General features: G+C 66.3%; 113 protein-coding genes, 1 tRNA gene and 5 pseudogenes (2 of these 119 cut by a window edge). 65 read left to right on the top strand and 54 right to left on the bottom strand.

Going from position 1 to position 109,754, the window contains the following annotated elements; translation table 11 throughout:
- Both QO058_RS03525 and QO058_RS03520 read right to left on the bottom strand, forming a co-directional pair.
- Nucleotides 1–194, bottom strand: the start of a protein-coding gene (locus tag QO058_RS03525) for a type II toxin-antitoxin system VapC family toxin (protein WP_284170355.1). It extends 208 nt beyond the left edge of the window; 194 of the gene's 402 nt are visible here — the first part of the coding sequence; it begins with the start codon at nt 192–194; its stop codon lies off the left edge, out of view.
- Entirely contained in the window at nt 191–427 is a 237-nt protein-coding gene (locus QO058_RS03520) for an antitoxin (RefSeq protein ID WP_284170354.1), read from the bottom strand. Before QO058_RS03520 ends, QO058_RS03525 begins: the two co-directional genes overlap by 4 nt.
- A 301-nt stretch (nt 428–728) precedes the next feature.
- On the opposite strand from QO058_RS03520, the gene QO058_RS03515 reads away from it, so the two are divergent.
- From QO058_RS03515 to QO058_RS03485, 7 genes are all read left to right on the top strand, one after another.
- Nucleotides 729–1,925: an ABC transporter substrate-binding protein gene (locus QO058_RS03515; protein WP_284170353.1), complete on the top strand. Its 1,197-nt coding sequence runs from the start codon at nt 729–731 to the stop codon at nt 1,923–1,925.
- 228 nt (nt 1,926–2,153) lie between these two features.
- Complete coding sequence (rpsM, locus tag QO058_RS03510; protein WP_057193225.1) at nt 2,154–2,522, top strand: 30S ribosomal protein S13; 369 nt, start codon at nt 2,154–2,156, stop codon at nt 2,520–2,522.
- Between the two features lie 119 nt (nt 2,523–2,641).
- The gene (gene rpsK, locus QO058_RS03505) at nt 2,642–3,031 is read left to right on the top strand and encodes a 30S ribosomal protein S11 (RefSeq protein WP_043237079.1); all 390 of its coding nucleotides are present in this window, start codon (nt 2,642–2,644) and stop codon (nt 3,029–3,031) included.
- 92 nt (nt 3,032–3,123) lie between these two features.
- On the top strand, nt 3,124–4,140 hold the full coding sequence (locus QO058_RS03500; protein ID WP_110489267.1) for a DNA-directed RNA polymerase subunit alpha: 1,017 nt from the start codon (nt 3,124–3,126) through the stop codon (nt 4,138–4,140).
- 113 nt (nt 4,141–4,253) lie between these two features.
- Nucleotides 4,254–4,673, top strand: coding sequence for a 50S ribosomal protein L17 (rplQ, locus tag QO058_RS03495; RefSeq protein WP_284170337.1), 420 nt, complete (start codon nt 4,254–4,256; stop codon nt 4,671–4,673).
- Between the two features lie 127 nt (nt 4,674–4,800).
- Entirely contained in the window at nt 4,801–5,754 is a 954-nt protein-coding gene (locus QO058_RS03490) for a CPBP family intramembrane glutamic endopeptidase (RefSeq protein ID WP_284170336.1), read from the top strand.
- A 150-nt stretch (nt 5,755–5,904) separates the two neighbouring features.
- The gene (locus tag QO058_RS03485) at nt 5,905–6,861 is read left to right on the top strand and encodes a tripartite tricarboxylate transporter substrate-binding protein (protein WP_284170335.1); all 957 of its coding nucleotides are present in this window, start codon (nt 5,905–5,907) and stop codon (nt 6,859–6,861) included.
- Between the two features lie 3 nt (nt 6,862–6,864).
- Here the strand turns inward: QO058_RS03485 and QO058_RS03480 are convergent, their stop codons facing one another.
- On the bottom strand, nt 6,865–7,284 hold the full coding sequence (locus tag QO058_RS03480) for a BLUF domain-containing protein (RefSeq protein ID WP_284170333.1): 420 nt from the start codon (nt 7,282–7,284) through the stop codon (nt 6,865–6,867).
- 155 nt (nt 7,285–7,439) lie between these two features.
- Between QO058_RS03480 and QO058_RS03475 the strand changes: the two genes are divergently transcribed.
- Both QO058_RS03475 and QO058_RS03470 read left to right on the top strand, forming a co-directional pair.
- Nucleotides 7,440–8,870, top strand: a complete 1,431-nt coding sequence (locus tag QO058_RS03475; protein ID WP_432212009.1) for a DegQ family serine endoprotease — start codon at nt 7,440–7,442, stop codon at nt 8,868–8,870.
- Between the two features lies 1 nt (nt 8,871).
- Nucleotides 8,872–10,179: a replication-associated recombination protein A gene (locus tag QO058_RS03470; protein WP_284170331.1), complete on the top strand. Its 1,308-nt coding sequence runs from the start codon at nt 8,872–8,874 to the stop codon at nt 10,177–10,179.
- Between the two features lie 147 nt (nt 10,180–10,326).
- Here the strand turns inward: QO058_RS03470 and QO058_RS03465 are convergent, their stop codons facing one another.
- Nucleotides 10,327–11,586, bottom strand: coding sequence for a hypothetical protein (locus tag QO058_RS03465; protein ID WP_284170330.1), 1,260 nt, complete (start codon nt 11,584–11,586; stop codon nt 10,327–10,329).
- Nucleotides 11,587–11,760: 174 nt separating this feature from the next.
- Nucleotides 11,761–12,393 (bottom strand): DUF998 domain-containing protein, encoded by a 633-nt coding sequence (locus tag QO058_RS03460; RefSeq protein WP_284170329.1) that lies wholly within the window; start codon nt 12,391–12,393, stop codon nt 11,761–11,763.
- 102 nt (nt 12,394–12,495) lie between these two features.
- On the opposite strand from QO058_RS03460, the gene QO058_RS03455 reads away from it, so the two are divergent.
- The 5 genes from QO058_RS03455 to QO058_RS03435 all read left to right on the top strand — a co-directional run bounded on the left by QO058_RS03455 (nt 12,496) and on the right by QO058_RS03435 (nt 16,248).
- Nucleotides 12,496–13,131 carry a TetR/AcrR family transcriptional regulator gene (locus tag QO058_RS03455; protein WP_284170328.1) on the top strand — a complete coding sequence of 212 codons (636 nt, stop codon included), beginning with the start codon at nt 12,496–12,498 and terminating at the stop codon, nt 13,129–13,131.
- Nucleotides 13,132–13,210: 79 nt separating this feature from the next.
- Nucleotides 13,211–13,594, top strand: coding sequence for a fluoride efflux transporter CrcB (gene crcB / locus QO058_RS03450; RefSeq protein ID WP_284170327.1), 384 nt, complete (start codon nt 13,211–13,213; stop codon nt 13,592–13,594).
- Nucleotides 13,591–14,892, top strand: a complete 1,302-nt coding sequence (locus QO058_RS03445) for an RluA family pseudouridine synthase (RefSeq protein ID WP_284170326.1) — start codon at nt 13,591–13,593, stop codon at nt 14,890–14,892. The genes crcB and QO058_RS03445 overlap by 4 nt, the downstream gene beginning before the upstream one ends.
- Before the next feature lie 105 nt (nt 14,893–14,997).
- On the top strand, nt 14,998–15,495 hold the full coding sequence (locus QO058_RS03440; RefSeq protein ID WP_284170325.1) for a hypothetical protein: 498 nt from the start codon (nt 14,998–15,000) through the stop codon (nt 15,493–15,495).
- Between the two features lie 72 nt (nt 15,496–15,567).
- Nucleotides 15,568–16,248 carry an HAD-IA family hydrolase gene (locus QO058_RS03435; RefSeq protein WP_284170324.1) on the top strand — a complete coding sequence of 227 codons (681 nt, stop codon included), beginning with the start codon at nt 15,568–15,570 and terminating at the stop codon, nt 16,246–16,248.
- 284 nt (nt 16,249–16,532) lie between these two features.
- Here QO058_RS03435 and QO058_RS03430 read toward each other — a convergent pair whose 3' ends face one another.
- Nucleotides 16,533–17,909, bottom strand: a complete 1,377-nt coding sequence (locus tag QO058_RS03430) for a M20/M25/M40 family metallo-hydrolase (protein ID WP_284170323.1) — start codon at nt 17,907–17,909, stop codon at nt 16,533–16,535.
- Nucleotides 17,910–18,180: 271 nt separating this feature from the next.
- On the opposite strand from QO058_RS03430, the gene QO058_RS03425 reads away from it, so the two are divergent.
- The 5 genes from QO058_RS03425 (at nt 18,181) to QO058_RS03405 (ending at nt 23,129) form a co-directional block, all read left to right on the top strand.
- A complete protein-coding gene (locus QO058_RS03425; protein ID WP_284170322.1) occupies nt 18,181–18,621 on the top strand; it encodes a hypothetical protein in 441 nt (146 codons plus the stop codon).
- 148 nt (nt 18,622–18,769) lie between these two features.
- On the top strand, nt 18,770–20,770 hold the full coding sequence (locus QO058_RS03420; RefSeq protein WP_284170321.1) for an acetyl-CoA carboxylase biotin carboxylase subunit: 2,001 nt from the start codon (nt 18,770–18,772) through the stop codon (nt 20,768–20,770).
- A gap of 114 nt (nt 20,771–20,884) precedes the next feature.
- Complete coding sequence (locus tag QO058_RS03415) at nt 20,885–21,505, top strand: glutathione S-transferase family protein (RefSeq protein WP_284170320.1); 621 nt, start codon at nt 20,885–20,887, stop codon at nt 21,503–21,505.
- Nucleotides 21,506–21,556: 51 nt separating this feature from the next.
- A complete protein-coding gene (locus tag QO058_RS03410) occupies nt 21,557–22,069 on the top strand; it encodes a lysozyme inhibitor LprI family protein (protein ID WP_284170319.1) in 513 nt (170 codons plus the stop codon).
- 250 nt (nt 22,070–22,319) lie between these two features.
- The gene (locus QO058_RS03405; protein ID WP_284170318.1) at nt 22,320–23,129 is read left to right on the top strand and encodes a YdcF family protein; all 810 of its coding nucleotides are present in this window, start codon (nt 22,320–22,322) and stop codon (nt 23,127–23,129) included.
- A 32-nt stretch (nt 23,130–23,161) separates the two neighbouring features.
- Here the strand turns inward: QO058_RS03405 and QO058_RS03400 are convergent, their stop codons facing one another.
- The 3 genes from QO058_RS03400 to QO058_RS03390 all read right to left on the bottom strand — a co-directional run bounded on the left by QO058_RS03400 (nt 23,162) and on the right by QO058_RS03390 (nt 25,684).
- Nucleotides 23,162–23,944 carry a glycosyltransferase gene (locus tag QO058_RS03400; RefSeq protein WP_284170317.1) on the bottom strand — a complete coding sequence of 261 codons (783 nt, stop codon included), beginning with the start codon at nt 23,942–23,944 and terminating at the stop codon, nt 23,162–23,164.
- A gap of 732 nt (nt 23,945–24,676) precedes the next feature.
- Nucleotides 24,677–24,958, bottom strand: coding sequence for a DUF3253 domain-containing protein (locus QO058_RS03395; RefSeq protein ID WP_284170316.1), 282 nt, complete (start codon nt 24,956–24,958; stop codon nt 24,677–24,679).
- A 30-nt stretch (nt 24,959–24,988) separates the two neighbouring features.
- Nucleotides 24,989–25,684 (bottom strand): DUF599 domain-containing protein, encoded by a 696-nt coding sequence (locus QO058_RS03390; protein WP_284170315.1) that lies wholly within the window; start codon nt 25,682–25,684, stop codon nt 24,989–24,991.
- Between the two features lie 109 nt (nt 25,685–25,793).
- Between QO058_RS03390 and QO058_RS03385 the strand changes: the two genes are divergently transcribed.
- From QO058_RS03385 to QO058_RS03370, 4 genes are all read left to right on the top strand, one after another.
- Nucleotides 25,794–26,204, top strand: coding sequence for a rhodanese-like domain-containing protein (locus tag QO058_RS03385; protein ID WP_284170314.1), 411 nt, complete (start codon nt 25,794–25,796; stop codon nt 26,202–26,204).
- 9 nt (nt 26,205–26,213) lie between these two features.
- Nucleotides 26,214–26,387: a hypothetical protein gene (locus QO058_RS03380; protein ID WP_284170313.1), complete on the top strand. Its 174-nt coding sequence runs from the start codon at nt 26,214–26,216 to the stop codon at nt 26,385–26,387.
- A 240-nt stretch (nt 26,388–26,627) separates the two neighbouring features.
- Nucleotides 26,628–27,296 (top strand): DUF5701 family protein, encoded by a 669-nt coding sequence (locus QO058_RS03375; protein ID WP_284170312.1) that lies wholly within the window; start codon nt 26,628–26,630, stop codon nt 27,294–27,296.
- 410 nt (nt 27,297–27,706) lie between these two features.
- Complete coding sequence (locus QO058_RS03370; RefSeq protein WP_284170311.1) at nt 27,707–29,503, top strand: ABC transporter ATP-binding protein; 1,797 nt, start codon at nt 27,707–27,709, stop codon at nt 29,501–29,503.
- A gap of 34 nt (nt 29,504–29,537) precedes the next feature.
- Here the strand turns inward: QO058_RS03370 and QO058_RS03365 are convergent, their stop codons facing one another.
- The 5 genes from QO058_RS03365 to QO058_RS03345 form a co-directional block, all read right to left on the bottom strand.
- Nucleotides 29,538–29,921: a M48 family metalloprotease gene (locus QO058_RS03365; protein WP_284170310.1), complete on the bottom strand. Its 384-nt coding sequence runs from the start codon at nt 29,919–29,921 to the stop codon at nt 29,538–29,540.
- A gap of 101 nt (nt 29,922–30,022) precedes the next feature.
- The gene (locus QO058_RS03360) at nt 30,023–30,532 is read right to left on the bottom strand and encodes a DUF3592 domain-containing protein (protein WP_284170309.1); all 510 of its coding nucleotides are present in this window, start codon (nt 30,530–30,532) and stop codon (nt 30,023–30,025) included.
- A gap of 145 nt (nt 30,533–30,677) precedes the next feature.
- Nucleotides 30,678–31,220, bottom strand: a complete 543-nt coding sequence (locus QO058_RS03355) for a gamma-glutamylcyclotransferase family protein (protein WP_432212008.1) — start codon at nt 31,218–31,220, stop codon at nt 30,678–30,680.
- Between the two features lie 190 nt (nt 31,221–31,410).
- Entirely contained in the window at nt 31,411–32,583 is a 1,173-nt protein-coding gene (locus QO058_RS03350) for an isovaleryl-CoA dehydrogenase (RefSeq protein WP_284170308.1), read from the bottom strand.
- 143 nt (nt 32,584–32,726) lie between these two features.
- A complete protein-coding gene (locus QO058_RS03345) occupies nt 32,727–33,692 on the bottom strand; it encodes a LysR family transcriptional regulator (protein ID WP_284170307.1) in 966 nt (321 codons plus the stop codon).
- 99 nt (nt 33,693–33,791) lie between these two features.
- On the opposite strand from QO058_RS03345, the gene QO058_RS03340 reads away from it, so the two are divergent.
- A complete protein-coding gene (locus QO058_RS03340) occupies nt 33,792–35,000 on the top strand; it encodes a cytochrome P450 (RefSeq protein ID WP_284170306.1) in 1,209 nt (402 codons plus the stop codon).
- 37 nt (nt 35,001–35,037) lie between these two features.
- Here the strand turns inward: QO058_RS03340 and QO058_RS03335 are convergent, their stop codons facing one another.
- Nucleotides 35,038–36,033: a CorA family divalent cation transporter gene (locus tag QO058_RS03335; RefSeq protein WP_284170305.1), complete on the bottom strand. Its 996-nt coding sequence runs from the start codon at nt 36,031–36,033 to the stop codon at nt 35,038–35,040.
- A 286-nt stretch (nt 36,034–36,319) separates the two neighbouring features.
- Nucleotides 36,320–37,096, bottom strand: a pseudogene (locus tag QO058_RS03330) (glycoside hydrolase family 25 protein); the annotation flags it as partial.
- 105 nt (nt 37,097–37,201) lie between these two features.
- Between QO058_RS03330 and QO058_RS03325 the strand changes: the two are divergent.
- Nucleotides 37,202–37,921, top strand: coding sequence for a CDP-alcohol phosphatidyltransferase family protein (locus tag QO058_RS03325; protein WP_284170304.1), 720 nt, complete (start codon nt 37,202–37,204; stop codon nt 37,919–37,921).
- 4 nt (nt 37,922–37,925) lie between these two features.
- Here QO058_RS03325 and QO058_RS03320 read toward each other — a convergent pair whose 3' ends face one another.
- The 4 genes from QO058_RS03320 to QO058_RS03305 form a co-directional block, all read right to left on the bottom strand.
- Nucleotides 37,926–38,861 (bottom strand): glycoside hydrolase family 25 protein, encoded by a 936-nt coding sequence (locus QO058_RS03320; RefSeq protein WP_284170303.1) that lies wholly within the window; start codon nt 38,859–38,861, stop codon nt 37,926–37,928.
- A 77-nt stretch (nt 38,862–38,938) separates the two neighbouring features.
- The gene (gene mgtE / locus QO058_RS03315; protein ID WP_284170302.1) at nt 38,939–40,345 is read right to left on the bottom strand and encodes a magnesium transporter; all 1,407 of its coding nucleotides are present in this window, start codon (nt 40,343–40,345) and stop codon (nt 38,939–38,941) included.
- 179 nt (nt 40,346–40,524) lie between these two features.
- Nucleotides 40,525–40,609, bottom strand: a tRNA-Leu gene (locus QO058_RS03310).
- Between the two features lie 121 nt (nt 40,610–40,730).
- The gene (locus tag QO058_RS03305; protein WP_126110608.1) at nt 40,731–41,000 is read right to left on the bottom strand and encodes a FliM/FliN family flagellar motor switch protein; all 270 of its coding nucleotides are present in this window, start codon (nt 40,998–41,000) and stop codon (nt 40,731–40,733) included.
- Nucleotides 41,001–41,135: 135 nt separating this feature from the next.
- Here QO058_RS03305 and lipB point away from each other — a divergent pair, with 135 nt between their 5' ends.
- The 3 genes from lipB to QO058_RS03290 all read left to right on the top strand — a co-directional run bounded on the left by lipB (nt 41,136) and on the right by QO058_RS03290 (nt 43,820).
- Nucleotides 41,136–41,840, top strand: a complete 705-nt coding sequence (gene lipB, locus QO058_RS03300) for a lipoyl(octanoyl) transferase LipB (RefSeq protein WP_432212007.1) — start codon at nt 41,136–41,138, stop codon at nt 41,838–41,840.
- A 64-nt stretch (nt 41,841–41,904) separates the two neighbouring features.
- Entirely contained in the window at nt 41,905–42,105 is a 201-nt protein-coding gene (locus QO058_RS03295; protein WP_181430334.1) for a hypothetical protein, read from the top strand.
- Nucleotides 42,106–42,212: 107 nt separating this feature from the next.
- Nucleotides 42,213–43,820 (top strand): carboxyl transferase domain-containing protein, encoded by a 1,608-nt coding sequence (locus tag QO058_RS03290; protein WP_284170301.1) that lies wholly within the window; start codon nt 42,213–42,215, stop codon nt 43,818–43,820.
- A 175-nt stretch (nt 43,821–43,995) separates the two neighbouring features.
- Here QO058_RS03290 and QO058_RS03285 read toward each other — a convergent pair whose 3' ends face one another.
- Both QO058_RS03285 and QO058_RS03280 read right to left on the bottom strand, forming a co-directional pair.
- Entirely contained in the window at nt 43,996–44,961 is a 966-nt protein-coding gene (locus tag QO058_RS03285; RefSeq protein ID WP_284170300.1) for a tripartite tricarboxylate transporter substrate binding protein, read from the bottom strand.
- A 430-nt stretch (nt 44,962–45,391) separates the two neighbouring features.
- A complete protein-coding gene (locus QO058_RS03280; protein WP_284170299.1) occupies nt 45,392–45,844 on the bottom strand; it encodes an Lrp/AsnC family transcriptional regulator in 453 nt (150 codons plus the stop codon).
- A 113-nt stretch (nt 45,845–45,957) separates the two neighbouring features.
- Between QO058_RS03280 and QO058_RS03275 the strand changes: the two genes are divergently transcribed.
- Both QO058_RS03275 and QO058_RS03270 read left to right on the top strand, forming a co-directional pair.
- Entirely contained in the window at nt 45,958–46,155 is a 198-nt protein-coding gene (locus tag QO058_RS03275; protein WP_284170298.1) for a hypothetical protein, read from the top strand.
- Nucleotides 46,156–46,172: 17 nt separating this feature from the next.
- Nucleotides 46,173–46,916 (top strand): nucleoside recognition domain-containing protein, encoded by a 744-nt coding sequence (locus tag QO058_RS03270; RefSeq protein WP_284170297.1) that lies wholly within the window; start codon nt 46,173–46,175, stop codon nt 46,914–46,916.
- Nucleotides 46,917–46,925: 9 nt separating this feature from the next.
- On the opposite strand, the gene QO058_RS03265 is transcribed toward QO058_RS03270, so the two are convergent.
- Entirely contained in the window at nt 46,926–47,813 is an 888-nt protein-coding gene (locus QO058_RS03265; RefSeq protein ID WP_284170296.1) for a LysR family transcriptional regulator, read from the bottom strand.
- 103 nt (nt 47,814–47,916) lie between these two features.
- Here QO058_RS03265 and QO058_RS03260 point away from each other — a divergent pair, with 103 nt between their 5' ends.
- Nucleotides 47,917–48,909, top strand: a complete 993-nt coding sequence (locus tag QO058_RS03260) for a zinc-dependent alcohol dehydrogenase family protein (protein ID WP_284170295.1) — start codon at nt 47,917–47,919, stop codon at nt 48,907–48,909.
- A 190-nt stretch (nt 48,910–49,099) separates the two neighbouring features.
- On the opposite strand, the pseudogene QO058_RS03255 reads toward QO058_RS03260, so the two are convergent.
- A pseudogene (locus QO058_RS03255) lies at nt 49,100–49,533 on the bottom strand (winged helix-turn-helix transcriptional regulator).
- A gap of 89 nt (nt 49,534–49,622) precedes the next feature.
- Between QO058_RS03255 and QO058_RS03250 the strand changes: the two are divergent.
- Together QO058_RS03250 and QO058_RS03245 are read left to right on the top strand one after the other, a co-directional pair.
- Nucleotides 49,623–50,435 carry an oxidoreductase gene (locus tag QO058_RS03250; protein WP_284170294.1) on the top strand — a complete coding sequence of 271 codons (813 nt, stop codon included), beginning with the start codon at nt 49,623–49,625 and terminating at the stop codon, nt 50,433–50,435.
- 42 nt (nt 50,436–50,477) lie between these two features.
- On the top strand, nt 50,478–51,479 hold the full coding sequence (locus tag QO058_RS03245; RefSeq protein ID WP_284170293.1) for an NADP-dependent oxidoreductase: 1,002 nt from the start codon (nt 50,478–50,480) through the stop codon (nt 51,477–51,479).
- 12 nt (nt 51,480–51,491) lie between these two features.
- On the opposite strand, the gene QO058_RS03240 is transcribed toward QO058_RS03245, so the two are convergent.
- Nucleotides 51,492–52,577, bottom strand: a complete 1,086-nt coding sequence (locus tag QO058_RS03240; RefSeq protein ID WP_284170292.1) for a Kelch repeat-containing protein — start codon at nt 52,575–52,577, stop codon at nt 51,492–51,494.
- A gap of 145 nt (nt 52,578–52,722) precedes the next feature.
- On the opposite strand from QO058_RS03240, the gene QO058_RS03235 reads away from it, so the two are divergent.
- The 5 genes and pseudogenes from QO058_RS03235 (at nt 52,723) to QO058_RS03210 (ending at nt 58,758) form a co-directional block, all read left to right on the top strand.
- On the top strand, nt 52,723–53,484 hold the full coding sequence (locus QO058_RS03235; protein WP_284170291.1) for an SDR family oxidoreductase: 762 nt from the start codon (nt 52,723–52,725) through the stop codon (nt 53,482–53,484).
- Between the two features lie 135 nt (nt 53,485–53,619).
- Nucleotides 53,620–54,333, top strand: coding sequence for a cation efflux transmembrane domain-containing protein (locus tag QO058_RS03230; RefSeq protein ID WP_284170290.1), 714 nt, complete (start codon nt 53,620–53,622; stop codon nt 54,331–54,333).
- A 157-nt stretch (nt 54,334–54,490) separates the two neighbouring features.
- Nucleotides 54,491–55,426 (top strand): sulfurtransferase, encoded by a 936-nt coding sequence (locus QO058_RS03225; RefSeq protein ID WP_284170289.1) that lies wholly within the window; start codon nt 54,491–54,493, stop codon nt 55,424–55,426.
- Nucleotides 55,427–55,434: 8 nt separating this feature from the next.
- Nucleotides 55,435–56,684, top strand: a pseudogene (locus QO058_RS31340) (YeeE/YedE family protein).
- A gap of 88 nt (nt 56,685–56,772) precedes the next feature.
- The gene (locus QO058_RS03210) at nt 56,773–58,758 is read left to right on the top strand and encodes an acetyl/propionyl/methylcrotonyl-CoA carboxylase subunit alpha (protein WP_284170286.1); all 1,986 of its coding nucleotides are present in this window, start codon (nt 56,773–56,775) and stop codon (nt 58,756–58,758) included.
- A gap of 42 nt (nt 58,759–58,800) precedes the next feature.
- On the opposite strand, the gene QO058_RS03205 is transcribed toward QO058_RS03210, so the two are convergent.
- Complete coding sequence (locus QO058_RS03205; RefSeq protein WP_284170285.1) at nt 58,801–59,382, bottom strand: helix-turn-helix domain-containing protein; 582 nt, start codon at nt 59,380–59,382, stop codon at nt 58,801–58,803.
- A gap of 95 nt (nt 59,383–59,477) precedes the next feature.
- On the opposite strand from QO058_RS03205, the gene QO058_RS03200 reads away from it, so the two are divergent.
- Entirely contained in the window at nt 59,478–60,446 is a 969-nt protein-coding gene (locus QO058_RS03200) for a threonine ammonia-lyase (protein ID WP_284170284.1), read from the top strand.
- Here the strand turns inward: QO058_RS03200 and QO058_RS03195 are convergent.
- Both QO058_RS03195 and QO058_RS03190 read right to left on the bottom strand, forming a co-directional pair.
- The gene (locus QO058_RS03195; RefSeq protein WP_284173086.1) at nt 60,443–61,270 is read right to left on the bottom strand and encodes an aminoglycoside phosphotransferase family protein; all 828 of its coding nucleotides are present in this window, start codon (nt 61,268–61,270) and stop codon (nt 60,443–60,445) included. The two genes, QO058_RS03200 and QO058_RS03195, sit on opposite strands and share 4 nt — an antisense overlap.
- An 18-nt stretch (nt 61,271–61,288) precedes the next feature.
- Nucleotides 61,289–62,068, bottom strand: a complete 780-nt coding sequence (locus tag QO058_RS03190; protein ID WP_284170283.1) for an SDR family NAD(P)-dependent oxidoreductase — start codon at nt 62,066–62,068, stop codon at nt 61,289–61,291.
- Between the two features lie 151 nt (nt 62,069–62,219).
- On the opposite strand from QO058_RS03190, the gene QO058_RS03185 reads away from it, so the two are divergent.
- Nucleotides 62,220–62,657 carry a DUF1489 family protein gene (locus tag QO058_RS03185; RefSeq protein WP_284170282.1) on the top strand — a complete coding sequence of 146 codons (438 nt, stop codon included), beginning with the start codon at nt 62,220–62,222 and terminating at the stop codon, nt 62,655–62,657.
- 27 nt (nt 62,658–62,684) lie between these two features.
- Here the strand turns inward: QO058_RS03185 and QO058_RS03180 are convergent, their stop codons facing one another.
- Nucleotides 62,685–63,203 carry a YcxB family protein gene (locus tag QO058_RS03180; RefSeq protein WP_284170281.1) on the bottom strand — a complete coding sequence of 173 codons (519 nt, stop codon included), beginning with the start codon at nt 63,201–63,203 and terminating at the stop codon, nt 62,685–62,687.
- 28 nt (nt 63,204–63,231) lie between these two features.
- Nucleotides 63,232–64,080, bottom strand: coding sequence for a pantoate--beta-alanine ligase (panC, locus tag QO058_RS03175; protein WP_284170280.1), 849 nt, complete (start codon nt 64,078–64,080; stop codon nt 63,232–63,234).
- Nucleotides 64,081–64,164: 84 nt separating this feature from the next.
- Between panC and QO058_RS03170 the strand changes: the two genes are divergently transcribed.
- Both QO058_RS03170 and QO058_RS03165 read left to right on the top strand, forming a co-directional pair.
- Nucleotides 64,165–64,914 (top strand): VWA domain-containing protein, encoded by a 750-nt coding sequence (locus tag QO058_RS03170; protein ID WP_284170279.1) that lies wholly within the window; start codon nt 64,165–64,167, stop codon nt 64,912–64,914.
- On the top strand, nt 64,914–65,642 hold the full coding sequence (locus tag QO058_RS03165) for a DnaJ domain-containing protein (RefSeq protein WP_284173085.1): 729 nt from the start codon (nt 64,914–64,916) through the stop codon (nt 65,640–65,642). Before QO058_RS03170 ends, QO058_RS03165 begins: the two co-directional genes overlap by 1 nt.
- Before the next feature lie 17 nt (nt 65,643–65,659).
- Here QO058_RS03165 and QO058_RS03160 read toward each other — a convergent pair whose 3' ends face one another.
- Nucleotides 65,660–67,282, bottom strand: coding sequence for a serine hydrolase (locus QO058_RS03160; protein WP_432212006.1), 1,623 nt, complete (start codon nt 67,280–67,282; stop codon nt 65,660–65,662).
- Nucleotides 67,283–67,669: 387 nt separating this feature from the next.
- On the opposite strand from QO058_RS03160, the gene QO058_RS03155 reads away from it, so the two are divergent.
- From QO058_RS03155 to QO058_RS03125, 7 genes and pseudogenes are all read left to right on the top strand, one after another.
- The gene (locus tag QO058_RS03155; RefSeq protein ID WP_284170277.1) at nt 67,670–68,014 is read left to right on the top strand and encodes a phasin family protein; all 345 of its coding nucleotides are present in this window, start codon (nt 67,670–67,672) and stop codon (nt 68,012–68,014) included.
- Between the two features lie 199 nt (nt 68,015–68,213).
- A complete protein-coding gene (locus QO058_RS03150; RefSeq protein WP_284170276.1) occupies nt 68,214–69,299 on the top strand; it encodes an aromatic ring-hydroxylating oxygenase subunit alpha in 1,086 nt (361 codons plus the stop codon).
- 218 nt (nt 69,300–69,517) lie between these two features.
- Nucleotides 69,518–69,868: an ATP-dependent Clp protease adapter ClpS gene (gene clpS / locus QO058_RS03145; RefSeq protein ID WP_432212090.1), complete on the top strand. Its 351-nt coding sequence runs from the start codon at nt 69,518–69,520 to the stop codon at nt 69,866–69,868.
- A 43-nt stretch (nt 69,869–69,911) separates the two neighbouring features.
- Nucleotides 69,912–72,436, top strand: a pseudogene (gene clpA / locus QO058_RS03140) (ATP-dependent Clp protease ATP-binding subunit ClpA).
- A gap of 4 nt (nt 72,437–72,440) precedes the next feature.
- Nucleotides 72,441–72,716: a hypothetical protein gene (locus tag QO058_RS03135; RefSeq protein ID WP_284170274.1), complete on the top strand. Its 276-nt coding sequence runs from the start codon at nt 72,441–72,443 to the stop codon at nt 72,714–72,716.
- 189 nt (nt 72,717–72,905) lie between these two features.
- A complete protein-coding gene (locus QO058_RS03130) occupies nt 72,906–73,640 on the top strand; it encodes an AzlC family ABC transporter permease (RefSeq protein ID WP_284170273.1) in 735 nt (244 codons plus the stop codon).
- Nucleotides 73,637–73,993 carry an AzlD domain-containing protein gene (locus QO058_RS03125; RefSeq protein ID WP_284170272.1) on the top strand — a complete coding sequence of 119 codons (357 nt, stop codon included), beginning with the start codon at nt 73,637–73,639 and terminating at the stop codon, nt 73,991–73,993. The genes QO058_RS03130 and QO058_RS03125 overlap by 4 nt, the downstream gene beginning before the upstream one ends.
- 99 nt (nt 73,994–74,092) lie before the next feature.
- Here QO058_RS03125 and QO058_RS03120 read toward each other — a convergent pair whose 3' ends face one another.
- The 9 genes and pseudogenes from QO058_RS03120 to QO058_RS03080 all read right to left on the bottom strand — a co-directional run bounded on the left by QO058_RS03120 (nt 74,093) and on the right by QO058_RS03080 (nt 80,852).
- Nucleotides 74,093–74,935: a M48 family metallopeptidase gene (locus QO058_RS03120; protein WP_284170271.1), complete on the bottom strand. Its 843-nt coding sequence runs from the start codon at nt 74,933–74,935 to the stop codon at nt 74,093–74,095.
- Nucleotides 74,936–75,041: 106 nt separating this feature from the next.
- A complete protein-coding gene (locus QO058_RS03115; RefSeq protein WP_284170270.1) occupies nt 75,042–75,929 on the bottom strand; it encodes a sigma-70 family RNA polymerase sigma factor in 888 nt (295 codons plus the stop codon).
- A gap of 10 nt (nt 75,930–75,939) precedes the next feature.
- A complete protein-coding gene (locus tag QO058_RS03110) occupies nt 75,940–76,413 on the bottom strand; it encodes a carboxymuconolactone decarboxylase family protein (protein ID WP_284170269.1) in 474 nt (157 codons plus the stop codon).
- 71 nt (nt 76,414–76,484) lie between these two features.
- A complete protein-coding gene (locus QO058_RS03105; protein ID WP_137881118.1) occupies nt 76,485–76,952 on the bottom strand; it encodes a carboxymuconolactone decarboxylase family protein in 468 nt (155 codons plus the stop codon).
- A 65-nt stretch (nt 76,953–77,017) separates the two neighbouring features.
- Nucleotides 77,018–77,446 carry an HIT family protein gene (locus tag QO058_RS03100; RefSeq protein ID WP_284170268.1) on the bottom strand — a complete coding sequence of 143 codons (429 nt, stop codon included), beginning with the start codon at nt 77,444–77,446 and terminating at the stop codon, nt 77,018–77,020.
- A gap of 34 nt (nt 77,447–77,480) precedes the next feature.
- Nucleotides 77,481–78,701, bottom strand: a complete 1,221-nt coding sequence (locus QO058_RS03095; RefSeq protein WP_284173084.1) for a GNAT family N-acetyltransferase — start codon at nt 78,699–78,701, stop codon at nt 77,481–77,483.
- An 11-nt stretch (nt 78,702–78,712) separates the two neighbouring features.
- Nucleotides 78,713–79,461, bottom strand: a pseudogene (locus QO058_RS03090) (glycerophosphodiester phosphodiesterase family protein).
- Nucleotides 79,461–79,934, bottom strand: coding sequence for a RidA family protein (locus QO058_RS03085; protein WP_284170267.1), 474 nt, complete (start codon nt 79,932–79,934; stop codon nt 79,461–79,463). The pseudogene QO058_RS03090 and the gene QO058_RS03085 overlap by 1 nt, the downstream one beginning before the upstream one ends.
- A gap of 105 nt (nt 79,935–80,039) precedes the next feature.
- Nucleotides 80,040–80,852, bottom strand: a complete 813-nt coding sequence (locus QO058_RS03080) for an SDR family NAD(P)-dependent oxidoreductase (RefSeq protein WP_284170266.1) — start codon at nt 80,850–80,852, stop codon at nt 80,040–80,042.
- 123 nt (nt 80,853–80,975) lie between these two features.
- Here QO058_RS03080 and QO058_RS03075 point away from each other — a divergent pair, with 123 nt between their 5' ends.
- Together QO058_RS03075 and QO058_RS03070 are read left to right on the top strand one after the other, a co-directional pair.
- Nucleotides 80,976–81,551 (top strand): TetR/AcrR family transcriptional regulator, encoded by a 576-nt coding sequence (locus QO058_RS03075; RefSeq protein WP_284170265.1) that lies wholly within the window; start codon nt 80,976–80,978, stop codon nt 81,549–81,551.
- A gap of 106 nt (nt 81,552–81,657) precedes the next feature.
- Nucleotides 81,658–82,479, top strand: coding sequence for a cell envelope integrity EipB family protein (locus QO058_RS03070; protein ID WP_284170264.1), 822 nt, complete (start codon nt 81,658–81,660; stop codon nt 82,477–82,479).
- Here the strand turns inward: QO058_RS03070 and QO058_RS03065 are convergent.
- Together QO058_RS03065 and QO058_RS03060 are read right to left on the bottom strand one after the other, a co-directional pair.
- Nucleotides 82,436–83,788, bottom strand: a complete 1,353-nt coding sequence (locus QO058_RS03065; protein WP_284170263.1) for a DNA polymerase IV — start codon at nt 83,786–83,788, stop codon at nt 82,436–82,438. The two genes, QO058_RS03070 and QO058_RS03065, sit on opposite strands and share 44 nt — an antisense overlap.
- On the bottom strand, nt 83,785–84,075 hold the full coding sequence (locus QO058_RS03060) for a DUF3572 domain-containing protein (protein ID WP_284170262.1): 291 nt from the start codon (nt 84,073–84,075) through the stop codon (nt 83,785–83,787). Before QO058_RS03060 ends, QO058_RS03065 begins: the two co-directional genes overlap by 4 nt.
- A 142-nt stretch (nt 84,076–84,217) precedes the next feature.
- Between QO058_RS03060 and QO058_RS03055 the strand changes: the two genes are divergently transcribed.
- Nucleotides 84,218–84,589, top strand: coding sequence for a response regulator (locus QO058_RS03055; RefSeq protein ID WP_284170261.1), 372 nt, complete (start codon nt 84,218–84,220; stop codon nt 84,587–84,589).
- A gap of 16 nt (nt 84,590–84,605) precedes the next feature.
- Nucleotides 84,606–85,982 (top strand): PleD family two-component system response regulator, encoded by a 1,377-nt coding sequence (locus tag QO058_RS03050; RefSeq protein ID WP_284170260.1) that lies wholly within the window; start codon nt 84,606–84,608, stop codon nt 85,980–85,982.
- A 292-nt stretch (nt 85,983–86,274) separates the two neighbouring features.
- Here QO058_RS03050 and QO058_RS03045 read toward each other — a convergent pair whose 3' ends face one another.
- A complete protein-coding gene (locus QO058_RS03045; protein ID WP_284170259.1) occupies nt 86,275–86,478 on the bottom strand; it encodes a hypothetical protein in 204 nt (67 codons plus the stop codon).
- Between the two features lie 280 nt (nt 86,479–86,758).
- Here QO058_RS03045 and QO058_RS03040 point away from each other — a divergent pair, with 280 nt between their 5' ends.
- Entirely contained in the window at nt 86,759–87,085 is a 327-nt protein-coding gene (locus QO058_RS03040; RefSeq protein ID WP_284170258.1) for a hypothetical protein, read from the top strand.
- Nucleotides 87,086–87,179: 94 nt separating this feature from the next.
- Here the strand turns inward: QO058_RS03040 and QO058_RS03035 are convergent, their stop codons facing one another.
- The 5 genes from QO058_RS03035 to rnr all read right to left on the bottom strand — a co-directional run bounded on the left by QO058_RS03035 (nt 87,180) and on the right by rnr (nt 92,181).
- On the bottom strand, nt 87,180–88,097 hold the full coding sequence (locus QO058_RS03035) for a hypothetical protein (protein ID WP_284170257.1): 918 nt from the start codon (nt 88,095–88,097) through the stop codon (nt 87,180–87,182).
- 207 nt (nt 88,098–88,304) lie between these two features.
- On the bottom strand, nt 88,305–88,472 hold the full coding sequence (rpmG, locus tag QO058_RS03030) for a 50S ribosomal protein L33 (RefSeq protein WP_091828458.1): 168 nt from the start codon (nt 88,470–88,472) through the stop codon (nt 88,305–88,307).
- A gap of 157 nt (nt 88,473–88,629) precedes the next feature.
- Nucleotides 88,630–89,364: an NUDIX hydrolase gene (locus tag QO058_RS03025; protein ID WP_284170256.1), complete on the bottom strand. Its 735-nt coding sequence runs from the start codon at nt 89,362–89,364 to the stop codon at nt 88,630–88,632.
- Nucleotides 89,361–89,747 (bottom strand): DUF983 domain-containing protein, encoded by a 387-nt coding sequence (locus QO058_RS03020; protein WP_432212005.1) that lies wholly within the window; start codon nt 89,745–89,747, stop codon nt 89,361–89,363. Before QO058_RS03020 ends, QO058_RS03025 begins: the two co-directional genes overlap by 4 nt.
- 82 nt (nt 89,748–89,829) lie before the next feature.
- Nucleotides 89,830–92,181: a ribonuclease R gene (rnr, locus tag QO058_RS03015; protein ID WP_284170254.1), complete on the bottom strand. Its 2,352-nt coding sequence runs from the start codon at nt 92,179–92,181 to the stop codon at nt 89,830–89,832.
- Between the two features lie 616 nt (nt 92,182–92,797).
- On the opposite strand from rnr, the gene urtA reads away from it, so the two are divergent.
- The 5 genes from urtA to urtE all read left to right on the top strand — a co-directional run bounded on the left by urtA (nt 92,798) and on the right by urtE (nt 98,616).
- Entirely contained in the window at nt 92,798–94,057 is a 1,260-nt protein-coding gene (gene urtA / locus QO058_RS03010; RefSeq protein ID WP_181430354.1) for an urea ABC transporter substrate-binding protein, read from the top strand.
- A gap of 292 nt (nt 94,058–94,349) precedes the next feature.
- Nucleotides 94,350–95,954, top strand: a complete 1,605-nt coding sequence (urtB, locus tag QO058_RS03005; protein ID WP_284170253.1) for an urea ABC transporter permease subunit UrtB — start codon at nt 94,350–94,352, stop codon at nt 95,952–95,954.
- A complete protein-coding gene (urtC, locus tag QO058_RS03000) occupies nt 95,951–97,090 on the top strand; it encodes an urea ABC transporter permease subunit UrtC (protein WP_284170252.1) in 1,140 nt (379 codons plus the stop codon). Before urtB ends, urtC begins: the two co-directional genes overlap by 4 nt.
- A gap of 5 nt (nt 97,091–97,095) precedes the next feature.
- On the top strand, nt 97,096–97,860 hold the full coding sequence (gene urtD / locus QO058_RS02995) for an urea ABC transporter ATP-binding protein UrtD (RefSeq protein ID WP_284170251.1): 765 nt from the start codon (nt 97,096–97,098) through the stop codon (nt 97,858–97,860).
- Nucleotides 97,861–97,920: 60 nt separating this feature from the next.
- Nucleotides 97,921–98,616: an urea ABC transporter ATP-binding subunit UrtE gene (urtE, locus tag QO058_RS02990; protein ID WP_284170250.1), complete on the top strand. Its 696-nt coding sequence runs from the start codon at nt 97,921–97,923 to the stop codon at nt 98,614–98,616.
- 46 nt (nt 98,617–98,662) lie between these two features.
- On the opposite strand, the gene QO058_RS02985 is transcribed toward urtE, so the two are convergent.
- From QO058_RS02985 to QO058_RS02970, 4 genes are all read right to left on the bottom strand, one after another.
- Nucleotides 98,663–100,468: a DUF4209 domain-containing protein gene (locus tag QO058_RS02985; RefSeq protein ID WP_284170249.1), complete on the bottom strand. Its 1,806-nt coding sequence runs from the start codon at nt 100,466–100,468 to the stop codon at nt 98,663–98,665.
- Between the two features lie 204 nt (nt 100,469–100,672).
- On the bottom strand, nt 100,673–101,077 hold the full coding sequence (locus QO058_RS02980; RefSeq protein WP_284170248.1) for a carboxymuconolactone decarboxylase family protein: 405 nt from the start codon (nt 101,075–101,077) through the stop codon (nt 100,673–100,675).
- Nucleotides 101,013–101,441, bottom strand: coding sequence for a MerR family transcriptional regulator (locus QO058_RS02975; protein ID WP_284170247.1), 429 nt, complete (start codon nt 101,439–101,441; stop codon nt 101,013–101,015). Before QO058_RS02975 ends, QO058_RS02980 begins: the two co-directional genes overlap by 65 nt.
- A 97-nt stretch (nt 101,442–101,538) precedes the next feature.
- A complete protein-coding gene (locus QO058_RS02970) occupies nt 101,539–102,003 on the bottom strand; it encodes an Lrp/AsnC family transcriptional regulator (protein ID WP_284170246.1) in 465 nt (154 codons plus the stop codon).
- Nucleotides 102,004–102,159: 156 nt separating this feature from the next.
- On the opposite strand from QO058_RS02970, the gene QO058_RS02965 reads away from it, so the two are divergent.
- Nucleotides 102,160–103,170: a 1-aminocyclopropane-1-carboxylate deaminase gene (locus QO058_RS02965; RefSeq protein ID WP_284170245.1), complete on the top strand. Its 1,011-nt coding sequence runs from the start codon at nt 102,160–102,162 to the stop codon at nt 103,168–103,170.
- A gap of 5 nt (nt 103,171–103,175) precedes the next feature.
- Nucleotides 103,176–103,466 carry a hypothetical protein gene (locus QO058_RS02960; protein ID WP_284170244.1) on the top strand — a complete coding sequence of 97 codons (291 nt, stop codon included), beginning with the start codon at nt 103,176–103,178 and terminating at the stop codon, nt 103,464–103,466.
- Between the two features lie 18 nt (nt 103,467–103,484).
- Here QO058_RS02960 and QO058_RS02955 read toward each other — a convergent pair whose 3' ends face one another.
- Nucleotides 103,485–105,296, bottom strand: a complete 1,812-nt coding sequence (locus QO058_RS02955) for a monovalent cation:proton antiporter-2 (CPA2) family protein (protein ID WP_284170243.1) — start codon at nt 105,294–105,296, stop codon at nt 103,485–103,487.
- A gap of 212 nt (nt 105,297–105,508) precedes the next feature.
- On the opposite strand from QO058_RS02955, the gene gnd reads away from it, so the two are divergent.
- The 4 genes from gnd (at nt 105,509) to QO058_RS02935 (ending at nt 109,441) form a co-directional block, all read left to right on the top strand.
- Nucleotides 105,509–106,495: a phosphogluconate dehydrogenase (NAD(+)-dependent, decarboxylating) gene (gene gnd, locus QO058_RS02950; protein ID WP_284170242.1), complete on the top strand. Its 987-nt coding sequence runs from the start codon at nt 105,509–105,511 to the stop codon at nt 106,493–106,495.
- A 7-nt stretch (nt 106,496–106,502) separates the two neighbouring features.
- A complete protein-coding gene (locus QO058_RS02945; protein ID WP_284170241.1) occupies nt 106,503–107,030 on the top strand; it encodes a gluconokinase in 528 nt (175 codons plus the stop codon).
- A gap of 241 nt (nt 107,031–107,271) precedes the next feature.
- A complete protein-coding gene (locus tag QO058_RS02940) occupies nt 107,272–108,801 on the top strand; it encodes a UxaA family hydrolase (RefSeq protein WP_284170240.1) in 1,530 nt (509 codons plus the stop codon).
- A 247-nt stretch (nt 108,802–109,048) separates the two neighbouring features.
- The gene (locus QO058_RS02935; protein WP_284170239.1) at nt 109,049–109,441 is read left to right on the top strand and encodes a hypothetical protein; all 393 of its coding nucleotides are present in this window, start codon (nt 109,049–109,051) and stop codon (nt 109,439–109,441) included.
- Between the two features lie 7 nt (nt 109,442–109,448).
- On the opposite strand, the gene QO058_RS02930 is transcribed toward QO058_RS02935, so the two are convergent.
- On the bottom strand, nt 109,449–109,754 hold the final stretch of the coding sequence (locus QO058_RS02930) for an aminotransferase (protein WP_284170238.1). Its footprint extends 879 nt past the window's final position; only the last 306 of its 1,185 coding nucleotides appear in the window; its start codon lies off the right edge, out of view — the gene reads right to left on this strand; the stop codon is at nt 109,449–109,451.

Raw genomic sequence — 109,754 nt, 5'->3', positions numbered from 1 at the left:
AAGAGCAGGGCCTCGATGGTCGCCGACAGGCGCGCCGAGCCGGCTTTCCGGCAGCCATAGCGCAACTCGGCTGCGACGATCGCGCTCGTCAGGACCTGGCGGTCACCGACCTCCGCGATCTGTTTCGCGACGCGTCCCTGTGGCTGCCGGACCAGATCGGAAATGATGTTGGTGTCGAGCAGGTAGCGCGTCAAAGGCCGCGCTCCGGTGCCGGCGGAGGATCGGCGATCTCCGGGAAAGCCTCGTCGAGCGGTTCCAGCCCGGCGAGCAGGGCGGTCAATCCCCGCTTCGCGAGCGGCTCGATGACGAGGCGGTCGCCGTCGCGGCGCATCAGCGCCTCGTCGCCGGGAAGCTCGAACTCCACAGGAATGCGAACCGCCTGATTGCGGCCGTTGCGGAACAGCCTGACATGCCGGATCTCGTTCATTGGTATTCCTCCAGCGTTGTCGGCATAGGTCTAAGCATATGCCGTGGCTGCATCGGCCGCAAGGTTGAGGTCGGGGCCGTTGTCGGACGAGGCGGGGACCCAGCAGGGAGAGGGGGCAGTGCGCATTTGCGCCGGCGCAGGCGCGATTTCCTGCTCCGCTCCTGCAATTGACACATCTCCTCCCGGACACTGAACTCGGCTTAGGCCGATAACGGCCAAAGACACGGCAGCGGCGGCAGCCGAAGGCTGGTGGCATGCGCCATCGCCGGCCAGCCGACCGGCCGGATATCGGGAGGATGGCATGAAACGGATTGCTTGCCTGATGGCGGCTGCGCTGCTCGCGGCCGCATCGACCGCGCGGGCGCAGGAGGCGGTCAAGATCGGCATCCTCAACGATCAGTCCGGCAACTATGCCGAGTTCGGTGGCCTCGGCTCAGTCGAGGCGGCGAAGCTGGCGATCGAGGATTTCGGCGGCTCGGTACTGGGCAAGCCGATCGAGATCGTCGCCGCCGACCATCAGAACAAGCCTGACATCGCAGCCGGTTTTGCGCGGCGCTGGTATGACGTCGACGGCGTCACCGCGATTGCCGACCTGACCAATTCGGCCGTGGCGCTCGCGGTGGCGGGGATCGCGAAGGAGAAGCAGAAGGTCGCGCTCTATAACGGGCCGGCGACGACGCGGCTCTTCAACGAGGACTGCATGGCCACCGGCTTCATGTGGACCTTCGACACTGCGACCTCGGCCAAGGGCACGGCGCTGTCGGTCCTGCGCGAGGGCGGCGACAGCTGGTACATCATCGCGGCCGATTACGCTTTCGGCCACCAGCTCACCGCCGACATCGAATCGATCGTCGCGGCCAATGGCGGCAAGACGCTCGGCACCGTGCGCGCGCCGCTGTCGACGCCGGACTTCTCATCCTTCCTGCTGCAGGCGCAGGCCTCCAAGGCCAAGATCGTCGCCTTCGCCAATGCCGGAACCGACACGATCAACTCGATCAAGCAAGCCGGCGAGTTCGGCCTCGTCGACAGCGGCCAGAAGCTCGCGGCCATGGTCGTGGTGCTGAGCGACGTGCACGGACTCGGACTGGACAAGGCCAAGGGGTTGATCACCACCACCGCCTATTACCACGACGCCGACAAGCCGAGCCGCGCCTGGGCCGACCGCTATATGGCGCGCACCAAGAAGATGCCGGGCATGATCCAGGCCAGCGTCTATTCCTCCGTGCTGCACTACCTCAAGGCGGTGAAGGCGGCTGGCACGGCGTCGGGCCCGGCGGTCGCGGCCAAGATGAAGGAGCTGCCGGTCGATGACTTCTATGCGCCCGGCGCCAAGGTCCGCGAGGATGGCCGGCTGCTGAACGACATGCTGCTTGTCGAGGCCAAGGCCCCGTCGGAGTCGAAGGCGCCCTGGGACTACTTCAAGGTCGTCCGCAAGATTCCGGCGGCCGAGATCATCGCACCGCTGTCGGAGAGCAAGTGCCCGCTGGTGAAGAAGTGACGCAAGCTCGGTTGGGCGCCCCCGGCTTGACAGGGCGCGCCCAACCGACTACCAGCGCGCAATCCGGTTTCAGATGAGCGATGCCGATGCCTTCGCAAGAAGGGTCGACGTCGCGTTCTCGCGTGGACTGGGTTCAAACGCTCCGCAAGGGCCGGCCTCCACCGGACGCGGAGTTCTTGTCATTGTCGTGGCGCCTCGCGTCGCGGCCGCAATGGAGAGGTGAAGAACATGGCTCGTATCGCGGGCGTCAACATTCCGACCGGCAAGCGCGTCGTCATCGGTCTGCAGTACATTCACGGCATTGGCGCCCAGAAGGCCAAGGAGATCTGCGAGAAGGTCGGCATCGCCGCCGAGCGCCGGGTCAACCAGCTGACCGACGCCGAGGTTCTCCAGATCCGCGAGACCATCGACCGCGACTATCTCGTCGAGGGCGATCTGCGCCGCGAAGTCTCGATGAACATCAAGCGCCTGATGGACCTCGGCTGCTATCGCGGCCTGCGCCATCGGCGCTCGCTGCCGGTGCGCGGCCAGCGTACCCACACCAACGCCCGTACCCGCAAGGGCAAGGCGAAGCCGATCGCCGGCAAGAAGAAGTGAGTTTCGGCGGGCCGGACAACCGGCCCGCTGTATTTTACGTCGCCTGACCCGCTCGCGGGCAGGCGATATCCCCAGCGCCTGGAATCACGGGCGCGCCTGAAGGATGGAAGAAAGAGACTATGGCCAAGGAAGCCCAACGCGTCCGTCGTCGCGAACGCAAGAACATCGTTTCCGGCGTCGCGCATGTGAACGCCTCGTTCAACAACACCATGATCACCATCACCGACGCTCAGGGCAACACGATCTCGTGGTCGTCCGCCGGCACGATGGGTTTCAAGGGTTCGCGCAAGTCGACCCCCTATGCCGCTCAGGTCGCCGCCGAAGACGCCGCCCGCAAGGCTGCCGAGCATGGCATGCGCACCCTCGAAGTCGAGGTCACCGGTCCGGGCTCGGGTCGCGAGTCGGCGCTGCGTGCGCTGCAGGCCGCCGGTTTCACCGTCACCTCGATCCGCGACGTGACGCCGATCCCGCACAATGGCTGCCGGCCGCGCAAGCGTCGCCGCGTCTGAGCCATAAGCTGGATCGAAGCGGCGTCCGCAGGGGCGGACGCCGGTACGGGGCGGCCCGCCGCCGCCATTATTGAATCACCAGGAGTGCGGTCGTGATCAGCAAGAATTGGCAGGATCTGTCCAAGCCTAACAAGCTCGAAGTCAAGGTCGGCGACGACCCGAAGCGTCAGGCCACCGTGATTGCGCGTCCGCTCGAGCGTGGCTTCGGCATGACGCTCGGCAACGCGCTGCGTCGCGTGCTGCTCTCCTCGCTCCAGGGCGCGGCCGTCACCGCCGTCCAGATCGACGGCGTGTTGCATGAGTTCTCCTCGATCCCGGGCGTCCGCGAGGACGTCACCGACATCGTCCTGAACATCAAGGCGATCGCCATCAAGATGCAGGGCGAGGGTCCCAAGCGCATGACCCTGCGCAAGACCGGCCCGGGCACCGTCACTGCCGGCGACATCAATACCATCGGCGACGTCTCGATCCTCAACCCCGAGCTCGTGCTCTGCACGCTCGACGAGGGCTCCGAGATCCGCATGGAGTTCACGGTCAACACCGGCAAGGGCTACGTCCCCTCCGAGCAGAACCGTCCCGAGGACGCGCCGATCGGCCTGATCCCGGTCGACAGCCTCTACTCGCCGGTCAAGAAGGTCTCCTATCGCGTCGAGAACACTCGCGAGGGCCAGAACCTCGACCGCGACATGCTGACCATGCAGATCGAGACCAACGGCTCGGTCACCCCCGAGGACGCGCTGGCGCTCGCCGCCCGCATCCTGCAGGACCAGCTCGCCGTCTTCATCACCTTCGAAGAGCCGCGCAAGGAAGAGGCCGTCTCGACCGCGCCGCAGCTGCCGTTCAACCCGGCTCTGCTCAAGAAGGTCGACGAGCTTGAACTGTCGGTCCGCTCGGCGAATTGCCTGAAGAACGACAACATCGTCTATATCGGCGACCTGATCCAGAAGTCGGAGGGCGAGATGCTGCGCACCCCGAACTTCGGCCGCAAGTCGCTGAACGAGATCAAGGAAGTGCTCGCCACCATGGGCCTCCATCTCGGCATGGACGTGCAGGGCTGGCCGCCGGAGAACATCGAAGAGCTGGCGAAGCGCTTCGAAGAGCACTACTGAGACCCCGGCGCGGGACCGCTTCCCGCGCCATCCCCGCACGGCGTCAAACACGCCGGAGCATAAAGGACGGCCGTTCCGTGGCACGGCGGCCGTAAGCAACGAAGGAGCCAAACATGCGTCACGGATTTCGCGGTCGCCGCTTCAACCGCACGGTCGAGCATCGCCAGGCGATGTTCGCCAACATGGCCCAGGCCCTGATCAAGCACGAGCAGATCACCACCACGCTGCCGAAGGCCAAGGACTTGCGTCCGGTCGTCGAGAAGCTGATCACGCTCGGCAAGCGCGGCGACCTGCACGCCCGCCGCCAGGCGATCGCGCAGATCAAGGACGTCGCCATCGTCGGCAAGCTCTTCGCGGTCCTCGGCCCGCGCTACAAGGAGCGCAATGGCGGCTATCTGCGCATCATGAAGGCTGGCTTCCGCTTCGGCGACAATGCCCCGCTCGCCGTGATCGAGTTCGTCGATCGCGACGTCGAGGCCAAGGGCAAGGATTCCGGCCCGGTGTTCACGGCGGATGACGAGCAGGCGGCCTGAGCCTCACCGGCACCAAGCATTTTTGAAAAGGGCGGTCTTCGGGCCGCCCTTTTCGTTGGTCAAGGGCTGACCTGCCGAGGCTTTGACAGATATACGCATACGGGTGGATTCGAGCCTGGATATCCCGATGCGAGAGAGCCGTTTTGCCGCCTATGTCGATGCCGCTCGCAATGGGAAGAACGCCCTCTGGCGCATAGTCCTCGCGATCGCGTTCATCGCAATCGTCTGGTTCGCGGCCTTCCTCGTTCTTCTGTATGCCGGCGTGGCCATCATATTGGCCAGAAAGGGGTATTGGCCGTTCGGTTTCGACGAGGTTCTCGAAGCCTTTGACTACGAGGCACTGATCGCCGAGCCGATCGGCACCGTGGTTTTCCTGCTGTCGATCGCCTCATTATGGATCGGCGTGTGGCTGGTCCTTAAGCTCATCCACGGGCGGTCGATCCGAGACCTGTTCGGCATCGACCGCCGACTGTATTGGCCGGATTTTGCCAGAAGCACCATAGTGACGCTGGTCGTGGGAGTCGCCTTGGGGCCGATTGCGTTGCTGATCGATCCCACTGTCGTCCGGGGCAGCATCAGCCTCTCCGATTGGGTCGCGGCTGTGCCGTTGCTGCTTGTCGCGTTGTTCCTGCAAACCTCGGCGGAGGAGGTCGCATTTCGCGGTTATCTTCAGCAGGTTCTCGCGGTACGTTTCGCAACACCGATCATTTGGCTCGCGCTGCCGGCAGCGCTTTTCACCCTTTTGCACTGGCAGGCGGATGCCACTACCGCGATGAACTTGGCCGGGCTCTTTGTCGTCCTTGGAGTCTCTTTGAGCATGACCTGGCTCCTCATGGCGAGCGGCAATCTGGCGGCTGCCATGGGGATGCATTTCGGCAACAATATCGGCGTGGTCATGCTCTTCTCCCACCAGCCGGAGCTAGGAGCGGCGGCTTTGTTCACGGGGCGGTCCATCCTGGATCCGAACTGGACAGTGGCCCAGGCGGTGATGTTCGGGCTGTACGGTGTTTTGGTCGTGGGCGTCACGCAGATCCTTCTCCTGCATCGTGCGTCTCCAGTCCGGCTGCGATCGTTGCCGTAGTGGGGCGGCTGCGCTCACGATTGCTGCGAGAAATTGTTGCGCCCACTCGCGCTTTTCGCTGCGTCAGGCCGATGTTAGCCTCACCTCGAACCGGGCAGGGCGGCTCAATGCCGCTGTGGAAACAAGCCCGTGATCGAGGGAGATATCCGCATGAAGCGCGCTGCTCTGGCCATTCTCGTTGCCATCGCCGTCCTGCCGGCTCAGGCCCAGGACAAGTATCCGTCGAAGCCGATCAACATGCTGGTGCCGTTCGCGGCCGGCGGTTCGTCCGACGTGATCGCGCGCCTCGTCGGCGATGAGATGAGCCGGATTCTCGGTCAGCGCATCGTCATGGAGAATATGGGCGGGGCGGGTGGTGCGACCGCGCTGACACGCGCGGCCCGGGCCGAGCCCGACGGCTACACGATCGTGATCGGCAACAGCGGCACCAATGCCGCCTCCTACACGATCTACAACGACCTGAAATACACGCCGGCCGATTTCGTGCCGATCGGCCTCGTCGCCAAGACCTCGCCGATGATCGCGCTGAAGCTCGACTTCCCGGCCAAGGATCTCAAAGAGTTCCTCGACTACGCCAGGAAGAATCCCGGCAAGATCAGCCTCGGCCATGCCGGCGTCGGTTCGTCGAACTATCTGATCTGCCGCAATTTCCTCAAGGCGTCCGGGCTCGACGTGGCACTGGTGAGCTATCGCGGCGCCGGTCCTGCGCTGAACGATCTGATGGGCGGCCAGATCGACGGCGTCTGCGATGCCGCGACTTCGCTCTCCGGCGCCGTCCAGGGCAACAAGGTCAAGGCGCTGGTGGTGGCGACGCCGCAGCGGCTGCCGAGCCTGCCGGAGGTGCCGACCGCGGCTGAGGCCGGGCTGCCGGCCTTCCAGGCCCAGGGCTGGAACGCGATCTTTGCACCGAAGGGCACGCCGCAGCCGGTGATCGACAGGCTGAACGAGGCGCTGCGGACGGCGCTCGCCAGCGAGAGGCTGCATGGGCGTTTCAAGGAGCTTTCGTCCGTGCTGCCCGAGAAGGATGAGATGTCGCCGGAGTTCGTCGCCAAGATGCTTCCGGCCGAGATCGAGAAGTACAAGGTGCTGCTCAGCGACGCGAAGTAAGGGTCAGGCGCGAGCGCTGGCGAGCTCGCCGGCAAGATCGAGCAGCACGTCGAGCGGCTGCTCGAAGATTTCGGTATCCGGCGCGATGCCATAGAGTCCGAAGATGAATTCGGTCGTCTGATCGTGCTCGGCATAGGCCATTGCCCAGCCAGCGAACTGCCGTTGATCGACGGCATCCTGCGCCAACAGGCGCAGCTCGGCATGGCGTGGATCGACCATGATCCGGCCATAGGTTTCCGCGATAGAACCGGCCTCGCCTTCGAGGATCTGGGCAAATCCGCCCCGCGTTGCCATCAGGAAGCCCGTGACATGTCTTTCGGCATTGAGCCGCCGCGCCGTCTCGAGAATGCGCGCGAGCCCGATGCGTCGATCCGCCTCGACGAGTCGGCTGCGGCTGGCATAAACAAGGCGCACGAGGCTCACGTCGAGGGTCCTTTCGTGGGCAGGGCGGGTGTTTCGCAACCCGGAACAGGAACGCGCTGCGCGTGTTCTCGACAGTGTCCGGGATGCTGTCGCGGAGGGATGGTTCAGCATCTGAACTGCCGAGGCGGCTGTTTTGTTTCAAGAAGGAGATCGGCATGCGCCGTTCCATCATGCCGAACCGAGATCAACTTGCCGCCCTCGTCCTCGGTCTTGGGCTGTCTGTAGGCGCGCCCATGCTGGCGCTGGCGCAGGCCCGTCAGGTGCCCGAGGCGCGCCAGCAGATCACGCTGTCCTTCGCCCCCGTCGTGCAGAAGACGGCGCCGTCCGTGGTCAACGTCTATGGCGCGCGCGTCGAGCGGCGGCCGCAGAACCCGTTCATGGACGATCCGTTCTTCCGCCGCTTCTTCGGCGATGGCGGCTTCGGCCTGCCGCGCGAGCAGGTGCAGCGCTCGCTCGGCTCGGGCGTGATCGTCGATGCCGGCGGGCTGGTGGTCACCAACAACCACGTCATCGAGGGCATGACCGAGGTCAAGGTCGCGCTTGCGGACAAGCGCGAGTTCGAAGCGACGATCCTGCTGCGCGACCCGCGCACGGATCTCGCCGTGCTCAAGCTCAAGGGCGCCAAGGATCTGGCTGCGATCGAACTCGGCGATTCCGATACGCTGCAGATCGGCGACCTCGTGCTGGCGATCGGCAACCCGTTCGGCGTCGGCCAGACGGTGACCCAGGGCATCATCTCGGCACTGGCGCGCACCCAGGTCGGCGTCGGTGACGCCCAGTCCTTCATCCAGACCGATGCGGCGATCAACCCCGGCAATTCCGGCGGCGCGCTGGTCGACATGCAGGGCCGGCTTACCGGCATCAACACCGCAATCTTCTCGAAGTCGGGCGGCAGCGTCGGCATCGGCTTCGCCATTCCCTCTGCCATGGTTCGTGTCGTCGTGGACAGCGCCAGGACGGGGGCGAGCAGCGTCCGCCGGGCCTGGTTCGGGGCCCGGCTGCAGGCATTGACTCAGGACGTCGCTGACGGGCTCGGACTCGATCGGCCAGCCGGTTCGGTCGTCGCCAGCGTGGTCGAGTCGGGGCCGGCGGCCGAAGGCGGCCTCAAGCGCTCTGATGTGATCCTCGCCGTCGACGGCGTCGGCGTCGACGACCCTGAGAGCTTCGGCTACCGCTTCGCAACCCGGCCGATCGGCGGCACCACGCAGCTCACCGTGTTGCGGAGTGGCAAGCGCATCACCGTTCCCATCAAGCTGACGCCGGCCCCGGAGACGCGCCCGCGCGAGCCGGTCAAGGTCGCCGGCCGCTCGCCCTTCACCGGCCTGACCGTGCTGAACCTGTCGCCGGCCGTCGCCGAGGAACTCTCGATCGACCTCTCGACCGAGGGCGTCGTCGTCAGCGAGATCGAGGAGGGCAGCGCGGCCGCCCGTGTCGGCTTCCGCAAGGGCGATCTGATCGTCGCGATCAATGGCGAGCGCATCAACGCCTCGCGCGACATCGAACTGGCGACGCGCGAGCGCAAGCGCTCCTGGGAGGTGACGATCTCGCGGGGTGGCCAGAGCGTGACCTCGACATTCGGCGGGTGAGGTGAGCGACCTCTTCTCCGCTTCAGGCCTCGACAAATCCGGCCCGCGCCCGCTCGCGGACCGGGTGCGGCCGACGACGCTCGGCGAAGTAGCCGGCCAGGATCACCTGACCGGCCCCGACGGCGTGCTGAGCCGGTTGATCGCCTCGGGCTCGCTCGGCAGCCTGATCTTCTGGGGGCCGCCCGGCACCGGCAAGACGACGGTGGCGCGCCTGCTGGCGGGGCAGACCGATCTCGGTTTCGAGCAGATCAGCGCGATCTTCTCCGGCGTTGCCGATCTCAAGAAGGCCTTCGACGGGGCACGCGGCCGCCGGCTCGGCGGCAAGGGCACCTTGCTCTTCGTCGACGAGATCCACCGCTTCAACCGGGCCCAGCAGGACGCCTTCCTGCCGGTGATGGAGGACGGCACGATCACGCTGGTCGGCGCCACCACCGAGAACCCGTCCTTCGCGCTCAACGCCGCGCTGCTCTCGCGGGCCCGCGTCCTGACCTTCAAGGCGCTCGACGAGGGCGCTCTGCTCTTCCTGCTCGGCCGGGCCGAGGCGCTGGAGCACCGCGAATTGCCGCTGACGCCGGAAGCGCGCCTCGCGCTGGCGCGGTTCGCCGATGGCGACGGGCGGGCGGTGCTGACGCTGGCCGAGGAGACCTGGCGCGCCGCCAAGCCGGACGAGATCTTCGACGAGGCGGGCCTCAGCGAGGTGATCCAGCGCCGCGCGCCGATCTACGACAAGGCGCAGGACGGCCACTACAATCTGATTTCGGCCCTGCACAAGACGATCCGCGGCTCCGATCCGGATGCGGCGCTCTATTATTTCGCCCGCATGCTCGACGCCGGCGAGGATCCGCGTTTCCTGGCGCGCCGGCTGGTGCGCATGGCGGTCGAGGATATCGGGCTCGCCGACCCGCAGGCGCTGGTGCATGCCCGCGCCGCTGCGGAGACCTATGAGCAGCTCGGCTCGCCCGAGGGCGAGCTCGCACTGGCGAACACGGTGATCTATCTCGCCACCGCGCCGAAATCGAACGCGGCCTATGTCGCCTACAAGGCGGCGGTGAGCGTCGCCAAGCAGGCGGGATCGCTGACGCCGCCCAAGACCATCCTGAACGCGCCGACCAAGCTGATGAAGAGCGAGGGCTACGGCGCCGACTACGCCTACGACCACGATGCACCCGACGCCTTTTCCGGCCAGAACTACTGGCCCGACGCGCTCGGCCGCCAGCGCTTCTACGATCCGCCGGAGCGCGGTTTCGAGCGCGAGATCAGGAAGCGGCTGGAGTACTGGGAGAAGCTGCGGCAGGAGCGGGGGGAGTAGGGCAGGCTCAGCTCGCGTCATGCTCGGGCTTGACCCGAGCATCTCAGGCCGCGTGAGCTCCGATCAGCTCCTTCTCGTCCTGAGATTCTCGGGTCTGCGCTTCTCTCCGCCCGAGAATGACGTCGTAGTGGGGCCGACGGGCTCGGCTCAAAAACTCCGTTCAATAAAAACCTGCGTCGAAATCTGACGCCCCGCTAGCCCAACCGGGATCTCCCGGCCGGTCAGTGCGATCTTCGCCCAGGCGATCGAGCTTTCGATCCCGGCCTTGAAGCCCTCGACCGGGGTCCAGACCAGGTTGGCGGCGAGGCGGTCGATCCTGACTTCGCCGCGCAGCTGGCCCGGCAGCGGCACCTCCAGCCAATAGCGGCTGAGATAGGCGTTGCTGGCGATCTGCTCGGTCCATTCGTAGCGGCCGGAGACGACCGCGGAGAAGCCGCGCGTGGCATCGCTCGCTAGCAGCACGCGGCTGACGGTGCGAGCGTCGAGCTGCGAGCCGATATAGGGCGCGCCGTCGATCGCGCCGGCGAGCTGGGCGGTCAGGTTCCAGCCATGCCCGAACGCTTCGCCTTCATAGGTCGCGCCGAGGATGCCGGCACGCCCGAAGCGCGACGGCGTGCCGGGGATTTCGCGCAGGGCCAGCGCGCCATGCACGGTCCAGCCGCCCTGTGCATAGACCAGTCGGCCGATGGCGTCGGGTACGCGCCGGCCGCTCGGGATCGGCGCGGTCGAGGAGGTGTTGCCGAGTGCCGGATCCTCGAGGGCGAGCGTCGCTGTCCAGCTCTCGGTCAGCGGCAACTCGAGCGCGATCACCCCGACGGTGCGGGAGGGCACGCGTGTCGAGAAGATGAACTCGTCGCCGGTCCAGAAGGAGAAGCGCGAGGCATCGAGCCCGAAGGTCCAGGGGCCGATCAGGATCGTCGCCTCGTCGATCGAGTTCTCGCTGACACCGTCGACCGGGCTGTACAGGGTGAAGCCGAAGGCGGTGCCGATGCGCAGCCCCGACGAAAGCTCATGCGAGGTTGCGATCCGGAAGGCGGCGCTGACCGAAAAGGACGTCGCATCGGAAGGCGGCGGCGGGCCGAGGCGCGATGCCCGGAAGGAATCGCGCTGCATGCCGGCGCTGACCGTGCCGGTGATCGACAGGCAGGTGGCTGACCCCGGCAGGACGAGGCCGCGCTGTGGCGGATCGTCGTCATCGTCCTCTTCGTCGTCGCTGTCGTCGTCCGCCTCGTCCTTGCTCGAAGCCGCGGGCTCCGCCGGCTCGCTGGTGAAGAGCGGTTTGGTCTCGGGCAGCGCGATGGTGCAGGCGCGGGCGAAGCTCGCAGCCTGTGCCGGGCGGGACGGTAACCGTGCCGGCGCGGCGAGGGCGGTTTGCGAGAGGAGCACGTGGCCGAGGCCGACAAGCAAGGCCGCGCGCCAGAACGCTGCACGGGTACGCTCGCCTCCCGGTTCTGAACCGCATGCCATCAGTGCGTTGATCACCCCTTGTGTCACGGCGTTTCTGCCGGTCGCGGAGGTGGCAAGTCAATCGCGCCGGCGGTGGTCTGCTGGCAATTGCAGGCCGCTAAGGCGCTGCCGGCCTCAGTCCGCCGCAGCTTCGCCGCGAATCCCATAGGCGACGAGCGAGAACCAGCCGAAGAGCACGAGGCCGGCGCCGCCGACGATCACCCCGGCCCAGGATGGGTTGGCCATGCCCGCGGCGACAAGCGCTGGCGCCAGCAACGCCGTGGCAACGCTGTAGAGCGCCCAATCGCGCTTGCCGACGGCGCCGAACCGGCGCGCCATGACGAAGCAGGCCGCGATCAGCGACAGGAACGAGACGAGGAACGCCACCATGTGCAAGGCGCCGGTGACGCTGATCTGCGGCGCCTGGCCGGGGGCGGGAAGCGGATCGGGCCCGAACACGCCGGCGCCGATCATGCCGAGGCCGTAGAGGCCGGCGAGGATAGGGCCCGCGCTGCCGCCGCGCTGGTCGCGCAGTACCCGGCGCAAACCGATCGCGCCGGCGAGTGCGAGGGCGCCGGTCACCAGGAAGTTCGCGACCTGGATCCAGCCGAGCTCACCGAGTGCCAGGAAGCTGATGGGCTGGGTGCGGATGTCGTATTCCGGCCTCAACGCCAGCTGCAGGACGGCTAGGGCGTAGAAGACAGGCGTGCTCGCCACGCCGCAGGCGAGGAGGGCGCGATCGAGAGATTGGGACGGAGCGGTTTGCATCTGGCTCTCCATGAGCGAACAGGGTAGAATGGAACTGAACGGTTTAGTACAACTAAACTGTGTAGTTTCATTCATACTGTCAAGCCCCGGCGGAGCCGCGCCATGTCGCAAGCCACTCTCGACCGATCCGAGCGCAAGCGCGGCACCGTCATCGAAGCGGCGACGAGCCTTTTCCTGAGCAAGGGCTATGACGGAACCACCATGGACGAGGTCGCGGCGCTGGCGGGCGTGTCGAAGCCGACGCTCTACCGCTATTTCGCCGACAAGGAGCGGCTCTATGCCGAGATCGTTGCGGCAACCACGGACAGTATCGACGGATTGCTGAAGCTGGTGGCCGACGAGCTTGCTGCCTCCGACGATCCGAGGGAGGGGTTAGGCCGGCTCGCGAGCAAGTTCCTGACGGCGCTGATGCAGCCTGACCTGCTGCGCCTGCGCCGGCTGGTGATCGCTAATGCCGAGCGGTTTCCCGAGGTCGGGCAGGGCTGGTTCAGCCGCGGCTTCGGCAGAGTGCTCCAGACGCTGTCGGGTGCCTTCCAGCGTTATGCCGCCAATGGCCGCCTGAGGATGGACGATCCCTTGCTGGCGGCCGACCATTTCGCCGGGCTGGTGCTCTGGATACCCCTCAACCGCGCGATGTTCAGCGGCAATTGCGACAGCGATCCGGCCGAGCTCGCCCGCTATGCAGACGCTGCGGTCGATGCCTTCCTGCGGGGCTATGGCACCGAGGCGGCCAAATAAGGAGCAGATCGGGCCGAAACGGGTATACCTGCAGCGGATTTCGTTTGTGCACGCTGGCACGGCGCTCTATGCCTCAGCGATGCTTTCAACCGCTCTCGTCTTCCTCGGCGCCGGCATCGGCGGCGTGCTCCGGCACGGCGTCAACGTCGTCTCGCTGAAATGGCTCGGTCCTTCGTTCCCCTTTGGGACGATGGCGATCAACATCCTCGGCTCCGGTGTGATGGGGCTGGTCGCCGGCTTCCTCGCCTTCAAGGCCGGCGAGGGCTGGACGCAGAATGCGCGCCTCTTCCTCGCCACCGGCATTTTGGGCGGCTTCACCACCTTCTCGGCCTTCTCGCTCGACGCGGTGCTGCTCTGGGAGCGCGGCGAGGTGTTGCCGGCTGCATTCTATGTGCTCGGCTCGGTCGTCCTTTCGCTTGCGGCGCTCGTCGCGGGATTGTCCATTGTGCGGGGGCTGACATGAGAACCGGCGGCAAGGGAACTGGCGGGCCTGCGCGAGGCAACGGCCCCAAGCGCGGCGGCAGGCTGCCTGCCTCCGGCGCGCCGAAGGGCAAGCGCCCGAGCCATGATGCGCGCCGCTCGGCCCGCGCCAGGCCGCGTCCGGCAGAGGAAGAGGTCGTGCGCACCGAGCCGACGCGCAACCCGAAGCCACATCATCCCGCGCCGAGAGCGGCGGGCCCGCGCAAGCCCGCACCGCGCAAGCCGCCGATCACGGAGGCGCCGACGCGTGCCGAGGTCAAGGCCGTGACCGCCGAGGTGCTCTCGACCGGCGTGCAGCAGCTCGTGGTGACGCCGGACGAGAACGAGATGCGGATCGACCGCTTCCTCGAAGCGCGCTTCCCACAGCTCTCCTTCAGCCATATCCAGCGCATCGTCCGGAAGGGCGAACTGCGGGTCAACGGCAAGCGTGCCGACAGCAAGGACCGGCTCGAGGCCGGCCAGACCGTGCGCATCCCGCCGCTCAAGCTGGAGCAGGCGGCGGAGCGGCCGCGCTCGGCCAAGGCCGATGGCGACACGATCGGCTTCCTGCGCTCGATCACGCTCTATGAGGATGACGACGTCATCGTCCTCAACAAGCCGGCGGGTCTGGCTGTCCAGGGCGGCTCAGGCACGACGCGGCATGTCGACGGCATGCTCGATGCCCTCACCGGCAAGGACGGGCAGAAGCCGCGCCTCGTGCACCGACTCGACAAGGACACGGCCGGCTGCCTTGTCATCGCCAAGTCGCGCTTTGCCGCGGCGACGCTCGCCAAGACCTTCCGCTCGCGTTCGGCTCGCAAGGTCTACTGGGCGCTGGTCGCCGGCGTGCCGCGCGTCCGCCAGGGCCGGATCTCGACCTATCTCGCGCGCGAAGAGGCCTATGACGGCGACCAGCGCATGGCGATCGCCGAGCATGGCGGGGAGGGTGCCATGCATGCCGTCACCTATTACGCCGTGGTCGAGACCGCGGCGCAGAAGCTCGGCTGGCTCTCGCTCAAGCCGGTGACCGGCCGCACCCACCAATTGCGCGCGCATGCCGCCCATATCGGCCATCCGATCGTCGGCGATCCCAAGTACTTCAACATCCAGAACTGGGAGCTGCCCGGCGGCATCCAGAACAAGCTGCACCTGCTCGCCCGGCGGATCGTGCTGCCGCATCCGCGCGGCAAGGGCACGATCGACGTCAGCGCGCCGCTGCCGCCGCATATGCGCCAGAGCTGGAACCTGCTCGGCTTCGAGGATGCGCCTTACGACCCGATCGTCGACGCGCCGGACGAATAGGGCTCGCACGAGAAAGTTGCGTGACCTGACGTAAGAACACTTGCGGAACAAAGCGCGTTCTGTTCTAAGTTTGTTCCTGTGACTCTCCATCACGGGAGGCTTTCCATGTTGCGCATTGCCTTGCTTGCCGCCGGCCTCGTTCTCTCCTTCTCCTCCACGGCATTTGCCCAGCTGCAGCCGGCGCCGGCTGCCCCGAAACCGGCCGCTGCGGCAGCCGATGAGCCGGTGCCACGTGCCGCGCGCGCTGAAGCGCGGCGCGACTGTTATGCCGAGAACATCGCGCTCTCGGGCGACGACCTGCGCCGCGCCATGCGCGACTGCCTGCAGGAGCGCTTCCCGGGCGTGAAGCTTTATGCCAGCGACGGGCTGACCCGCGACGGCAAGCCGACCGCCGTGACGGCGCGGGCGGCCTGTAAGCAGGAAGCCGATGCCCGGAACCTGTCCGGCTCGGAGCGGACGGCGGCATTGGTCGCTTGCTTCAACGGCAAGCGTCCGGACCTCGCCCAGCGCGCCGAATGCCGCAAGGAGGTACGCGGCAAGGGGCTCGCGGGCGAAGCCTTGAAGGCTGCCATCGCCGAATGCGGTCGCAGCCCGCAAGGGTGAGGCCGTGGCGGCATGAGGGCCTTGCGCTGGCGCAGATGGCGGGCTGCCGCCATCTCCTGTAGAGCGCCGGGCATGAACCTCATCATCTTCGACCTCGACGGCACGCTGATCGATTCCGAGGCAATCATCCTCGGCGCCCAGTACGAGACTTTCGCGCGCTGTGGCCGTGTCCACCCGGGTCGCGAAGCGGGGCTCGGCGTCATTGGGCTGACGCTCGACATCGCGCTGATGCGGGTCGCCGGGCTTGCCGAGCCGGACGACGTGCTGACGCAGACCTACAGGGATGTCTTCAACGACATGCGGCGGCGGGCGGAGACCGATCCGTCTTTGGCCGAGCCGCTTTTCCCTGGTGTCGCCGAGATGCTGGCGGGGCTATCGCAGCGGCCGCAGACACTGCTCGGCATTGCCACCGGCAAGTCGCGGCGCGGGGCGGACTATGCCATCGAGCACCATGGCTGGGCCAGCCTGTTCGCGACGACCCAGACCGCCGACGACGCGATCTCGAAGCCGCATCCCGGGATGATCTTGCGGGCGATGGCCGAGACGGGCGCTACGCCGGAGCGGACGCTGATGGTCGGCGACAGCACCTTCGACATGGAGATGGCGGTCGCGGCCGGCGTGACTCCGGTCGCGGTCTCCTGGGGCTTCCAGCCGGTCGCGGCATTGCGGGCGGCCGGAGCCCAGCATGTGATCAAGAACTGCGCCGAGCTGACCGGTATCGTCGACAAGCTGGCGGTGGCAGAACCGGCCTGAGGGGCGGCGGACCGCTTCCCGAGCAGGGCTGTCGCATTTGCCTCCTGAGCCCTCATCCTGAGGAGCCATTCCAACAGGAATGGCGTCTCGAAGGATGCTCCAGGAGGCTCGCGAACCATCTGGAGCATCCTTCGAGACGCGGACCTGCGGTCCGCTCCTCAGGATGAGGGCTCAAAAAATCTAAATGCGATTGCCCTGCCTCCCGAGAGCTCGCTCCAGTCAGCTTGCATCGCGAGCTGATCGGCAAAACAGTCCTTTCCAAAAGTAAGAGTCCGGTTCGCCATTCAGGGCGCCTCGAGCTGGCCGAGCTCGTGTAGCAGCGCCGCGCCGGTGCGAAGCCCGCTGTAGAAGCAGTCGAGCGTCAGGTTCTCGTTCGGCGCATGGTTGGCCTCGTCGGGATTGGCATAGGGCGTGACGAAGGCGGGAATGCCGAGGATCTTGGTGAAGACATAGCCGGGCAGGCTGCCGAAGCCCGCCGGGATCAGCAGCGGCTCCTCGCCCTGGGCTACGACGAAAGCCCGGCGCAACGGGGCGGTGTAGGGCGAGGCGATCGGCGTTTTCGAGGGCTGCATGCCGGCATCGGCTGCGATGAACTCGACCTCCGGCGCATGCTGCGCCACATGCGCCGCGACCTTGCGCAGGATATCCTCGGGATCCTGCGCCTCGACTAGGCGGATATCGCATTTCACCAAGGCTTCATTGGGCAGGACGGTCTTGGTGCCGGGACCGCCATAGCCGCCGTGAAAGCCGTTGATGGTCAGCGTCGGGCGGAAGCAGAGGCGCTCATAGAAGGGCCGATCGGCCGGCGCATCGAGCCTGGTCAGGCCGAGGCTGTGCTTTACCGCCTCGATGTCGAGCGGCAGGGCCTCGATCGCGGCGAGTTCCTCCTGTGTCGGCGCTTCGATGTCGTCATGGAGGCCGGCAATGGTGATCTCGCCGGCGGCATTCTTCATGGTCCCGAGCAGATGGACCAGGGTCCAGATCGGGTTCGGCACGACGCCGCCGAAATTGCCGGAATGCACGTCGCGGACGGCATGGCGGCAGCGCAGTTCGAAGGAGACCACGCCGCGCGAGCCGAACTTGATCGCAGCCGCGCCGCTGGCATGACGCGGCCCGTCGGCGGTGACGGCGAGGTCCGCCTTGAGCATCGCCTTGTTGGCGCGCACGAAGCCAGCGATGTTCGGACTGCCGATCTCTTCCTCGCCCTCCAGCAGCAGGATGACATTGCAAGGCAAGGTGCCGTGCACCTTGAGATGGGATTCGATCGCGAGGATCTGGGCGAAATGCTGGCCCTTGTTGTCGCCGACGCCGCGCGCATAGATCCGGCCATCACGGATCGTCGGCTCGAACGGCGGCGAGACCCATTTGTCGAGCGGGTCGGGCGGCTGCACATCGTAATGGCCGTAGAGCAGCACGGTCGGCTTGCCCGGTGCCTTCTCCCAGCGCGCGACGACCATGGGGTGCCCGTCGGTCGGCACCAGGCTCGTCTCCAGCCCGATATCAGTCAGCATCTCGACCAGCAGCGCTCCGACCTCGGCGATGCCGATGTTCTCGGCGCTGATGCTGGGATGGCGCAGATAGGCGATCAGGCGATCGAGAAAGGCGCTTCGGTTGGTCTCGATATGCGCGAAAACCGCAGCCAGCGTGTCGGAAGAAGCCATGATCGCGCTACCTGCCCGAAATGAGGATTTGAGATCACGGTAGAGTGCCGTGCGCCAATACGTCCAATGCTCCAGACGCAGCCCGGAAAAGCGTACGGGCATGGAGCCGGGTGCTGCCAGTAACACCCTCGCAACCACGTCCGATCAGGACCGTTTAACCTGAACGCGCGTTCAGATTTGCGCGTTAACCACCTGATGACTGGGCTGGCCGCATCGTCTTCACACGACAGGGACATACCGACACAAAACAACGTCGGACAGGGGTTGAACAATGATCGGCCATGAACTTCGTGAATTCGTCGATCGCGTGATGGACAGGCACGCGATCGACGATGAAGACGTCCGAGTTCTTCAGCGGGAAATCTTGCACGAGGTCGTGCTGACTCGCGACATCATCGACGTGCTGGTGGCGCTCGACCGTGCCGTCGCCGACAAGTCGCCGCTCTTCGCCGATGTGCTGCTGGCCTTCTGCGTCGACTTCTCCGTCTGGGAAAGCCGCCCGACCGGCAGGATCGACCGCGACAAGGCACACTGGCTGGTGACGACGCTTTCGGCTGGGCAGGGCCCGACGCCGCTGGCGCAGAAGATCGCCTTCGAGGTGGTGCGTGAAGCCGAGGTTTGCGACGAGGCGCTGGTCAGCTTCGCCCTGCGCAAGGCCGAGGCCCGGCTGCCGCTCGGCTTCACTGCGCAGCGCGTGTTGCTCGCCAGCTGAGGCTATCCAACAGAACGGAGCGCGTGCGCCCGGCTGCCGCCGGGCGTTTGCGCACGTCGCAAAACTTTCGCATCAGTGGACGGATGCGCTTGCCTCCCGTAAATCCCGCACTGCACAGTGAAGGCACCGGGTCTGGGGGAAGCCACGCATGTTCTCGAAGATTCTGATCGCGAACCGTGGCGAGATCGCCTGCCGCGTCATCAAGACGGCCCAGCGCATGGGCATCAAGACGGTGGCGGTCTATTCCGATGCCGATCGCGACGCGCTGCATGTCGAGATGGCCGACGAGGCCGTGCATATCGGCGCCGCGCCCGCCGCCGAATCCTATCTCGTCATCGATAAGATCATCGCCGCCTGCAAGCAGACGGGCGCCGAGGCCGTCCATCCCGGATATGGTTTTCTCTCCGAGCGCGAGGCCTTCGCCAAGGCGCTGAAGGAGAACGGCATCGTCTTCATCGGCCCTAATCCCGGCGCGATCGCCGCGATGGGCGACAAGATCGAATCGAAGAAGGCGGCGGCTGCAGCCAATGTCTCGACCGTGCCGGGCTATCTCGGCGTGATCGAGAACCCCGAGCACGCTGTGAAGATCGCCGACGAGATCGGCTATCCCGTGATGATCAAGGCCTCGGCCGGCGGCGGCGGCAAGGGCATGCGCATCGCCCACTCGGCCGGCGAGGTCGCCGAGGGCTTCGCCCGGGCGAAATCGGAGGCGGCGTCCTCTTTCGGCGACGACCGCGTCTTCGTCGAGAAGTTCATCGTCGACCCGCGCCATATCGAGATCCAGGTGCTGGGCGACAAGCACGGCAACGTCATCTATCTCGGCGAGCGCGAATGCTCGATCCAGCGCCGCAACCAGAAGGTGCTGGAGGAGGCGCCGTCGCCGCTGCTCGACGAGGCGACGCGCCGCAAGATGGGCGAGCAGGCGGTCGCGCTGGCCAAGGCGGTGAATTACGACTCGGCCGGCACGGTCGAGTTCGTCGCCGGCCAGGACAAGTCGTTCTACTTCCTCGAGATGAACACCCGCCTGCAGGTCGAACATCCGGTGACCGAGATGATCACCGGCATCGATCTGGTCGAGCAGATGATCCGCGTCGCCTATGGCGAGAAGCTCGCGATCGGCCAGGCCGACGTGAAGCTCAATGGCTGGGCGGTCGAGTCCCGCGTCTATGCCGAGGATCCGACCCGCAACTTCCTGCCCTCGACCGGCCGGCTCGTCACCTATCGCCCGCCGAGCGAAGGCCCGGATGGCGACGCGACCGTGCGCAACGACACCGGCGTGTTCGAGGGCGGCGAGATCTCGATCTATTACGACCCGATGATCGCCAAGCTCGTCACGCATGCCCCGACGCGCGAGGCTGCGATCAAGGCGCAGGCGCGCGCGCTCGATGCCTTCGCCATCGACGGCATCCGGCACAACATCCCCTTCGTCGCGGCGGTGATGCAGCATCCGCGCTGGATCTCGGGCAATCTCTCGACCGGCTTCATCGCCGAGGAGTTTCCGGAAGGCTTTTCCCTGCCGCAGCCGGAAGGCGAGATCGCGCTGCGCATGGCGGCGATCGCGATCGCCTGCGACCACCGGCTCAATGCCCGCAAGCGAAACGTCTCGGCGCAGATGGAGGGCTGGCGCAAGGTCGAGTTCGAGCGCACCCGCATCGTCTCGCTGGGCGGTGAGCGCTTCGAGGGTGAAGTCACGGAGCAGGGTGGCGCGGTGACGATCACCTTCGCTGACCGGACTCTCACCGTTGCCAGCGACTGGCGGCCGGGCGAGCCGGTCTGGCGCGGGACGCTCGACGGCGTCGCCATCGCGGCGCAGGTCCGGCCGATCCTGAACGGCGTCGCGCTCGGCCATGCCGGCGCCTATGCCAATGCCCATGTCTACACGCCGCGCGAGGCGGAGCTGGCGGCGCTGATGCCGGAGAAGGTCGCGGCCGATACCGGAAAATTCCTGCTCTGCCCAATGCCCGGCCTCGTCAAGGCGATCTCTGTCGTCGTCGGCCAGGAGGTCAAGGCGGGCGAGCCGCTCGCCATGGTCGAGGCGATGAAGATGGAGAACGTGCTGCGCGCCGAGAAGGACGTCACCATCGCCAAGATCCTGGCGAAGGAGGGCGATTCGCTCGCCGTGGATGCGGTCATCATGGAATTCAGCTGACGGTTTCGTCGGCTGGCGCCTTCTCGCAATGACGGGCGCGCCTGCGTCTCAAGCGCTTGCCATCACCCGCCCGCAGGCTGATTGTCGCCGCCCCATCATGAGAAGGTGCTGCAAATGCTGACGATCTGGGGGCGGATCAGCTCGATCAATGTCCAGAAGGTGGTCTGGGCCGCCGGCGAGGTCGGCCAGCCTTTCGAGCGCATCGATATCGGCGGCAAGTTTGGCGGCAATCGCGAGCCGGCCTATCTCGCCAAGAACCCGAACGGGCAGATTCCGACACTGGAGGATGGCGAGATCGTCATCTGGGAGTCGAGCAGCATCGTGCGCTATCTCGCCGCCCGCTATGGCGCCGGCTGGATCTGGGAGGAGGATCCGGCCAAGAGAGCGGATGCTGATCGCTGGATGGACTGGATGCTCTCCGAGTTGCAGCCTTCGATGACACCGGCCTTCTGGGGGCTGATCCGGAAGACGCCGGGTTATACAGAGCCGGCGGCAATCGACGCGTCGATCGCCAAGGCCGAAGCCAAGCTCGACATCCTCGAGGCACATCTGGCCGGGCGGAGCTATCTTGCTGGCGAGCGCTTCGGCATGGCCGACATTACAGTGGCGCCCGGCGCGCATCGCTGGCTCCACATGCCGGTACCGCAGAAGGACTGGCCCAATATCCGCCGCTGGTACCAGCATGTCTCGGCGCGCCCGGCGGCCGGCCCGGCACTACCGTTGCCGATCTCGTGAGCGCGGCGGGCTGCGCTTGACCCGGCCGATTTGGCCGTCATGATCGCCGCCATGCGCGGTTTATTCGCCCTTTCGCTGATCCTGGCGCCGTTTCTGAGCACGGCTGCGCTCTCGCAAGTGCCGACCAACCCGGTGCAGTCAGCCGATCGTTTGCAGGTCGCGAACTGCGTACGGCAGGGCCTGGCTACGAGCCCGGCCTGCATCGGTCTCGTCGCGGTCCCCTGTGTCGGCTCGGCCAGTGGCGATCGGCGCGAGGCGGAGATAACGTGCGCAAGGCGCGAGGAGGCGGTCTGGCGCGAGCGGTTGACGCTGGCCGGCGCGACGCTGGAGCGGACCCTCGAAGCCGGGGCTCGCAGCCAGTTCGCGGCGCTGCAGCTCGCCTGGCAAAGCTACGCCGTGCAGAAATGCGCCTTCTATGGCGCATCCCAGCCGCCGACGCGCTCGGCCGGGCTGCAGGCTGGCTGCGAACTGCGCGAGGTTGCCGAACGGGCTCTCGAGGTCGAGCGCTTCGCGGCGCGGCAAACCCGCCGTCCGCCCGCAGCGCCGCCGCAGATCATCCGGTAGGAATAGGGCTCGTCATGCTCGGGCTTGCCCCGAGCATCTCAGGCTGGATGAGGCGCAAGCGAGCGCCTTCTCGTCAGGAGATTCTCGGGTCTGCGCTTCGCTCCGCCCGAGAATGACGACGCTCGACGCCACCCGGCATTCACCGCAACGTGAACGCAATCTTGCATCGAACCCCGATCGCCCCCAGCCGTTTCATAACGGCCTGTCAGCTTTCTGCGCGTAAGGGGAGGCCGGTCTGTTCAAGAAAATCATGTTCTTTATCCTTTCCAAGATCCTCTGGTTCCTGGCCTCGCCGGTGAACCTCGCCATTGGCGGGCTCGTGCTGGCGAGCCTGCTCGCCTTCACGCGCTTTTCCGGGCCGGGGCGTTGGCTCGGTCTCGTCTGCGTGTTCGTGCTCGGCCTGCTCGCCTTCAGCCCGCTGCCGCGCATCCTGGTCAGGCCGCTGGAGGACCGCTTCCCGCAGCAGGCGGTGAACTCCGGCAAGGTCGACGGCATCATCGTGCTCGGCGGCGCGATCGGCGTGGCGCGCGAGGACATCGTGCTCAACAATGCTGCGGCGCGGATGACCAAGGCGGTCGAGCTTGCCCGCGCCCATCCCGAGGCGAAGCTGGTCTTCACCGGCGGCGGCGCCAACCTGCTCTCGCCGGTGGTGAAGACCGAGGCTGATGGCGCGCGTCTGCTCTTCCTCGGGCTCGGCCTGCCGGAGAGCCGGCTCGTTCTCGAGGACAAGTCACGCAATACGGTTGAGAACGCCGTGTTCACCCGCCGCCTGGTCGATCCCAAGCCTGGCGAGCGCTGGCTCTTGGTGACCTCGGCCTGGCACATGCCGCGCGCCATGGGCGTGTTCCGCAAGGCGGGTTTCCAGGTCGAGGCCTTTCCGGTCGACTTCCTCTCCAGCGGCGAGCGCGCCGATTTTCTGCGACCCTATCGCAAGGCGGCGCGCGGGCTCGACATCGCCGACGACGCTTTCAAGGAATGGGCCGGGCTCGTCGCCTATTACCTCGCCGGCTATACGGATGCGCTGTTTCCGGGACCGGCAGCGGCAGGCGCCGCGCGATAATCGAGGCGCCTGCCGACGACGAAGCGGTCTGCCTAGCGCAGTGATTTCCCGCCAATCGCGTCGACCAGCAGCTTCGCGGCGACTTCCGCGCCGTCGCTGCGGATCGTGCGCGCCACGGCGGTCGCCCGTGCTCCAGTGTCGGGCGCCAGCGCCGTGGCGAGCGCTGCCGACAACGACTCAAAGGTCGGCGTTGGACCGTCATGTGCAGCGCCTATGCCCAGTCCCGCCACCCGGCCAGCCCAGTAGGGCTGGTCGACGATCTGCGGGACGACCACTTGCGGCGCGCCCGCCCGGGTTGCCGCCGTCGTCGTACCGGCGCCGCCGTGGTGCATGACGGCCGCCATCCGGGGAAACAGCGCCTGCTGGTTGACGTCGCCGGTGATGAAGCAATCCTCCACGTCGTCGCCCAGTGCGAGATCGGCCCAGCCTCGCAGCACGACCGCGCGGCGGCCCTGCGCCCGGATCGCCTCGATGGCCACGCGGGCGGCATCCTTTGCCGACTGCATGAACATGCTGCCGAAACCGACATAGATCGGCGGTTCGCCCGCCTCCAGGAAGGCCATCAGCTCCGCTGGAAGCGGGCGGTTGTCAGGCAGTATCCAGGCGCCTGTCTGAATGGCGTCGCAGAGGTCCGTCGGCCGCCACGGCCACAGGACCGGGTCCGATGCCAGGAGCGGCCGGTCCGTGAAGACGTGATCGCGGGCATTATCGACCGGCGGCAGGCCGATCGCCGCGCGGTGCGACCCAAGCGCCTCGCCGAACAAGGCGTTGATGGTCCGCGCGTTGAAATCCCACAATTCGCGATGGTCGGCCACGTCCGGCGGCAAGGGATGGCCCGGATAGGGGAACGGCCGATGTTGGTGCGACGGCAGGAAGAGCGGGCAGAAGGTGACGTGGCTGTAAGAGAGGCCCCCAATTCGGCGACCGATCGTGCAGCACTTGCAGACGGGAACAGGCCGGTCGCCACGATCGCGTCGCAACCCTCGGCCGCTGCCCCGATGGCGGCGAATTGCGCAGCCATCATGTCGGAGGCGAGCGTGTGGAAGTCCGCAGTCGACGCAGGCTTTGCCCGCTCGCTCACCCATTGCCGGATCGGCAGGAAAGCCGGCGCCAACGGCACGTTTGCCCGTTCGAGCAGGTCGACGAATTCCTGATCCGGCGGGGCAGACACCACGGCCTCGACGCCGAGAATCTGCAATTGCACGGCAAGCCCCACGAGCGGTTCGACATCGCCGCGCGAGCCGTAAGTCGATAACAATACGCGCATTTTGCTACTCCCTTTGGCCTGAGGTTCAGGCCGAGGGCAGCGTTCCTAGGACATGGAGGGGGCTTGCCGCAAGCCCCCAGGCGCGTTAGACGATGATAGTGGCAAGAGGCAGATGCATCTCCGGGCCGCTCTCCGCTGCAGATGAAACCGCTCTTTGCGAGCTCGTCGCACGGCTCCGGACGTCCTCCTCGACCATCCCAGACAGCACAAAGCAGACGCGCTCTACCGCGGTCCGAAGACCGTCGTCGCGGCGCGAAGGACGCTGATTGCCGCGGGCGGCCTAGTCTTGGCTGGCCTCATCATGCCCCGGCAGGCGCAGGCGATAGACGCCGCGGAAATCGTCGGGATCGACCGGGCGGCCTTTTCGGGTGATCACCAGTTTGCCGTCCTTCATCAACTGCACGGCGACCCGGCGGATCGGCTGCATCAGCGGGCCCCAGCCATCGGGATGGTCGCCGCCGATGGCGCGGGCGATATCCATCGGCGAGGTCGTCCGGTCGCTCCGCTCGGTGGTGAAGCGCAGGATCGTCTCGGCGAGCTCGTCATCTGTCGGTGTGATCATGCCGCTTGCTGAGCGCAGCGACGGGTTTCGTCAAGCTTTGCGGCGTCCCGCACCGACCGCGGCGGCCGAATCCGAGGCGAATTGCCGGCGCCACATCACAGTCAGCACCGCCGCGGTGGCGATCAGGAAGAGCCAGGGCGAGATGAACCAGCCGAGATAGGCCAGCGCAAAGAAGAAGGCTCGTTGGCCGCGGTTGAAGTGGAGCCCTGCGACGACGTTCATCGCCACCGCCTCGCGCGCCGCGGCGATCGTCTCCGGCTTGTCGGCTTCGGTCCATGACGGGATCGCGCCGATCAGGATGGCGCAATAGTTGAACAGCCGGTAGCTCCAGCTGAACTTGAAGAAGGCATAGGCGAAGATCACCGCGAGCCCGATCACCTTGATCTCCCAGGCTGCGCGGGTCGTCGTGGTGGCGAAGGGCAGGTCGGCGAAGACCTGGACGACGCGATCGGCCGATTGCAGCAGCGTCAGCGAGCCGCCGATGGCGATCAGCGAGGTCGAGGCGAAGAAGGCGGTGCCGTTCTGCAGGCCGTTCATCACCTGCGTGTCGATGATGCGGTTCTCGCGCTTCACCGATTCCATGATCCAGCGCTCGCGGCGCTGGTTCATCAGCGTGTTCAGGCTGAGCCTGGAGTGCGGACCGATCTCGACGGCCAGCAGATAGCCGATCCAGGCGGCGGCGAAGAAGGCGATGGCGATGAGGTCGAGCGTCCCGAATCCGGCCATGAGCCCCTCCTGGCCGCAGATTGGCGAGGCCGGCGCGCGCCGGCAAGCCCGCGATTGACGCTGGGCCCGGCAGCCGCCACTTTGCCGGCCTCGCGCAGGAGGACCGGCGATGCCGCACACGATCACCAAGGGCTACAAGGCGCTGCTGGCGGAGGCGGAAGCTGCGGTCAAGACGCTGTCGGTCGAGGAGGCGCAAGCCTTGGTCGGGCGGGACGATACCGTCTTCGTCGACCTGCGCGATCCGCGCGAGCTCGAGAGGGAAGGGCGCATGCCCGGCGCCTTCCACTGCCCGCGCGGCATGCTGGAGTTCTGGATCGATCCGGAAAGCTCCTATGCCAAGCCGGTTTTCCAGGAGGACAAGCAGTTCGTCTTCTTCTGCGCCGGCGGCTGGCGCTCGGCGCTCGCCGCCAAGACGGCGCAGGACATGGGGCTGAAGCCGGTCGCGCACGTCGCCGGCGGCTTCGGTGCCTGGAAGAAGGCCGGTGCGCCCTTCGACGCGCCCGAGCCGAAGCAGGGCTGAGACCGGCGCTTGTCCCATTTCATCATCGTCCTGGCGGTCATCGCCTTCCTGTTCCGCAAGCCGCTCGGCCGCCTGATCGCCAGGCAGTTCCCGGACCGGGCGAAGCGCCAGCGCGTGCTGGCCACGATCATCGCGGCGTTCCTGCTGGTGATCGGAATGAGGTTGCTGGCAATGTTGTGGTGAGGGCGCGCGCTGCTCTCCCATCGATCTCGCGTCGACCCGAGATCGGCACTTGAGGCTGCGCATTACGGACGCCTGGGGATGAGGGCAGTTCAGCGAGGGCTCGATGCGTTACGCACTTCGGGCGGCGAGCTGCGATCTGCGAACACAATGGCAACGTGAAACCTTCTCTCCCGACCCCTAGATTGGGGGCGGGGATCCGAGAACGGGTCCGCGCAATGTCATCGCAGGATTGTAGCCCTTATGACCGCCCGCCAGCTCAACTCCGTTCTCGAACGCCAAGCGAAGACGCTCCTGGATAGCGGATTTCACGCGCTGTGCGGCGTTACGCAAGCCGATTTCCTCACGAGCGTGGAGGGACTCGCCTCGTCGCTCGATTCTGCCGGAGAGATTCCCACCTCGGGCAACATTCCTTTGTGCGTCGCCTTTCGCCCCGGCCTTGTGAGCCTCGCGGATGCTATGGCGCGGATCGAGGCGAAATCGGCAACTGGCGTCGTAGAGATGACGCCCCTGTCACCTGACGCCTTTCACGTGATCGACCGAATTCACCTTCCCCGCGGTGAGTTCTATCTCCTTCTCGACATCGATACCGGGCGTGATCTCCTGAATGTCAGCCCGGAGGAATCCTTGGCCATCATCGAGCGGCGCAGCAGAACGCCTTTGACGATGGAGGAGGGGGTTGCCCTCACGATGCAACATCCGGAATTGCTGACGGACAAAAAGAACTACAACTGCATTCAAATGGCCGGCTCGCGGAAAGCAGGCGATCAGCGAATACCGTCGATCTGGTTCAGCAAGGGGCGACCGCGCCTGGGTTGGTGCTGGGACAGGAACGTTCACACCTGGCTGGGCTCAGCTTCCGCCGCCCTCCGCCTCGGTGGCGCTAAGGTGAGCGTCGGGCTGGCTGCTTGAAGCAACCCTGCCGTCATCCGTCAGCCTTCGCGTTGCCACCTTCTCCTTCGAGCGGAGAAGGACAGAATGGCACGCGAATCCCATGCGCGCGTCGCCAAACATCGTGACGGCAATGCGAAGCCCGATCAGTTTTGGCTGCAACCGCCCCATGCATTGAACGCGGCTTGCACAATAAGCGGGCATGCGGCATGTTGTCCGCCTTGGCTCCAACTCAGGAAAGGGAGGGCTGAATGCGTTTCAATACCATCGTCGCTCCCGCCATGCGGACCCGCCACCACTAGGTCGGTTCCGCACGAGGCCCGCCTCTTCGGCAGCCCGAGCCAAAATTTCCAATCGCGTTTTCTGAAGCGACGACCCTTGTCGCGCTTCGCCTGAATTTGGAGCCGGTCTCGTCGGGGCCGGATGCTTTCATGTCTCTTTCTCCCAAGAAGGAACGGCAAGAGCCGTTCCGGGCCGTTCTCGGCTTCACTTTTTCACATTGGGGCCGCCAACGCTGGCGCGTCGCCGGTGTGGTCCTCACCGTGATGGCGGCGACCGCTGCCGACCTGTTCATGCCGCTCTATGCCGGGCGGCTGGTCGATGCGGTCGCCGGCGAACGGGCAAGCGGGCTCGACGCCGCGCTTGCGGCGCTCGCCATGATGATCGCGCTCGGCGCGGGCACGGTGTTCTTCCGGCACCTGTCCTTCATCGGCATCACCGCAATGACGCTGCGCACCATGGGCGACGTGGCGCAGGAGGCGTTTGCGCGCCTGCAGCGCTTCTCGACCGACTGGCACGCCAACAACTTTGCCGGCTCGACAGTGCGCAAGATCACGCGTGGCATGTGGGCGCTCGACCTGCTCACCGATACGATCGTGATCGCGCTGCTGCCGTCGCTGATCGTGCTGCTCGGCACGACCATGCTGCTGGCCTGGCACTGGCCGGCGATGGGTGCGGTCGTCTTGGCCGGCGCAGTGATCTACTGCGTCGTGACGATGCTGCTGTCGCTGCGCTTCGTCGCGCCGGCGGCGATGCTCGCCAACAGCTGGGACACCAGGCTTGGCGGCGCGCTGGCCGACTCGATCTCGTGCAATCCGGTGGTCAAGGCCTTCGGCGCCGAGGCTCGCGAGGACCAGCGCCTGACCGGCGTGCTGGCCAAGTGGGCCGGGCGGACGCGGCGGACCTGGGTGCGCGGAACCTGGTCGGGGACGGCGCAGCAGATCGTGCTGCTGGCGCTGCGCGCTGCGGTGATCGGGCTGGTGATCTGGCTCTGGGCCAATGGCCAGGCCACGCCCGGCGACGTCGCCTTCGTTCTGACCAGCTATGCCGTGGTGCATGGCTATCTGCGCGATGTCGGCCAGCACGTCCACAATCTCCAGCGTTCGGTGAACGACATGGAGGAGATGGTGGCGATGCACGCGCTGCCCTTCGGCGTGCCGGATCGTCCGGGTTCGACGGCGATGGACGTGACCGCCGGCGAGATCGCCTTCGAGCAGGTGACCTTCCACTATGGAGGCCACATCGAGCCGCTCTATCGCGACTTCTCGCTGACGATCAAAGCCGGTGAGAAGGTCGGCCTGGTCGGGCGCTCCGGCTCCGGCAAGACAACCTTCGTCAAGCTGGTGCAGCGGCTCTACGACGTCACCGACGGACGCATCGCCATCGACGGGCGCGACATCGCCTCGGCGACGCAGACCTCACTGCGGGCGCAGATCGCGATCGTGCAGCAGGAGCCGGTGCTGTTCCACCGCTCGCTGGCGGAGAACATCGCCTATGGCCGGCCCGGCGCCAGCATGGCGCAGATCGAGCAGGCGGCGAAGCTCGCCAATGCGCATGAGTTCATCATGCGCCTGCCCAAGGGCTACGGCACGCTCGTCGGCGAGCGCGGCGTCAAGCTCTCGGGTGGCGAGCGGCAGCGGGTGGCGCTGGCACGCGCCTTCCTGGCCGACGCGCCGATCCTGATCCTGGACGAGGCGACCTCGAGCCTCGATTCGGAATCGGAGGCGCTGATCCAGGAGGCGATGGAGCGGCTGATGGAAGGCCGCACCACCATCGTCATCGCGCACCGGCTCTCGACGGTGCGCGCCATGGACCGCATCCTGGTCTTCGACCGCGGCGAGGTCGTGGAAGAGGGCCGGCATGAGACACTGCTGACCCATGACGGCGGCATCTACCGGGCGCTGTTCGAGAAGCAGGTCAGCGAGCTCGCCAAGGGGTTGGTGGCGTAAGGCCACCAGTTCCACCCCTGAATAGGGAAATGCTCTAGCTGTCCGGCTGGCAACAGCCGGACAGCAGTCCGTCCTTGTACCAGACCGAGATCGTCATCGGCCTGTCGTCGTCGCCGTTGGTTGCGGAGCAGGCCTCGTGGCCGATGACGGCGCGGATCTCGGCCTTCAACCCGAAGGTGACGCCCGCGATCAGCGTCGTATTGCGGCTCTGCTGCAGGATGAAGGGGGAAATGGTGGCCTCGCCGTCGCCATCGGAGAAGCGGGCCTTGCCGTCGGCCCCGAGCTTCAGGCTCCAATAGGGCTCGTCACCACCGCAGGTCAGCGGTGGCGCCGGTGTTTCCGGCGAGCGGGCAAGGGCTGCTTCGGCGAGCGGGGTGACAAAGAGCAGCAGGATAGCGGCAGCACTGACGAGCTTCATCGATCTCGCTCCCCGAGAGGCGCAACCAGCCTGCACCGGACCAACGCCTGGCGCCGCCATCCTTGCAGGATAGCGGCGCGAAAGCACGTGACGGCTCTGCCTCAGGCGGCCTGCTCTTCACTTTGCGAGCGACGACGCCCGAGCAGGAAGAACAGCGCCGAGCCGATGACGCCGATCACACCGGCTCCGGCGCCGACATAGATCATCTCGCTGTCCTGGTCGGCCTGCTTGGCGGCGTCGTCGGCGATGATCACCGCGTCCTTGCCGGGCTCGTCCGGCAGGTATTTGATCTTCAGCGTGTCGACGGTGAGCTTGTCGTTTCTGATGATGCGGCTGGCGAACTCGGTCGAGACCGAGATCTTTTCGGCAGTGCGGTCCTTGCCGGTCGCATCCTTCCAGGCGAGGTCGACGGAATAGCTGGTGCCGCCGCGGCGGCGCTTGGTGCGGGTCGCGCCCTCGACCGAGGCCTGCGCCTCGATGCCCTTCGCCGCAATCGTCCTGACGCGTTCGCCATCCTGCCAGCTGAAGAAGGCGAGGACCGGCCCGCCGATCGCTGCGATCAGCAGCAGCCATTTGATCTTGCCGGTGATCCAGCCGACGATTCCGCTCATTGGGGCCTCCATCGAGACAGTTCGGGAAAGGAGCCCGGATCCTGTCCGGACGCCTCCCGCCTGTCCCGGCCAGCGCGGCTTTCGCAGCCGTGGAGGGCTCGCGCATGGCGCGCATGCGTCAGCGTCACTCTTTCGAGAATTGAAACTATTCGGACCGTTTGCCGGTTGGATTTGTCGGAGCTGCGGCACGCGGCCTGACGCCGGCGACCGGGCCGGGCGGCAGCGCTTCGATGGCATCCTGATTCAAGGACTTCAGATCGAGAATAGGCTTGCTCAGAAACTGAGTCATGCCGGCGATGTAAGCCTCTGGCAAGGCCCGCTCTTTCGCTGCGGCGACGACTTGTTCAAGATAGCCGGGCCTGGGTTTTCCGGGCGTGCCGCTGCGCCCGACATAGATCAGCGCCCGCTTCGCGCCGCCCTCGACGATGACCGGCTGGCTGATCTTCACATAGAGCCCGCTGGCGAGCTCCTCGAACTTGTCGAGCGTGCGGATGTCGCCGAGCGCGCAATCCCAGAGCACGCCCTGGACGCTCTCGCGCGGGTCGCGGACCACCGAGGCATAGCCGTCGGTGGTGACGATGAAGCGATGGCGCGGCAAACAGGCGAGGCCGAGCGCCTTCGAGCGTGGGCAGCGCTGGGCCATGCCGGCGACGTCCATGTTCAGGCCGTAGGCGAAGTAGAGGGGCATAGGCTCGTTCGCTTGGTCGCAGAGCGCGGGGAAACCCCTCTCCCGTATGGGAGAGGGGCAGGGGTGAGGGACCGCCGCTGATTATTGAAACGCAACGGCCGCTGCGCCTTCTGCGGTTAGGGCAGGCCCTCATCCGGCGCTCCGCGCCACCTTCTCCCATCCGGGAGAAGGAAGAAAGCGTCGCGCCCCCTCACTTCGTCTTGTTGAACAGCTCCCGGCCGATCAGCATGCGCCGGATCTCGCTGGTTCCCGCGCCGATCTCGTAGAGCTTGGCGTCGCGTAGCAGGCGGCCGGTCGGGTAGTCGTTGATATAGCCATTGCCGCCGAGCAGCTGGATCGCGTCGAGTGCCAGCTGCGTCGCCTTCTCGGCGGCGATCAGAATGGCGCCGGCGGCGTCCTCGCGGGTGGTCTCGGAACGGTCGCAGGCCTTGGCGACGGCGTAGACATAGGCCTTGCACGAGTTCATCGCGACATACATGTCGGCGACCTTGCCCTGGACGAGCTGGAACTCGCCGATCGACTGGCCGAACTGCTTGCGCTCGTGGATATAGGGCAGGACGATGTCCATCGCCGCCTGCATGATGCCGAGCGGACCGGCCGAGAGCACGACGCGCTCATAGTCGAGCCCGCTCATCAGCACGTTGGCGCCGCGGCCGACCGAGCCGAGCACGTTCTCCTCGGGAACCTCGCACTCCTCGAAGACGAGCTCGCAGGTGTCGGAGCCGCGCATGCCGAGCTTGTCGAGCTTCTGATGGGTCGAAAAACCCTTCATGCCCTTCTCGATCAGGAAGGCGGTGATGCCGCGCGAGCCGGCCTCCGGATCGGTCTTGGCGTAGACCACCAGAGTCTCGGCGATCGGGCCGTTGGTGATCCACATCTTGTTGCCGGTCAGGACATAGCGGTCGCCCTTCTTCACCGCCTTGGTCCGCATCGAGACGACATCGGAACCGGAGCCGGGCTCGGACATGGCGAGCGCGCCGACATGCTCGCCGGAGATCAGCTTGGGCAGGTACTTCGCCTTCTGGGCGGCGTTGCCGTTGCGGGCGATCTGGTTGACGCAGAGATTGGAATGAGCGCCGTAGCTGAGGCCGACCGAGGCCGAGGCACGCGAGACCTCCTCGATCGCAACGCAATGCTCGAGATAGCCGAGGCCGGCGCCGCCATATTCCTCCGGGACGGTGATGCCGTGCAGGCCGAGCGCGCCCATTTGCGGCCAGAGATCGCGCGGGAACTGGTTGGTCTTGTCGATCTCCTCGGCGCGCGGCGCGATCTTCTCCTGCGCGAAGGCATGGACGGTGTCGCGGATCGCATCGGCAGTCTCGCCGAGGTCGAAGTTGAAGGGGCGGGGCGCGTTGGCGAGCATGATGTCCTCCCGGCTTGGATAGGGCGTTTGCCCGGTTATAGCGCGGTTGGAGCCTAAGTCAGTGGGCACGCGGCGACAGATGGCTCTGCACCGATGCGCAAGTGCCGCGAAGGAAATGGAGCAGGGCAATGCGAGCGATCGCTTTACGTGGGTAGCCGAGCTGCCTGCGGTGGTCGGTTCGCGTCCCGCACAGTCGAGCGATTGACGAGGCCCGCTTCACTTCTCAGGAGCGACAGCAGATTGAGAGTGGCGGGACTGAGATAGCCACCTCGGCGAATGACGGCATAGACGGGATTGGCCACCTTGAGGTCAGAGATCACGATGGTGGCCAGCGAACCGGTGCGCAGCTCCTCCTCGATCGCGCTTTCCGGCAATAGCGCGAGGCCAAGGCCAGCCTCGACCAATCGCTTCATCGCGTTGAGGCTGTCGACGGGCGTCCAGCGGATCTCGCCGATCCCGCATGCCTGAAACTGTGCGAATATGTTGTCCGCGAAGCTTTCGCGTAGATCGTAGGCATTGCGGAAGGCGAACCAGCGCTCGTCGCGCAAGGCCGACATCGACGCCAGGGACGTGCCGGCGAAAGGATGTTCGGGGGCACATGCGACGGCCATGGTTTCCGACGCGATATGCTCGCAGACGAGGTCGGGCGCGACATCGAGAAGATAGCGCAGTCCGATCATGGCTTCGCCACGCCTCACCAGCTCGCTGACCTCGGCGCTCGTGGCGGTGCTGATCGACAGATCGATTCCAGGGTGATCGGCTGTGAAGCGTTTCAGCACCGCGGTGAGGTTCGATCCAGCAAGCGTGCCGACGGTGACGAGCGCGACATGGCCGGCATCGCCCGTGCGCATCGCCTCGATCGCGCTCTGCGCATCGCGCAGCGCGGCCAGCACGCGTTCGGCATGGGGCAGTAGCACTCCGCCTGCTTCACTGAGCACCACTCCACCCGCAGCTCGCTCGAACACCGGCACGCCGAGTTCGCCCTCCAGCAGCGCGATGCGCCGGCTGATCGCCGGTTGGGAGCGGCCGAGGATTTCAGCGGCGCGGGAAAACCCGTTGGCATGATGGATGGTGACAAAGGTCTCGAGGGCTTCGCTGTCCATGCTCATGCAAAAAGCTGATCGGCACTAGCGATACTATGACTTCGACAGATGGCCCCGCAAGCAGCATTACGAAGGCGCGAGGCGCGAACCGGATGGTGTCCAGAGATGCAGGTGATGACTTCGACAGACGGTGATCCCGCCCATGTTCGCGCGGCGCCGTCTCATCCGGATCCGTACCCTTATTATGCCCGTCTCGCGCGAGAGCGGCCGTTCTTCCGAGACGAGATCAATGGCTGGTGGGTGGCTGCGAGCGCCGCGTCCGTCGCCGAGGTCCTGGCCAGTCCGGTCTGTCTCACCCGTCCTTTGAGCGAGCCGGTCCCAGAGGCGCTACGCGGCGGCGCAGCAGCCGAAATTTTCGGTCGGCTTGTGCGGCTGCGCGACGATGAGGCACACGGCAACCTCAAGGACGCGGTAGCGGGCGCTTTGGCCAGCATCGACCTTCGTCAGGTGTCGGATATTGCGCGGGGGCGTGCGGCCGAACTCTATGACGAGCTGGGGCCGGTCCGTGACAAAGCCTGGATCACCCGGTTCATGTTCGCGCTGCCGGTGCAAGTCATCGCTCGCCTGCTCGGCATCCCCCAGAGGCACTTCGGCGACGTCATGGGTTGGCTCGGCGATTATGGCGCCGCCGCAGCGGCTGTCGGAACCGGAATCCCGACAGCGACACCCGAGATGATCGCGCGCGGGCATCGCGGCGCGAAAGCGCTGCTGGACCTTGTGGGCACGCTAGCGGACGACCCCGAGCGGCGAGGGCCGCTCTTCGATGCGCTGATCCGGGAGGCGACGCGCCTCGGATGCGACGACAAGGATGTGATCGTCAACGCCATTGGCTACATGATCCAGGGCTATGCCGGGACCGCGTCGCTGATCGGATCGACCCTTCTCGCGCTGGCGCGAGATCCGGCGTTGTGCACGAAGGTCGACGCCGACAAGGCCTTGTTGCGTCCGCTCATTGCGGAGGTGGCGCGGCACGACACCGTGACCAGCAGCACTTTTCGCTTCATGGCGCGCGATGGCGAGATCGCCGGTCACAGGCTGCGCCAGGGCGAGATGATCATCGTCCTGCTGGCGGCGGCCAACCGCGATCCCACGCTCAACCCCGACCCCGATCGGCTCGACATTGCGCGGGCGAACCGGAAATCCTTCGAATTCGGCGCTGGCGCCCACGCTTGCCCGGCGGACAAGGCCGCCTCTCTGCTCGTCGAGATCGCAGTCGGCCACCTGCTGGCCTGGCGCGTGCCTCTCGACCGTCTCGCGGCATCGTTGGCCTATGCCACGTCCGGACATGTCCGGACGCCCTTGTTCAAGGATTGAGGGCAAGATCGATATCCAGAACTGGCGCCTAACGCCGCTATCGCCCGATCACTCCGCGCCGACGCAGCAGGAACAGGGTCAGCATCGAGGCGGCGAGGCAGGCCACTGTGACCATCTCGGCGCCGAGATCCGATTCCACCCAGGGCAGCCCCTTCACATTGATGCCGAATAGGCCGGTGATGAAGGTCGCCGGCAGGAAGAGCGCCGTCAGGATAGAGAGCACGTAGAGCTGCCGGTTGGTCTGGTTGGCGGAGCGCACCGCAATCTCGTCCTGCAGCAGGCGAGCCCGGTCCTGCACCGACTGGATGTCCTGGCGCAGCGTGTCGACCCGTAGCAGAAGTCGCAAGGCACTGGCCCGGATCGCTTCCGGGGCCGAGCGCCCCGACGGCGTCTCGGCGAAGCGCCGGAACAGCAGGTGAAGGCCGGCGAGCTGGCGGTGCAACTGCACGGCGGAGCGGCGGACGGAGCCGACGCGCTGTGGACCGTTCTCCAGCTTGTCGAGCAGGATCTGGTCCTCGACGCTGTCGGTCTCGTCGGAGAGCCGCACGACCGCGTCGGTGACGTCGTCGATCAGGTACTCGATGATGTGCTCGAACATTTCGGCCGGAGAGGCGATCTGCTCGCCGGCATTGAGGGCCTCGACGGCTTTGCGGATCGATTGCAGTGCCTCGCGCCGGCCGGTCAGCAGGAAGCGCTCGCCGACGGCCCAGGCGAGTGTGCCGATATGGTCGGTGCGGTCGACAATGTCGCGGGTGAGGTCATGGGCGATGCCCCAGACCAGACTGGCGGAATGGTCGAGCCGCTGATGCGTCTCCCGCGAGAGCAGGAGCTCGCGCGCCGCGGGCGGAAGAGCCCTCTGCTCATCGATCCAGGCCTGGGCCCTCGTGTGGACGAGGTCGAGATGCAGCCAGACGAAGCCTTCTACCGGCGCGAGCGTCGGCACTTCGTCGCGCGGCAGCAGTTCAGGCGTGCCGTTAGCGTCGAAACGGTAGGCCCAGACGATGCCCGTCTGCGATTGGATGTCCGGCAACATTAGTATTCCGCATTCTGGCTGGCACGCTGATGTCGCATCAGCGCCTGTCAGATGACGGTTTTGCGACGCTCGTCGTCAGTCGCGGTCGATCGAGCCTGTCGTGGCGACGTCGCGTGCCTGCGCCGATTTCGGAATCTTGCCGGGCGGGGCGAACTTCAGCGGCGTGTTGCCGGCAGCCTTCGGCGTCCTCAGTCCTGCGGGACTGGCCGGGGGGCTTCGGCGTGGTGGCGACCTTGGGCTCGTCGCCGCGCCATTTGCGGGCGCCGATGTCAAAGCGGCCGTCGCGCCAGGCGGCGAATTCGCGTTCCGTGCCGAAGAAGGCGTTGCGGTCGACGTCGCCGGTGATGCCGGGCACGCGGCCGGTGGTGGTGAACTGCCAGAACTCCCACTGCTTGCGCTCATAGCGGTGCTTGAGCGGGGCGGCGGTCGAGCGCAGCCAGTAGGGGTAGTCGTTGAACTCGCCTTCGAGCACGTCCTCGTGGAAGGTGATGTCGGTATAGATGATCGGCTTCTTGCCGGTGTGCTCCTGCAGGCCCCTGAGCATCTCTCGGATCTTGGCGAGCGCCTTCTCGCGCGGGATCTTCTTGCCGCATTTGGCGGATTCGCCGTTCCACTCCACGTCGAGCACCGGCGGCAGAGCGTCCGGGTCGCGCGGGATGTGGCGTTTGAACCAGCGCACCTGGTCCTTGGCCGGCCGGCACCAGTAGACGAAGTGGTAGGCGCTGCGCGGCACGCCAGCTGCCTTCGCTCCGGCCCAGTTGCGCCGGAAGCTCGGGTCGAGATGGTCGCCGCCCTCGGTCGCCTTGATGAAGGCGAAGCGAGTGCCGGCGTCCTTGACCTTGGCCCAGTCGATTTCGCCCTGCCAGCGCGAGATGTCGATGCCCTGGATCGAGCGCTGGCGTGCATCGCGCACCCCGGCGTGGGGGGAGGAATCGCCCTTCTTCGGGTAGAGCGCCAGTGCGGGCCCGGCGCAGAGCAGGCCGAGAATGGCCGCGGCAAACGCCGGCAAGGGCAAAGCTGTGGCTGGCCGCGCTTCTGGACTGGTCTCAGCGCGCCGCGCCATGCTTGTCTCCCATTTGCGGGAAAAGGATAGGCGGCGGCCGAGTTAAGAGGTGGTTAGCATTCGAGTGGCCGGCTTCAGGCTTGGTTAACCGGCGGGAGGCTGGCGATGGAGGACCCGGAGGGCGCGGGGAAAGACAAGGGCAGCCGGGTCCTGGCCTATGGCGTCCACGTGCTGACGGCGCTCGGCGCCGCGCTCGGCTTGCTGGCGCTCCAGGCGGTTTTCACGGGCGACCTGGCGCAGGCCTTCGCCTGGCTGGGCGTGGCGCTGGTCGTCGATGCGGTCGATGGGCCGCTGGCTCGGCGTTTCGCTGTGAAGGAGCGGGCGACGCGCTATGACGGCGCGCAGCTCGACCTCGTCGTCGACTTCGTCACCTATGTCTTCGTGCCGGCAGCGATGCTGCTGCGGCCGGAGGTGATGGCGCAGCCCTATGGGATCATCGCCGGCCTCATCGTGACGCTGGCGAGCGCGCTCTATTTCGCGGACACCGGCATGAAGACCGACGACTGGTGGTTCCGCGGCTTCCCGGCAGTCTGGAATATCGTCGTGTTCTATATCGTCGCCTTCACGCCACCGGTCTGGCTGGCGCTGCTGGTCATCCTGATCGCCACTGTCTTGATGTTCCTGCCGGTCGTGTTCGTGCACCCGGTGCGGGTGCGCCGCTGGCGCGGGCTGACGCTGGCGGTGCTGGCGTTATGGGGCGCGGCGACCGTTGCTACGATCTGGCAGGGAATGGCGCCGGATGCCTGGAGCAAGGCCGGGCTGGCGCTGGCGGCCTGCTATTTCGTCGGATTGGGATTGGCGCGCGCCAGGGTGCGGCGCGGATAGGCGCTTACTCGGATTCCGGCGCCGGCTCGTCTTCGACGACCTGGCCGATTGGCGCTGGTTGGAAGGCGGCTGCGGCCACTGTCCTGCTGGCGCCCGGCATCGTCGCCACCGGCGTATGCTCCGGGCCGGGGCTCGGTTGCGGCGGCACGCGGCGCTCGCGCGTCCAGGTGCGGGTGCCGATGTCGAAGCGGCCCTCGCGCCAGCCGGTGAACTCGCCTTCATTGCCGTAAAAGGCGTTGCGGTCGACATCGCCCCTGATGCCGGGGACGCGGCCGGTGGTGGTGAACTGCCAGAAGGCCCAGGGCCGGTTGTTGTAGCGGACCTCTGGCTTCGCAGCGGTCGAGCGGATCCAGTAGGGGTAGTCGTTAAACTCGCCTTCCAGAATGTCCTTGTGGAAGGTGATGTCTGTGTAGATCACCGGCTTCTTGCCGGTGAGCTGCTCGAGCTCGGTCAGCATCAGCCGGATCTTCTCCAGCGCCAGCGAGCGCTCGACCTTCTTCGGGCAGGTCTTGGAGTGGCCGTTCCATTCGAGGTCGAGCACCGGCGGCAGCGCGTCGGGATCGTTCGGGATCTGCTGCTTGAACCAGACCGCCTGCTCATGCGCCGGGCGGCACCAGTAAACGAAGTGGTAGGCGCCACGCGGCACGCCGGCCCGGCGGGCGCCTTCCCAGTTCCTCTGGAAAGCCGGATCGACATGGTCGCCGCCCTCGGTCGCCTTGATGTAGACGAAGCGGGTGCCGGCGGCCTTGACCGAGGCCCAGTCGATCTCGCCCTGCCAGCGCGAGATGTCGATGCCCTGGATCGGGTATTGCCTGGCAGCCTCGACGCCGGGATGCGGGCGTGCATCGCCCTTGGACGGGTAGTTATCCAGCCCAACGCAGCCGCCCAGAACCGTCAGGGCGGCGAGGAGCGCGAAAGGGGCGAGGGAAAGGGTTTTCATGCGGCGGGCGGTCATTTCTCGGACAATTAAGGAGAAAGCTTGACGCCCGGTTTACGTTACCGGTTTTTCCGCGGATGTCAGGTCAGACGCAGCAGCAGCGTCGCAATGCTGAGGAAGGAGAAAAAGCCGACCACGTCAGTGATGGTGGTGACGAAGGTGCCGGACGCGATCGCCGGATCGATGCCGGCCTTGTCGAGCGCCAATGGCACGGCGACGCCGGCGAGCGCCGCGATGATCAACGTCGCGACCATGGCGAGGCCGATCACGGAGCCGAGCATGGGATTGCCGAACCAGAAGCCGGCGACCAATGCGGTGATGAGCGCGAAGGCGACGCCGTTGAGCACGCCGACAATCATCTCGCGCCGGAAGAAGCGGCCCATGTTCCAGCCGCCGAGCTCGCCGGTGCCGAGTGCGCGGACCGCCACGGTCATCGTCTGGGTCGCGGCATTGCCACCCTGGCTGGCGACGATCGGGGCGAGCACGGCGAGCGCGACGAGCTTGCCGAGCTGCTCCTCGAACATCGCCATCACGGAAGCGCTGACGAAGGCCGCTATCAGGCTGATGAAGCGCCAGCGAAAACGGCCGAGCGCGACCTGGCGCACCGAGTCGGAAATCTCCTCTTCCGCGTCGACGCCGCCGAGCTGCTTGACGTCGTCGTCGCCGGCTTCCTCGATCACGTCGACGATGTCGTCGATGGTCATGACGCCGACCAGCCGGCCGGCGGCGTCGATCACCGGCGCGGCGACGAGGTTGTAGCGCTGGAACATGCGCGCCACGTCCTCGATGTCGTCGGTGGCCTGCACGACGCGGCGGTCGTCTTCGACGAGATCGGCGACGCTGACCGGACGCTGGGTGCGCAACAGCTGGTCAAGTCTGACGGTGCCGACGAAACGATGACTGGGGTCGGCGACGAATATCTCGAAGAAGCGCTCAGGCAGCTCTTTGGTCTCGCGCAGGAAATCGATGGTCTGGCCGACGGTCCAGAACGGCGGCACAGCGATCACCTCGGGCTGCATGCGCCGGCCAGCCGAGTCTTCGGGATAGTCGAGACCCTGCTGCAGCACCGTCCGCTCGGCCGGCGTCAGCTTGTCCAGGATCTCGCGCTTGTCGGCCTCGTCGAGGTCTTCGAGGATGTAGACCGCGTCGTCGGTGTCGAGATCGCGCACGCCCTCGGCGACCGTCTCCGGCGAGAGCTCCTCGAGAATCTCCTCGCGGACGGCGTCATCGACCTCGGTCAGCGCGGCAAAGTCGAAATCGTTGCCGAGCAGGGAGATCAGCTTCGGCCGCTCCTCGGCATCGAGCGCCTCGATCAGGTCGCCGAGATCGGCCTCGTGCAGTTCGGCAACGAGCTTGCGCAGCGTCGTGACGTCGGAAAGCAGGACGGCCTGCGAGACCTGCTCGACGAAGCCGGAATCGATCGCGCCGTCCTCGTCACGGACCTGGCGCTCCCGCGTCTCGTCCGGAGCGTGCTCGGCTTCCGCCATGGGTCGCTCCGCGATTCGAGGGGAGGGGATTCGGGGCAGGAGAGTCGCGCCGGAACGCGCCAGCGCCCTTGTGTCAGTGCCGCCACGACAAGGCAACGCACCGAAAGCGGATTCGATGCATCCGAAACGAAAAACGGCGATCCTTGCGGATCGCCGTTTCACGAGCTCTCGCTCTAAACTGGTGCGGTCAAGAGGACTCGAACCTCCACGGGTCTCCCCGCTACCACCTCAAGGTAGTGCGTCTACCAATTCCGCCATGACCGCAGCGGCTCTTAAGGGCACCGCGCTTTGGCGGTGAACTCCGGAGCGGCGCGGGTCTAGCAAATCGAGTTCCCGGCTACAAGAGCTGCGATCAGGAAAAACGTAACGGCTGTGGGAAGAAGGCTCAGGCCGCGTCGGCGACGGTCTCGAGCGAGTAGACGGTCGGGCGCTTCAGCATCTCGGTGATCTCGACCGAGATTCGCGTTCCGGCGACGACGACATGGCCCTTGGCGAAGGGGTGGTTGTTGGCGAGGATCTGGACCTCGTCGTTCTCGGTCGCGTTGAGCTCGATGATCGCGCCGCGGCCCATGCGCAGCAATTTGTAGATCGGCATCTGCGCCGAGCCGAGCACCACCGTCAGCTCTACCGCGACGTGATCGAGATCAGCCTTCAAAACCCGCCTCCGCAGACCTACTTCAAAATGATTCCACGAACTTGCCAGCGACGCGGAAACCGGCGCATGAGCAGCGGCGAAGCGATCGGACGCCGCACCGGTTGCCAAGAGTTGAACAAACTAGGTTAAGCCATAGTGAAGACGCGCGAGGCGCTGTCGGTCTCGTTCCTGCCGGAGGCGGGTTCAGAGCCGGTCGAATGGGTGATCGCCGACGAGCCGGTCGGCTATGAAGCGGCCGTCGCCGAGATGGAGGCGCGTGCCGCCCTGATCGCCGATGGCATGGCGCGCGAGCGCGTCTGGCTGGTCGAGCATCCCGCGCTCTACACCGCCGGCACCTCGGCCAAGGACGCGGACCTTCTGACCCCGGAGCGCTTCCCCGTGCACCGGACCGGGCGTGGCGGGCAGTTCACCTATCACGGGCCCGGCCAGCGCGTCGCCTATGTCATGCTTGATTTGAAGCGACGCGAGCCGGATCTGCGCCGTTTCGTCTCGGCGCTGGAAGCCTGGCTGATCGGTACGCTCGCCGCCTTCAATATCCGCGGCGAGCGGCGCGAGGAGCGTGTCGGCGTCTGGGTGCGCCGGCCGGAGAAGGGAGCGGATGCCGAGGACAAGATCGCGGCGCTTGGCATCCGCGTCCGGCGCTGGGTCTCGTTCCACGGCATCTCGCTCAATGTCGAACCTGAGCTGATGCATTTCGACGGCATCGTGCCTTGCGGCGTCTCCGACCAGGGCGTGACTTCGCTGGTCGATCTCGGCCTGCCGGTGACGATGCCGGAGGTCGACAGCGCGCTGCGGGCCGAGTTCGAGCGGGTCTTTGGCCCGACTGTCGCCGTTTCCTGACGTTTACCTTGCGTTGACCATCAGCCCGGATGCTTGCCTCGTGATATCAACCACGGGGACGACGATGACGAGGTTCATCTTCGCGGGCTGCCTGGCAGCCCTGCTTTCAGCCTGCTCAACCACCGAAGAGCGCATTGCGGGCGCCGCTGCAGGTGCAGGCACCGGGGCGATCGTCGGCGGGCCGATCGGCGCCGTCGCGGGTGGGGCGATTGGCGCGTTCGCAGCTCCAACCGTGACCGGTTCGGTCAAGCGCATGCGCGAATAGCGTTTCGGCAGAATCACGCACGGCGCATCTGCGCGCCGTCGCCTGTTTGCCTTTTGGGCGCGGCGCGCCATAACCCGCACTGAAGAGTTGTCGTGAGGGAGCGCGCCGTGGCGATCATCGAGAGCAAGGTCGATCTCAATTCGGCCGAGGCGCGCGCCAACACGCAAGCCTGGAGCGTGCTGCGCGAGCAGTTGACGGAGCGGCGCGCGACCGCCGCGCTCGGCGGCAATGCCCGCTCGCGCGAGCGCCACACGTCGCGCGGCAAGCTTCTGCCGCGGGAGCGCGTGCTGCGTCTGCTCGATCCCGGCTCGGCCTTCCTCGAGATCGGCGCGCTCGCCGCCTTCGACATGTACGACAAGGAAGTGCACGGCGCCGGCATGATCGCGGGCATCGGCCGTGTCGCCGGGCGCGAGGTGATGGTCGTCAGCAACGACGCCACCATCAAGGGCGGCACCTACCACCCGATGACGGTGAAGAAGCATCTGCGCGCCCAGGAGATTGCGCGCGAGAACCGTCTGCCTTGCATCTATTTGGTCGATTCGGGCGGCGCGAACCTGCCGCACCAGACCGAGGTCTTTCCCGACCGCGAGCATTTCGGCCGGATCTTCTACAATCAGGCGACCCTGTCTGGCCTCGGCATCCCGCAGGTCGCCGTGGTGATGGGCTCGTGCACCGCCGGCGGCGCCTATGTGCCGGCGATGTCGGACGAGACGGTCATCGTCAGGAATCAGGGCACTATTTTCCTGGGCGGCCCGCCGCTGGTGAAGGCCGCGACCGGCGAGGTCGTCTCGGCCGAGGACCTCGGTGGCGCCGACGTCCATGCCAGGCTGTCCGGCGTCGCCGACCACTATGCCGGCGACGACACCCATGCGCTCGCGATCGCGCGGCGGATCGCCAGCAATTTCAACAGCGTCAAGCGGCCGGACATCGATATCGCCGAGCCGGTCGAGCCGCTCTATGGCGCCGACGAGCTCGAATCGGTGGTGCCGACCGACCTCAAGAAGCAATACGACGCCCGCGAGATCATCGCCCGGCTGGTCGACGGCTCGCAGCTCGACGAGTTCAAGCCGCTCTACGGCTCGACCCTGGTCACGGGCTTCGCCCGTATCCACGGCATCCCGGTCGGCATCATCGCCAATAACGGCATCCTGTTCTCGGAGAGCGCACTCAAGGGCGCGCATTTCATCGAGCTCTGCTGCCAGCGCCGCATCCCGCTGCTCTTCCTGCAGAACATCACCGGTTTCATGGTCGGCCGCGAGGCCGAGACGCGCGGCATCGCCAAGGACGGCGCCAAGCTGGTGACGGCGGTCGCCTCGGCGCGGGTGCCGAAGATCACCGTGCTGGTCGGCGGTTCGTTCGGCGCCGGCAATTACGGCATGTGCGGGCGCGCCTACTCGCCGCGCTTCCTGTTCGCCTGGCCGAACTCGAAGGTCTCGGTGATGGGCGCCGAGCAGGCGGCGAGCGTGCTCGCGACCGTGCGCGGCGACAATCTCGAAGCCGAGGGCAAGCCCTGGACGGCTGAGGATGCGGAGGCCTTCAAGGCGCCGATCCGCGACAAGATCGAGGCCGAGGGCTCGCCCTATTACGCCACCGCCCGGCTCTGGGACGACGGCATCATCCTGCCCTCCGAGACCCGCCGCGTGCTGGCGCTCGCCTATTCCGCCTGCCTCAACGCCGAGGTGCCGGAGACGCGGTTCGGCGTGTTCAGGATGTGAGGCGAGCCGCCTCTCCCTTCTCCCCTTGCGGGAGAAGGTGGCCCGCAGGGCCGGATGAGGGGTCGCGCAGGTCTTGAAAGCTCTGGGAAATGCGGCGCTGGGTTCACGATCAGCGTCGCGCGACCCCTCACCCTAACCCTCTCCCGCAAGGGGAGAGGGGATATGGCGCGCTTCGTCAGTTCTTGGTCAGCCCCAGTTCCTTCAGCACGCCGTTGCCGCGCTCGGTGAAGGCCTTCACATACGCGGCGAATTCCTCCGGCTTGTCCCAGACCGGGGTGATGCCGCGATCGGCCATGCCCTTGCGGACATCCTCGCGCTGCATGGTGCGCTGGGCGGCGTCGAACAGGATCTTGCGGCGGTCGGCCGGGACGCCCTTGGGCGCGGCGAGTGCGAACCAGTTCTGGTAGGTCCAGTCGAGGCCCGCCTCCTTGGCGCTCGGCACGTCCGGGAAGTTCGGGTGACGCTCCTCGGTCATCAGCAGGATGGTGCGCACCCGTCCGGCGTCGAGCATCGCCTTGGCCTCGATCGGCGAACCGGTGAAGACCTGCAGGCCGCCGGCGACGAGGTCCTGCAACGCAGGGGCGCCGCCATTGCTCGGCACCCAGCGCACCGCGTCGGGGGCGATACCGGCGGCCTTCAGGATGCCGCCCGAGGCGATGTGCCAGGAGCCGCCGACGCCGGTGCCCGACGCCATGATCGAGCCCTTCGGGCTGTCCTTCACCGCCTTGAGATAGTCGGCTGCGGTCTTCCACGGGCTGTCGGCCTTGACGGTGATGCCGGCCGGGATCAGCGACACCCGCGAGAACATGTCGATTGAATCCGGCGTGAGCTCGCCGAGGCCGAGCGACTTGAAGAACGAGATCTCCGGGCTGGCACCGCCGATGGTGTAGCCGTCCGCCGTGGCGGTCGCGATCGCGGTGTGGCCGGTGATGCCGCCTCCGCCGGTGCGGTTGACGACGTTGACCGGCTGCTTCAGCTCGGCCTCGAGCCCGTTGGCGAAGATCCGCATGACCGAATCCATGCCGCCGCCGGCCGCCCAGGGCACGATCAATTGCACCGGCCGATCCGGGAAGGCGAAGGCTGGCGCTGCGCCGATGGCGAGCGCGCCCAAGGCCAGCGCGAGCTTGCGGAAACCCATCATCATACTCCTCCCATGCTTGTCGCTTGTTCTTGCATGCAAGAGTAAAGCCCTCGCGCGGAGGCGACAAGGGTGTATGCGGAATTTTGTATGCAGGATAATGTAGTGCTTGCCCGCATGGCTCTGGTCCTGGTTGACGTCGGGAAGGTGTCTGAAAACCGGGAAGCGCGACTGGTCAGAGCCGCTCGGCGCCAAGTCGAGCTCCTGGCTGCGAGGCCATACCTGGGATCGGCTATCCGCGAAGGCCTGGGCTGCGTGACCTCACGTGGGCACGCAGGTCTTCTTGACGTTGTCCCAGACGCCATCCTGGCAGGGGATATCCGCGAAGTCCGCAAGCAGGCGGAGTGCGACTGCCGCGAGACAGATGAGAAGAACGACCGCCACGCCAATCATCCAAGTCTTCACTGTATGACTCCTGGCTCATCATCCCGGATCACAGGGGAACCGCCGTCGTCTCCTTGCCGGTCTTGTTGACGACCATGGTGTAGTAGCGGGTCACATTGCTGCCTTCGCCGAACAGCAGCTCGCACAGCGCCGTCAACTCGTCCATGTCGGCCACGCGCAGCATCAGGATCACGTCGGTCTGGCCGGTGACGCCATAGGCCTGGACGATTGCCGGCTGGCGTGCCGCCTGCTCGAGGAACTGTCGCCGGCTCGGCTCGTCATGCCGGGTGAGCTCGACGGCGATGATCACTTTCAGGCTCTTGCCGGCCTTAGCGAGGTCGAGGATCGCGACGGTGCGCAGGATCAGCCCGGCCGCTTCCAGCCGCCGGATCCGCCGCAGGCAACTTGACGGCGCCAGCCCTACCTCGTCCGCCAATTGCGCATTGGTGCGCGAGGCGTCGGCCTGGAGCAGGTTGAGCAGCTTCCTGTCGATGCGATCCATCGCGGCCATCCCTTCGCTTGCCGTGCAATAAAATTGCACGAAGTCGACGATTTTGACCACCGCTGAGCATGCGTTGGCGCTAATTTTCCGGCGTCAATCGAGGACCGCTGCCGATGCCGCTGCAAACCCAGTTTTACCGCAAGACACTGGAGACGCTGACCGTCTACCGCGAGCTGGTGGTGATCATGGTTCCGATCGCCGTGGCGACGCAGGCTTTGACCGAACTCGGCGTGATCAAGGCCGTAGCGCCCTGGCTCGCGCCGGCGATGGGGCTGTTTGGCCTGCCCCCGAGCTGGCGCTGGCCTGGCTGACGGGATTGCTGGTCGGGATGTGGGGCGCTGTGGTCGTCCTGTTCACGCTCGTGCCGATGACGGCGCTCAGCACCGCCGACATGACCGTGTTCTCGACCCTGCTCCTGATGGCGCATGCCATTCCGGTCGAGCAGCGCATCGTCGCCAGGGCCGGGCCGAGCTTCTGGACGACGTCGATCCTGCGCATCGCCGGCGCAATGGCCTTCGCCGCGCTGCTGCATCAGCTCTTTGCCGCGACGGGCTGGCTGTCGCAGCCGATCGCCCCGGTCTGGAAACCCATGGCGGGCGAGGGCGGCTGGATCGGCTTCGCCTATGGCACCGCCAAGACGCTCGTGGTGATGCTCGGGGTCCTGCTTGCCTTGTCCTGGGCGATGGAACTGCTCAGGGCGGCCGGCATTCTCGACGTGCTCTACAAGGCTCTCGCCCCGTTGTTCCGGCTGGTCGGCCTGCGCGAGGAGGCGCTGCCCTTCACCACCGTCGGCCTGTTGCTGGGCATTTCCTATGGCAGCGGGCTGATGCTGGCGGAGGTGCGCCGGCAGCCGATCGAACCACGGCAGGTCTTCCTCGCCAGCGTCTTCATGGGCTTCGCCCACAGCCTGATCGAGGATACGCTGGTCGTGGTCGCCCTGGGCGCCGACCTGACCACCGTGCTGTTCGGACGGCTGGCCTTCGCAATCGCTGCGACGGCGGCGGTCGCTTTTGTTCTCGACCGGTTCTCGGACACGTCCATCGCGCCGAGCGATTCTGCGAGCCGGTCCTAGCCGCCGGGGTCACCCGAACTCGGCGACGACGAAGTCGACGAAGCTGCGCAGCTTCGGAGTCGGGCGGCGGTCCGGCATGAAGACGATGTGTATCGGGCGCGTCGGAGCCCCGTAGTTCGGCAGCACCTGGACCAAGCGGCCGCTAGCGAGGTCCTCGCGCAGCATATCCTCCGCTTGGAGAGTGATGCCGAAGCCTGAGAGCGCCGCCTGGCGCAGCGCCTGGCCGTTATTGACCAGGAACTGGCTGCGCACGCTGACGCGCTCGATGCCGGAGGGACCGGTGAACTCCCAGTCGAACAGAGGCGGGGCGGCCCAATAGGCAAAGCCGAGGCATTCATGGCTGGCGAGATCCGCCGGCACCTTCGGCGTGCCGCGCTGCGCGAGATAGGCCGGGGAGGCGCAAGCGATCAGCTGGTAGGGCTTCAGCGCGCGGGCGATCAGGCCTGAATCCTTCAAAGGCGAGATGCGGATCACCGCGTCATAGCCTTCCTCGGTAAGGTCGACGACACGGTCGCTGAGCGTCAGTTCGACGCTGACCTCGGGAAAGCGCTGCATGTAGCGGGTCAGCGCCGGCGTCAGACTGTGGGCGCCGAAGCTGAGCGGGGCGTTGATCCGGAGCTTGCCGCGTGGGGTGGCGCGCAGGTTCTGCGCGATCGCGTCGGCCGCCTCCGCTTCGGCCAGGACGAGCTTGCAGCGCTCGTAATAGGCTGAGCCGATCTCGGTCAGGCTCTGGCGCCGTGTCGTCCGGTGCAGCAGGCGTGCGCCGGTGCGCTCTTCGAGGAATCGCAGATGCTTGCCGACCATTTGCGAGGACAGGCCGAGGCTGATGCCGGCGGCGGTGAGCGAGCCTGCCTCCACCGTCCTGACGAAAACCTCCATGCTGGTCAGGCGATCCATGATTGCACACTGATTGTTTCAGGTGTGGAGATCATACGCCGACTTATTGCCCATGCACGAGTAATCCATATCCCCCTCATCAATCATCGATGAGGAGCTAGCCATGCCGCGTATCGTTCGTTTTCATGAGAAGGGCGAACCCGAGGTTTTGCGGATCGAGGAGGTCGAGACCGCGCCGCCGGGACCGGGCGAGTTGCAGATCGCGGTCAAGGCGATCGGCCTCAACCGGGCCGAGTCGATGTTCCGCTCCGGCCCCTATGTCGAGGAGCCGGTGTTCCCGGCCCGCCTCGGTTATGAGGCGGCCGGTATCGTCACCGCACTGGGGCAGGGCGTCGAGGGCTTCGCCAAGGGCGATGTGATCAGCATCGTGCCGCCGCTCTCAATCACGCGCTGGGGCAGCTATGGTGAGGTCGCGACGGTGCCGGCCGCCGTCGCGGTGAAGCATCCGGCGGAGCTCTCCTTCATCGAGGCCGCCGCGCTCTGGATGGCGCATGTCACCGCCTATGGCGCGCTGGTCGAGCTCGCCGGATTGAAGGTCGCCGAATATGTGCTGATCACCGCAGCCTCGAGCAGCGTCGGCATTGCGGCGATCCAGACGGCGCGGGCCATCGGCGCGATCCCGATCGCGGCGACGCGGACGCGCGCGAAGGCGCAGGCGCTGAGCAAGGTCGGCGCGGCGCATGTCGTCGTCACGCAGGAGGAGAATCTGGCGGAGGCCGTCGCCAGGCATACCGGCGGGCAGGGCGCCCGCGTCGCCTTCGATCCGGTCGCGGGGCCGGCGCTGGAGCAGGTCTTCGGCGCCATGGCGCAGAACGGCATCGTCATCGCCTATGGCGCGCTCTCGCCGGAGCCGACGCCGCTGCCGCTCTTCCCGCTGCTGGCGAAGAACCTGCGGCTAGCCGGCTATCAGTACAAGGAGGTCGTGCGCGATCCGCAGGCGCTGGAACGCGCCAAGGCCTTTATCCTCGACGGGCTGAAGCGCGGCGCGCTCAAGCCGGTGATCGACAAGGTCTTCGCCTTCGACGAGATCGTCGCGGCGCATCGCTATCTCGAAACGAACCAGCAGTTCGGCAAGATCGTCGTCGAGGTGCAGTAGGCCGGCTAGTGCGGCGTTCCGGCCTGGGCCGGCCCGGGCTGGACGCCTCGTGCGGTATTCTGCTTCCGACCCACGCCCGACGTAGGTTACGTCCGCTTTGGGTGGGGCCAAGTCGTAAGCCGCCGTCCGGATCGGCCGGCGGTGGACGGGCAATGCGGCATGTTCGCGCTCCGCACCGGGCTGATGCGCTTCACTCGGGCATGACGATACGAATCGGGCGTGTCCCGATCGGAGCGCCAGTCGCACGGTCTATGGTAACGGGATCGATCTCCGTTCCGGTCTCGGCGTCGAAGAACCGGGTTACACCGTCGTTGTTGCGGTGCTTTCGGCCCCACGCACCGATCGCGAACAGCACCGGCAGAAGGTCCAGACCAGCCGTCGTCAGCAGGTATTCCTCCCGCGGCGGCCGTTCCGAATAGCGGCGTTTTTCAAGAAGACCTTCCTCCGTCAGGGCCGCGAGTCGGCGTGTCAGGGATCGTCGGGGCGATGCCCAGGCTTTTCCGGAACTCGTCGAAGCGTGTGAGCCCGGTATGGGCGTCCCGCATGATCAGCATGCTCCATGCGTCCCCCCACCAGCGCGAGGCTGCGGGCGATCAGGCATGGCTGGTCAGGGAGATTCTGCATGTCGATATCTTTTTGATAGTGACTTAGTATCGAAATGATAGTAACAGGATGCTCGTCGATGTTCCATGACGGAATGAAAGCAGAGACCGATGAGCAAGACAGAACGTGGCGTCGCCCTCGTCACAGGCGCCTCCTCCGGGATTGGGCTGGCGACGGCGCGAGCGCTGCGGCGCGACGGCTACCGGGTGTTCGGAACCAGCCGGAAGGCGATGGTCGACACCGACGGGATCACCATGCTGGTCTGCGACGTGACCGACGAAGAATCCGTGCGGCAGATGGTCGATGAGGTTTTGAGCCGCGCCGGGCGGATCGATCTTCTCGTCAATAATGCCGGCCTCGGCCTTTTAGGCGGCGCTGAAGAGTCTTCGGCTTCCCAGGCCCAGGCACTGTTCGATGTAAACGTCTTCGGCGTCGTGCGTCTGACCAACGCGGTCCTGCCTGCAATGAGGCGCCAGCGAGCGGGCCGGATCATCAACATGAGCTCCATTCTCGGGCTCGTTCCTGCTCCCTTCAACGCCTTCTATGCTTCGACGAAACACGCGATCGAGGGCTACTCGGAATCGCTCGACCACGAGGTACGAACGCAGGGCATCCGCGTCGTACTGGTGGAGCCGGGCGGCATCCGCACGTCTTTTGAGGAGAACATCACGCGCGCGGATCGGCCGCTTCCCCTTTACGATACCGTCCGTGCCGACGCGGAAACACTGATGCGGGAGGTCATCGAGACGGGGGATTCTCCGGAAGTGGTTGCCGACGCGGTGGTCAAGGCGGCCAACGCGGCGTCGCCGAAAAGACGTTACACGGCCGGAAAGGCGGCGGGGCAGGTCCGCTTCATGCGCCGCTTCTTGCCCGAGTCGTTCGTCGACAAAAATCTTCGGAAGTTCAACAGGCTCCCTGCCTGAACCGCTCGGTCCGGTGAAAACCTCTCAGAAGAAGAAAATCCCATGAAAGCCTTCATCGTCGATCGATACAAAAAGAACGGCGCGCTGCGGCTCGGCGAGATGCCGGAGCCGGTCTTGCGGGATGACGATGTCCTGGTCGAGATCCATGCAGCAGGGCTCAACCTTCTGGATTCCAAGCTCCGCGACGGCGAGTTCAAGCTCATCCTTCCGTACCGCCCGCCCTTCATCCTGGGACACGACCTGGCGGGCAAGGTGGTCCGCGTCGGATCGAATGTCCGGCGCTTCAAGCCGGGCGACGAGGTCTATGCCCGGCCGCGCGATGGCCGGGTCGGGACGTTCGCGGAGTTCATCGCCGTGAACGAAGCCGACGTGGCGCTGAAGCCGACGAACCTCACCATGGAGGAAGCGGCTTCCATTCCCCTGGTGGGGCTGACGGTCTGGCAGGTGCTGGTCGAGCGAGCCGGTCTGCGAAAAGGGCAGAAGGTCCTCATTCATGCCGGTTCCGGCGGCGTAGGGACATTCGCCATCCAGCTTGCCAAGCATCTTGGCGCGACCGTCGCGACCACCACGAGCACGGCGAATGTCACGCTGGTCGAGAGCCTCGGGGCCGATGTCGTGATCGACTACAAGAAGCAGGACTTCGAGAAGGTCCTGTCCGGCTACGATGTCGTGCTCAACAGCCTGGATGGCGACACGCTTCAAAAATCCCTGAATGTGCTGAAGCCCGGCGGCAAGCTGATCTCGATCTCCGGTCCGCCGGACCCAGATTTCGCCAGGGAACAAGGGCTGAACTGGTTTCTACGGCAGGTCACGCGCGTTCTGAGCTTCGGCATCCGGAGGAAGGCCAGGGCCCGGCGGGTCGGCTATTTGTTTTTGTTCATGCGTGCGAACGGCGAGCAGTTGCGCCAGATCACATCGCTGATCGAAGCCGGGATCATTCGCCCCGTCATGGATCGCGTCTTCCCGTTCGAAGCGACCAACGAGGCCATGGCCTACATCGACGCGGGACGATCAAAGGGCAAAGTCGTCGTCAAGCTGAGGTGAAGAACGCGCGGGCTACCCCAGACTGAACGCCTCGTGCACCGCGCTCTGCACGCCGCCGCCCATGACCGGGCCGCCGCCGGCGACGTGGATGGCATCGCCGACCAGCGCGGCGCCGAGGCCGTGGCGCGGCGTCAGCATCGGGGCGTATTGCTCCCAGCCGTCGCTGGCGGGGTCATAGGCCTCCATCTGGCCGAAGACGCGGTTGGTGCCTTCGCCGCCCATGATGAAGACCTTGCCGCGATAGAGCACGGCGCCATGGCCGGAGCGGGCGGTCGGCAGCGGGTTGCGCGGCGCCCATTTGTCGCTCGCCGGATCATAGGCGTGGTGCAGGTTCGAATTGGTGTGGAACGAGTCGACGCGCCCGCCGATGACGTGGATCAGGTTGCCGATGGCGAGCGTTCCGGTGTGGTCGCGCGCCGTCGGCAGCGGCGAGCGCTCGCTCCAGGCATCGGCCTTGGGATCGTAGACGCGGTGCCAGTTGACCGAGGTCTTGCTCTCGGTGGTGTCGCCGATCGCGCCGCCGATCGAATACAGCAGGCCGTTCAAGCCGACGATCGCGGCCGAGCCGATCGGGCGGGGCAGGGGCGCGATCTCGGCCCATTTGTCGGTCTTGGGATCATAGACGAAGCAGCGTGGATGCGGCTTGCGGTTCTGCTCAAGGAAGCCGCCGATGGCGTAGAGCCTGCCATCGAGGAAGGCGACGCCGACATGGTTGGCGCCTTGCGGCAGCGGCGCGCCGTCGCTCCATTTGTCGGCCTTGGGATCGTAGACATGGTGATAAGGCCGGTCGGTACGCTGCTCGCCATAGCCGCCGACGATATGCATGCGGTCGTCAAAGGCCGCCGCCCAGGCCATCTCCGAACGCGGCAGCGGCAGCAGGGCCTTCGCAACCCAGCGGCCGGGGTTAGCCGCCTTCGGCGCCGGTGAATCGAAGACATTCTGCGAGGCGGCGAGCTCGGGCTTGCCGATCCGGCCCGGCTGGTTCAGCCGCTCATAGTGGCCGCCATGCTGCTCATGGCCGGGTTGCTGGGCGAAAGCGGGCAGGCTGAGGCCCGCGGCCCCGGCGGCGATGAAACTGCGGCGGCTCAGGCTGGTCATCATGCGTCCTCCCTGGCTAGAACTGTAGGGCAGGCGCATACGCTGGCAAGCCGCCGGTCTGCGGGAAAAGCGGTTCCGCATACTGCATACGCTGTTATGGTGCGGCACCTGGAACGGTTTAAATCACGGTAAGGCGAGGAAGCGCATGTCTGGGCATAACAAGGTCGCGATCATTACCGGTGCCGGCTCGGGCGTCGGCCGGTCCGTCGCCATCGCCTTCCTGAAGGACGGCTACCGCACCGTGCTGGCCGGACGCCGCGCCGACGCCCTGGAAGAGACGATCAAGCTCTCCGGCGTATCGACGGAGCAGGCGCTCGCGGTCTCAACCGACGTGACCGACAAGCGGTCGGTCGAGGCGCTGTTCGCCAGGACCAAGGAGACCTTCGGCCGCGTCGACGTGCTGTTCAACAATGCCGGCGTCAATGCGCCGGGCGGCGTTCTGCTCGAGGACCTCTCGTTGGAGGACTGGCAGAGGGTGGTCGACACCAATCTGACCGGCCCTTTCCTGTGCACGCAGGAGGCCTTCAAGGTGATGAAGGCGCAGGAGCCGCGCGGCGGGCGCATCATCAACAACGGCTCGATCTCGGCGCAGGTGCCGCGGCCGAATTCGGCCGCCTATACCGCGACCAAGCACGCCATCTCCGGCCTGACCAAGACCGCCTCGCTCGACGGGCGCAAATACGACATCGCCGTCGGCCAGGTCGATATCGGCAACGCGCTGACCGAGATGGCCAAGAAGATGACCACCGGCGTGCCGCAGCCGGACGGCTCGATCAAGGTCGAGCCGGTGATGGATGTCGACCATGTCGCCACCACCGTGCTGCACATGGCCGGCCTGCCGCTCGAGGCCAACATCCTCTTCGTCACGGTGATGGCGACCAAGGCCCCGCTCGTCGGGCGCGGGTGAGGGCGCACCCTCACAAGCGCCGGCGCGGTGAGCGGCGATCCGCTGTCGTCCTGGTCGGGCCAGTCCCGGCCAGCGACGTCTTGCGACGAGCACAATTTGCGCGACACTGTCCGGGGCGGCCCGGGAGTGCCTCGCTTGTCAGCCTTCGATGCGTCGCAGCGGCCTGAAGACGTGGATGGTCGGGACAAGCCCGAGCATGACGGCCAGGGCGAGCCCGGCCATGCCGCGCCGGTCGATCCAAAGGTCGGGCGCGCCTATCGCCTGACGATCTGGGGCATCGCGCTCGGCATCCTGATCTTCGCCGGCAATGTCGTGCTCTGGGCGCTGGCGATCGGCAACAACCAGCTGTTCAAGGACGGCGTCGACTGGGTCTACGACGTCGCGCTCTACGGCATCGCAGCTTTGGTCTTCGGCCGCGACGAGCGCGCCGAAAAGCTGGCTGCGCTCGGCATCGGCGCCGTGATGGCGGTCGCGGGCTTCCACACGCTCTACGACCTCTGGGACAAGATTCTACGGCCGCGGCCGATCGAGGTCTTCGCGCTCGGCTTCTCGGCGGCGAGCGCGATCCTGATCGCCTATCTGATCATCGGCGTGCTCTGGCGCTTCCGGGCCGAGCGCAACCCGGTGATCAAGGCGACCTGGCTGTCGAGCCGGAACGATGCGATCTCGACCACCGGCTTCGCGCTGCTCGGCCTTAGCGCTCGGCTGCTGCCGGTGCGCTGGCCGGAATATCTGTTCGACGTCTTCGTCGCCTTCCTCTGCTTCCAGGCGACCTGGGCGATCTGGCGCGCGACCAGACAGTCGCAGAACCGGACGAAAGTCGAAGCAAAAGAAGAATATTCTTCGTAAACCAAGGTCGTACGACTGGCTTGTTCTGCGCTTCGCGCGAACAAAAAAAATCCTGTGCGGCTTCTCCTGCAGGGGCTGTGGCGAAATCATGGCAGCCCCTGCAATTCATGCCGAAGGGTGCCGATATCCCGGCCCTTCGGCGCCAAGGAGCGCCAGAATGTCCGTCCTCTCCCTCATCCGCTGCGGTGCGGTTGCGCTCGCCGCGAGTCTTGCGCTTGGCGGCGCAGCGCTGGCGCAGTCCGGCCCGCTGGTCTCGACCGAGTGGCTGGAGAAGAATCTCAATGACCCCAAGGTCAGGATCGTCGAGGTCAGCGTCGAGCCCGGCATCTATGAGCGCGGCCATATCCCCGGCGCGCAGAACATCGCCTGGCACACCGACCTGGTCGAGACCGTCTCGCGCGACATCGCCGGGCCGGAGAAGTTCCAGGCGCTGGCGCGCAAGCTCGGCGTCGACAAGGACGTTACCGTCGTCCTCTACGGCGACAACAACAACTGGTTCGCCGCCTGGGGCGCCTGGGTGTTCGACATCTACGGCCTGCGCGACAACGTGAAGCTGCTCGATGGCGGCCGCAAGAAATGGGAGCTGGAGAAGCGCCCGGTCGCGACCAATCCGGAGCCGGTCAAGGCGTCGAGCTTCAGCGTCGGCGAGCCCAACAAGGCGCTGCGCGCCCGGCTGACCGACGTCGTCGCCACCGTCGAGAAGAAGTCCGAGGCGCGCGTCCTCGACATCCGCTCGCCGGATGAGTTCTCCGGCAAGATCATCGCGCCGGCCGGTTTCCAGGAACTGGCGCTGCGCGCCGGCCACATCCCCGGCTCGGTCAACGTGCCGTGGGCGCGCGCGGTCAACCAGGCCGACGGCACGCTGAAGTCGCCGGAGGAGCTGAAGAAGCTCTATGCCGAGGTCGGCATCGACGGCTCCAAGCCGGTGATCACCTCCTGCCGTATCGGCGAGCGCTCGAGCCACACTTGGTTCATCCTCTCGCGCGTGCTCGGCTACCAGGCCGCCAATTATGACGGCTCCTGGACCGAGTACGGCAATGTCGTCGGCCTGCCGATCAGCAATCCGGCCGGCACGGTCTGGGGCGGCAAGTAAGCCTCCCGATGAGCATCTCCGACGATAGCGGCGCGCTGGATTATGAGCTGGCGCGCCGGCAGGCGGGGGCGGAGCCGATCAGGCTGCCGCCCCCGCGCTTCATCGCGGCGGCCGCCGTCACCGCCGCGATCGCAGTCTCGATCTACCTCGTCGGGCGCCATGGCGATCCGGCGCCGCAGCTGCAGCTCTCGCTGATCCTTGGCGCCGCCTTCGGCTTCGTGCTGCAGCGCGCGCGCTTCTGCTTCTTCTGCATCTGGAAGGACTGGCTCGACCGGCGCGATCCGCGCGGATTGCTCGGCATCCTCACCGCGCTGGCAGTCGGGCTCGCCGGTTACACGCTGATCTATGGCGCCTGGCTGCCCGATCCGTCGGGGACGCGCTTGCCGCCGACGGCGCATATCGGCCCGGTCGGCCCGGCGCTGCTGCTGGCCGGTCTCGCCTTCGGCGCCGGCATGGCGATCTCCGGCTCCTGCATCAGCGCCCATCTCTACCGGCTGGGCGAGGGCTCGCCGACCTCACCCTTCGCGCTGATCGGCGCCGGCCTCGGCTTCATCCTGGGATTCCTGAGCTGGAACAAACTCTATCTCCTGACGATCTCGGACTCGCCTGTGCTGTGGCTGCCGCGCCAGCTCGGCTATGGCGGCGCGCTGCTGGCGGGGCTCGCCGTGCTTGGCGCAGCGGCCTGGTGGTTGCTGCGAGCTGGTCGGCCAAGCGAGCAGGGTGCTGCGCAAGAGGCGCAAGCCGATCCTATCGCTGCGATCTTCCTGCGGCGCTGGCCGGCTTGGTTAGGGGGCTCTTCGTCGGGCTGATCGGAGTTGCGGCTTACCTGCGCCTGTCGCCGCTCGGCGTCACCGCCGAGCTTGGTTCGCGCTCGCGTCAGCTCGCCGCCACCTTCGATCTGTTGCCATCGCGGCTCGAGGGCCTCGACAGCTTCCGGGGCTGCGCCACGGCGATCCGTGATGCGCTGCTGACGCCGAACGGGCTCTTCGTCGCCGGGTTGGTCGCAGCTGCGTTCGCCGCGGCGCTGGCGGCAGGGGCGTTCAAGCCGCGGCGGCCGACCGGCGGACACGTGCTGCGCGGCCTTGCCGGCGGAGCCTTGCTCGGCTGGGGTACGGTGATCGGGCTCGGCTGCACCGTCGGCACGCTGCTCTCGGGCATCTCGGCCGGGGCGGTCTCGGGCTGGGTCTTCGCGCTCGGGCTTATCGCCGGCACGACGGCGACGCTGAAGCTCGGCAGGAGGTTGCGGTTGCTGGAGTGAGGCGCTGCGCCCATCCGCACCCTGCGCAACAAGGCGCAGACAAGGGCTTCGGCTGAGCTATAACGGGGCATCGGTTCGAGGATGCCCCATGTCGATTGCCGCAAAACTGCCCTCCATCCTGATCGCCAATCGTGGCGAGATCGCCTGCCGGGTGATCCGCACCGCAAGGCGGCTCGGCCTGCGCACCATCGCGGTCTATTCCGACGCCGACGCCGAGGCGCTGTTCGTCGAGATGGCGGACGAGGCCTATCGGATCGGCCCGGCGCCGGCGCGCGAGAGCTATCTCGATGCGGACAAGATTCTGGCGGTTGCCAAGGAGGCGAACGCAGCCTGCATCCATCCCGGCTACGGCTTCCTCTCGGAGAATGCCGATTTTGCCGACGCCTGCGCAGCGGCCGGCATCGTCTTCGTCGGGCCGCCGGCTTCGGCGATCCGCGCGATGGGGCTGAAGGATGCCGCCAAGGCGCTAGTCGAGAAGGCCAATGTCCCGGTCGTGCCGGGCTATCACGGCGCCGAGCAGGATGTCGGCTTCCTCGCCAAGGAGGCCGAGCGCATCGGCTACCCTGTGCTGATCAAGGCGGTCGCGGGCGGCGGCGGCAAGGGCATGAAGAAGGTCGACCGGCCCGAGGATTTCGCCGATGCGCTCTCCAGCGCCCAGCGCGAGGGCAAGAACGCCTTCGGCGATGCGCGCGTGCTGGTCGAGAAATACGTGCTCTCGCCGCGCCATGTCGAAATCCAGGTCTTCGGCGACAGTCACGGCAATGTCGTCCACCTCTATGAGCGCGATTGCTCATTGCAGCGCCGCCACCAGAAGGTGATCGAGGAGGCGCCGGCGCCGGGCATGACGCCGGAGGTGCGCGCCGCCATGGGCAAGGCGGCGACGGAGGCGGCGAAGGCGGTCGGCTATGTCGGGGCCGGCACGGTCGAGTTCATCGCCGACGGGCGCGACGGCCTGCGCGCCGACCGCTTTTATTTCATGGAGATGAATACCCGCCTCCAGGTCGAGCATCCCGTCACCGAGGCGATCACCGGGCTCGACCTGGTCGAGCTCCAGCTCAAGGTCGCGGCCGGCGAGCCGCTGGGCTTTGCGCAGGAGGACGTCCGCGCGGAAGGGCACGCCGTCGAGGCGCGGCTCTATGCCGAGGATCCGGAGAAAGGCTTCCTGCCCTCGACCGGCAAGCTCTGGGCGCTGCAGTTTCCGCAGAGCGAGGACATCCGCATCGATACCGGCGTCGAGGCCGGCGATACGGTGACGCCGTATTACGACCCGATGATCGCCAAGGTGATCGCCCATGGCCGCACCCGCGACGAGGCGCTCGACCATCTCGCCTTCGCGCTGGGCGAGACGATCGTCGCCGGTCCCCGCACCAATCTCGCCTTCCTGAAGAAGCTGGCCGAAGCCGAGGGCTTCCGGAAGGGGCCGTTCGACACCGGCTTCATCGAGCGCAACATCGAAGCGCTCGGCGCCGAGCCGCAGCCGCTCGATGCGGCGGCGGTCGCGGCAGCCGCGCTGCAGCTCGAGGAGGAGCGCCAGGACGGGCTATTGCGTCTCGCGGTCGAGCGCACGGCCGATGAAGGCAAGTCGCCCTGGCTCGACACCGACGCTTTCTCGCTGATGCCGCGCCTGGCGCTCGGCCTGCCGTTGCTGGTCGATGGCGAGCGGATCGAGGCCAGGATCGAGTGGAACGGCGACCAGCCCCGAGTCTCGCTGCCGGGCCATCCGCTGCCCGAGGGCGAGCATGAGGTGACGCTGGCCAGGGCCGAGGCCGGGACCTATCTCGCTTTGCATCGCGGCCGGCAGACTTCCGTGGCGCTGTTCGACCCGTTCAGCGTCGATCTCGATGCGGTCGCCGGCGCTGGCGGCGTGATCAAGGCGCCGATGCACGGCAAGCTGATCGCGCTCTTCGTCACGGCGGGTGAGGCGGTGGTGAAGGGCCAGCGTCTCGCCATCGTCGAGGCCATGAAGATGGAGCATGTGCTGACCGCGCCACGCGATGGCACCGTCACCGAGCTCGGCGCCGAGCCGGGAGCGCAGGTGGCCGAGGGCGCGAAGGTGGTCGTGCTGGGGGAGTGAACCGATTGCGGCGCTTGAGGCCGGGCCTCTTCTCGAAGAGGTTCAAGCCTTCGGGCTTGGCGCGAACCGGTAGTGGATCAGGTCCATGACCACGGCTTCCTCGCCCGTTCGGTTGCGATAGCCGTGGCGGCGGTCGGCGGGGAACCGCAGCGACTGCCCTTGCTTGAGCGGCCGCCACTCCTCCTCGACCAGCAGTTCGACCTCGCCGTGCTGGACGGTGACATGCTCGACGACGCCGGTGTCGTGCGGCTCCGAGATGCTCTCGAAACCAGGCGCGAAAGTAAGCTCGTAGAGCTCGAAGCCGAACCGGGCCTCGTAAGGAAAGACGAGAGCGCGCTGCATGCCCTCCTGTGACGGGCGCACGCGCAAGTCCGCGGCGTCGCGCATGAGCAGCACATCGCCGCTCCCTCCATCGGCCTCCAGCAGCGCGGTCATGGGAACCCCTAGGCCCGTAGCGATCTTCCAGAGCGTCGCGATGGTCGGCGCGGATTCGCCCCGCTCGATCTGACCCAGCATCGCCTTGCTGACGCCGGTGCGGGCCGCCGTCTGATCGAGGCTCCAGCCGCGATCGCTCCTGATCGACTTGAGCAGCTTCGGCGTATCGACCGGGCTGACGGGCTTCATGGCAGGCACTCTCCGGTCTGTGCGTTATTGCGCACAAAGGTCTTGTGCGTTAAAGCGCACGAGCCTTTCCTACCATCCTGCCGAAGGCTTGTCCCATGCAGCCGAACACCAGGCTCGACCTCGAACGCATCCGGCAGGCGCGGGGCGAGATCGCGCCGTTGTTTCGGGATACGCCGCAGTTCCTCTCTCCGACGCTCGGCGAATTGCTCGGCTGCGAGCTGGTCATCAAGCTCGAGACCGCGAACCCGATCGGCTGCTTCAAGGGACGCGGGACCGAGGTCGCGATGGCGCGCCTTGCCAGAAGCTCCGGTCCCAAGGCCGCGGTCTGCGCCAGCGCCGGCAATCTCGGCCAAGCCCTCGCCTATAGCGGCCGGGCGCGGGGGATTGCCGTCAGCGTGATTGCGGGGAAGGGTGCCAATCCCGGCAAGATCGAGCGCATCCGCCGGCTGGGTGGAGCGGTCGAGCTGGTCGAGGGCGACATCGAGAACGCCCGTGAGCGCGCCCGCGCGATTGCGGCTGATGGCGAGGCCTTCCTGATCGAGGACAGCGAGAATCTCGACACCTGCGAAGGCGCGGCCACGATCGGGCTCGAACTCGTCGAAGGCTTCGACCGCATCGATACCGTCCTGCTCGCGCTCGGCGGCGGCGCGCTGGCGACCGGCGTCGGGCATGTCATGAAAACCCTGTTGCCGACGACAGAGATCGTCTGCATCCAACCGAAGGGCGCGCCGGCCCTGGCGCTGTCATGGCGAGCCCGATCGGTCGTGACCACAGAGAGTACAGACACCATCGCCGACGGCGTCGCCGGGCGATTTCCGATTCCGGAGGTTCTCGACGACCTGCTCGCTGTTGCCGACCATGTTCCGCTGGTCGAGGAGGCAAGCATCATCGAGGGCATGCGGATGCTCTACCGGCACGCTGCCCTCATCACCGAGCCTTCGGCCGCACTCGGCATCGCGGCGATGCTTGAAGAGCCCGAGCGCTATCGCGGCAAGCGCGTGGCCACGGTGATCTGCGGGGCGAACGTCCTGCCGGACCAATTCAGCGGTTGGATGCGAAATTAAAGCGCGTCGAGAGCCACGATCGCTCGCTCGGCAACAGCGATATTGATCTCCGCCAGCGGATCGTCGTCGCCGAGGAACCAGGCGGCAGAGAGACCGCACCAGGCCAGGATCCATTTCAGCAGGCGCTCGCGCTCCAGCCCGGACTTCGCCAGTACTATCTCCAGCCGGCGCTCGAAACGGCCGGGCAGGGGCGCGACCGGCGGCTCGGGATCGGCGAGATCAGGATCGCAGAACAGGATGGTGTATTCGAAGGCGCGGTCGCCGATCACCGATTTCGGATCGATGGCCAGCCAGCCTCTGCCTTCGAAATCGAGGACGTTGTCATGGTGCAGGTCGGCATGCAGCGGCACGATCTCGCGCTGCGCCGGCAGCAATTCGGTCGCCGCTGCGGCGGAGCGGGCGAGGATTCCGCCACGCTCTTGCGCCATCGGGAAGAGGTCCTTGAACCAGACCTCAAGCGGGATCAGTCCGGAGGGCGCCGGGCCACGCGGCTTCTGCAGAGCGGCGATGGCGTCGCAGAGAATGACGGTCGCCTCGTCATCGCCAGCCGCGCCGCTGCGCGCCATGGCCGCGATCGAACGCGTGCCGGTGGCGCGTTCGATCAGCATCGCCTCACCATTCTCGCTGCGGGCGAGGAGGCGGGCGGCGCCGTCGCCATCCCAGTAGTCGAGCTGCAGGTAGCCGAGCCGCTCGTCCTCGATCTCGGGCAGCTTCAGCATTGCCGGCTGGCCGTCAAGCAACACGGGCAAAAGCTGGCTGGCATGCGTCCTGATCGGCTTGCCGGCGGGCTTGAGCTGCCAGCGCGCCAGCCAGGGCGCGAACACGTCGTTCTCAGGCATGGTTCAATCGGCAGCGCGGCCGCGGCCCATCAGCGGGTACTGCTCGACCTCGTAGATCTGGCCGGAGACGTGGCCGCTCTCCTCCGACAGCCAGAACGCGGTGTGGGCGGCGATCTCGGCCGGCTGCATGATCTGGCCAAAGGGCGCGAATTCGAGCGGCACCTCCTTCTCCCAGCCCGGCTTCTTGCCCTCGCGCTGCTGCGTCGCGTCCTCGTTGGCGGTGAAGGTCCAGCCGACATTGAGCTGGTTGACCCGGATGTGCTCGCGCCCGAGCGTGTTGGCGAGGTTGCGCGTCATCGTCATCAGCGCGCCCTTCGACATCGAATACACCGTGAGGTTGGAATTGCCGCAAAATGCGTTGATCGAGCCGACGGTGAGGATCGAGCCGCCGGATTTCTGCAGCCGGAAGGCGCGGATCGCCGCCTCGGCGCAGAGCAGCGGCGCGCGGGTGTTGATCGCGAAGATATGGTCGAAGAAGGCGGCGGTGGTCTCAGCCAGCACGCCGCGCGGATAGATGCCGGCATTGTTGACCAGGCCATCGATGCGGCCGAAGGCCTTGCGCGTCGCGTCGACCAGTGCCTGCGCCGTTGCCGGCTCGGCGAGATCGCCGATCGCGCTGGCGGTCGAGGGGCCGAGCTTGCGGCAGGCGGTGTCGACCTCGTTCTGCTCGCGGCCATGGACCAGCACCTTGGCGCCCTCGGCGATCAGGCGTTCGGCCATGGCGTAGCCGATGCCGGTCGATGAGCCGGTGACGAGAATGGCCTTGCCTTGCAGTCCGCGCATGTCGTGCCTCCGTTCGGATCGGTGGCCTTACTAGCCTGTAGGAGCGGCGCCGTCATGACCGCGCTTGTGCTGGCCACCCCGGCGTGGCGCGGTTGTGGAGAAAGGCCGCAGGCTCTGGCGAGGGGCGCCTGCGAGGATTAGGTTGCCCGCCATGCCGCTCCATATCCTCAAGCTCTGCGTCGGCGCCGAATCGATCAGCGACCTCGAACAGTGGATCGCCGAGCGGCAGGCACAGCGCCGTGCCCGCGGCGAACCGGCGGAGCAGTTGCACACCACCCGCATGGTGCCGAAGCGGATCGAGGAGATCGTCACCGGCGGTTCGCTCTACTGGGTGATCAAGGGCCAGGTCTCGGCGCGCCAGCGCCTGATCGACATTCGGCCCTTCACCGACGGCGAGGGCATCGGCCGCTGCCATCTGGTGATGGAGCCGGTGGTGGTGCCGGTCGAGCCGCGCCCCTTCCGGCCGTTCCAGGGCTGGCGCTATCTGCAGGACAAGGACGCGCCGCGCGACATCTCGGAGCGCAGCGGCGATCTCGGCATCATGCCCGAGCAGATGCGGCGCGAGCTGGCGGAGCTGGGGCTGTTGTAGCAAGGAGAGCGAGTCCTTGCTTTCCATTCAGAGCGCGGAGAGCACGCGCTGGAGATCCGCGATCTGCTCGGGCGTCAGCGCGCGCTTCGGCAGGATCTGGTAGCTGTAGTCCGAGATGAAGAACAGGAAGAGATGCCGGTCCTCGCGGATCTTCATGTAGTCGCGCCACGGGATGTGGTTGCGTGCGCCGGGCTGCTCGGCCTCATAGGCTTCCTCGTCCCAGCTGGCCGTGACGGGCTTGCGGACCAGCTTGTCCTGCTTGAAGCGTCGGCGGATGACGAGTGGGCTGAGCGCAAGCGGAATCCCAAGGCTCGTGCCGAGGATGGTCGCGAAGATGATCAGCGCGAACGGCAGGAGGTTGCCGCGCAGTTCGGGCCAGGGCATTCCGGCGGCGGAGAAGAAGCCCACGAACGCCGCCATCGCGATGGCCCAGAGCACCGCCATGCGGATGATCGTGCGCTTCTCCCGGAACGCGCTGAAGGTGTGCAGGCGCACCGCGCGGCGAAGATCAAGCTCGTCGAGGGTGAAGGTCGCTCTGCGGTTCATTGGTGGCCTCTTCAGATCGCCCTCAGCCTCACACCCCGATATTGTCGATCAATCGCGTCGCGCCGATCCGGGCCGCGATCAGCAGGCGGATCGGGCCATCGGCGCGCGAGGTCACCGGCGCTAATGTCTCGGCGTGGCGGGCTTCGAGATAGTCGAGCTCGAAGCCGGCGGTGATGATCTCGGTCTGGGCGTCGGCGACTGCCTGGAACAGCGGATCGTCATTGCGGATGCGGGCGGCGAGGGCCTGCATGACTTTATGCAATGTCGGGGCGAGCGCACGCTCCTCAGCCGAGAGGTAGCGGTTGCGCGAGGACATTGCGAGGCCGTCGGCCTCGCGGAAGGTCGCGAGCGGCACGATCTCGATGCCGAGATCGAGGTCGCGGGCCATCCGCGTCACCACCTTGAGCTGCTGGTAGTCCTTCTCGCCGAAGACGGCGAAATCGGCCTGCGACTGCGTGAAGAGCTTGCAGCAAACCGTTGCCACGCCTTCGAAATGCGTCGGGCGGAAGCGATCCTCCAGGCCGACGGCGGCTGGGCCGAGCAGCAGCACGCGGCTGGCGAAGCCGGGCGGATACATCTCCTCGACCGCCGGGAAGTAGATCGCATCGGCACCGACCGCTTCCAGCTGGGCGCGGTCGCTGTCGAAGGTGCGCGGGTATTTCTTGAAGTCCTCGTGCGGGGCGAACTGCGTCGGGTTGACGAAGATCGAGACGATGACACGGCGGGCGTGCTTTTGCGCCTCGGTGACGAGCGCGATATGGCCCTCGTGCAATGCGCCCATGGTCGGCACCAGCGCGACCTTCTCGCCAGCGGCGTGCCAGGACGCGACGGCCTCGCGCATCGCCTTGACCGTCTCGAAAACCGCGACCTGTGACATAGCGCTCCTCCAACCCGCTCGACGGGTAGCAAATGCCGGCGGCGCGGCCAATATCTCTGGCATGAGCGAATCCCGGCTGATGGCATGACACGCGAAGACGGCAAGGCGGTGGGCAAGGCGGGCGAGACGCGTCCGGTGGAGAGCGCTGCGCGCTCGAAGCCCGGTGAGATCGACCGTTTCGTCGCTGCGGCGAAGCAGCTCGCCCCGCTCGCAACCGGGCAGGCTGGGCGGCTCGTCTTCGCGCTCGATGCGACGATGAGCCGGCAGCCGAGCTGGGATCTCGCCTGCTCGCTGCAGGGCCAGATGTTCGAGGTCGCGGCGAAGACCGGTGGGCTCGCGGTGCAGCTCATCTATTTTCGCGGCTTCGACGAGTGCCGCGCCTCGGGCTGGCTCGGCGAGCCGCAGCGCCTGACCGGGCTGATGAACAAGATCGATTGCCGCGGCGGGCAGACGCAGATTTCTCGCGTGCTCAAGCATGTCCGCGACGAGGAACGGCGGGTGCCGATCCGGGCCTTCGTCTATGTCGGTGATGCGATGGAGGAGAATGTCGACCGACTCTGCGCGCTCGCCGGCGAACTCGGCCTGCGCGGCATCAAGGGCTTCATCTTCCAGGAAGGCGCAGATCCCGACGCCAGCGCCGCCTTCGCCGAGATCGCGCGCCTGACCGGCGGCGCCCATGCCCGCTTCGACGTCAATGCGCCGAACTCGCTGCTCGAGCTCCTGCGCAGTGCGGCAGCCTATGCCAGCGGCGGGCGCGAGGCGCTGCTGAGGCTCGCTGGGCAGAATGCTGCGGCGCAGAGGCTCCTCGCGGCAATGGAGGGCCGCAAGCCGTGATGCTGCTCTATGGTGTCGCCACGCTGATCCTGCTCTGGTGGGTGGCCAAGTTCTTCGCCGGGGCCGATCCGAAGAAGCTGGTCAGGTTCGGCAAGGTCGTCGGCGGCACGCTCTCGCTCGGCGTCGCGGCGCTGCTGATGCTGCGCGGCCGGGCCGACATGGCGATCTTCCTCGGCGGGCTCGGCGCCTGGCTGCTCGGCTGGAGCGCCTATGGTCCGGGCGGGCTCAAGATGCCGGAATGGGCGAGGGATTGGGGCGGGGCCGGTGCCTCGGCTGGCCGTTCCAAGGTCGCATCGGCGATGCTCGAAATGGAGCTCGACCATGACAGCGGCGGCATCAAGGGCAAGGTTCTGGCCGGCGCTTTCGCCGGCCGCGATCTCGACGAGCTGACGCCCGCGGAGCTCAGCGCGCTGCTGCGCGAATGCCTCGCCGGGGATCCGGATGGGGCTCGCCTGCTAGAGGCATATCTCGACCGCCGGGCGCCCGGCTGGCGTGAAGACGCTGATGGTCACCGCGACGCGGGGCAGCGCGGCCCGGCGCGCACGAGCGCGATGACGGACGAGGAGGCCTACGAGATCCTGGGGCTTCAAGCGGGGGCGAGCCAGGAGGCGATCCGCGATGCCCATCGGAGCCTGATGAAGCGGATCCATCCGGATGCCGGCGGCACCAGCGGACTTGCCGTTCGCGTCAACCAGGCCAAGGATACCTTGCTGAAAAAGCATGGCTGATCTCCTTTTCCGACCAGTCAGCTGCGGGTTGCGAAGCAGGCGAAGCCGCCGCGCTTGAGCTGGGCGCAGGCCTTCTCGGCGTCCTTGGACTCCTCGAAGCCGGCGAAGCGGGCGCGGAACAGGGTGGCACCACCCTTCTCGACCTTCTCGGTGAAACCGGAGGCATCGGCGAGCGAGCCGGAGGCTTTGGCGCGGGCCCGGGTCAGGATGTCCTTGGCCTTGGCCTCGTCGTCGGTGGCGCCGAGCTGGATCAGCCATTTCGAGGCGATGACGGCCTTCTCGGTCGGCTTGCTCTCGGGAGCCTTGGCGGCAGCCTGCGCGACCTTGACCGGCAGCGGCGCCGACTCGGGCAGGCGGGCTTCGTGCTTCTTCGGCATGGGCTGGACCTCGTCCTTCGCCGCCGGCTCAGCCAGCTTGGCGATCGAGGAGGTGACGTCGACATTCGCCGGCGGGCGCAGCACCTTGCCTTCGGCCGCCGGGGCGCCGATCGACCAGCGCATGGCGGAAGGCGTCGTGGTCGCAGCGACCGGGCGCATATTGGAGAGGGCGAGCGCCTGGGCGCTGCCGCTAAGCGCGCGCGGCGGCGGCATTTGGGCGGTCGTCGTGGTTGCGGCGTAGGCGCGGGCGGCGGCTGGCACCTCCGGCTCGGCGCGCGGACGCGGAACCGGGATCGGCGCGGGAGCCGGGACCGGCTCAGGCGCCTGGGCGACCACAGCCGGGCGAGCCGGCGGCTCGGGAACGGGGGCCGGGGCGGCGGCGCGGTAGCGCTCCTGCTGCGGTTCGGCAGCCTCGGCGATCATCGGGGCGCTGCGGCCGCCGGCGCTGGCGCGCGGCAGGCTAGCGAGGACGAGATCGGACATGATCTTGTCGCGCGCCGCGCCGGAGCGGCCACCGAGCACGATCGAGACGATCTGACGCCCCTCGGCCTTGGCCGAGGTCATCAGGTTGAAGCCAGAGGCGCGAGTGTAGCCGGTCTTGATGCCGTCGACGCCCTCGATGCGGCCGAGCAGGCGATTATGCCCGCGAATGGTGCGGGAGCCGTACTGGAAGGAGCGCGTCTGGAAGAGCGGGAAGTATCGCGGAAAGCGCTCCTGGATCGCCCGCGCCAGGATGGTCAGGTCGCGTGCCGTGGTGATGTTCGGCGGCGAGTTCGGCAGACCGTGTGGGTTGTAGAAGCGGGTCGACTCCATGCCGAGCGAGCGTGCCTTGCGCGTCATCTGCTCGGCGAAGGCGTCTTCCGAGCCGGCGATGGCTTCGGCGACGACGACCGAGGAGTCGTTGGCCGACAGGGTGATCATGCTCTTGATCGCATCCTCGACCTCGATGGTCGAGCCGGCGCGCAGGCCGAGCTTGGTCGGCGGCTGCGAGGCGGCGTAGGACGAGACCTTGAGCTCGGAATTCATGGTGAAGCGGCCGCGCTCCATCTGCTCGAAAAGCATGTAGAGCGTCATCACCTTGGTGAGCGAGGCCGGGATGCGCGGCGCATCCTCATTGACGGCGTGCAGGGTGCGGCCGCTCTTGGCGTCGACGACCATCGCCGCATAGGGCGGGGCATAGCCGCCGGAGACATGGCGCCGCTTCTTGCGGGCCGCCTCTGCCGGCGAGACCGTCGCGGTCAAAACGACGGCAGCAGCACTCACCAGTCCGATGAACGCGAGCCAGCGCCCGCGTCGGGACCCAACGCAACCAGAAGCCATGCAACTCGCCTCAACTCAAACCCACCCGTCCGTCGCAGGCTTTGCAGCGTGGCGCGAAGGACACAGATGAGGAGGTTAGGTGGATGCGGTTACGGAGGAGTTAAGCGAAAAAAGTCCATCATTGGGCTGTCCGGTTGCAAACCGTCGCCAATGCACGCTGGGGGGCTCTGCGTTTGGTGCATTGCAGCGCAAGCTTGACTTTTATGTTGCGGTGCACAATATCAGAAAGCGCCCCGGTGATGGATCTCTTTCATCTGACCTTGGGGGCACGGAACCCGGGCCATTTCGGCTCGTCAGCAGAGGCGGCGCCTACGAGCGTCGGAGGGAACGATGATCCAGCAGTTCGAGACCATCCAGAAGGCTTCCAAAGAGAACGTCGATGCGGCTCTGAAGGCGTTTGGCGCCACCTCGAAGGGCGTGCAGGCGCTCGCCGTCGAGGCCACCGATTACGCCAAGAAGTCGTTCGAGGCCGGCACCGCCACGATCGAGAAGCTGTCCGGCGTCAAGACGCTCGACAAGGCGATCGAGATCCAGTCGGACTACGTCAAGACCGCTTTCGAGGGCTATGTCGCCCAGGTCACCAAGATCGGCGAGCTCTATGCCGCGATCGCCAAGGATGCCTACAAGCCGTTCGAAGGCATCGTCGCCAAGGCCGTCCCGACCGCCGCCAAGTGATTTCGGCAAGCGGCTGACCTAGGTCGGCCGCAGCTGATTGCCAGACGATTTCGAGAAGCCCGGCTCCGGCCGGGCTTCTTTGCATTTGTGGCCACGCTCCAGGCCGAGTGTTCCTCCCGGCAATGCTCTTGCAACTGGCGAGGGGTTGCTTGCGGCCACCGTGATCCGCTTGAGGCCGCGGCTGGAGCCAGAGGCCGCAATGAGCAGTTCGACGACGACCGGGGACGCACGGACCTCTGCAGAGGCGCCTCCGGCGAGCGAGTTTCGCGAGCCGCCCCGGGAAGCCTGGTACTGCGTCAAGAGCGCCGGCAGCCTGGCGCCGGGCGCGATGGTGAGCGTGTCGGTCCTCGGCGACCAGATCGTGATCGGCCGCACGAAAGCCGGCCGGCTCTTTGCGTTGCGCGACCGTTGTCCGCATCGCGGTGCGCCGCTGTCGGAGGGGCAGTTCGACGGCACCGCGATCACCTGTCCCTTCCATGGCTGGCGCTTCGGCGCCGATGGCCGCTGCCAGGCGATGCCGACGCTGGTCGATGGCGACGTCACCGATCCCGGCCAGGTCAAGGTCGGCGAGTTTCCGGTCCGCGAGAGCGACGGCATCATCTGGCTTTATATGGGCGTGGGGCTCGCCGAGGCTCCGCCGGTGCCGGCGCTGACCCTGGCGGGGTCGACTCGCTGCCGGGTCGCCGTCGCGGTCCTGGTCGAGGCCTCCTATGATTTGTGCGTACTCAGCCTGATCGACCCGGGCCATGTCGGCTACGTCCATAATTCCTGGTGGTGGCGGCCGACGGCGACGGCCCGGGAGAAGGTCAAGGATTTCGAGCCGCTTCCCTTCGGCTTCCGGATGAAGGCGCACAAGGCGGCGGCGAACTCGCGCGGCTATCGCCTGCTCGGCCGGCCGCAGACCGAGGTCGATTTCCTGCTGCCGGGCCAGCGGATCGAGCGCATCCGCATGGGCGAACGCTCGATCATCAACGCGACCTTCGCCACGCCGATCGATGCGCGCCGGACGCTGCTCACCAATGTGCTGCTCTCGGATCTGCCGCAGCTCATGCCGCTCGCGCCGCTGATCGGATGGGCCGGGCGTGCCTTCCTGCGGCAAGACCAAAGGATTCTCGAACTCGCACAGCAGGGATTGGAGCGCAAGCCGACCATGCTGCTGCTCGGCCAGGCCGACCGGCTGGGGCAATGGTATTTCCGCCTGAAGCGGGACTATGCCGCGGCCCGCCATGAAGGAAGGGCGTTCAGTAACACGCTTGCGCCGGAGCGGTTGCGCTGGCGTACCTGACGCTGCACGGAAATTCATCCCGATCGTCCCGTGCCACCCGGGCTTCGCCAAGCTCGCGGCGGCACTTCTTTGTGACCTGCGGTCGCAACGGGCTGGCGGAGCCGTGGCGACGTCTGTAAATTCGTGAGCGAAGCACTATCTTGAGGTCAGCCTTCGGGACGGACACCTTGAGCCACGCAGTCACCACGCCGATCGATCAGGAACTGTCAGCCGGCATCGTGCCGCGTCTGGCGTCGAAGCCGCGTGCGCCGTCGTCCCCGACCGATGGCGATCGGACAGGAACCGGCACCGCCGTTCTGACCCGGACCCGGACGCGCAAGCCAAACCTCTACCGCGTGCTGATCCTCAACGACGATTACACGCCGATGGAGTTCGTGGTGCATGTCCTGGAGCGGTTCTTCAACAAGGACCGGGCCGAGGCGACGCGCATCATGATGCATGTCCATCAGAACGGCGTCGGCGAATGCGGCGTCTTCACCTACGAGGTCGCGGAAACCAAGGTCACCATGGTGATGGACCTCGCCCGCAAGCATATGCATCCGCTGCAATGCGTGATGGAGAAAAAGTAGCTTTGAACATCATCCTCTCGAAACTGGATTGGGAGCGCTGACCTTGCCGAGCTTCTCGCGCAGCCTCGAACAGGCGCTTCACCGGGCCCTCGCGCTCGCCAATGAGCGCCACCATGAATATGCGACACTGGAGCATCTGCTGCTGGCGCTGGTCGACGACCAGGACGCCGCTGCCGTGATGCGTGCCTGTAGCGTCGATCTCGACACGCTGCGTCGCAACCTCGTCGACTACATCGACGCGGAACTGACCAATCTCGTCACCGACGGACGCGACGATTCCAAGCCGACCGCCGGCTTCCAGCGCGTGATCCAGCGCGCGGTCATCCATGTCCAGTCGTCCGGCCGCGAGGAGGTGACCGGGGCCAACGTGCTCGTCGCGATGTTCGCCGAGCGCGAGAGCCACGCCGCCTACTTCCTGCAGGAGCAGGACATGACCCGCTACGACGCGGTCAACTACATCAGCCACGGCATCGCCAAGCGCCCCGGCGCCGGCGAGAGCCGGCCGGTGCGCGGCGCCGAGGATGAGCCCGAGCAGCAGCGCGAGCAGCGCCCGATTCCGGCAATGACGGCGACAAGGACAAGAAGAAAAAGGAAAGCGCGCTCGACGCTTACTGCGTCAACCTCAACCGCAAGGCGAGGGACGGGCGCATCGATCCGCTGATCGGCCGCGAGGCCGAGGTGCAGCGCACGATCCAGATCCTCTGCCGCCGGCAGAAGAACAACCCGCTGCTGGTCGGCGAGCCTGGCGTCGGCAAGACCGCGATCGCCGAGGGCCTCGCCCTCAAGATCGTGCGCGGCGAGGTTCCCGAGGTGCTGGAGGACGCCACCGTCTTCTCGCTCGACATGGGCACGCTGCTTGCCGGCACGCGCTATCGCGGCGATTTCGAGGAACGCCTCAAGCAGGTGATGAAGGAGATCGAGGCGCATCCCAAGGCGATCATGTTCATCGACGAGATCCACACGGTGATCGGCGCCGGTGCGACCTCGGGCGGTGCGATGGATGCCTCGAACCTGCTGAAGCCGGCGCTCGCCTCGGGTGGGCTGCGCTGCATCGGCTCGACCACCTACAAGGAATACCGCCAGTATTTCGAGAAGGATCGGGCGCTGGTGCGCCGCTTCCAGAAGATCGACGTCAACGAACCGTCGGTGCCGGACACGATCGAGATCCTGAAGGGGCTGAAGCCCTATTTCGAGGAGTTCCACAAGCTGCGCTACACCAACGACGCCATCAAGGCGGCGGTGGAATTGTCGGCGCGCTATATCCATGACCGCAAATTGCCGGACAAGGCGATCGACGTGATCGACGAGACCGGTGCTTCGCAGATGCTGGTGACCGAGGCCAAGCGCAAGAAGACGATCGGCGTCAAGGAGATCGAGGCGGCGGTCGCGACGATGGCGCGCATCCCGGCCAAGACCGTCTCCAAGGACGATGCCGAGGTGCTGCGCAATCTCGAGACCACGCTGAAGCGCACGGTCTACGGCCAGGAGAAGGCGATCGAGGCGCTGTCCTCCTCGATCAAGCTCGCCCGCGCCGGCCTGCGCGACGGCGAGAAGCCGATCGGCTGCTACCTCTTCGCCGGCCCGACCGGCGTCGGCAAGACCGAGGTGGCGCGCCAGCTCTCCTCCTCGCTCGGCGTCGAGCTCGTGCGCTTCGACATGTCGGAATACATGGAGCGCCACACCGTCTCGCGGCTGATCGGCGCGCCTCCCGGCTATGTCGGCTTCGACCAGGGCGGCCTCCTGACCGATCAGATCGACCAGCATCCGCACTGCGTGCTGTTGCTCGACGAGATCGAGAAGGCCCATCCCGACCTGTTCAACATCCTCCTGCAGGTCATGGACCACGGCAAGCTGACCGACAACAACGGCAAGCAGGTCGATTTCAGGAACGTCATCCTGATCATGACCACCAATGCCGGAGCGGCCGACATGGCCAGGAATGCCTATGGCTTCACCCGCCAGAAGCGCGAGGGCGACGACACCGAGGCGATCAACAAGCTGTTCGCGCCGGAATTCCGCAACCGGCTCGACGCGACGATCTCCTTCGGCCACCTCCCGAAGACGGTCGTGGCCCGCGTCGTCGACAAGTTCGTGCTGCAGCTCGAGGCGCAGCTCGCCGACCGCAACGTCACCATCGAGCTCTCGGACGAGGCGCGCGAATGGCTGGTCGAGAACGGTTATGACGAGGCAATGGGCGCCCGCCCGATGGCGCGCCTGATCCAGCAGACGATCAAGACGCCGCTCGCCGACGAGGTTCTGTTCGGCCGGCTGAAGAACGGCGGCGCGGTCAAGGTCGTGGTGATCCAGTCCGAGACGGGCATCAAGGTGCTCGGCCTCGAATTCCCCGACGGGCCTGTCAAGCCCAAGCCGGAGAAGGACGTCGCCGCTGCGGCCGAGAAGCGCACGCGCAAGCCACGGGCCAAGGGGCCGGGCAAGGCACCAGGCAAGGCCAAGGTGGCCGGGTCGGGCGGCGCGAAGCGCGGCCCTAAGCCGGATGCTCCGGTCGAGCCGCCCAAGGCGGTGCGGAGCGTGCGCACCGTGCCGAAAGTTCCGCTGACCAAGGCCTGATCCGGTGTTCTTCAAACGCAAGCCCGCCAGCGCCTGGGCGCAGGACGAGGAGGTCGCCACGCAAGCGGCGGCACCGGCGCCGAAGGAGAAGCTCGGCTGGTTCGAGAAGCGGGCGCGCCGCCGCCGGCGGCGCATCGTCTTCGAGGAGGTGCTGGGCTGGATCCTGGTCCCGGCCTTCCTCTATCTGCTCTGGCTCGGCTATCGCGCTATCGGCGGTGTTCCCAAGGAGATCGTCGACTTCGGGAACGAGTTGATGGGCCTGGTGATGAAGAGCTTCTGATCGCTTTGCACTGGATGCAGGGCGGACGCGCGGTTCTGGGGCTGTCATGCTGCCGACGCGATGCGCTTTAAGCGAAGCGGCCCGCAGCAGCTGCGGGCCGCGTTTCGTTTCAGCGGGTCCGATGATCCAGCATTCCAGCGCATCCCTGCCTTCGAGACCTGACGGACGCTCGCCCGCGCTTTTTGCGAGATGAGCAAATCTGTCCGCAGCGCCTGGGTGCGGCCGGCCTTCACCGGCTTTCGTGATGCCGTGATGCTTCCGGCCTGGGTGGTCGGACTGTCGCTGATGGGCGTCGGCTCGCTGGCACGGGATGTCGGCTATCCGGTCGAGGCCGCGGTGCTCTCGACGATCCTGGTCTGGGCCGGCCCGTCGCAGGTGCTGTTCTTCGCCTCGATCGCAGCCGGAGCAGCCTGGAGCGCGATCGCGCTCGCCATCGGCTTCGCCTCGCTGCGCTTCCTGCCGATGACCGTAGCGCTGCTGCCGCTGCTGCGCCGACCGGGGCAGGGGATCGGGACGCAGCTGCTGATCGCCCATTATGTCGCGGTGACCTCCTGGGTCGAAAGTTTCAGGCGCCTGCCGGCGATGCCACCCGAGCAGCGCGTTCCCTATTTCTTCGGCTTCGCCAATGCGCTGATCGTCGTCAGCTCGTTCACCACTTTCGTGGGCTTCCAGCTCGCCGGAGTGGTGCCGGCGCCGGTCGCGGCCGGGCTGCTCTGCCTGACGCCGATCTTCTTCCTGAGCTCGATGACGGCTGGAATCCGGGGGCTTGGCGATAAGATCGCGATCGGGCTCGGCCTCGCACTCGCGCCTGCGGCGGGCTGGGCGATCGGCGGCGGCTTCGACCTGATCGCCAGCGGTGTCGTCGGCGGCAGCATCGCCTTCCTCGTGCAGCGCCGGCGCAAGGCGCCGAAGGCGGGCGAATGACGCAGCCGATCGCCTTTCTCGACGGGCCGTGGTGGCCCTATCTCGCGATTCTCCTGTTTGCGGTGCTGCCGACCGAGATCTGGCGCTGGCTCGCCGTGGTCTTCGCGCGCCGACTCGACGAGAACTCGCCTTGGCTCGAATGGGTGAGACTGGTCGCAACCGCGCTGCTCGCCGGGGTGGTGGCCAAGCTGGTGCTGGCGGCGCCGGGCGCGCTCGCCGGCGTGCCGCTCGCGGTGAGGCTGGCGGCACTCGCGGTCGCCGTGACGGTCGTGCTGATATACCGGCGCAAGGTCATGCTGGCCGTCGTCATCGGCGAAGCGGTGCTGATCGGCGGCGCCTTGTGGCTCGGCTGAAAGCCGAGATGCTGCCGAGGTTGCATTGAACGCTCTCATATGAAACCGGCGCCCAAGGGGCGCCGGTCTTGACGTGCGTCGAATGTCGTCCGCGGCAGTTTACGCCGGGCGCGGCGCGAAGCTCGGGCGCACGGACGGATTGGTCGCCGGCTGCGTCTTGGACCATTGCGTCACCGCCTCGACGCGGCGGGTGTGGCGCGGATAGTGCGAGACGATCTTCAGGAAGAAGCCGGCGATGCCCGGCACCATCTGCTCCTGCTTCTGGAAGGCGTCGGCGTTCATCTGGGCGTTCAGCTTGGCGCTGCCGCAGGCCAGCATCTGCAGGCCGGTGCGGGCGGCCTGGAGATCGCGGGCGACGAAGGCGCCGATGCGGTCGCAGGTCAGTTCGCGGCCGCGGGAATAGGCGGCGCCGAGGAACGGGATGACGTGGCCGGGCAAGCGCAGATAGCTCCAGGGCTCGTCGAGATGGCCGGCGACATGGTGGCCGAGCTCATGGCCGATGACGAAGCGGACCTGCTCGTCATTGTCTGCGTCGAGCAGGGCCGAGGTCAGCCAGATATAGCGCTGGCGGCCGACGAGGCGCAGCGCCATCGCGTTCAGCACGCCGCTGGAGTTGTAGACGAAGGTCTGCGGAATCTCGCGCAGGCCGAGCGCGCGGGCGCCGTCCTCGACCATGCGGTGGAGATGCGGGAACTGGTCGGGTCCGACCATGACGAAATGGCCGATCATATAGGCGCGGGTGAGGGCGCGCGCCCAGTACGAAAACAACCAGAAAGCGAGGAAATAGAGCAACGAGATGACTGCCACGTGAATCTGGCCGCGTAGCAGGCTCAGCAGGATGAAACCGACGACCAGGACCCAGATCAGGGTTCCGACGACGAGCATGATGCTACCGTAGAGCTTTTCCTTCGGGTGCTTAACTTGGGAAATATCAAAATTCATTGCGCAAGGCTCCTGTGCGGATGCAAATCAGCTAGCCTGGTTGCCTTGCCCACATTTGAGCCATAATCGCGTCCGGAGCGCGAACGAGGTAGGGCGTTGGGAGCACCTAACCCGCTCCCAGCGAGATGTGCCGGAGCTTGTCGGGATTGCGCATGACGTAAATCGCGTGGACGCGCCCGTCGCGGATGTCGAGGGTCGTCGCCTGCAAGGTCTCGCCGCGTTCGAGGCTGAGATAGCCGGGCATGCCGTTGATCATCACAGGCTTGTACAGCGTGGTCGTCTTGTGCAGATGGGCGACCTTGCTGGCGATGCCGGCGAAGAAGCGCAGGACGCGCTCGATGCCATAGAGTGGGTTGAGCACCGCCAGCACCTTGCCGCCGCCGTCGCTGTGGAAGGCGACATCCTGCGCGAGCAGGGTCTGCAGATCGCTGGTGTCAGCCTTGTGGGCGGCCTTGAAGAAGGCCTCGACGAAACGCTTCGCCTCGGCGGGCTCGACCTTGTTGCGCGGCGGCATGTCGATGCGGACATGCTCGCGGGCGCGCTTCGCGAGCTGGCGGCAGGCGCTCTCGCTGCGGTCGATGGTGCGGGCGATCTCGGCGAAGTCGAGGTCGAAGACGTCGTGCAGCAGGAAGGCGGCGCGCTCGAGCGGCGTCAGCCGCTCGAGCGCGAGCATCAGTGCGATCGGAGCGTCGAGCTGGGTGTCGACGTCGGATTCAGCCGCGCCGATCTCCTCGACCAGGGGCTCCGGCAGCCAGGCGCCGACATAGAATTCGCGCTTGCTGCGGGCCGATTTCATCTGGTCGAGGCAGAGGCGCGTTACGGTGCGGGCGAGATAGGCGCGCGGCGCCTCGACCGCGTCCTGGGAGGCGTCGCGCCAGCGCAGCCAGGCCTCCTGGACGATATCCTCGGCATCGCTGACCGAGCCGAGCATGCGATAGGCGAGGCGGGTCAGGAAGCGGCGATGCGTCTCGAAGATATCATCCGGGGCGGTCATGGGAGGCGTCTCAGGCAGCCGTCGCGCCGGTCTTGGCCGGCCGGTCGTTGGGGTGGCTCGTGCGGAAGCCGATCGCGATGCGGTTCCAGGTGTTGATCGTGCCGATCAGCAAGGTGAGCTTCACGGTTTCCTCCGGGCTGAAATGGCTGACGACCTCGTCATAGGCCTCGTCGGGCGCATGGCTCTGCGAGACCAGCGTCAGCGCATCGGTCCAGGCGAGGGCGGCACGTTCGCGCGGCGTATAGAGCGCCGACTCGTGCCAGGCGTCGAGCAGGAAGAGCCGGGCCGGGCTCTCGCCCTCCTTGATCGCGTCGGACGAATGCATGTGCAGGCAATAGGCGCAGCCATTGATCTGCGATGCCCGCATCTTCACGAGATGGATCAGGCTGTGCTCAAGGCCGCTCTCCTTGATCGAGGCTTCGAGCGCGATCAGCGGCTTCATGGTGTCGGGAGCGGTGACGTAGGGGTTGAGGCGCTTGCTCATGACGGGGCTTTCGGACTGAGGCAGGTCTGGCTCGGCGATCACCGGGCCAGCAGGCTTATGTCGCCGCAGCGTCAGGCCGCGGCCTTCTCGCGGCGACGATCATTCGGATGCAGGGTGCGGAAGCCGCAATTGATCCGGTTCCAGAGATTGATCATGCCGATGGCGACCGAGAGGTCGACGCAATCCTTTTCGTCGAAGTGCTCGCGCAATTCGGCGAAGGCTTCGTCGCTCGGGCTGCGGTCGACGAGCCGTGTCAGCTCTTCGGTCCAGCGCAGGACGGCACGCTCGCGCGGGGTGAAGAGCTCCGACTCCTCCCAGGCGCTGAGCAGGTTGATGCGGATCTCGCTCTCGCCGGCCTTGCGTGCGTCGGCGATGTGCATGTGCAGGCAGTAGGCGCAGCGGTTGATCTGTGACGCCCGGATCTTCACCAGCTCGAGCAGGCTGTGCTCCAGCTTCGACTGGTTCACGTAGTCCTGCAGGCCGAGCATGGCCTTGTAGGCGTCGGGGGCGGTCTGGAAGCCGTTGAGGCGCTGGGTCATCGTTTCTCTCCATCAGGTGGTGATGAAGACAGGACGAGGCAGCCAGCGCCCGCGTGACATGCCCCTCAAAGATTTTTCAGCGCAGCCCGAATTTTTTCTGCGGCAGCCGCGAGGTCCTCGGGTTTGGCCATCTCGCTGGCGGGCGGCTTCATGGCGACGCCGTCATGGCGCGGGATGACGTGGACGTGCAAATGGAAGACGACCTGGCCGCCGGCGCTCTCGTTGAACTGCTGCACCGTGATTCCGTCGGCGGCGAAGGCGGCCATCTGCGCCCGGGCGATGCGCTGGGCGATTCCTGCGACATAACCGAGATCGCCCTGATCGATGTCGAGGAGGTTGCGGGCCGGGTTCTTCGGGATCACCAGCGTGTGGCCGGCCGCGCGCGGCATGATGTCGAGGAAGGCGAGGGCCCGGTCGTCCTCGTAGACACGGTGGGCCGGCAATTCGCCGCGCAGGATCTTGGCGAAGATGTTGCTGGGATCATAGGCGGTCATCGCGCAGGTTCCGGTCGTTGGTGGGCTGGGGGAGTCAGCTGTCGCCAACCTTGCGGAAGGGGCTCTCCTGCGCAAGCGCAGCTACTGCAGAGCTGATCTCACGCCGTTCGCCGGGCAGATAGGCGGCGACGGCGCGTGCGAGGCCCGGATCGGCGAGGAGATGGGCCGAGCGGGTGATCACCGGGCGGTAGCCGCGTGCAAGCTTGTGCTCGCCCTGGGCGCCGGCCTCGACGCGGGCGAGCTTGTGCGCGATCGCATAGTCGATGGCCTGGTGGTAGCAGAGCTCGAAATGCAGGAAGGGATGGTCCTCGATGCAGCCCCAGTTGCGGCCGTAGAGGGTGTTGCCGCCGCGGAAATTGATGGCGCCGGCGATATTGCGGCCGGCGCGGCGGGCGAGCACCAGCACGACGCGCTCGCCCATGCGCTGCCCGATCTCGGAGAAGAAGCGGCGGTTGAGATAGGGCCGGCCCCATTTGCGCGAGCCGGTGTCCTCGTAGAAGGCGTGGAAATCGTCCCAGACGCTTTCGGTGAGGTCGGAACCGGAGAGCACCGCGACCTCGATCCCGGCGGAGAGCGCTTCACGCCGCTCGCGCTTCAGCGCCTTGCGCTTGCGCGAGGCCAGTGTGGCGAGGAAGTCGTCATAGCTGCCGAAGCCCTGGTTCTGCCAATGGAACTGGATGTCGTGGCGCTCGAGGAAGCCAGCTTCGAGCAACGCCGTCATGTCCGGCTCCTGCGCGAAGGTGACATGGATCGACGAGCCGCGGACCTGCTCGCGAAGTGCGTCCAGCCCGGCGATCAGGGCCTCGCACGCTTCGCTCGCATGCGGGCCCTCGGCGACGAGCAGGCGCGGGCCGGTCGCGGGGGTGAACGGAGCCGCGACCTGGATCTTCGGATAGTAGCGGCCGCCGGCGCGCATATAGGCCTCGGCCCAGCTGTGGTCGAAGACGTATTCGCCCTGGCTGTGACCTTTCACGAAGGACGGCGCGGCGGCGATCAGGCGGTCTTCGGCATCTTCGACCAGGAGATAGGCCGGCGACCAGCCAGTGCGGCCGCCGACGCAGCCGCTCTCCTCCAGCGCGCGCAGAAAAGCGTGCGAAACGAAGGGGTTGTCCGGGTCTGCTTGAGAGATTGAATCCGCTTGTTCGGATGCCGATTCAAGCGGCCGGCCGGCGCACGGATTGGCGCAGGCGTCCCAGTCTGCGGCCGGGACGCTTTTCAGCGAGGTCGCGACGCGGACTCTGAGGCCCTCGCGCAGACCGGTTTCGCTCAAGGCAGAAAGCCCTCGAAGACCATCTGGTCGGCATGCTCGGCGGCGCGGGCGCGATCTTCCGGCGTGCGCACCGTCCAGCTCATCAGCGGCAGGCCCAGCGCCTTGCGGCAGAGGAAGGGCGCGGCGCTCGGCAGGTCGGCGACCTTCCAGGAGACGAAGTCCGGCCGGCTCTCCTCGAAATGCAGGAAGTTGGCGAGCGCGTGCTTCTGCCCGGCCGAGAGATGGTCGTAGTCGGCATAGCCGTACTCGTTCATCGCGACGATGCCGCGGGCGAAGCCGGGCGCGAGCTCGCGCAAGGCCGCCACGATCACAGGATCGAAGGATTTCAGCACGATCGGCTGGCCCTTGTGGCCGGCGAGGATCTCCGCGGTGCGCTTCGCCAGCCGCAGATCGCCGTCGAAGCGGCTCTTCACCTCGATCACCAGGGGGTCTGGCCGCCGATGGCGTCGAGGAAGGCGGGCAGGGTCGGGATGCGGTCGCTCGCGCCCTTCAGCCCGATCTGCGCGAGCTCGGCCGCCTTGCGGGCGTCGACGCGGCCGGTCTCGGCCGTGAGACGGTCGAGAACGAAGTCGTGGAAGACGACCGCATCCTCGTCGGCGCTGAGCTGGACGTCGCATTCGATGGCGAAATTGCCGGCAATCGCGCCAGCCGCTGCCGAGAGCGAGTTCTCGATCACGCCGCCGGCGGCATCATGCAGGCCACGATGCGCGATCGGGCGGGCCGTGAGCCAGGCTTCAGCTGCCATCAGGCGATCTCGAACATGGCTTCGACCTCGACGGCGGCGTCGGCCGGCAGGTTGGCGACGCCGACGGTCGAGCGGGCATGGCGGCCGGCATCGCCGAGCACCTCGACCATGAAATCGGAGGCGCCGTTCATGATCGCCGGCAGAGCGGCGAAGTGCGGTGTGGCGTTGATGAAGCCGCCGAGGCGCACGCAGCGCACGATCCGGCCGAGATCGCCGCCGAGCGCCGCCTTGGCCTGGGCGAGGACGTTGATCGCGCAGAGCTTGGCCGCCTCGAGCCCGGCCTCGTTGAAGATCTCGGCGCCGAGCTTGCCCTTGTGCGCATCGGAGAGCTTGCCATCGAGGCCGAAGCAGATCTGGCCGGAGATGATCAGCAGGTTGCCGGTGATGACATAGGGCACGTAGTTCGCGACCGGGGCGGCCGGGGCGGGCAGGGTGATGCCGAGGGCGGCGAGCTTGGTGTCGACGGCGTTCATCGGAGGGCTCCTGACCGGATCTGAACAGGAGCCTTTCATCGCCGATGCAAAGCCGGGTCGCAAGCGCGACGCGGCTGGGCCGATGTGCCTGCCGAGCAGGGCGGATCAGGCGGCGTCGGCACGCACCGTGCGATAGCGCTCGGCGGGCCGGTTGCGCGAGAGATTGGGGCCGAGCGCCAGCCGCGCCGCGCTGTAGCGCTCGAAGTCGGCTGGATCCGGCAGCGACGGAATGGTGACGAGCTCGCCCTGGTCGAAGCCGGCCAGCGCAGCATCGACCATGTCGTCGACCTCCATCACCATCTCCGGCGGGAAGCCGTCGACATTGACGCCGGCGCGGGCCCAGATCTCGGTGCGGGTGGCTCCCGGCAACACGGCCTGGACGCGGACGCCGGCCGCTTCGAGCTCCTTCTGCAATGAGAGGCTGAGGTTCAGCACATAGGCCTTGGTGCCACTGTAGCTGCCGTTGAACAGCTCCGGCGCGAGCGCCAGCACCGAGGCGATGTTGATGATGGCGCCCTGGTTGCGGGCGACGAAATTGCGGGCTGCTGCGGCGGCGAGGCGGGTCGGAGCGATGACGTTGAGCTCGATCATGGTCTGGAAGCGGTCGATATCGCCTTCGACCAGCGTTCCGGCGACGGACATGCCGGCATTGTTGACCAGCACGGTCAGGCTCTGGTCCTCGCGCAGGCGCTGCTCGACCAAAGCGAGATCCGCCTTGGCTGTCAGATCGGCCTTCAGCCATTCGACCTTGCGGCCGGTCTCGCCGGCGAGGCGCTCGGCGAGCGCGGAAAGGCGCGCTTCATCACGGGCGACGAGGACGAGATCATAGCCACGACGGGCCAATCTGTCGGCGTATACGGCGCCGATCCCGGTCGATGCGCCGGTGATGAGGGCGGTGCCGAGCTGCTGCGTAGCCATGTCCATCTCCTGTTCGGGTTCGACATCATGTTTTTCATGATGGTCATCATGATTGAATTTAAATGACGATCATCATATAAAGAGTCAAGAGCTGGATTTTCGGATTCTGAGAGGAGCGGGTCGATGCGGGTCAGCCGCGAACAGATGCGGGAGAACCGCGAGCGCATTCTCGAAACGGCGGCGACGCTGTTTCGCGAGCGCGGCTTCGATGGGGTCGGCGTCGCCGATGTGATGAAGGTGGTCGGCCTGACCCATGGCGGCTTCTATGGGCATTTCGCCTCAAAGGACGAGCTGGCCGCGCAGGCGCTCGGGCGCGCCTTCAGCAACGCCAATCACTGGCTGGAGGAGGCCAAGGCGGCGGAACCGGAGGCGCCTTTGCAGGCGATCGCCAGCCGCTATCTGTCGCCCCTGCACCGCGACGATCCCGGTCACGGTTGCCCGGTGGCGGCGCTCGGTTGCGATATCGCGCGCCTGGGCGAAGCGTCGCGTGCTGTTGCGACGGAGGGTGCGCGCGCGGCGATCACGAGCCTGTCATCCGTCATGCCGGGGGCGACCGAAGAGGAACGGCGAGCCGCAGCCCTTGCGGGGTACGCCACGCTCATCGGAGCGCTCGTCCTGTCCCGTATGGTGGAGGATAAAGCGCTTTCAGAAGAGGTGCTTGCTGCGGCGGGGGCCGCGCTGCGCGCAGAAGCGCCCTGATCGGATGCGAGACGATGCGGGCCGCCTTGTTTGCGCCATTGCCGCAATGCACCTAGATTCACAGGGCTGCAGTTCGACTTAAGCAGAGCGTGAATCGAGGATTGGCATGAAGACGTATCGCGGCGGGATCGCAGGCCTGGCGGTGATGGCGGCTGCGGGAGCTTGGGCTCAGAGTCCGACAGATCGCGTCGTGCTGGTGCCGCATCGGGCGGTCTATGATCTCGTGCTCGACGACGGCAAGCCGTCGCGCGACATCACCACGGCGCGCGGCCGCATCGCCTTCGACTTCTCTGGCGATGCCTGTGACGGCTATGCGCTCTCCTTCCGCCAGGTCACCGAGCTCACCAGCGAGGGCGGCCCGCGCGTCATCGACGCCCGGACCACGAGCTTCGAGGAAGGCGACGCCAAGAGCTATCGCTTCAAGACAGAGAGCTCGGCCGCCGGCGCGGCGGCCGACATCGTCGACGGCACGGCCAAGAAGGGCGAGGCCGGCTATGAGGTGAGCTTGCGCGCGCCCAAGGCCGAGACGCATCGCGAGGCGAGCGCGGCGATGTTCCCGAACGAGCAGATGAAGGCGGTGATCAAGGCGGCGCGGGCCGGGCAGAACACCTTCAATGTCCGCCTCTATGACGGCGCCAATTCCGGCAAGGACGTCTACGACACGCTCTCTGTGATCGGCCGCAAGATCGCGACGCCGGCGGCCGAGGCGCCGCTGCGGAAGCCGGAATTCGAGAAACTCGCGCGCTGGCCGGTGACGATCTCCTATTTCAAGGTCGGTTCGGGCGAGAGCACGCCGGCCTATACCGTCTCCTTCGAGCTCTATGAAAACGGCGTCACCGGCGCGATCAGGCTCGATTACGGCTCGTTCGCGCTGCGCGGCACGCTCACCCGTCTAGATCTGCTTCCGGCGAGCGAGTGCGCGAAGTAGCCCTGCGGTTATCGCGCAGCGACAGGCCCTTCTCGATCGCGGCATCACCGAATTTGGCGCGGACCGCGTCGAGGGCGTTTTCCATCGCCTTGAGCTTTGGCGTCTGCAGGTCGGCGAGATCTCCGCGGTCGGCTTCGGCCGGATCGGAAAAATCGCTCATGCCGATGCCGATCAGCCGGTAGCGCGGCCCGGTGCATTCGCGTTTGAGCAGGTCGCGCCCGGCGGAAAAGAGACGGGCGGCGAGCTGGCTCGGCTCGGGCAGGCGGACGGCGCGGGTGACAAGGTGGAAATCATGGGTCTTGAGCTTGAGGGTGACGGTGCGCCCGGCAAGCTCCTGCGCCTTCAGGCGCCGCGAGGTCTTTTCGCAGAGCCGCCAGAGAATCGGTTCCAGCTCCTCGAAACGCGCGAGATCGACGTCGAGCGTCGTCTCGGATGAGACGGTCTTGGCCTCGTGCTCGACCGTGACCTTGCGTGGATCGATGCCAAGAGCGAGGTTCTTCAGGCGCGGTCCGTCCTTGCCGACCAGGCGATAGAGCGTGGTGATCTCGGCCTTGGCGAGATCACCGATGGTGCGGAAACCGGACTGGCCGAGCTTCGCTGCGCCGGCCTGACCGATGCCCGGGATCATCCCGACCGGCTTTTGGGCGAGGAAGGCGACGGCCTCGGCCTGGCCGATGATCGAGAAGCCGCGCGGCTTATCGAGGTCGGAGGCGACCTTGGCGAGGAACTTGGCGTAGGAGAGCCCGACCGAGATGGTGATGCCGATCTCGTCCTCGATCCGACGCTGGAAGCGGGCGAGGGTCAGCGCCGGGCTGGCATGATGGAGCCGCTGCGTGCCGCCGAGGTCGAGGAAGGCCTCGTCGATCGAGATCGGTTCGACCAGCGGCGTCAGCTCCTGCATCAGCTTGCGGACCTGGCGGCCGACCGTGACGTATTTTGCCATGTTCGGCTTGACCACGATCGCCTCGGGGCAGGCCTTCAGCGCCTTGAACATCGGCATGGCCGAGCGCACGCCTGACATGCGGGCGATGTAGCAGCAGGTCGAAACCACGCCGCGCTTGCCGCCACCGACTATCACCGGTTTGTCGAGCAGGCTGGGGTCGTCGCGCTTCTCGATCGCGGCATAGAAGGCGTCGCAATCGATATGGGCGAGATGGAGGCTGTCGCGCTCGGCATGGCGCAGCAGCCGCGGCGAGCCGCAAGCCGGGCAGCGGCGCAGGCCGGGCGACGAACGCGCCTCGCCATGGTCCTGCAGGCAATCACGGCAGAGCACCCGGCCGGAGCTGGCGGCGCCCGCCGGCAGGGTCATGGCTCGAAGGCTTCGGGCGGGCCGGCGAGGATTTCGCGGGCTTGCGCGACGATTTCCGGATTCAAGCCGAGATTTCCGGCAAACTCCAGCAGCAGCGAATCGCTGGCGCAGAGATGGTCCAGCACGCCCAGAAGAAAGCCGGGTTCCTGCGCCGCGCCGCGCAGGGTGGCCGGGCCAAGGCCCGTGACAGCCAGGAACGGCTCCAGCCGCTCCGGCTCCGAGGCCAGGAAGGCGAGGGCCTTCAGTGCGAGCGTCTCAGCTTCCTCGCTGGTGATCGGGTGCGGCATGGCTATCTATCTATGACCGACGAGTCTGGTTTCAGGTTTGCGTTTCGTCAACAGCTCGCATGCTAAAGCTAGCACTGAACGTGGCCGCCGGCCCGGGAAATCCGTCTTGTCGGATGCCTGGCCGGGCGGCCTTGGGGGACAGATGACAAAGACGGTTCTGATCGTCGAGGACAATGAGCTCAACATGAAGCTCTTCAACGACCTGTTGGAAGCTCATGGCTATGCAACGCTCAAGACGGCTGACGGCATCGAGGCAATCGAGCTCGCCCGAACGCACCGGCCCGACCTGATCCTGATGGACATCCAGCTGCCCGAGGTCTCGGGGCTGGAGGTGACGAAATGGATCAAGGAGGACGATGCGCTCAAGTCCATTCCCGTGATCGCCGTCACCGCCTTCGCGATGAAGGGCGACGAGGAGCGCATTCGGGAGGGGGGCTGCGAGGCCTATATCTCGAAACCGATCTCGGTCGGCAAGTTCCTGGAGACTGTTCGCGCCTATCTCGGCACGGCCTGAAGGGAAGCGCTGAGCCATGTCAGCCCGGATCCTGGTCGTCGACGACATCGCCGCGAATGTGAAGCTGCTCGAAGCCAAGCTCAACGCCGAGTATTTCGACGTCACCACCGCGACGAACGGGATCGAGGCACTGGCGATCTGCGAGCGCGGTGAGGCGGATATCGTCCTGCTCGACGTGATGATGCCGGGCATGAACGGGTTTGAGGTCTGCCGTCGGCTGAAGAACAGCGCGATCACGGCCCATATCCCGGTCGTCATGGTCACGGCCCTCGACCAGCCGAGCGACCGGCTGAAGGGGCTCGATGCCGGAGCGGACGACTTCCTGACCAAGCCCCTCGACGACACGGCACTGTTTGCGCGCGTGCGCAGCTTGGTGCGGCTCAAATCGGTCACCGACGAATTACGCCAGCGCGCGCTCGCCTCGCGTCAGCTCGGCATTGCCGATCCGCTCGCGGCGGCGGCCGCCGAGACCGGCCTCAATGGCCGCGTCCTCCTGATCGAGGACAGGCCCCTGGTCGCCCAGAGGCTGGTCCAGGCGCTCTCGGCTTTCCATTCGATCGAGACCGAGCCGGATGCGCAGGCGGCGCTCACCCTTGCTGCGGAGGGCGATTTCGAGATCGTGCTGGTGAGCCTCGACCTGCAGAACTATGACGGCCTCCGGCTGTGCAGCCAGCTGCGCTCGCTGGAGCGGACCCGCAATCTTTCGGTGCTCCTGCTCGGCGAGGCTGACGACCGCTCGCGGGTGCTGCGCGGCCTCGAGATCGGCGCGCATGACTTCCTGGTCCGGCCGATCGATCGCAATGAATTGCTGGCGCGTGCCCGGACGCTGGTCCGTCGCAAGCGCTTCGCCGAGAGGCTGCGCGACAGCGTGCAGTCCTCGATGGAAATGGCGGTGATGGACCAGCTCACCGGGCTGCATAATCGCCGCTATCTCGACAGCAGGCTTGCGGTGCTGTTCGACGAGTCGGCGCTTCGGGCCCGGGCGCTCTCATTGCTCGTGCTCGATGTCGACCGCTTCAAGGTGGTCAACGACAGCTGGGGCCACGACGCCGGCGACGAGGTGCTGCGCGAGTTCGCCGACCGGATACGCGCCTGCACGCGCGGCATCGACCTGGTGGCGCGCATGGGCGGCGAGGAGGTCGTCGTCGTGCTGCCCGATACGGCGCTCGATGCGGCCCAGGCCGTGGCGGAGCGGATCCGCAAACGGGTCGAGGGCGAGCCCTTCCAGATCCAGCGGGGGCAGAGGTCGATCACGGTGACCGTGTCGATCGGCGTCGCCAGCCGGCGCGCGGGCGATGCCGGGCCGGTCCAGATGATGAAGCGGGCCGACGAGGCGGTATATCGGGCGAAGGCCGCAGGCCGTAACCGGGTGATCGTGGCGAGCGCCGCCTGACCTGCGAGCCGCAAGGCCGGTAAGGTTTCCAAGTAGGGTTAAGTTTCGATGAAGATTGGTGAATCAATCGGATTCGATTGATTCGAGGGGGCTTCCACGTAGGGTGATTTCCAAGAGAGCGGCTGCTTGAGCGGCCGTCCGGAATGCCCTTCGGAAGCCCAGGTTCCGCCGCATCTCCTGGGTTACCGCTGGGCTCGGCCGGTCGATGGCGGGATCCTGGCCTCCTCAGCCCCGTCGTCGGCCGGCCACCTCATTCACTCATGGGTGGTTTTCGGCCGCAACGGCCGTCGCGTCAGCGCCGATAGCGCTCGATCAGCTCAGGCAGCCAGTAACCGAGCAGGCCGAAGCCCGCCAGCAGCAACAGCAGCAGCAGGGCGGCGCGGACACGATGCGTCCAGCGACGCGACTCGTCGACCTCGATGATCAGGCGCAAGAAGCCGCGCAGCAACCCGCTCGGACGCGAATGCGGTTCTGCTGGATCAGGGCTGCTGTTCAAAACGGTGCTCCTGCCGACGCGGCGAGCGGTGTCGCGTCCGGATGACAGGGTAGGAGATCGAAGCATCCGACGCCAGCGACGTCGCAGCGGAACAGTGGACCGCTGATCGCGTTGAAGTCATCAGCCGTCGATCTCGGCAAATACTGGCCGAAGATTAGGCAGCTGAGTGACGTAAGGTCTCATTAACCATCGTCGTCTCATGCTAATCTAATGACGATTCGCATGCCGTGTTATCCGGCTGCGAAGATGCTGGCCTGACATCCTCGCCAAGGAGCGACCCATGCGTCTCATCGCATCGGCGCTCTGCCTCGCGCTGTTGCCGTGGGGCGGAGGGCCTGTCTACGCGCATAGTTGGTACCCTTACGATTGCTGCAGCGACCGGGATTGCTGGCCGATGGGCCTCGATGCCGATGCGAAAGAACCCGATCCTCGCATCGTCCCGGGCGGGTATCTCACCCATGACGGCCATTTCGTGCCAGAGCAGGCAACGCGTGTCTCAAGGGACGGGCGCTTCCACATCTGCCGGAGCGGTGGAACGCTGACCGGTATGGTGATCGCTCCGTCGCAGAGGCCATTCTGCCTGTTCGTGCCGAAGCCCGCCTTCTGAGGTGGCGGTTGCTTGGGTTAGATGGCCCGAATACTTCAGCGTGATGCGTATCGCCGAGAGGCGCTGCTTCCCGTAGGAGGCAGCGCCTTCGTAGTCAGTTGGCAGATCCCGCGGTGCCTCCCGAGGCACTTCCGCCGGAACTGCTTCCCGACGCGCCTCCGCTGGAGCTGCTGCTGCCGCCGATGCCGACCCCGGCGCCGACGCCGAGACCGCCGACATCGGCGCCGATGCCGACGCCCAGGCCGCCACGGTCACCGCCGATCCCGACGCCCGCGCTGACGCCGCCCCCGAGATTGGTGCCGGCGCCGACACCCGCTCCAACACCGGTGTTGCTGACGCCTGCGCCAACGCCGACGCCGGTGTTGGTTCCGCCGATATTCGTCCCGGCGCCAAGGCCGGCGCCGATACCGGCATTGCTGACGCCCGCACCGGCTCCGACGCCGGTGTTGGTCCCGCCGAGATTGGCTCCCGCGCCGAGGCCTGCTCCGATGCCGGCATTGTTTGCGCCTGCGCCGAGGCCGGCATTGACCGCATTGCCGCCGATGTCGGCTCCGATTCCGGCGCCGGCATTGATGCTGCCCCGACCAGTGTTAGCGGTGACTCCGGCATTGACGCCGATGCCACCCGTGCCGGCGCCCGCACCAAGGCCCACCCCGATGCCTCCTGGTCCAGCGCCGCGGGGCGAACCGCCACCGGCGCCAGCCGTGCCGCCGCCGTTCCCGCCGCCAGACGGACCGTTACCGCCGCCAGGGGAGCCGCTGCCGAGGCCGCCGCCGATACCGGCACCGACCGCTCCCGAGCCGCCGCTGACCGAGTTACCAGACCCCGGGGCCAGATTGCTGTACTGGAGCGTCAGCGAGGACATTATGCGGGCAGAGAGCCGCACACAGTCCGCGCGTTCCTTGCCGCGCAAGCCGCCACAAACGTCCTGCGCGACGGCAGACGTCGGGGCGGAGCTGATCAGGGCGAGCAAGGCCGCGCCTGTCAGCAGATCTGCTGTTTTGACCTGCATTGTCACCTCCATAACGTTTCCAGCCATAGTGGTTACGCAGGGGCAGACGGAGTGGTTTCAGGTGGCTTTGGCGCGTGGCTGCGAAATGGCTACCTGGATCGATAAGAATCGAATGATCAGCAGAGCCGTTCAGGAGCGGCTACAAACGAAAAGGCCGCCCGGAGGGCGGCCTTCGTCAACAAAGATCGAAAGCGAGGGGCTTAGCCCTTACTTGATCTTGGTTTCCTTGAACTCGACGTGCTTGCGCGCGACCGGGTCGTACTTCTTCTTCGACATCTTCTCGGTCATGGTGCGCGAGTTCTTCTTGGTCACGTAGAAGTACCCGGTGTCCGCGGTCGAGATGAGCTTGATCTTGATGGTCACGGCCTTGGCCATGGCGGAGCCCTCGATACAGATGGGGCCGCCTTCGGCCCGCGCAAAAAACAAAATGGCCGGGCGAGCCCGGCAATCCGATGGCCGGGAAATGCCGTATCGGCGGTGGCAAGTCAAGGAATATCGGGCGGGGATAAGGATTTTCCGCCGCCCGATGGTATCAGAGCAGCTCGCGCACGAAGCTGCCACGCTTCTCCCAGTAGAACGGAACCGGCAGATGCTGGCCGAATCCGGCCTTCAGCCGCTCCTCGACCTCTGCGATGATCACCTTGGTGATGGTGGGCAGGTCGAGCTCACGGGCCTCGTCGAAGGTGACGGAGACGAGGTCGACGAGTTCCGAATCAGGGCCGATGACGTCCTCGACCTTGGCGGCGACGGCGCGGGCATCGACCGCGAAGAAGCGCGTATCGAAGCGCTTGGGCCGCCGCGGCGGCGTGATGGCGCGGGCGACGAAGGTGATGGCGCCGAGGTCGGGGAAGACGCCCTTGGCGGCAAAGTCGGCCCAGACGCCGTCGGGCGGGTTCTCAGGCGCGCCGTAATCGGCGCTGCCGAAGAGCAGGCCGGTCTCCTCGAAGGTCTCGCGGATCGCGGCGAGCGCCAGCGCCCGGCCGCGCTGCACGCTCGGGCGCACGCAGCGGGCGAGCAGGCGCTGCTCGCAGGGGCCAGCGAGCGCGCCGCTCGCGGCCATCCGGCGGTCGCCCGCCTCGATGCGGCCGCCCGGGAAGACGTACTTGCCCGGCATGAACTTGTGGCCGGCATGACGCTTGCCCATCAACACCCTGGGCTTCTTCCCGGAATGGTCGAGGATCAGCATCGTCGCCGCATCGCGCGGGCGCAGGTTGACCGCGGTGCGGGCCCGCTCGGCCTGCGTCAGGGTGACCGTATGGTCGCTCATCGGCCCCCCACGGCCTTCATCGCGGGCTGGCGCTCGGGCTTGGGCATCGCGCCGCCGAAGCCGTGCATGCGCATGGCCCATTGCAGGCCGATGACCGCGCCCTTCGCCGGCTGCATCAGCGCCAGGCTGAGCAGCACGGTCAGCGGCAGCCAGACCCAGAGATGCAGCGCGATCGACCAGTCGCTGTACTTTTCCGCCAGCAGGATGCCGCCGACCACGACATGGCCGACGATGGTGATGACGATATAGGGCGGCAGGTCGTCAGCGCGCTGGTGGTGCAGGGTCTCGCCGCAGGCCTCGCAGGAATCGACCGGCTTCAGGAAGGCACGGAACAGCTTGCCTTCGCCGCAATGCGGGCAGCGGCCGAAGAGGCCGCGACGCATAGCCTGACGCCAGTCGCGAGCCTGGACCGGCTTGGGTTGGTGACAATGTATGGACATGGGATGTCTTCGTTAATGCAGGGCGTCAGCGCTTGCGGCCCGATCGTTTGGGCGGGGGGCGGCCCTGCTTTCGCCCCATAGGTAAAGCAGGCCGTGACCTTTTGCCAGAGCGGTCGGATGTCGCGGGCCTGCCCTCGGTGAGCAACTCGAAGCGAAGCGCCCCTGCGACCGGTGCCGCCTCGACCAGTTTGACATGGACGCGGTCGCCGAGACGCCAGCTTTCGCCGGTGCGATCGCCGACCAGCGCATGGGCGCGCTCGTCATGGCGATAATAGTCGGCGCCGAGGGTGGAGGCCGGAATGAAGCCGTCGGCGCCGGTGCCGTCGAGCTTGACGAAGAGGCCGGCGCGGTTGAGGCCGGCGATGCGGCCGTCGAAGCTGGAACCGATCTGGTCGGCGAGGAAATGGGCGATCAAGCGATCGGTGGTCTCGCGCTCGGCCGCCATGGCGCGCCGCTCGGCGGCCGAGATCCGGGTCGCGACCTCGCGCAGTTCGGCGAGCGTCGTCGCTTTCGGCAGGCCGTCATCGCCGAGCTTCAGCGCTGCGACCAGAGCACGATGCACGATCAGGTCGGCATAGCGGCGGATCGGTGAGGTGAAATGGGCATAGCGGCGCAGGTTCAGGCCGAAATGCCCGTAATTCTCGGCGACATACTCGGCCTGCGCCTGGGTGCGCAGCACGACCTCGTTGAGCAGGAGTTCGTTCTCCGAGCCCTTGATCATGGCGAGGATGCGGTTGAACAGCACCGGTCTGAGCGCGCCGTCCTTCGGCAGCTTGATGCTGATCGAGGCCAGCACCTCGCCGAGCGCCCGCATCTTCTCGAGCGAGGGCTCGTCATGGCAGCGATAGATAAGATGGCTGCTCGCCTTCTCCAGCGTCTCGGCGGCGGCGACGTTGGCGAGGATCATGAATTCCTCGATCAGCCGGTGCGCGGCGAGCCGCTCGGGCACGATCACGCGGGTGACCTTGCCATTGGCGTCGAGCACGAGCTTGCGCTCGGGCAGATCGAGATCGAGCGGCTGGCGGGCGTCGCGGGCGCGCGCGGCCGAGCCATAGGCGGCCCAGAGCGGCATCAGGATGCTGTCGCGGATCGGGGCGGCGACGTCGTCCGGCTTGCCGTCGATCGCGGCCTGGGCCTGCTGATAGGAGAGCTTCGCTGCCGAGCGCATCATGATGCGGTGGAAGCTGTGGCTCTTCTTCGAACCGTCGGCCTTGAGGATCAGGCGGACGGCAAGGGCAGGGCGGTCCTCGCCACCGCGCAGCGAGCAGAGATCGTTCGAGATGCGCTCGGGCAGCATCGGCACGACGCGATCGGGGAAATAGACCGAGTTGCCGCGCTCCAGCGCCTCGCGGTCGAGCGCGGAGCCCGGCCGGACATAAGAGGCTACGTCGGCGATGGCGACGGTGACGATGTGGCCGCCGGGGTTGTCGGGATCATCGTCCGGCGCGGCATGGACCGCGTCGTCATGGTCCTTGGCGTCGGCCGGATCGATGGTGATCAGCGGCAAGGCGCGCCAATCCTCGCGGCCGGCGAGCGTTGCGGGCTTTGCCGCTTCCGCCTCGGCGATCGTCGCCGGCTGGAACTCGTTCGGGATGCCGTGGGCGTGGATCGCGATCAGCGAGACGGCACGCTCGGATTTCAGCGAGCCGAGTCGCTCGCGCACCCTGGCCTGGGGCGGGCCGAAACGGCTCTCGCGGGCGAAGGAGACCGAGACGAGATCACCGTCCTCGGCATTGCCCGTCTGCCCCTTCGGAATAATCGCCTCGCGTCCCTGCGCCTTCTTGTCGACGGGGATGAGCCGGCCGGAGCCGTCGGGGAGGGCGCGGAAGATGCCGAGCACCTGCGCCTTGGCCTTGCCCATCACCTTGAGTGCGCGGCCGGACCATTGATAGCCCTCGACGCCGCGCAGGCGCGTCAGCTTGAGCAGGACATGGTCGCCGACGCCCGGGGCAGCCGCGGCCGCGGTCTTCGGCTGGCGGCGGGTTTCGCGCTGGCGTTCGAGCAGGATCTTCGGCGCCTCGCCCTGATCGGCCTCGTTCCATTCGAGCGGGACGGCGATGAGGTCGCCCTCGCGGTCGCGCGTCTTGACCTCGCAGAGCAGGACGGCTGGGAGGGCGGAATGCGGCTTGACCGGCCCGGTTCCGCCGTTCTCCTCCAGTTCGAGCTCGCGCAGCAGGCGCTTCAGCCAGATCTTGCCGCCGCCGTCGAGCTGGAAGGCCTTGGCGATATCGCGCCGGCCGGGTTCGCGGCCGGCGGCGCGCTCCTCCTCGATGAAGGCGAGGATGGCGTCGCGGGAGAGGTCGGAGTCGGGACGGGGCAAAGGATCGGGCCTCGTCAGCTGCGGCTGGGCGCGAAGGACATGGGAGGTTTCTGCCATGTCGCGACGGGCGGCGCCAGAACGGCCTGTGCAGAACTGCTATCCGAAACGGAGAAGGGCTGCCCTTGCGGGCAGCCCTTCCATTGCCGAACCGCAGCCCCGGTAACAGGGCTAAGCGTCACGGAAACTCACGCGCAACCGAACCCCTCATGGGACGAGTCCAGGCCAAGCGCCCCCCGCGACAGCGGTTGATGACAATGAGACACTGGATCACCTCCTTTCAGTTGTTACCGACAAGAAGGAGGCTAGGGTGATTCCAAGCACCTCGTAAATGGCAAAGATTCAGCGGCTCACAGCTCGCGTGACTGCAACAAAATCAGGCGCTAAGCCGGCTCCAGATGGTATTGCCTAATCCTTAGGCGGAATAGCTGCCCATTGTCTGGTCAGATGGAGCCGTGGCGCATGATCCTTGCGCGAGATCGGCCCCTTCCGGCAGGAAATCGCTCGCGAAACCGCCCTGAACACGCCTTGTTGCGGTGCCCCGATGGTCCGGACCCAGGTTGGCACGTCGCTTGCGAACTTCCCTGCCAGCTGGAACGGCAGCTGGCGCCCGGCAAGGGCGCGGTCAACAGGGACCTCAGGGGATATCGCAGTGAAACTCACTCGTCGCACGGTCATCGGCGCCGCCTTCGCAGGCGCCACGGTTCTGTCCTCGCTGCTGCCGGCGGCGGCGCAAGAGACCATCAAGGTCGGCATCCTGCACTCGCTCTCCGGCACGATGGCGATCTCCGAGACGACGCTGAAGGACGTCATGCTCATGCTCATCGAGGAGCAGAACAAGAAGGGCGGCGTGCTCGGCAAGAAGCTCGAGGCGGTCGTGGTCGATCCGGCCTCGAACTGGCCGCTCTTTGCCGAGAAGGCACGCGAGCTGATCGTCAAGGACAAGGTCTCGGCCGTATTCGGCTGCTGGACCTCGGTCTCGCGCAAGTCGGTGCTCCCGGTGTTCAAGGAGCTCAATTCGATCCTGTTCTACCCGGTCCAGTATGAGGGCGAGGAGAGCGAGCGCAACGTATTCTATACCGGCGCCGCGCCGAACCAGCAGGCGATCCCGGCCGTCGACTACCTCGCCAAGGAGGAGAAGGTCGAGCGCTGGGTCCTCGCCGGCACCGACTACGTCTACCCGCGTACGACCAACAAGATCCTGGAGGCCTATCTTCTCGCCAAGGGCGTGAAGAAGGAGGACATCCTGATCAACTACACGCCGTTCGGCCATTCCGACTGGCAGACCATCGTCTCCGACATCAAGAAGTTCGGCACGGCCGGCAAGAAGACCGCGGTGGTCTCGACCATCAATGGCGACGCCAACGTTCCCTTCTACAAGGAGCTCGGCAACCAGGGCATCAAGGCGACCGACATTCCGGTCGTGGCCTTCTCGGTGGGTGAAGAAGAACTCGCCGGCATCGACACCAAGCCGCTGCTCGGCCACCTCGCGGCCTGGAACTATTTCCAGTCGGTCAAGACACCCGAGAACGAGGCCTTCATCAAGCAATGGAAGGCCTACAAGAAGAACGACAAGGCCGTCACCAACGACCCGATGGAGGCCCATGTCATCGGCTTCGCCATGTGGGTGAAGGCGGTCGAGAAGGCCAAGAGCTTCGATCCCGACAAGGTCATCGACGCGCTGCCCGGCATCGAGGCGCCGAACCTGACCGGCGGTGTCTCGAAGATGCTGCCGAACCACCACATCACCAAGCCGGTGCTGATCGGCGAGATCAAGGCCGACGGCCAGTTCGACGTGGTGTCGAAGACCGGCCTCGTCGCCGGCGACGCCTGGTCGAAGGAGCTCGACGGCTCCAAGGACCTGGTCGGCGACTGGGTCGAGAAGAAGTGCGGCAACTTCAACGTCAAGACCGGCAAGTGCGGCGGCGGCGCCTGAGCTAAGAGGGGGAAGGGCGGCACGGTCGGAAAGCCCGGCCGCCCTTCGAAACTTCAGTCAGAGCTGATCAACCAGACGGATAAGCGCGGGGAACCCCTCTCCCGTGTGGGAGAGGGGCAGGGGTGAGGGACCGCCGCTGCCGTTTTAGGCGAGCGCTGGCCGGTGCTGGGGCAAGCAGGATCGAGCCCTTTCGTTTGCGGGCAGGCCCTCACCCCTACCCCTCTCCCACACGGGAGAGGGGATCCCGTGCCTCACTAGTCGCGGCCTGTGCATCAAGACCAGAAACGAGCCGATGCCCTTCCTTTTCTCCTTCCTCCGATCGCTGGCCGTCGCCGTGGCTCTTCTTGCCGCGCCGGCTCTCGCTCTTGCGCAGCAAGCCGCCGAAGACGCCTTCGTCCGGCTCAGTGCCGACAGCTTCTCGGACACGGCGCGCGCCATCGACATCCTCGTCCAGAGCGCGCATCCGAATGCCGCGGTGGTGATCGAGGCACTGGCTGACGGGCGTCTGCTCGCCGGCGGTGGCGCGGTCGTGGTGAAGACCAAGGAGGGCGGCTTCCTCGACGCGCGGACGGGCCAGGCGCTCAATGCCGCGCCGGCCGGCCTCAACCCGGTCAGACTCAACAACAATGTCAGACGCGTGATCCAGGGCGCGCTCGGCGGGCTCGGGCTGATCAATCCGGATGCTAATAAGCGCGTCGCAGCTGCCGAGGCGGTGTTCCGGGCGCGCGACGTTTCGGTACTGCCGGTGCTCGAAGCCGCCATCGCCAAGGAAACCGACAGCCGGGCGCGGCGGGCGCTGCGCGAAGCGCAGGCCGCGATCCTGATCGCCAAGACCGATGCGCCGCCGTTCGACCGGATCGCCGCCGTCGACGTGCTGCGCGAGCGCGGCGACCAGGATGCGCTGGCGACGCTGCGCGCCCTTCCGGGCGACGCCTCACAAGGTTTGAGGGAGGCGCAGGTGCGCGCCATCTCCGAGATCGAGGGCAAGCTCGCTTTGTGGCGGGCCGGCCAGAACCTCTGGTACGGGCTCTCGCTCGGCTCGGTGCTGCTGCTTGCCGCGATCGGCCTTGCCATCACCTTCGGCGTGATGGGCGTGATCAACATGGCCCATGGCGAGATGGTCATGCTCGGCGCCTACACTACCTTCATCGTGCAGGAGGTGATCCGGGCGCGCTTTCCGGGGCTGTTCGACTGGTCGCTGGCGATCGCGATCCCGGCCGCCTTCATCGTCGCCGGCGCGGTCGGCATCGCGATCGAGCGCGGCGTCATCCGCTTCCTCTATGGCCGGCCGCTGGAGACGCTGCTCGCGACCTGGGGCATCAGCCTGATCCTGCAGCAGGCGGTGCGCACCGCATTTGGGCCCACCAATCGCGAGGTCGGCGCGCCGGCCTTCATGTCCGGCGCCTTCGAGCTCGGCGGCCTCGCCATCACCTGGAACCGGCTCTGGATCATCGTCTTCGCAGCCCTCGTCTTCGCGGCGCTGCTGGCGATCCTCAAGCTGACGCCGATGGGCCTGCAGATGCGGGCGGTCACCCAGAACCGGCGCATGGCTTCGGCGATGGGCATCCGCACCGGCCGGATCGACGCGCTGACCTTCGGGCTCGGCTCGGGCGTCGCGGGATTGGCCGGCGTCGCGCTCTCGCAGATCGACAATGTCAGCCCCAATCTCGGCCAGAGCTACATCATCGATAGCTTCATGGTCGTGGTCTTCGGCGGTGTCGGCAATCTCTGGGGCACGCTGATCAGCGCGATGAGCCTCGGCGTCGCCAACAAGCTGCTCGAACCCTATGCCGGCGCCGTGCTCGGCAAGATCGCGCTGCTGGTCTTCATCATCCTGTTCATCCAGAAGCGCCCGCGCGGTCTGTTCGCGCTGAAGGGCAGGGCGGTGGAAGCATGATCACTCGCTTCCTGCTCTCGAACATGGACAGGCGGGGCTTCGTCTTCCTTGTCCTCATCGCTGCTATCGGCCTGCTGGTGCCGCTGGCGAACCTGCTGATGCCGGTGGGCTCGCCCTTCCATGTCTCGACCGCGACCATGTCGCTCTGGGGCAAGTATCTCTGCTACGCGCTGCTGGCGATCTCGCTCGACCTGGTCTGGGGCTATTGCGGCATCCTCTCGCTCGGCCATGGCGCCTTCTTCGCGCTCGGCGGCTATGCGATGGGCATGTATCTGATGCGCCAAATCGGTTCGCGCGGCGTCTACGGCAATCCGGTGCTGCCCGACTTCATGGTCTTCCTGAACTGGCAGGAATTGCCCTGGTACTGGTACGGCTTCTCCTCCTTCCCCTTTGCCATGCTGATGGTGCTGCTGGTCCCCGGCCTGCTCGCCTTCGTCTTCGGCTGGTTCGCCTTCCGCAGCCGCGTCACCGGCGTCTATCTCTCGATCATCACCCAGGCGCTGACCTATGCGCTGCTGCTCGCCTTTTTCCGCAACGATATGGGCTTTGGCGGCAATAACGGCCTGACCGATTTCAAGGACCTGCTCGGCTTCAACGTGCAGGCGCAGGGCACGCGCGCCGCGCTGTTCGCAATGACCTGCGTGATGCTGATCTCCGGCTTCCTGATCGCCCGCGGCATCGTCTCGTCGAAGCTCGGCAAGGTGGTGATCGCGATCCGCGACGCCGAATCGCGCACGCGCTTCCTCGGCTACCGGGTCGATCGCTTCAAGCTCTTCGTCTTCACGGTTTCGGCCTGCATGGCGGGCGTTGCCGGCGCGCTCTACGTGCCGCAGGTCGGCATCATCAATCCCAGTGAATTCGCCCCGGCCAACTCGATCGAGACGGTGATCTGGGTCGCGGTCGGCGGGCGCGGCTCGCTGGTCGGCGCGGCACTTGGCGCCGTCGTGGTCAACTGGGCCAAGACGGTGTTCACCTCGGGCTTCATGGCGCCGTACTGGCTGTTCGCGCTCGGTGCGCTCTTCGTCTTCGTCACCCTGTTCATGCCCAAGGGCATTCTCGGCACCGCGCAGGGCTGGTGGGAGAGCCGCAAGCGGCCCGCACCCGTGCCCGCGGCCGAACCGGCTCCGGCGGAGTGACTGATATGAACGCTCCCACCCCCGGCGCGCTGACCTCCTCGCTGCTCTATCTCGACGGCGTCAGCGTCTCCTTCGACGGCTTCAAGGCGATCCGCGGCCTGTCGCTCACCATCGAACCCGGCGAGATGCGCGCCATTATCGGCCCGAACGGTGCCGGCAAGACGACGATGATGGACATCATCACCGGCAAGACCCGGCCCGACGAGGGCACCGTGATGTTCGGCGGCTCGGTCGACCTGACCAAGCTCGACGAGGCAGCGATCGCCAATCTCGGCATCGGCCGCAAGTTCCAGAAGCCGACCGTGTTCGACTTCCACACGATCGAGGACAACATCCTCTTGGCGCTGAAATCGAAGCGCTCGGTGCTGAAGACGCTGTTCTGGCAGACGGAAGAGCCCCAGCAGAAGCGCATCGACGACATCCTCGGCATCATCAAGCTCGCCGACAAGCGCGAGCGGCTCGCCGGCTCGCTTTCGCACGGCCAGAAGCAGTGGCTTGAGATCGGCATGCTCCTGGCGCAGGACCCCAAGCTCCTCCTTGTCGACGAGCCGGCTGCCGGCATGACCGATGGCGAGACGGCGCAGACCGCGGTGCTGCTCAAGGAGATCGCCCGGGATCACTCCGTGATCGTGGTCGAGCACGACATGGGCTTCATCCGCGAGCTCGGTGTGAAGGTCACGGTACTCCACGAGGGCTCGGTCTTGGCCGAGGGACCCCTCGATCAGGTTAGTGCCAATGAGCGAGTCGTCGAAGTCTATCTGGGGCGCTAGCATGATCTGGAAACGTGAAAACTGGTTCTCCGTTCAGATCATGCGGCGGGATAACTGCTCATGCTGACTGTGGACGCCATCGATCTGCATTACGGCGCTGCACAAGCACTGCGGCGCGTCTCGGTCAGCGCCGAGATCGGCAAGGTCACCTGTGTCATGGGCCGCAACGGCGTCGGCAAGACCTCGCTGATGCGCGCCATCGTCGGCCAGCAGCCGATCAGCGGCGGCAGGATCAGTTTCGGCGGTGAGGACATCTCGACCCTGCGTACCGAGGACCGGGCGCGCGCCGGCATCGGCTTCGTGCCGCAGGGCCGCGAGGTCTTCCCGCTGCTGAGCGTCAAGGAGAACCTGGAGACCGGCTTTGCGCCCTTGCCCCGCAAGGAGCGCTACATCCCGGACGAGCTCTTCAACCTATTCCCCGTGCTGAAATCCATGCTGGGCCGGCGCGGCGGAGACCTCTCGGGCGGCCAGCAACAGCAACTCGCCATTGCGCGAGCGCTGGTCACCCGACCCAAATTGCTGGTTCTCGACGAGCCGACCGAGGGCATCCAGCCCTCGATCATCAAGGATATCGGCCGCGCCATCGACTATCTGCGCCAGCGCGGCGACATGGCGATCGTGCTGGTCGAGCAGTATTTCGACTTCGCCCGCGACCTCGCCGACACGATGTTCGTGATGGACCGCGGCGAGGTCGTGCTCGCCGGGCCGATGGCGGAGCTGGACGGGGCGCAGGTCCAGAGGTTGATTCAGGTCTAGCGGCCAAGGCGTTGAGCGTTGAGACGGAATCGCTTCATAGAGCGTTTCAGCTTTCAATCCTGCGGTGCCGCTCAACGAATGCCGCTAAGCCCGGTGTCAGCAGGCATATCAGCCTCACGATTACCCACCACAGATAGAAGCCCATCTCGCCGTTCAGCGCCGACTCGTTGAGTAACCCGTGGGCGATCGAATTTCTCAGATTCGGCCCGAGGCGCCCGGCCATGAGGGTCCGAAGTTCATACAGCATGTCCTCATCGAGGATTTCGCGTAGCTTTTCGTGATCGAGAATGCGGCCCAGCAGCCAGACATCTTCGACACCATCGGCATCGATGTTTCGAGGAACAACGCCCGAATGTTCGAGAACATGACGGAGCCCGTTTTCGACCTGCGGGACCAGAAGATGCAAGGCCGTCGAGAAATCGAACTGAAAACCTGCTCGCACACCCTTCACGAAAAGCGACAGGTGGTGCTCCGGCACAAGCGCGCTGTCCTTGATGACCAGCTCAATCGCGTCGCCGTCAATGGGGTGCTCGTCGCGCATTACCCGGATGGCGGGCGCGAGGATCGCATGGACGGTGAAATGCCGGTGCACCCGAGCCTGTTCATCCATGAAGCCTTCGATCGCCTGTTCCTCCTGCTTTGCGTCACCGCTGCCGATAGCTGGTCTGACCGCTATTTTCCGGCCCGCGTAGTCGAAGACATCTCCTTTGATTAGAGGAGCGAGCGGAAACTCACGCATCCGCTCGATCGTTGCTTCACGCAGCTTCTCCACGTCGATCAACGGCGTCATTATCGCAAGCTGGAAGAACGCGTCATCCCACGGGCGTCCTCGTAGAAGGCTCTGAGATGCCTCAACCTCCGCGCTGATATCGACCTCGCCGGTCGAAGCGCTCTTCATTTCAGCGAGGGTTTTCCGACCGGCGGCAGCCAGCCGTGCGCGGAGTTCGGGAATGCGCGACCGAAGCGACGACCGGTCAGAGAAAGCTTGAACTGCCTTCTGCCAGAAGTGATGCGCGCCCACGAATGAGCCAGCGCTCTCCTGTGCTTCCGCCTCAGTAATGAACGTCTCGGCCAGTGCGCACATTACGTCTTCAGCTTCTTGCGTTCGACCGGCGCGACGCAGGAGCTTCGACTGTATGGCGTAGTGGCTTCGGGCTCGATCAAGGCCGCCGGATGCTGAAGCTGTGGCCGCAATCTTCCCGGCGATATCTGCAAGAACGCTGAAGTCGCCGTATCGGAATTCCTCTAGGAGCTTCAGAGCCTTCAGGCTGAAATACAGCGGGTCCTGCCCCTGATAGTGCAACACCCGTTGTTCGAGATGAGCGAGAACGCGGCCTGGAAGCTCGCCCTTGGGTTCGATCTGACGAGCCAATCGAACAGCGCGTTCATAGCGCTCGATGGCGGGAACCCAATGATCTGGGTCTTCGAGGCGCTGCCCAGACGCAATATAGCACATTACAGCATCGCGGGCGGCAGTAGCATCCCGGCGACGCAGCCAAAGCACATCGCCGACACGTGCTCGATATTCAGCATCGTCCACCTCCGGGAGCGACGCCGCCAATCGATCCAGCTGATGATCTGAAAGATCATCCGGGATCATGCTGCGTCGGCCGTCCATAATCAGCATCGGCCGGAACGGCTGTCCGGCATCTCTCGGCGTGAAGTGAAAATCAAAGAGGTCTGCAAGAAAGTCCCATCCGGCAGCCGAAGCTTGCTTGTGCTGTGTTCGGAATACGGCAGCGAAATCCCGATCCTTCTGCACTGTTGCTGTACGCAGTACGTGAGCGATATCGGCTCCATCCGGAATAGAGCGATCCTGCCGATTTTCTTCGGGGGGCGGCTGTTCGGTCATTGGAATTTGGTCTCTTCTTTGTGTCGAAGTAGCTTCTCTGCCAGAAGCCTTGCCGCAATCCCAATTCATGTCATGCGGACAAATACCCTCAGAAATCTGTCCAAAACGAATGCGGAGCTGGATGGCAATCAGGTGCAGCGGTTGATTTAGGTGTAAGGGGCAGACCCGCTGATCAAGAGTTAGCGGGTCCGATGCGGCCTCGGTTCAAGCAGCGAGGTCGCGCGCGGCGAAGACCTCCTTCGCTGCGAACAGCCCGTTGAGCGCTGCCGGGAAGCCGGCATAGACCGCCATCTGAATGAGGATCTCAGTGATCTCCTGGCGCGACAGTCCGACGTTCAGCCCGGCTTCGATATGCACCTTGAGCTGCGGCTGGGCGTTGCCCATCGCGGCCAACGCCGCAATCGTCGCGATCTCGCGGGAGCGCAGGTCGAGTCCCGGCCGGCAGTAAATGTCGCCGAACGGAAACTCGAACACGTAGTCGGCGAAATCAGGCGCGATGCCGGCGAGCGCTGCAATCACCTTGTGGCCGGCTTCGCCATCGATCTCAGCGAGAGCCCGCCTGCCGCGCTCCAGCCTGCTGGTTTCGGCGTGTGCGTTGATGTGCGTCATGGTCTTCGATCCTCTTCTCGATGTCGGCATAGCCGGCGATCTTGGTGTCGAGGACGAGAAGGCAGGCTTCGAGTTCGGCGACGCGAGCGCGAACCTGCTCACGGTGCCGTTCCAGCAAACTACGACGCTCGGCTTCCGTGCCGGAGCCCTTTTCCCGCGAGGCCGCATAGCGCAGCATCTCGCGGATCGGCATGCCGGTGGTCTTGAGCCGGCCGAGGAATTCGATCCAGGTCAGGATCGAGGCGTCGTAGTCGCGCTGGCGTGACTGGTCCCTGTCGGCATAGGGCAGCAGCCCGATCCGCTCGTAATAGCGGATCGTATGGGCCGACAGTCCCGATCGCCTTGCCAGTTCACCGATCTTCATGGCCGCCTTCTCATCACGACGCCGGGGAAGCTACGAGTTCGAGCGCACTCTAAGTCAATGCGGTCGGCGAAGTTTTTTTCGAGCGGCCGCGCCCGTCTCAAAACTCCAGCGGCGCGTTGTCGATGACCTCCTTCATCACGAAGAAGGTGCGGGTCTGGCGCACGCCCGGCAAAGCGAGCAGCGTCCTGGCGTGCAGCCTGTTGAAGTCGGCGAGGTCGCGTACGCGGATCTTGAGGAAATAGTCGAAATCGCCGGCGACGATGTGGCAGTCGAGCACGACCGGGAGCTGCTTCACCGCCTCCTCGAAGGTGCCGAAGCTCTCCGGCGTCGAGCGATCGAGAACGACGCCGACGATGGCGAGCGTGCCCTTCTCGACTTTGTGCGGATCGATCTGCGCGCGCACGCCGGTGACATAACCTTCGGCGAACAGGCGCTGGATGCGGCGATGGCAGGTCGCGGCGCTGGTGTTCACGCGCTTGGCGATTTCGGCATTGCCCATCCGACCGTCGGCCTGCAGCAAACGCAGGATTCTGAGGTCGGTTTTGTCGAGTTCGGCCTCCATGAACGATTCTTCCGTTTTTGGCGCATCTGGTGTCACTCGAAGCTATCAGATTTCAGCTATTGCGAAAGCTATGAGAAAATCAGCGGCCAAGTTCGGGAGCACCTTTCAGAGGCGTTTTGCTAGCGTTTGCGGGTCGTTTCGTGAGGAAAACCCGCCATGCTCGCCAAGTTCGAACGCTATCCGCTGACCTTCGGGCCGTCGCCGATCGAGAAGCTGCCGCGCCTCTCCGCGCATCTCGGTGGCGGCGTCGAGCTCTACGCCAAGCGCGAGGACTGCAATTCCGGTCTCGCCTTCGGCGGCAACAAGCTGCGCAAGCTCGAATACATCGTCCCGGACGCGATCGCGTCCGGCGCCGATACGCTGGTCTCGATCGGCGGCGTGCAGTCGAACCACACCCGCATGGTCGCCGCGACGGCCGCCAAGATCGGGATGAAGTGCCGGCTGGTGCAGGAAAGCTGGGTTCCGCATGAGGACGCGGTCTATGACCGGGTCGGCAACATCCTGATGTCGCGGGTGATGGGCGCCCATGTCGAGCTGGTCGACGAGGGCTTCGACATCGGCATCCGTGCGAGCTGGGAAAACGCGCTGGCGGATGTGAAGGCCAAGGGCGGCAAGCCCTATGCGATCCCGGCTGGCGCTTCCGTGCATAAGTTCGGCGGGCTCGGCTATGTCGGCTTCGCCGAGGAGGTGAGGGCGCAGGAGGCCGAGCTCGGGTTCAAGTTCGACTATATCGTCGTCTGCACCGTCACCGGCTCGACCCATGCCGGCATGGTCGTCGGCTTTGCCAAGGACGGCCGCCAGCGCAACGTCATCGGCATCGACGCCTCGTTCACGCCGGCGCAGACCAGGGCGCAGGTGCTCGACATCGCCCAGAAGACCTCCGACCTCGTCGGCGGCAAGGCGATCACCGCGGACGACATCGTGCTGAACGAAGACTACGCCTATCCGGTCTATGGCGTGCCCTCGCAGGAGACGATCGAGGCGATCCGCCTGTCGGCCCGACTCGAGGGCATGATGACCGACCCCGTCTATGAGGGGAAATCGATGCAGGGCATGATCGACCTGGTGAAGAAGGGCTTCTTCCCGGCCGGCTCGAAGGTGCTCTACGCCCATCTCGGCGGCGTGCCGGCGATCAACGGCTACAGCTACACCTTCCGCAACGGTTGAGCGTCATGGAGGCACTCGTCCTCTGTGAGATCGCGGCGGGGCGCGAGGATCTGCGCGAAGCCCTGCTCGTGCGCATCGGTCGGCTCGGCCTTCACGGGCGGGCGAAGCTGAACTTCGTCGCCCGTGATCGGGACCTCGGCGATGGCGTGATCCTGGCGGTTGCTTTCCCGAGGCAGTCTGAGGCGGAGCGCTTCGTCGTCGAGGCGATCGGCGACGGGCTTGGTCCCACTGCCCTCAGGCTGCTTACGCTCGAAGCCGTCTGGCAGGCCGAGCCGCTGCCGCTGATGTTCCCCTAAGACGGCTCGGCGCCGGTCCTACGGCTTGGCGCCGACCGCATCCGGCAGGTCGCCAATGACCGTGCCCGCTGCCTTCGGCTTGGTGAGCGGAGCCGGGGTCGGCTGGTTGCCGTGGACCAGGTCCTGGCCGGCATAGATGTCGCTCGCGACCTGGAGGTCGAGGCGCTCGGCATCGCGACGGCGGACATCCTCGACGATCTCCGCGGTTTCCTCCTCCGGCACGCCGAGCGCACGCAGGACCTCGCCGCCGAAGACCATGGCGGATTCGAAGGTCTCGCGGATCTGGTAGTCGACGCCGGCGCGGATCAGGTCCATCGAATGGCCGCGGTCGAAGGCGCGCACGAAGAGCTTCGCATGCGGGAACTCGGCCTGCGCCACCCGCACGATCGCGTTGGCCGTCTCGCGCTTCTCGACGCAGACCAGGATCGCCTCGGCCTGATGGGCGCCCGAGGCATGCAGGATGTCGGCGCGGGTGCCGTCGCCATAGTAGACCTTGAAGCCAAAGGTCGCGGCGGCCTGGATCATCTCCACATCGGTCTCGATCAGCGAGATGCTGCAGCCGCGGGCGAGCAAAGCCTGGCTCGCGACCTGGCCGAAGCGTCCGAAGCCGACGACGAGGATGCGTCCCTTGAGGCCCTCGGCATGCTCGATGCCATCCAGAGATTCCCGCTCGGCCGGCATGAAACGGTCGATGGCGAGCACGACCAGCGGCGTGATCGCCATCGACAGGATCACGATGGCGCTGGCGATCGCGTTGACCCGCGCGTCGAAGATGCCAGCCGCTGCCGCCGCGCTGTAGAGCACGAAGGCGAATTCGCCGCCCTGCGAGAACAGCGCGACGCGGGTGATCGCATTGCGCGTGCGGGTGCGAAACAGCTTGGCGATAATGAAGATGCCGGCCGCCTTGACCAGCATGAAGGCGGCGACGCCGAGCGCGACGGCCTGCCATTCCTGTCCGATCAGCTTGAGATCGAGCGACATGCCGACCGCCAGGAAGAACATGCCGAGCAAGAGGCCGCGGAACGGCTCGATGTCCGCCTCGAGTTGGTGGCGGAAGGTCGATTCCGAGAGCAGCACGCCGGCAAGGAAGGCGCCCATCGCCATGGAGAGACCGCCGAGCTGCATCGCCAGCGCCGAACCGAGCACGACGAGCAGGGCCGCGCCGGTCATGACCTCGCGGGCCTGGGCATTGGCGAGTAGCCGGAACATCGGGTTAAGCAGCCATTTGCCGGCGACGACGAGGCCGATCAGCGAGCCGGCGCCGATCAGCAGGGGCATGAGGCCGCCGCTGCCCGCCGCCTTCGCCGGGGCCAGCACGGCGACGACCGCAAGCAGCGGCACGATGGCGAGGTCTTCGAGCAGCAGGATCGAGACCGCCTGCTGGCCCTGCGGCGTCGAGGCCTCGCCGCGCTCGTTCAGCATCTGCATCACGACCGCGGTCGAGGACAGCACGAAGCCCATGCCGGCGATGAAGGCAGCGGCCGGCGCCAGCCCGGCGAGGATGCCGACACCGGTCAGCAGCGCGCCGCAAAGCCCAACCTGGGCGACGCCGAGGCCGAAGATCTCGCCGCGCAGGTTCCAAAGCCGCGAGGGCTGCATCTCCAGCCCGATGATGAACAGGAACATGACGACGCCGAATTCGGCGACGTGGAGCACGCTTTCGGGATTGGAGAACAAGCCGATGCCGGAGGGGCCGATGACGAGGCCGCCGGCGAAATAGCCGAGCACCGAGCCGAGCTTCAGCCGCCGGAAGATCGGCACCGCGATGACGCCCGCCCCCAGAAGCCCGACGGCCTGAACCAGATCCTGAGAGAAGCCTTCCGCCGCCATAACACTCCCTTTGCCCGTCTTCGCTGTGGATATCCGTGCCTTCGAAACAGAAGGCGTCGGGGCGGTTTAGGCAAGCTTTCGCTCGGCCGCCAGAGCGCCCGGACAACACGATGCAGCTAGCGTGCCGGCCGGCCAACGCTTGCCGGCCGGCTTTCATCGGGGCATTTAGCATCGCCAAAGCCGGCTCTCTGCCGGCAGCAGGAGCGTTCGCTATGCAGCTTGGAGTGGTCGGCCTCGGCCGCATGGGAGCCAATATCGTCCGGCGGCTGCACCGCGCCGGGCACAATTGCGTGGTCTATGACCGCGATCCGAAGCCGGGCGAGGCGCTGGCCAAGGACGGCGCCGTCAACGCCAGCGATCTCAAGGAGATGGTGGCGAAGCTTCAGGCGCCGCGCGCCATCTGGATCATGCTGCCGGCCGGCGAGATCACCGAGAAGACGCTCGCCGAACTCGCCGCGATGATGAGCCCCGGCGACACGCTGATCGACGGCGGCAACGCCTTCTGGAAGGACGATGTCAGGCGCGGGCGCGAGCTCGAAGCCAAGGGCCTGCATTATCTCGACATCGGCACCTCCGGCGGCGTGCACGGGCTCGATCGCGGCTATTGCCTGATGATCGGCGGCGACAAGGCGACCTTCGATCGGCTGGAGCCGATCTTTAAGGCACTGGCGCCGGGCAAGGGCGAGATCGAGCCGACCAGGCATCGCGACGGCCGCAACCCGACAGCCGAGCAGGGCTACCTGCATTGCGGCCCGGCCGGCGCCGGCCATTTCGTCAAGATGATCCATAACGGCATCGAATACGGGATGATGCAGGCCTTCGCCGAGGGCTTCGACCTCCTGCGCAACGCTTCGGCCAAGGACGGCCTGCCGGAGGAATACGGCTTCGATTTCGACTTCGCCGAGATCGCCGAGGTCTGGCGGCGCGGCTCGGTCGTCACCTCCTGGCTGCTCGACCTCACCGCAGAGGCGCTCGCGGCCGACGAGGAGCTTGGCGCCTATTCCGGCCATGTCTCGGATTCGGGCGAGGGGCGCTGGACGGTGCAGGCGGCGATCGAGACCGCAACGCCGGCCGAGGTGCTGACCTCCTCGCTCTACACCCGCTTCCGCTCGCGCAAGGACCATACCTTCGCCGAGAAGATCCTCTCCGCCATGCGTGCCGGCTTCGGCGGCCATGTCGAGCCGAAGAAGCAGGGCTGAGCGAGTTATGACCTTTGCCAAGGACGCCGGCGCGCCGGCGGTGATCGTCGTCATGGGCGTGGCGAGTTCGGGCAAGACCTCGCTCGGCGAGCGGCTGGCGCAGCGGCTCGGCTGGCCGTTCCGCGATGCCGACTCGTTCCATCCGCCTGCGAACGTCGCGAAGATGTCTGGTGGTATTCCGCTGACCGACGAGGACCGCAAGCCCTGGCTGGCGGCGATCGCGGCCTGGATCGACGAACTGCGTGCCAGCGGCGGCAACGGCATCGTCACCTGCTCGGCGCTGAAGAAGGCCTATCGCGATGTGATCGTCGGGAAACGGCCCGATGTCGCGCTGGTCTATCTCAAGGGCTCGCGCGAACTGATCGGCCAGCGCATGGCGGCGCGCCAGCATCATTTCATGCCGCCGGCCCTGCTCGACAGCCAGTTCGCCACGCTGGAGGAGCCAGGCACGGACGAGAACCCGCTGGTCGTCCAGGTCGAGGCGAGCAAGGACGCGATCGTCGAGCAGGTCGTGCGGGAGCTGCGGCTGGGGTGACGCAAGGTCGTCATTCTCGGGTGAAGCGAAGCGCAGGCCCGAGAATCTCAGGACGAGAAGGCGCTGACCGGAGCCCTTCCGGCCTGAGATGCTCGGGTCAAGCCCGAGCATGACGGGTGTGGTCCCGCCTACACCCGGCGCCAGCTGCAAGCCCGCTCCCAGTTTCAACCGATTGAAAAAAGGCCGCAATCGGCGCATTGCTTGGGGGAGGCGGGGGAGCCGCCGATCCCAAGGTATCACCATGCTCGACAAAGCCGTTCCGCCGCGCACGCTGAAGCTCAATGCCGCCGATAATGTCGCGGTAGCGGTCGATCCGATCGATGTCGGTGTCAGCGCTGCCGGGGTCACCGCGCTGAAGCGGATTCCGCGCGGCCACAAGGTCGCGCTGGTGCCGATCGCCAAGGACGAGCCGATCCGCAAGTTCGGCCAGATCATCGGCTTCGCCACGCTCGACATCCCGCCCGGCGAATGGGTGCACGAGCACAATACCGGCTTCCACGCCTTCGAGCGCGACTACGCCTTCTGCGCGGAGGCCAAGCCGGAATTCGTGCTGCCGGTCGAGCAGCAGGCGACCTTCGAGGGCTTTCGCCGCAAGGCCGGCAATGCCGGCACGCGCAACTATGTCGGCATCCTGACCTCGGTGAACTGCTCGGCCTCGGCCGCGCGCTTCATGGCCGAGGAGGTCAAGCGCTCCGGCCTGCTCGCCGACTATCCCAATGTCGACGGCGTCATCGCCCTGACGCACGGCACCGGCTGCGGTATCGACTACAATGGCGAGAGCTTCGAGGTGCTGAAGCGCACGACCTGGGGCTATGCCTGCAATCCGAACATGGCGGCGGTGCTAGTTGTCGGCCTCGGCTGCGAGGGTTTCCAGATCAAGCGGATGAAGGAAGCCTATGGCGTCGAGGAGAGCGACGTCTTCCGCACGCTGACCATCCAGGAAACCGGCGGCACCCGGAAGGCCGTCGCGGCCGGGATCGAGGCGCTGAAGGTGATGCTGCCGATCGCCAATCGCGCCGTGCGCGAAACCGTGCCGGCTTCCGAGCTGATGCTGGCGCTGCAATGTGGCGGCTCGGACGGCTATTCCGGCATCACCGCTAATCCAGCACTGGGCAAGGCGGTCGACCTCCTGGTCGAGCATGGCGGCACCGCGATCCTCTCCGAGACGCCGGAGATCTACGGCGCCGAACACCTGCTGACCCGCCGCGCCGCGACCCGCGAGGTCGGCGAGAAGCTCGTCGGCATCATCAAGTGGTGGGAGGACTATACGGCGCGGGCCCGGATGGACATGAACAACAACCCGTCGCCCGGCAACAAGGCCGGCGGGCTGACGACCATCCTGGAGAAGTCGCTCGGCGCTGCCGCCAAGGGCGGCACCAAGACGCTGGCCGCCGTCTATCACTATGCCGAGCCGGTCCGGACCAAGGGCTTCGTCTACATGGACACGCCCGGCTACGATCCGGTTTCGGCGACGGGGCAGGTCGCCGGCGGCGCCAACATCCTCGCCTTCACCACCGGCCGCGGCTCGGCCTATGGCTGCAAGCCGACGCCCTCGGTCAAGCTCGCGACCAACACGCCGATGTATCTGAAGCAGACCGACGACATGGACCTCAATTGCGGCGATGTCCTCGACGGCGTGACGCTGGAGGAGAAGGGCAAGGAGATCTTCGACTATCTGCTGAAGATCGCCTCGGGCGAGAAGTCGAAGTCCGAGGAGATGGGCTATGGCGACGCCGAATTCGTGCCCTGGCAGATCGGCGCGACGATGTGAGCGGGCGGCTGGCGGCTGCATCCGACGTCTCCCTCGTCATGGTCGGGCTTGTCCCGACCATCCACGTCTTCCTTCGTACAAGCGGCGTTCAAGACGTGAATGCTTGCCACAGGAACGAACATGACGGCGTGGTGGCAGGGTCGAACGGTTTCGCGATGACGGAAGGTCGCGCGGCAAAAGCGCCTCTGCCGGGACCAAGCTGGCGCAGCTATCCAGTAACTCCCTCCTGCCTCATCGGGCCTTCTTAATGCGCAATTTTCTGATGGTCACGCTGCCTCGTGTGGTGCTCGGCCTGCTCTTCATCGTCAGCGCCGTCGACGGTTTCTGGTGGCTCGCCACCGGCACTCACCTGATCCATCCACCGACTTCTGAACGCGGACTAATCTTCGAAGCCGCGCTGCAGAACTCCGGCTTCTTCTGGCCCTTCCTCAAGGCGGTGAACCTCGCCGGGGGACTGAGCCTGCTGCTCAACGTGGTGCCGGCCCTTGGCCTTGCCCTGATCGCGCCGGTGATAGCGGTGATCGTGCTGTTCCACGTCGCCATCAACCCGGCCGGCATTCCGGTAGCGATCATCCTGATCGTGACGGGTGGATTGCTGGTCCATGCCTATCGCGAGCGCTATGCGGCGCTGCTGCGCTGAGACTGTCTCAGAGCGAAAAGCCCTTCAGCCGCTCGCCGAGCGCGGCGATGCGCTCGGCTGCGACATTGGCGATGGCGATGCGCAGATGCTGCTCCTGACCGGGACCGAAATAGGGGCCGGGCAAAGCGAGCACACCGCGTTCCTGCACCAATCGGCGGACGACCTCGGCTGCCGGCACGCCCTCGAACGGGTGGGCGACATAGGCGAAATAGGCACCGGCGGCGAGCACGCTCCAGCCGTTCAGCGGCGCAATCGCCTGCCGGAAGAGCGCGGCGCGGGAGTTCATCTCAGCGCGATTGGCTTGCCGCCAGGC

It is taken from the genome of Bosea vestrisii (assembly GCF_030144325.1).
In the GTDB taxonomy this organism is placed as follows: domain Bacteria; phylum Pseudomonadota; class Alphaproteobacteria; order Rhizobiales; family Beijerinckiaceae; genus Allobosea; species Allobosea vestrisii_A.
The sequence above is the reverse complement of the archived record's forward strand: the minus strand, read 5'-3'. Positions and strand labels throughout refer to the sequence as shown.

Bases quoted from the DNA above. Each gene is read 5' to 3' on its own strand.
- QO058_RS03520 (WP_284170354.1), bottom strand. From the start codon at position 427: ATGAACGAGATCCGGCATGTCAGGCTGTTCCGCAACGGCCGCAATCAG.
- QO058_RS03515 (WP_284170353.1), top strand. From the start codon at position 729: ATGAAACGGATTGCTTGCCTGATGGCGGCTGCGCTGCTCGCGGCCGCA.
- rpsM (WP_057193225.1), top strand. From the start codon at position 2,154: ATGGCTCGTATCGCGGGCGTCAACATTCCGACCGGCAAGCGCGTCGTC.
- rpsK (WP_043237079.1), top strand. From the start codon at position 2,642: ATGGCCAAGGAAGCCCAACGCGTCCGTCGTCGCGAACGCAAGAACATC.
- rplQ (WP_284170337.1), top strand. From the start codon at position 4,254: ATGCGTCACGGATTTCGCGGTCGCCGCTTCAACCGCACGGTCGAGCAT.
- QO058_RS03490 (WP_284170336.1), top strand. From the start codon at position 4,801: ATGCGAGAGAGCCGTTTTGCCGCCTATGTCGATGCCGCTCGCAATGGG.
- QO058_RS03485 (WP_284170335.1), top strand. From the start codon at position 5,905: ATGAAGCGCGCTGCTCTGGCCATTCTCGTTGCCATCGCCGTCCTGCCG.
- QO058_RS03475 (WP_432212009.1), top strand. From the start codon at position 7,440: ATGCGCCGTTCCATCATGCCGAACCGAGATCAACTTGCCGCCCTCGTC.
- QO058_RS03460 (WP_284170329.1), bottom strand. From the start codon at position 12,393: ATGCAAACCGCTCCGTCCCAATCTCTCGATCGCGCCCTCCTCGCCTGC.
- QO058_RS03455 (WP_284170328.1), top strand. From the start codon at position 12,496: ATGTCGCAAGCCACTCTCGACCGATCCGAGCGCAAGCGCGGCACCGTC.
- crcB (WP_284170327.1), top strand. From the start codon at position 13,211: ATGCTTTCAACCGCTCTCGTCTTCCTCGGCGCCGGCATCGGCGGCGTG.
- QO058_RS03445 (WP_284170326.1), top strand. From the start codon at position 13,591: ATGAGAACCGGCGGCAAGGGAACTGGCGGGCCTGCGCGAGGCAACGGC.
- QO058_RS03440 (WP_284170325.1), top strand. From the start codon at position 14,998: ATGTTGCGCATTGCCTTGCTTGCCGCCGGCCTCGTTCTCTCCTTCTCC.
- QO058_RS03435 (WP_284170324.1), top strand. From the start codon at position 15,568: ATGAACCTCATCATCTTCGACCTCGACGGCACGCTGATCGATTCCGAG.
- QO058_RS03430 (WP_284170323.1), bottom strand. From the start codon at position 17,909: ATGGCTTCTTCCGACACGCTGGCTGCGGTTTTCGCGCATATCGAGACC.
- QO058_RS03425 (WP_284170322.1), top strand. From the start codon at position 18,181: ATGATCGGCCATGAACTTCGTGAATTCGTCGATCGCGTGATGGACAGG.
- QO058_RS03420 (WP_284170321.1), top strand. From the start codon at position 18,770: ATGTTCTCGAAGATTCTGATCGCGAACCGTGGCGAGATCGCCTGCCGC.
- QO058_RS03415 (WP_284170320.1), top strand. From the start codon at position 20,885: ATGCTGACGATCTGGGGGCGGATCAGCTCGATCAATGTCCAGAAGGTG.
- QO058_RS03410 (WP_284170319.1), top strand. From the start codon at position 21,557: ATGCGCGGTTTATTCGCCCTTTCGCTGATCCTGGCGCCGTTTCTGAGC.
- QO058_RS03405 (WP_284170318.1), top strand. From the start codon at position 22,320: ATGTTCTTTATCCTTTCCAAGATCCTCTGGTTCCTGGCCTCGCCGGTG.
- QO058_RS03395 (WP_284170316.1), bottom strand. From the start codon at position 24,958: ATGATCACACCGACAGATGACGAGCTCGCCGAGACGATCCTGCGCTTC.
- QO058_RS03390 (WP_284170315.1), bottom strand. From the start codon at position 25,684: ATGGCCGGATTCGGGACGCTCGACCTCATCGCCATCGCCTTCTTCGCC.
- QO058_RS03385 (WP_284170314.1), top strand. From the start codon at position 25,794: ATGCCGCACACGATCACCAAGGGCTACAAGGCGCTGCTGGCGGAGGCG.
- QO058_RS03375 (WP_284170312.1), top strand. From the start codon at position 26,628: ATGACCGCCCGCCAGCTCAACTCCGTTCTCGAACGCCAAGCGAAGACG.
- QO058_RS03370 (WP_284170311.1), top strand. From the start codon at position 27,707: ATGTCTCTTTCTCCCAAGAAGGAACGGCAAGAGCCGTTCCGGGCCGTT.
- QO058_RS03365 (WP_284170310.1), bottom strand. From the start codon at position 29,921: ATGAAGCTCGTCAGTGCTGCCGCTATCCTGCTGCTCTTTGTCACCCCG.
- QO058_RS03360 (WP_284170309.1), bottom strand. From the start codon at position 30,532: ATGAGCGGAATCGTCGGCTGGATCACCGGCAAGATCAAATGGCTGCTG.
- QO058_RS03355 (WP_432212008.1), bottom strand. From the start codon at position 31,220: ATGCCCCTCTACTTCGCCTACGGCCTGAACATGGACGTCGCCGGCATG.
- QO058_RS03350 (WP_284170308.1), bottom strand. From the start codon at position 32,583: ATGCTCGCCAACGCGCCCCGCCCCTTCAACTTCGACCTCGGCGAGACT.
- QO058_RS03345 (WP_284170307.1), bottom strand. From the start codon at position 33,692: ATGAGCATGGACAGCGAAGCCCTCGAGACCTTTGTCACCATCCATCAT.
- QO058_RS03340 (WP_284170306.1), top strand. From the start codon at position 33,792: ATGCAGGTGATGACTTCGACAGACGGTGATCCCGCCCATGTTCGCGCG.
- QO058_RS03335 (WP_284170305.1), bottom strand. From the start codon at position 36,033: ATGTTGCCGGACATCCAATCGCAGACGGGCATCGTCTGGGCCTACCGT.
- QO058_RS03325 (WP_284170304.1), top strand. From the start codon at position 37,202: ATGGAGGACCCGGAGGGCGCGGGGAAAGACAAGGGCAGCCGGGTCCTG.
- QO058_RS03320 (WP_284170303.1), bottom strand. From the start codon at position 38,861: ATGAAAACCCTTTCCCTCGCCCCTTTCGCGCTCCTCGCCGCCCTGACG.
- mgtE (WP_284170302.1), bottom strand. From the start codon at position 40,345: ATGGCGGAAGCCGAGCACGCTCCGGACGAGACGCGGGAGCGCCAGGTC.
- QO058_RS03295 (WP_181430334.1), top strand. From the start codon at position 41,905: ATGACGAGGTTCATCTTCGCGGGCTGCCTGGCAGCCCTGCTTTCAGCC.
- QO058_RS03285 (WP_284170300.1), bottom strand. From the start codon at position 44,961: ATGATGGGTTTCCGCAAGCTCGCGCTGGCCTTGGGCGCGCTCGCCATC.
- QO058_RS03280 (WP_284170299.1), bottom strand. From the start codon at position 45,844: ATGGATCGCATCGACAGGAAGCTGCTCAACCTGCTCCAGGCCGACGCC.
- QO058_RS03275 (WP_284170298.1), top strand. From the start codon at position 45,958: ATGCCGCTGCAAACCCAGTTTTACCGCAAGACACTGGAGACGCTGACC.
- QO058_RS03270 (WP_284170297.1), top strand. From the start codon at position 46,173: ATGTGGGGCGCTGTGGTCGTCCTGTTCACGCTCGTGCCGATGACGGCG.
- QO058_RS03265 (WP_284170296.1), bottom strand. From the start codon at position 47,813: ATGGATCGCCTGACCAGCATGGAGGTTTTCGTCAGGACGGTGGAGGCA.
- QO058_RS03260 (WP_284170295.1), top strand. From the start codon at position 47,917: ATGCCGCGTATCGTTCGTTTTCATGAGAAGGGCGAACCCGAGGTTTTG.
- QO058_RS03250 (WP_284170294.1), top strand. From the start codon at position 49,623: ATGAGCAAGACAGAACGTGGCGTCGCCCTCGTCACAGGCGCCTCCTCC.
- QO058_RS03245 (WP_284170293.1), top strand. From the start codon at position 50,478: ATGAAAGCCTTCATCGTCGATCGATACAAAAAGAACGGCGCGCTGCGG.
- QO058_RS03240 (WP_284170292.1), bottom strand. From the start codon at position 52,577: ATGACCAGCCTGAGCCGCCGCAGTTTCATCGCCGCCGGGGCCGCGGGC.
- QO058_RS03235 (WP_284170291.1), top strand. From the start codon at position 52,723: ATGTCTGGGCATAACAAGGTCGCGATCATTACCGGTGCCGGCTCGGGC.
- QO058_RS03225 (WP_284170289.1), top strand. From the start codon at position 54,491: ATGTCCGTCCTCTCCCTCATCCGCTGCGGTGCGGTTGCGCTCGCCGCG.
- QO058_RS03210 (WP_284170286.1), top strand. From the start codon at position 56,773: ATGTCGATTGCCGCAAAACTGCCCTCCATCCTGATCGCCAATCGTGGC.
- QO058_RS03205 (WP_284170285.1), bottom strand. From the start codon at position 59,382: ATGAAGCCCGTCAGCCCGGTCGATACGCCGAAGCTGCTCAAGTCGATC.
- QO058_RS03200 (WP_284170284.1), top strand. From the start codon at position 59,478: ATGCAGCCGAACACCAGGCTCGACCTCGAACGCATCCGGCAGGCGCGG.
- QO058_RS03190 (WP_284170283.1), bottom strand. From the start codon at position 62,068: ATGCGCGGACTGCAAGGCAAGGCCATTCTCGTCACCGGCTCATCGACC.
- QO058_RS03185 (WP_284170282.1), top strand. From the start codon at position 62,220: ATGCCGCTCCATATCCTCAAGCTCTGCGTCGGCGCCGAATCGATCAGC.
- QO058_RS03180 (WP_284170281.1), bottom strand. From the start codon at position 63,203: ATGAACCGCAGAGCGACCTTCACCCTCGACGAGCTTGATCTTCGCCGC.
- panC (WP_284170280.1), bottom strand. From the start codon at position 64,080: ATGTCACAGGTCGCGGTTTTCGAGACGGTCAAGGCGATGCGCGAGGCC.
- QO058_RS03170 (WP_284170279.1), top strand. From the start codon at position 64,165: ATGACACGCGAAGACGGCAAGGCGGTGGGCAAGGCGGGCGAGACGCGT.
- QO058_RS03165 (WP_284173085.1), top strand. From the start codon at position 64,914: ATGCTGCTCTATGGTGTCGCCACGCTGATCCTGCTCTGGTGGGTGGCC.
- QO058_RS03155 (WP_284170277.1), top strand. From the start codon at position 67,670: ATGATCCAGCAGTTCGAGACCATCCAGAAGGCTTCCAAAGAGAACGTC.
- QO058_RS03150 (WP_284170276.1), top strand. From the start codon at position 68,214: ATGAGCAGTTCGACGACGACCGGGGACGCACGGACCTCTGCAGAGGCG.
- QO058_RS03130 (WP_284170273.1), top strand. From the start codon at position 72,906: ATGAGCAAATCTGTCCGCAGCGCCTGGGTGCGGCCGGCCTTCACCGGC.
- QO058_RS03125 (WP_284170272.1), top strand. From the start codon at position 73,637: ATGACGCAGCCGATCGCCTTTCTCGACGGGCCGTGGTGGCCCTATCTC.
- QO058_RS03120 (WP_284170271.1), bottom strand. From the start codon at position 74,935: ATGAATTTTGATATTTCCCAAGTTAAGCACCCGAAGGAAAAGCTCTAC.
- QO058_RS03115 (WP_284170270.1), bottom strand. From the start codon at position 75,929: ATGACCGCCCCGGATGATATCTTCGAGACGCATCGCCGCTTCCTGACC.
- QO058_RS03110 (WP_284170269.1), bottom strand. From the start codon at position 76,413: ATGAGCAAGCGCCTCAACCCCTACGTCACCGCTCCCGACACCATGAAG.
- QO058_RS03105 (WP_137881118.1), bottom strand. From the start codon at position 76,952: ATGACCCAGCGCCTCAACGGCTTCCAGACCGCCCCCGACGCCTACAAG.
- QO058_RS03100 (WP_284170268.1), bottom strand. From the start codon at position 77,446: ATGACCGCCTATGATCCCAGCAACATCTTCGCCAAGATCCTGCGCGGC.
- QO058_RS03085 (WP_284170267.1), bottom strand. From the start codon at position 79,934: ATGAACGCCGTCGACACCAAGCTCGCCGCCCTCGGCATCACCCTGCCC.
- QO058_RS03080 (WP_284170266.1), bottom strand. From the start codon at position 80,852: ATGGCTACGCAGCAGCTCGGCACCGCCCTCATCACCGGCGCATCGACC.
- QO058_RS03075 (WP_284170265.1), top strand. From the start codon at position 80,976: ATGCGGGTCAGCCGCGAACAGATGCGGGAGAACCGCGAGCGCATTCTC.
- QO058_RS03070 (WP_284170264.1), top strand. From the start codon at position 81,658: ATGAAGACGTATCGCGGCGGGATCGCAGGCCTGGCGGTGATGGCGGCT.
- QO058_RS03065 (WP_284170263.1), bottom strand. From the start codon at position 83,788: ATGACCCTGCCGGCGGGCGCCGCCAGCTCCGGCCGGGTGCTCTGCCGT.
- QO058_RS03060 (WP_284170262.1), bottom strand. From the start codon at position 84,075: ATGCCGCACCCGATCACCAGCGAGGAAGCTGAGACGCTCGCACTGAAG.
- QO058_RS03055 (WP_284170261.1), top strand. From the start codon at position 84,218: ATGACAAAGACGGTTCTGATCGTCGAGGACAATGAGCTCAACATGAAG.
- QO058_RS03050 (WP_284170260.1), top strand. From the start codon at position 84,606: ATGTCAGCCCGGATCCTGGTCGTCGACGACATCGCCGCGAATGTGAAG.
- QO058_RS03040 (WP_284170258.1), top strand. From the start codon at position 86,759: ATGCGTCTCATCGCATCGGCGCTCTGCCTCGCGCTGTTGCCGTGGGGC.
- QO058_RS03035 (WP_284170257.1), bottom strand. From the start codon at position 88,097: ATGCAGGTCAAAACAGCAGATCTGCTGACAGGCGCGGCCTTGCTCGCC.
- rpmG (WP_091828458.1), bottom strand. From the start codon at position 88,472: ATGGCCAAGGCCGTGACCATCAAGATCAAGCTCATCTCGACCGCGGAC.
- QO058_RS03025 (WP_284170256.1), bottom strand. From the start codon at position 89,364: ATGAGCGACCATACGGTCACCCTGACGCAGGCCGAGCGGGCCCGCACC.
- QO058_RS03020 (WP_432212005.1), bottom strand. From the start codon at position 89,747: ATGCGTCGCGGCCTCTTCGGCCGCTGCCCGCATTGCGGCGAAGGCAAG.
- rnr (WP_284170254.1), bottom strand. From the start codon at position 92,181: ATGGCAGAAACCTCCCATGTCCTTCGCGCCCAGCCGCAGCTGACGAGG.
- urtB (WP_284170253.1), top strand. From the start codon at position 94,350: ATGCCCTTCCTTTTCTCCTTCCTCCGATCGCTGGCCGTCGCCGTGGCT.
- urtC (WP_284170252.1), top strand. From the start codon at position 95,951: ATGATCACTCGCTTCCTGCTCTCGAACATGGACAGGCGGGGCTTCGTC.
- urtD (WP_284170251.1), top strand. From the start codon at position 97,096: ATGAACGCTCCCACCCCCGGCGCGCTGACCTCCTCGCTGCTCTATCTC.
- urtE (WP_284170250.1), top strand. From the start codon at position 97,921: ATGCTGACTGTGGACGCCATCGATCTGCATTACGGCGCTGCACAAGCA.
- QO058_RS02985 (WP_284170249.1), bottom strand. From the start codon at position 100,468: ATGACCGAACAGCCGCCCCCCGAAGAAAATCGGCAGGATCGCTCTATT.
- QO058_RS02980 (WP_284170248.1), bottom strand. From the start codon at position 101,077: ATGACGCACATCAACGCACACGCCGAAACCAGCAGGCTGGAGCGCGGC.
- QO058_RS02975 (WP_284170247.1), bottom strand. From the start codon at position 101,441: ATGAAGATCGGTGAACTGGCAAGGCGATCGGGACTGTCGGCCCATACG.
- QO058_RS02970 (WP_284170246.1), bottom strand. From the start codon at position 102,003: ATGGAGGCCGAACTCGACAAAACCGACCTCAGAATCCTGCGTTTGCTG.
- QO058_RS02965 (WP_284170245.1), top strand. From the start codon at position 102,160: ATGCTCGCCAAGTTCGAACGCTATCCGCTGACCTTCGGGCCGTCGCCG.
- QO058_RS02960 (WP_284170244.1), top strand. From the start codon at position 103,176: ATGGAGGCACTCGTCCTCTGTGAGATCGCGGCGGGGCGCGAGGATCTG.
- QO058_RS02955 (WP_284170243.1), bottom strand. From the start codon at position 105,296: ATGGCGGCGGAAGGCTTCTCTCAGGATCTGGTTCAGGCCGTCGGGCTT.
- gnd (WP_284170242.1), top strand. From the start codon at position 105,509: ATGCAGCTTGGAGTGGTCGGCCTCGGCCGCATGGGAGCCAATATCGTC.
- QO058_RS02945 (WP_284170241.1), top strand. From the start codon at position 106,503: ATGACCTTTGCCAAGGACGCCGGCGCGCCGGCGGTGATCGTCGTCATG.
- QO058_RS02940 (WP_284170240.1), top strand. From the start codon at position 107,272: ATGCTCGACAAAGCCGTTCCGCCGCGCACGCTGAAGCTCAATGCCGCC.
- QO058_RS02935 (WP_284170239.1), top strand. From the start codon at position 109,049: ATGCGCAATTTTCTGATGGTCACGCTGCCTCGTGTGGTGCTCGGCCTG.